The following is a 112,381-nucleotide window of genomic DNA, read 5'->3' on the forward strand; positions in this document are numbered from 1 at the left end:
GAAAATGCCGGCGATATGGGCGAGTTCATCGGCGGCTTCCTGCCCGATGACATTGCTGACAGCGCGTCGCGAGCGAGCTATTGGGAAGCCCTGTCACACGGGTTGGAAGAAGCCATCCCGCAAATGGTGGTGACCGTGCAGATCGCCATCTGGGGCACGTTCATCGCGGTGGTCTCGGCCATTCCATTCGGTCTGCTCAGTGCCCGCAATGTGGCGCCGGGCTGGGTTGTCCAGCCGGTCAGGCGGATGATGGATGTGTGCCGTTCGATCAACGAGCTGATCATTGCGCTGGTCTTCATCGCGGCCGTGGGCCTGGGGCCGCTGGCGGGTGTGATGGCCCTGGCCTTTCATACGACCGGGGTGCTCGCCAAACTCTTCTCCGAGGCGGTCGAGTCGATCGACCATGGCCCGGTCGAGGGTGTGCGGGCGACCGGCGCGCGACCGATCCATGAAGTGATCTGGGCGGTCATCCCGCAGGTCGCGCCGCTCTGGACCTCGTTCGGCCTTTACCGATTCGAATCGAATGCCCGCTCGGCGACCGTGCTCGGCCTGATCGGCGCGGGCGGAATCGGACAGATCCTGTTCGAAGCGGTCCGGGCCTTCGACTACCAGCGCACGGCAGCGATCGTCCTGGTCATCGTCATCGCGGTCAGCCTGATCGACATGATGTCGCAATTGCTGCGCAAGCGCCTGACCTGACGCAGCACGGATGATCGAAGAAAGCCCGGAGCGCTCGCGTTCCGGGCTTTTTTTGTGCCGGCGAAGAATTGCAACAAACGTGTCACGGGCTCGTTGTAAATCCGTCATCAAGTCGAAGTACGAGTTTTCGTGAAACACCGAAACCGTAGCAAAAGATTCATTCAACCGACGCCGCTTTGACACGTTTTGCCTTTGTCGCAGCTTCTCAGAGAGACGTCCCGACGTAATCAGGAATACCATCGTGACCCGATATCTTCTTGCAACCAGCGTCCTCGCTGCCAGCACTGCTCTTCTTGCCATGTCCCCGGTCTCCGCCCAGGACTCTGACGGCTGGGACTTCGACGGCGTGCCGTCCTGGTCCAATTCGGAGAGCGGCGACAGCTTCACCTTCCGCGGCCGTGTCTTCCTCGACTATGGCGATGTCGACTTCACCTCGAACGGCGCGCGCACCGGCTGGGCCGACAGCGAAATTCGCACGGCGCGCCTGGGCATCACCGGCAGTGTCCGTGGCGTCGACTATGTCGCCGAGTTTGACTGGATCAATGAAGCCATTGGTGCCAACGACGTCTATCTGACCTTCGACGCCGATCTTTTCGACGTGAAGGTCGGCCACATGAAGACGACCAATTCGCTCGAGGAGCAGACCTCCTCACGCTATATCACCTTCATGGAACGCGGTCTTGGCACCGACCTGTTCGGCCTGGATCGTCGCGTCGGTGTCACGCTGGCGCGTGGTGGCGACAATTATTCGCTCAGCGCCGGCGTCTATGCCGGTCGTCCGGGCGATTTGTCCCAGTCGCTGGAGCTTGATGACAGCTCTGCCATCTCGGCCCGTGCGACCCGGACCTTCGCCGTCAATGACGCGACCGTCCATCTCGGTGCCTCGGTCCGCCACATGGATTATGGCGATGCCGGCACCCGCATCCGTGTGCGTCCGCAAACCCACATCACAAGCCGGATCGTCACCGCCGATTTCCGCCCGGGCCGCCCGCTTGGTGAGGCCGACACGTCTTTCTTTTGGGGTCTTGAGTTTGCCGCCGTGAACGGCGCTTTCCATGTCGAAGCCGAGTGGATGAACCAGACCCTCGACGGTCCGGCCGGCGACCCTGATTTCAACGCGCAATATGTCAATTTCGGCTGGTTCCTGACCGGCGAGACGCGCAGCTATTCGGCCAGCTCCGGCAAGTTCGGTCGCACCCGACCGACCACGACCGTCTCCGAAGGCGGGTTCGGGGCCTGGGAAGTCGCGGTGCGCCTCGACCGGGCTGATCTGGACAGTGTCGCGGCCGGCGAGCTGACCAATCTCACCTTTGGCGTGAACTGGTATCTGGAAGACCATGTTCGTGTCATGGCCAATCTCGTTGAGGGTACGCTGTCCGTTCCCGGGGCTGCTGACACCGACGTGTCGGGCGCACAACTCCGACTGCAATGGGATTTCTGATCAAACGCGGGTCAGGCCTGATGGCGCCCGCATCGTTTAGTGGCAAGGAATTGAAGACATGAAACTCCACGCTCAACTCGCCGCCGCCCTCGCGGTTGTGGCTATCGCCGGAGGCGCCGAGGCGCAGCAGCGCGACCAGATCCGGATCGTCGGCTCCTCGACGGTCTTCCCGTTCTCGACGGCAGTTGCCGAAAGCTTCGGCGCCAAGACCAGCTTCTCGACCCCGGTGGTTGAGTCGACCGGTTCGGGTGGCGGGCTGCGCCTGTTCTGCTCCGGCGTCGGCACCGAGCATCCCGACATCGTCAATGCTTCGCGCCGCATGCGCGGTTCGGAATATGAGCGTTGCCAGGAAAACGGTGTGCGCGAGATCACCGAAGTCCGGATCGGTTTCGACGGGATCGTTCTGGGCGCTGCGGACCGCGGTGCCGCTGACATCGACATGACGCTCGATCAGGTCTGGCTCGCCCTGGCGGCTGAAGTCCCGGCTGATGACAGCTGCTCCAGCTTCATCCCCAACCCGAATGAGCGTTGGTCCGATATCGATCCGTCGCTGCCGCGTCAGCGGATCGAGGTTTTCGGCCCGCCGCCGACCTCCGGTACGCGCGACGCCTTTGTCGAGCTGGCCCTGCAGGACGGCGCCCGCCACATCGCCTGCATGGACGAGCTGCGTGACACTGATCGTGATCGCTTCGAGCAGATCGCCAGCCGTATCCGTGAGGATGGTGCCTGGATCGATGCCGGCGAGAACGACAATGCGATCGTCCAGACCCTGGTGAACACACCGACCGCCTTCGGTGTCTTCGGCTTCTCCTTCCTGGATCAGAACTCCGACCGCATCTCCGCCGTGAATATCGACGGTGTTGCTCCGGAATTCGAGAATATCGCCGATGGCAGCTACCCGGTTTCGCGCTCGCTCTTCTTCTATGTGAAGAATCAGCACGCAGCGATCATCCCGGGCCTGGTGGAATATATCGAAGAGTTCACCTCCGATGATGCCTGGGGCGAGTTCGGCTATCTCACCGACCGTGGCCTGATCCCGCTGCCGGATGCCGACCGCGATGCCATGCGTGAGGCCTCCGTCAACCTGTCCGCGATGACGCAGTCACCGGAATAAGGTCTGTCGGCTTTCAGACGCGACTGAATGCGGGGATGGCCATCAGGCCGTCCCCGCTTTTCTTTGCCTGTCTTTGCGTGCGGTGGAGCCGGCCGATCGACGCCTAGTAAAGCGTCTTGCGCTTGCGCAGGCGGCGCCAGAAGCGGCGGCGTTCCGGCTTGGGATGCGGTTTGAGATTTTCCACAAAATCGACGGCGCATTGATGCCAGGAATGCTTCTCGGCGTGGGCTCGCGGCGCGGCGCGATCAATCTCAAGGCAATCAAGGCAGGCCTGGCGAAGGTCGTCATTGATGAAGCCGCCGCCCGAGCCTGGAATGATGTCTTTCGGTCCGTGTGCGGGGAAGGCGGCAACCGGTGTGCCACAGCCCATGGCTTCCAGATTGACCAGGCCGAATGTGTCGGTCCAGCTGGGGAAGACGAAGACATCGGCGTCGGCGAACCAGCGCGCCAGTTCGTCACCGAATTTCGAGCCCGGGAAGACCGCGTCCGGATATTTTTCCTGCAATTCCGCCTTCTGGGGCCCGTCGCCGACGACGACCTTGGTGCCCGGCAGGTCGAGCTTGAGGAAGGTCTCGATATTCTTCTCGACCGCAATCCGTCCGACATTGACGAAAATGGGCCGCTCCAGCCCCGCATAAACGTCCTCGCCACCGACAAAGCGCTTGTTCGGGTTGAACATCTCGATATCGACGCCGCGCGCCCAGGCGGTGAGATTCTTGAATCCGCGCTCGGCGAGGTCATCGCGCATGGACGGGGTCGTCACCATCATCCGGCCCGAGGCATTGTGGAACCAGCGCATGAAGGCATAACCGGCCGCTGTCGGAATGAGCGGGATGCGGGCGTGGACATATTCAGGAAATTTCGTGTGGTAACTCGTCGTGAAGGGGAGTTTCCACTTCACGCAGATGCGCCGCGCTGCCATGCCCAGCGGGCCTTCCGTGGCGATGTGGATGGCTTCTGGTTCGAATTCCTTGAAACGGCGCGCGATATCGCCGCGGGCTCCGAGCGCCAGTTTGATTTCCGGATAGGTCGGCAGCGGGAAGGTCTTGTAGCCCAGTCCGGGATGGATGACCTCAACCTGATGCCCCATGGCGCGGCATTCCGCGACCGTGCGCGACAGGGTCCGCACGACACCATTGACCTGAGGCTCCCAGGCGTCGGTCACCAGCATGATGCGTTGCGGCCGCTCTTCGCCCTGATCGGCGTCGCTCTCGGGGGCTTCGGACGGAGTCTCGGTTGCGTCGGTCATGGCATCCTGTATCGGGTCGGGCGCACATGGCGCCGGCAGTGGAAGTCTCGGTCCTGCGCGTGTAGCCGAGCAGGCCCATAATGTCAGCCTCCAGCATACTGGCGATTGGCCCGGCTTGAAGCAGCAAAAGCGGTTGGCTCCGCTGGCGGCAAAAAAGCAGTGCCGCTCCGATGGGAGACTTGCGCGCCGGGACCCGGTTGCCGGGCAAGAAATTTGTGATCGGGGCGGGCTTGCATCGGCGCTTTTGCAATGATTGGGTCGAAGTCGAAGGGCGTTCCCTGTTTGGTCCAAGCAAGGGATGTGAACGCCAGCTCAAGACAACGGAAGACTTTGCTTGCGCGCACCAAAACACCCAGACATTGTCCGCGCTGTTCATTTGCCGAATAGGGAGTTTCTGCGATGAATGTCCAGGCCCGTGACATGATGCGATGGGATGATCTCGATTCGGCGAAGTTTGCCGATGAGACGGCTGCGGTCCGCGAGCTGGCGGGTGCGACCGGACTTGATGATGCGGCGCAGGCGCGTGTCCGCGAGGCGGCGATCGCGCTGGTGACAGCCGCTCGCGAGACCACCAAGGCGCGTGGGCTCATGGACAGTTTCCTGCAGGAATTCTCCCTCTCCAACCGTGAAGGCCTGGCGCTGATGTGTCTGGCCGAGGCGCTGCTGCGCGTCCCGGACGCCCAGACGGCCGACAAACTCATCGCGGAAAAGATTTCCGATGGCGCCTGGTCCGAGCATATGGGGCGCTCCGAGAGCTGGCTGGTCAATGCCTCGACGCTCGGTCTGATGCTGACCGGCAATATCATTGATGTGGAACCGGAGGCCCGCAAAAGCCCCGGCTCCTATCTGCGCAAGCTGACCCAGAAAATGGGCGAACCGGTGATCCGGGCTGCGGTCTTCCGCGCCATGGGGATCATGGGTGAGGAATTTGTTCTCGGCCGCACGATCAAGGAAGGCCTCAAGCGCGCGAAGAAGGGTGAGGGCGAGCTGTGCTCCTTCGACATGCTGGGTGAGGGGGCTCGCACGGCCAAGGACGCTGCGCGCTATCACAAGCGCTATCTCGAGGCGATCGACGCCGTCGGCAAGGCCCGCAAGGACGGCGCGGTCGAGCTCGTGCATGGCGTTTCGGCCAAGCTGTCAGCCCTGCACCCGAAATACCTCGCGGTGAAGGAAAAGCGGATCCTGGAAGAGCTCTACCCGCTGGTCCTCGAGCAGGCCAAGGCGGCCAAGGCTCACAATATCAGCTACTGCCTCGACGCCGAGGAATCCGACCGCCTGGTATTGTCGCTGAAAATCCTCGACAAGCTGGCGCGGGCACCGGAACTGGCGGGCTGGAACGGTCTGGGCCTCGCCGTGCAGGCCTATCAGAAGCGCGCCCGGCATGTCCTCGAGCGACTGGTCGAGCTGGGCCGGGCGACGGGTCGGCGTTTCATGGTCCGTCTGGTCAAAGGCGCCTATTGGGACAGCGAGATCAAATTCGCGCACCAGAATGGCTGGCCGGACTTCCCGGTCTGGACGACCAAGCCGGCCACCGACCTGAACTTCCTTGTTTGCGCGCGCACCATGCTGGGTGCGCCGGACGCCATTTACGGACAGTTCGCCACACATAATGCGCATTCGCTGGCAGCGGTTCGGGAGCTGGCCCGGCAGGCGGGCGTCGAGCGCTACGAATTCCAGCGGCTGCACGGCATGGGCGAAGCGCTCTATGCGGCCGATGCAGCGCTCAATCCGGACACGCCGGTCCGGGTCTATGCACCGGTCGGCAGCCATGAAGACCTGCTGCCCTATCTCGTGCGACGCCTTCTGGAGAACGGGGCCAATACATCATTCGTGCACTCCTTCCTCGATCCGGAGATCCCGGTGGAGCAGGTTGCCAGTGGCCCATTTGACGCGGCCGAGTCGATTGACCGTCACCCGAAGATCGCCCTGCCCAAAGACCTCTATGGCGACGAGCGTGACAATTCGGTCGGGCTGGACCTTGCCCAGGCTGCAGCCCGTGAACGCCTGGCGCGGTCCTTCGAGGCCTTCAATCGTGAAGACCAGCTCATGGCGACGCCGCTGATTGCCGGTCACGAAGTTGATGGCGCGGCCCACCAGGTGATGTCGCCGGTCGACATGTCGCGTCAGGTCGGTGCGGTGGTGGATGCTTCGGTTGATGATGTGAACACGTCCTTCGACAGCGCGGTTGCCGCCCAGCCGGGCTGGGATGCCCGCGGGGGAAAGGCTCGCGGTGCTGTCCTGCGCGCCATGGCAGACGCCATGGAAGCGGACATGGACCGCTTGCTGGCGATCATGGCAATCGAGGCCGGCAAGACCCTGGCCGACGGGATCGCGGAAGTGCGGGAAGCCGTCGATTTCTGTCGCTATTACGCCGCCCAGGCCGAGCGCGAGTTCGATGGCGCTGTGCGCCTGCCTGGCCCGGCGGGCGAGACCAATCATCTCGGCATGAAGGGGCGGGGCGTCTTCGTCACCATCAGCCCCTGGAATTTCCCGCTCGCCATCTTCGCGGGACAGGTTGCCGCCGCCCTGGCGGCCGGCAATACCGTCCTCGCGAAGCCGGCCGAACAGACGCCGTTGATCGCCTTTGAGGCGGTGAAGATGTTCCACAAGGCGGGTCTGCCGACGGATGTGCTTCATCTCCTGCCGGGGCGTGGCGAGATTGTCGGCGCGGCCCTGACCACGGATCCGCGGACCGCGGGCGTGGCTTTTACCGGCTCGACCGAAGTCGCCCGCCTGATCAACCGCTCGCTGGCGGCCCGCGAAACCGCGATCGCGCCGCTGATCGCAGAGACCGGCGGGCTCAACGGCATGTTCGTGGACACGACGGCACTCAAGGAACAGGTCATTGATGACGCCCTCCAGTCGGCCTTCGGGTCGGCCGGTCAGCGTTGTTCGGCCTTGCGGGTGATTTTCCTGCCGGAAGACACCGCGGACGAGATTATCGAGGGCCTGGCCGGTGGCATGGACGAGCTTCAGGTTGGCGATCCGTCCGATCCGGCGACCGATGTCGGACCGGTCATCGACAATGAGGCGCGCGAGATCCTGTTGCGCCATGTCGAGCGCATGGAAGCCGGCGCCCGGGTGATCAAGCAGATCGATGTCGGCGATAAATTCGACAGCGGTTTCTTTTTCGGACCCACGCTGGTGGAGCTGCCCTCGCTCGACCTGCTCGAGCGGGAAGTGTTCGGGCCGATTCTTCACGTTGTGCGTTACAAGCGGAAGGAATTGTCAGCGATTGCGTCCGAGCTCGCGGCCAAGGGATATGGTCTCACCCTGGGTGTTCATTCGCGGCTGTCATCTTTCCACAGGCAAATTCAGTCGCTGGTTCCGGCGGGCAATATCTACGTCAACCGGAACATGGTCGGGGCCGTTGTCGGGGTCCAGCCGTTTGGCGGGGAGGGCTTGTCTGGCACGGGTCCCAAGGCGGGCGGCCCGCACTATCTGCACCGCTTCGCCGGGGAGCGGACGGTGTCGGTCAATATCGCAGCCCAGGGCGGCGATCCGGAATTGTTGAACCTCGACTAGGCGCAGGGTTAACGGCTGTTAATCCTTGATTGACGCGGAGATGCGCCCCGTTAACGATGTGTGACGGGGTGCATTTCTTATTAGCGGTCTGTTAACCAAAAAATCCGCTCAAGGATCATTCTCCCCGTTGACCAGCGCCCCGGCTTTGATCCACTATATGTTGGGTCGGCTGGCGACAGCGACACACTATACAGAGTTTCAGAAGACCTTTTGGGTTTGTTCGGTGCGCCGCATTGGGGCTGGCGCAACAGGATATTTTTGCCTCGGGCTTGGGGAGTAGACCAACCATGACGCCATTGGATACAGCCGCGAACAAGACTTTGGAATCGGCCCGGCAAACGGTTTCGACGACCCGTCGCGGCAAACCCAAATCGGCCAAGGGCGATGCCACGCACCTGCGCGTGGTCGAGAGCGTCAAGATCGACCGGTCGCGCGATGCGCTGCTGACCGAGTTCGGCAAGAAGACGCTGGAAGATCGCTATCTCCTGCCGGGTGAAAGCTATCAGGACATGTTCGCCCGCGTGGCGACGGCCTATGCCGACAATACCGAGCACGCCCAGCGTCTTTATGATTACATCTCGCGCCTGTGGTTCATGCCGGCCACGCCGGTCCTGTCCAATGGTGGCGCGGATCGCGGCCTGCCGATTTCCTGCTTCCTGAATTCGGTCGGCGACAGCCTCGACGATATCGTCGGCACCTGGACCGAGAATGTCTGGCTCGCGTCCAATGGTGGCGGCATCGGCACTTATTGGGGCGATGTCCGTTCGATCGGTGAGAAAATCGGCGAGATCGGCCAGACCTCCGGCATCATTCCCTTCATCCGCGTGATGGACAGCCTGACCCTGGCGATCTCGCAAGGCTCGCTGCGCCGCGGATCGGCCGCCGTCTATCTGGACATCCACCATCCGGAAATCGAGGAGTTCCTCGAGATCCGCAAGCCGTCCGGCGACTTCAACCGCAAGTCCCTGAACCTGCACCACGGCCTCAACATCTCCGACGCCTTCATGGAAGCCGTCCGTGATGATGAAGAGTTCGAGCTGAAGTCCCCGAAATCCGGCGAAGTCGTGAAGACGGTCAATGCCCGCAAGCTGTGGCAGAAGATCATCGAGCTGCGCCTGCAGACCGGCGAGCCCTACATCATCTATTCCGACACCGTGAACCGCGCCCTGCCGGCCCACCAGCGCAAGCTGGGCCTGAAGGTCCGCCAGTCCAATCTGTGTGCCGAGATCATGCTGCCAACCGGGTTCGACCAGAACGGCCAGGAGCGCACCGCGGTCTGCTGCCTGTCTTCGCTCAATGCGGCGAAATACATGGAGTGGAAGGACAACCCCGATTTCATCGAGGACATCTACCGCTTCCTCGACAACGTGCTGCAGGATTTCATCGACCGCGCGCCGGCGGAGATGGACCGGGCCGTCTATTCGGCCATCCAGGAACGATCCGTCGGTCTTGGCCTGATGGGCATGCACACCTTGCTGCAGCAGATGAATGCGCCGTTCGAGAGCGCCATGGCCAAGTCGTGGAACCTCAAGCTGTTCAAGCACATCCGCACCGCTGCCGACGCTGCTTCGGTCAAGCTGGCCGAAGAGCGTGGCGCTTGCCCGGATGCGGAAGCCTCCGGCGTGAAGGCCCGTTTCTCGCACAAGCTGGCGATTGCCCCGACGGCGTCGATCTCGATCATCTGTGGCGGCGTGTCTGCCGGCATCGAGCCGATCCCGGCCAATGTCTACACTCACAAGACCCTGTCCGGTTCGACCACGGTCAAGAACCCGCAGCTGGAGGCCGTCCTGGAGGCCAAGGGCCTCAATACGCCGGCCATGTGGGCGTCAATCCTGGAGGCCGAAGGTTCGGTCCAGCATCTTGATTGCCTGGACGAGCACGAAAAGGCGACCTTCCGCACCGCCTTTGAGATCGACCAGCGCTGGGTGATCGAGCACGCGGCCGACCGCACGCCCTATGTGTGCCAGTCGCAGTCGCTCAACATCTTCCTGCCGGGCGATGTCGATAAGTGGGACCTGCACATGTTGCATTGGTCGGCCTGGGAGAAGGGCGTGAAATCGCTCTACTATTGCCGGTCCAAATCAATTCAGCGGGCGGCCTATGCCGGGTCCGAGAAAAAGTCGGACGTCGAGGCCTCGATGGCCGAGGCGGCGCCAACCGACTATGACGAATGTCTGGCCTGCCAGTAGGCGCCGACATCATACCGCCGGTCGCTTCGAGGGGGAGCAGCTGGCAGAAAAGGGGCGCGGCAAGGCGCCCCTTTTTGCATCGGCACGGAGGACAGACGGTGCCGCCGCGTCAGTCTGGACGATCCGCAGGAAGCGTTTCTTCCGGGCCTACGCCTTCCCGTTTTTCCAGCTCCTCACCATTGTGAACCAGCCGGGTCATCCAGGGCAGGGGATTGCGCAGGGCAAAATGGGCCATGCAGGCGCTCTCGGCCTCGGCCAGCAAACCCTGCACCACGGCCTGTGCCTCCGGGCTTTCGATCAGGACATGGCTCTCTATGCCTTCGCATTCACCCTGCGTCTGGTGACCAAGCTGGCGCATGGTCGAGAGATTGGTCTTGAACCGGATGCGCTGCTCGATCTTCATCGCGGTGACCTCGATCTTGCGGGCCGTCAGGATATCCGTGAGGTGGGTCAGCAGGCAGAATGCAATCCCGGCAGAGAAATAGGCCAGCGGCGGCGGGGCGGTGTCGTCACCGACCGGTGTCTGTTCGTCGCAATAGAGCCGGGCTGGACTAAAGCCGGGAATATTGACCTCGACCACGCCGCTCTTTTTCTGTCGCTCATGGGCTTCCGCGACGACATTGACCTCGAAATGGAGCGGGTCGGGCACCCGTGCCTTGCGGAAAGGGTTGGGCTGGAATTGTGTGATTTGCGGGCGGTCGACGCCCCGTTCTCCGACCTTGAATTCGGTTTGATCACGCATCGCGCGCTCCATCAGTTGCTCGCGAAGGAATTAGCATCTGCGGGGCGGTGAAAATCCCCGAAATCTCCATCTGGCTTGCGATATGTGGCGATATCCGCAACATATGTCGCTCGAAATGGAGGTTTCCGCCGTGACCCTTGATTCTGCCGATCGTCGAATCCTGTCCGTCCTGCAAAGAGAGGGGCGGATTCCAATGGTAGAGCTGGCGCGCCGGGTCAATCAGAGCGAGACCACCTGCCTGCGACGGGTGCGCAGTCTCGAGGAGGCCGGGATCATCGCCGGCTACCGCGCCGAGCTCGCCCGGCAGGCGACCGGATTTGCGGTGATGGCCTTCATCCAGGTCAGTCTCGACCAACGGGTCGAAGCCGTAAGCGACGTGTTCAAGACGGCGGTCCTGGAGGAGGATTGGGTGCTGGAATGCCACTCGGTCGCCGGCAGCTATGACCATTTGCTCAAAGTCGTCGCGCCGGACAATGAATCGCTGGCGCAATTCGTCCTGAAGCGTCTTGCGGTCTATGAGAGTGTCCGCGATTTCCGCACGGTTATCGTTCTCGATACGGTCAAGGAGGACCGGGTCTTGCCGGTCGGTCTGGACCCGGCCAGCGGCCGCCAGGGACGTGGCCCGGGGAAACGGCCGCAATTGTAGACCGGGCAGCCGGCTTGCGTGTGGTCGATCTGCGATTTCGCACCGCAGCACGCCTTTCGATGGACCCGGTCTGCGGGCGCCGTTAACCTTTTCGCTTCTGGGGTGAATCACCGTGCAAGGACCGCGTTGATTTGCTTTGTGTCGCGCAGGGGAGACGCGTGATGGCATTGGGACGCACATCAGAGGTCATGATCGCCGGGCTGATCGCGCTCGGCGGAATCTCATGGGTGCTGACTCAGCCGGGCGAGGCGTCATCAGGTTGGGCCTCCTCCTCGCAGATGATCCGGGAGCAGATGGTCACGGAAGGCGATGTGCGCCCCCTGTCGCCCGAAGCGGCCCGCGTCGCGCTGTCGGCGCTGGCGTTGAGCGATGACCCGTTCACCGGCAATCCGCTTGCCGGCCTGACGCCGACGGGCGGTAGTCGGATCGATCTCGGCGACGCCGGGGTGATCCAAGTCGCCTTGCTCGACGATGACCGTCCAGACGTGGCGCACCAGTTGTTTGCGGCCCGCGCCGATGGCTATTCTCCGGTCGTGCTCGATCGGGGCCCGCGTGAGACCACGATTGCCGTGGCTTATGAGCGCGCCTTTGAAACTGTCGGGGCCGGGCAGGAGCTCGATGTCAGTTTCACGCCGCGCGCCGCTGTCAGTGTCGGACCGGACGGCTCGGCCGCCGGTGCCGGTGCCGAGGTCCGGATCGGTCAGTATCTCAATAATCGACAGGCCGAGAGCCCGGCCTGGTATGTCTTCGCCGGGGCGGACCGCCGGACCCTTCTTTATGACCCCGGCTCCGGTGTCGACTTCCAGAACGCCATGTATCTGACCCAGCGCGAAGTGGTCGGGGATGCCCAGGCCGGCATTGCCATGCGCATGGGCGATGCGGATCTGTCACTGGCCTGGGTCCGCCGCGAATATCGCCATGTTGCGGGTGTCCGCACATTCGATGAGGCCGATGAATTCGGTGCCGTCACGGTGAATTGGCGCTGGTAGTCTTTGACCCGGCCTCCCGACCGGTCGGCATAGTCGCCCGCGACAGAAATCGTGATGTGGCCAAGTCTGCCCATTGCCTCGAGAATCGGGCAGTTTCCACAGTCCCGGTCAGCCAGGCCTGATCAAGCTGTAGACGTTTTGGAAACCACGAACACAATATGTTGTGTTTGCCGCATTGATTCGGGCGCGCGCCACATTGGCTGCGAGCGCCAAGCAGGAGTACTGAAACCATGACCATCGCCACCGAGAACCTGCCGGGCCTCCTGACCACCTCCCATTCCTACAAGCCGTTCCGCTATCCGTGGGCCTATGACTTCTGGAAGAAGCAGCAGCAGGTCCACTGGATGCCGGAAGAGGTGCCGCTGGGCGAGGACTGCAAGGATTGGGCGACCAAGCTCAATGATGGCGAGCGCAACCTGCTGACCCAGATTTTCCGTTTTTTCACCCAGTCCGATGTCGAGGTGAACGACAATTACATGGAGCGCTACAGCCGCGTCTTCCGCCCGACCGAGGTGAAGATGATGCTGGCCTCCTTCTCCAACATGGAGACCATCCATATTGCCGCCTACGCGCTCCTGCTGGAGACGATCGGCATGCCGGACAGCGAATTCTCGGCCTTCATGGAATACCAGGCCATGGCCGACAAGCATGACTACATGCAGCGTTTCGGCGTCGAGGACGAAGCCGACATCCTGCGCACCGTGGCGATGTTCGGGGCCTTCACCGAAGGCCTGCAGCTGTTTGCCTCCTTTGCGATGCTGATGAATTTCCCGCGCTTCAACAAGATGAAGGGCATGGGTCAGATCGTGACCTGGTCGATCCGCGATGAGAGCCTGCACTGTGAGGGCATGATCAAGCTCTTCCACGCCTTCGCCGAGGAGACCGGGGCCCTGACCCAGGAGGTCAAGGACGACATCACCGAGTGCTGCCGCACCGTGGTCGGCCTGGAAGACAAATTCATCGATCTGGCCTTTGAGGCCGGCGACGTCGAAGGCATGACGCCGGACGATATCAAGCGCTATATCCGCTACATCGCCGACTGGCGCCTCGGCCAGCTCGGCCTGCCCAAGATTTATGGCGTCAAGGAGCACCCGCTCCCCTGGCTCTCGGAAATCCTCAACGGTGTCGAGCACGCCAACTTCTTTGAAGCCCGCGCCACTGAATATTCCAAGGGCGCCACCAAGGGCGACTGGCACGGCGATGAAGGCGTGTGGGGCATGTTCGACAAGATGAAGACGGAGACGCTGGACGAGCCGGCGGAGTAGGGAGATCGGCGTTCCAATGGTTCGCGGTCCTCACCTTTGCGGCGATCGGGTGGCCGCTCATGATCGGCGGGGCGTTTTGGAACCAGGGCGGCGTTCACACCTCTGACGACGTCTTTTATCTGGGCTGGGCCATCGTCGTCGAAATAGCTGTGGTGATCGGCGCCCGTTTTGCGTGGCAGAAGCTGGAATAAATCCCGCGCGTCGCGCCTTTCCCCAAACCAATCCCCCCATCATTTTTCCCGGACGCGCATCAGCGCGATCCGGGACCAACGGGCGACTCATCGCTCGCCAGCCTGGCCTGTCGGTCCCGGCTCTGCGCCCCGCTTTTGCGGGGCTTCGGCCGGGAGAAATGTGTGTGGTGAAGAGGCGATGGGCGTGGCGTCCCGGCATGGGGTCATGGCCGGTATCCTCCCACACCAATCCCCCCCATCATTTTTCCCGGACGCGCGTCAGCGCGATCCGGGACCAGCTGGAGACTCATCGCTTGCCAGCCCGGTCCGTCGGTCCCGGCCCTGCGTCCCGCTTTCGCGGGCCTCCGGCCGGGAAAAATGGAGATCTGGTGCCTGGTTGATGAGTGCGTTGAGCAGCAAGGCCGGTGGCGGCGACCGTCCGGCGAGCGTCTCACGGGCCAGCCTCTCTCCGCCTCAGCCTGTCTCCTCCCTGTCCGAATTGTCATTTGAAATCCCGCCGTCGCCAGATTTATGTAGGTGCCTACGTAATTGGGAAATCACATGTCCGGTGACTTTGTTGACCAGCTCGGCTCGGCCGTTCTGCCGCACCATGTGCGGCGGCTCATGGATGCCCTGATCGTGGATGCGGACAGGGTGGCGGATCGTTTCGGTCTCACCATCCCGCACCGGTGTTGCTCCACCGTTCTTCTCCTCGACCAGGAGGGGCCGATCGGGGTGATGCGGGTGGCCGAGCAGCTCGGTCTGTCCCATCCCGTCATCATTGATTTTGCCCGAACCCTCAAACAGCTCGGCTTCCTGGAAGAGACCGTGTCGCCGCAAGATCGCCGTGTCCGTCAGCTCGCTCTCAACGCAGCCGGGCAGGATGAAGCCGACCGCGTGCGGCGCCTGCATGCGGAACTGGCGCGCCAGCATGATGCGCTTTGCGCGGAAGCCGGCATCGACCTTGTCGCCGCCAGCCGCACCCTGCAGGCCTCGCTGCGTCAAACCCCATTGCTCGACCGTGTCGAGCGCGCCGAAAAGGATATGCACCATGAAGTGGACTAGCTTGATCCCGACCGCCGCTGCCTGTCTCGCCCTGGTCGCGCCTGCCGTGCAGGCCGATGATGCGCCGGACTGGCAGACGGGTGTCCTCGCGGCTGCCGCCGACCTGCTGGAGCCGGGCTATATCTATGAAGATCGAGCGCACGAGCTGGCCGCCTTCCTGCGCGAAGACCCCGATCGCTATGCCCATATCGTTGACCCCGACACGTTTGCCCGAGCGGTCACGGCCGATTTCCACGCGATGGTCCAGGATGCCCATTTGCGCGTCTTCCATGATCCTGAGGTGGTGGTCGAAGCGACCCCCGAGACCCCTGACCGCCGTTCGGCCTGTGCGAGTGGCACGGTCGACCATGACATTCTCGCCGACAATGTTGGCTATATGCGGGTTCCCAGCTTCAGGGGTGATGAGAGCTATGTGGCGGGCGTTGACGCTGCCTTCGCGGCCCTCGCCGAAACCGACGCGCTTGTTCTCGACCTCCGCAATAATTGCGGCGGCGGGCCGCATATTGTCCGCCACATCTCGACCTATCTCTTCGCCGATCTCACCCATCTTGCCAGCACCGAGATGCGTGGCCACCCGGTCCGCGAGCGCTGGACCTATGATGATGTTCCTGGCGCGCGTTATCTTGATCGCCCGGTCCTGGTGCTCACCAATGGGCGGACTTTTTCGGCGGCCGAGAGCTTCACCTTCGGCCTCAAGGCCACGGGGCGCGTCCTCACCGTCGGTGAACGGACAGGCGGCGGCGGTCATTTTGGCGGAACCGAACGGTTATCCCCCGACTTCACGCTCTTCATTCCGGTCGGTCGAACATTTGACCCGCGTACCGGTGAAGGCTGGGAAGCCGAAGGTATCGAGCCGGATCTCCCGGCCGTCAGTGACAACGCGCTAGACGCGGCCCTCACCTGGCTCGCGGATCGCTGATTGGCCTGTTCGGGATGGGGCTCGGCCCGTCACGGGACCCCCGCCATCCGGGCGGTACGCCACTGGCGCGGGGTCTGGCCCGTCACGCTCTTGAAGGCGGTATAGAAGGTCGAGCGCGAATTGAAGCCGACTTCCAGCGCGATGGTCAGCACGGTGTTCTCGCCGGCGAGGATGTGGGGCAGAGATGCCTCGATCCGGCAGCGATTGACGTAATCGAAAAAGGTGGTGTCCAGCGTCTGGTTGAGGACTTGTGACACCAGATTGGCGGGTACCGCGACCGCCTTGGCCAGCTTCGGCAGGGACAGGTTGGCGTCGAGATGAAGCGCATCCTTGGCCATGACAGCCTCGATTCGTGCGGCGATGCGGGCGGCGTGTTCCGGGTCGAGGGCGGACTTGCGATACTTCGCCGGTTCATGGGTGTCTGCGTCTTCGCCGGCCGGGTCCGCCGACCTCGGGCCCGCCAGCGCCAGGCCCGGATATTGCGACAAGCCGCGGGCGGCGAGCATCGCCGTGAGTCCCATGATGACAAGGCTGCCGAAAACCGGTGGGATAGACAGGTCGGCGACCAGATTGTCCCAGACAAGGAGGGCCATGATGGCCAGCCAGACAATGATGACCGCCTGTATCATCACCCGTAGCCAGGCCAGCTCCCGGCGTTCGGTGTTGGAAAACCGGTCGTGCAGGGCGCGCCGGTAGGCCTGCAACCGGGTCAGGATGCGCCAGACATAAACCGCAGACACCACATTCCAGCCCAGTACCAGGACGAACACGCCAAGCACCGCCAACGCGGCGTGCAGACCATCCGGCAACTCGCCGGTTGCCAGGATTGTGGTGACGCTCTGCACCGGCAGTGTCCAGATCAGCACGGCGTTGGAAAACGCCAGCACCGGGCCTGCCAGATGCCAGGCCGACATTGACCGAGGCTCGCCTCCGTCCTGTCGTGTCAGAGCCCGGACATAACCCCAGAACAACGGCGGAAGTGCGTACAGACCGACCAGAATCAGGCCGGCCATCAGCGCCAGGCCCTCGGGCCGGATAGCGACGATCACCGGGCTGATGGCGAGGGTGGCCAGCGTGCCAAACAAGCCTGCCAACCAATTGCGCGGGACCTCACCGGACTGACCGGTCAGGACAATCATGACGCATAGAAGCGCCTGGCCGGCGGCGGCCGAAGCCAGAATGAGGGGTAGCAGGTCGGTGACGGCAGGTGCGTGCATGTTGGCGATCGATCTCTGCCTCGTGCTGCTTGTCCGGTGTCCGCGCCTGCAGGGATGGGCGCGAGAGATAACGCGCGTGGCCAGAATGCCACCATCGTTCTCTGACACAGCCAATATCGGGAATCCAGCATGCCATCCGAATTGCTCACACTGCTCCACATCCTGTCCGGCACGGCCTGTGTCGGCGCCGGTGGAGTCGCGTTCCTCGCGCCCAAGGGCAAGCCGCTGCATCGGGCCGCTGGCACGGTCTTCCTGGTCTCGATGCTGGCGACAGCACTCTCCGGCGCGGTGATCGGCATCCTGGAACCGGGCCGCTTGCTGATTACGGCCTTCGCCGGGCTGCTGGCTGCCTATCTGGTTCTGACCGGATGGCGTACGGCGCGATGGACGACCCTGCGACCCGGCGGCTTCGAGTGGGTCGCGCTGACCGCCATCCTCGCGGGCACGATTGGATTGTCGACCCTGGGCGCCCTGGCGCTGCAATCGGAGGCTGGCAGGTTTCTGGGCTTCGCCGCCGAGGACTATCTGATGCTGGCCGTGATGTCGGCCTTGGGTGCGGTCGCCGACCTGACGCTTCTGGCGCGCGGACTTGTGTCGCGGCCCCATCGCATCGCGCGGCACCTCTGGCGCATGGGGCTGGCCTACTTCATCGCGGTCGGGTCTTTCTTCACCGGGCCGGGCGCCCGGGTCTTTCCCGAGGCGTTGCGGGAGAGCGGACTGCTGTCCGCGCCTGAGGGGCTGACCGCCTTGCTGATCCTGGTGTTTCTTGTCCGGACCCTAGCCAAGCGGCCGCGCCGCCACCCGGGAGCGGCGTCATGAGCAGCGCCATCAGCGGTCTGCCGCTCGTCGGACAGCTCCATTTCCTCGTCGGCGTGATCTGTCTTCTTGCTGGCGCCACAGCCTTCATGGTCCGCAAGGGCCGCCAGCCCCATCGCCTGGCCGGGCGGGTCTTTGCCGTCTGCATGCTGCTGCTCTGTACCAGCGGCCTGTCTATGAGCCTGTCGCGCTCAATCCTGTTCACCGCCTTCCTCGCCCTGTTGGCCGGTCATGCCGTGACGACCGGCTGGATGGCCGCCGCCCGGATCACCGGCCGGGCCGAGCAGATGGCCGCCGGTCTGATCTCCCTGGTCGCCCTGGCAGCGCTCGGCTCCGGCCTTGTCGTCGCCAATCTGCCCACGGGCACATTGAACGACTTGCCGCCGGTGGCCTTTTACAGCCTTGGCGGCGTGGCGCTCTGGATTGCGGGCATCGACATCCTGGCGCTTCGGCGCGGGCCTGCGGATGACCGCCAACGGCTGACCCGGCATATCTGGCGTATGGGCTTTGCCCTCTTCATCGCCAGCTTCATCTTCTTCTTCGGCAATAACAACGTGCTACCGCCCGTCCTGCGCTCACCGATCGCGCTCCTCGCGCCGGTCCTGACGGTCATCGGCCTGACGCTGTATGCGAGTTTGAGGATGCGCTTTCGCCGCCGCCCCGCGTTTCCATCCAGGATGAAAACGCAGGGACGGGGTGAGAAGGCCGGTTAGATCACAGCCTCACCGGCGGGTTCGCGCATGTTGTAGCTCGACGCCATGACGCGGCCATAGGCGCCGCCATTGCCGATCAGGATGACATCGCCTTCCTGTGTTTCCGGCATCAGGCGTTGGGCCCCCAGACGGTCGGCGGTCTCGCAGATCGGGCCGACAATGTCGGCGACATAAGCGGGTGCGTCGTCGAGGCGGGTCAGATTGACGATCTCGTGGCGGGCGCCGTAGAGGGCCGGACGGATGAGCGAGTTCATGCCGGTATTGATGCCGACAAAACGCGCATCCGGCGTGTGTTTGAGCTGGGTCACGCGGGCCAGCAGCACGCCGGATTCGGCCGAGATATAGCGGCCCGGCTCGATCCAGAGCTGGTAATTCGGATGCGCCGTCTTGAGGTCGGTGAGGACCTGGTCGAGCGCATCCATGTCGATCCGGCGCACGCCGGAGGCTTCATCGACCGAGAGGCCGCCGCCCAGATCGAGAATTTCGACGTCCGGCATGTCGCGGGCTGTGTCCACCAGGAAGAGGCCAACCCGGCGCCAGTGATCGGGATCGGAAATGCCCGAGCCTGAGTGCACGTGCAGACCGTTGATGATGGCGCCAGCCCTGGCGGCCAGCGTCTTGGCTTCGGCCAGCTCGTCGGCATGCAGGCCGAATTTGGCTTCCGGCCCGGCGGTGCGGACATGCTTGTGATGGCCTTCCGGGCGCTGGGGATTGATCCGCAATGTGATCTTGCGGCCCTTGAAAATCTCCGGCCAGGCGCGCAGCGGGTGCAGGCCGTCCAGGGTGAGGTGGACGCCCATCTCCAGCGCTTCGGCATATTCCGCTCTTGGCGCGAAATTCGGGGTGAAGAGGATGCGGTCGACGGGCAGGTCGGGCACAGCCCTCAGGGCGGCCATGACCTCATTGATCGAGACGCATTCCACGCCCAGCCCGGCTTCGACCGCGGTGCGGATCATGTCGGGATGGCCATTGGCCTTCATCGCATACCAGCCGCGATCCAGCCCCTTGAGGCCGGCGACGGCGGAGGCGCGCGCCTTCACGGTCTCGAGATCATAGACATAGGTCGCGCCATCGACCGGGCAGAGATCGAGCAGTGCCTGGCGCTTGGCGCGCCACCAGGTGCCGGTGCCGGGCGGGGCGGTCTCGGTCAGATTCTCACCGATCTCGCGCCAGGACGGCCCGAAAGTCTTGTCCATCGGCCGCGGCTGGATGAGCTGGTCGTGCAGGCGACGGCAGAGCGGCTTGCCCTGGTCGCCATCGACGACAACGGTGAGGTTGAGATCGTTGGCGGCCTGCGAGACGAGGCGGACCGGATAATGGGCGAAGGCCTCCATGGCCGGCCCGAACTGGGCCAGGAGGGCGCGCACACCGCGTCCGACCAGGCTGACGGCCGCGCAATTCTCGATGATCTCCACGCGCGCAATCGCAGCGAGATCATCCTCCAGCGCGCCAAGCACATCCGGGGTCAGACCCGGATCATCATCCAGCGACACCGTGACCGAAGTCTCCGAGGTCGAGACCAGGTCGATCGACACGCCATGGCGGGAGAAGGGCTCGAACGCCTTGGCGAGGAAGCCCGAGGCGCGCCACATGCCGTCTGTCTCCAGCGTGATCAGGCGGACGCCCTGCTTCACGGAAACCGCCTTGAGACGCGGCGCGTCTTCCGACGGGGTTTCCGAGATCACCGTGCCGGACAGGTCCGGGCGGTGGGTGCACAGGACCTGCATTTCGATCCCGGCCTTGCGGACCGGCGAGATTGCACGCGGGTGCAACACGCCGGCGCCCATGGAGGCGAGCTCCTGGGCCTCGGCATAGGCGAGCGAGCGGATCTGGCGGGCCGCGCCGGTGAGGCGCGGATCGGCCGAGAAAAAGCCGGGGACATCGGTCCAGATTTCCAGACGCTCGGCGGCCAGCTTGGCCGCGAAGTAGCTGGCGGAGGTGTCAGATCCACCGCGACCGAGCAGGGCCGTGTCGCCATCCTCGCGCCGGGCGATGAAGCCCTGGGTGACAATGACCGGCGGCAGGTCGGCGCACAGGCGTTGCAGCGCGTCGTCCGCCTCGTGCTCGCAGTCCACAGCGAGATAGCCGCGCGCGCCGGAGGCGGGCAGGGCGGCGAGTTGGTCGCGGGCATCGAGCCAGATCGAGTCCAGTCCGCCATGGGCCAGCCAGGCCTGGCCGAGGCGGGTCGCCATCAGCTCGCCCTGGGCCATGATACGGGCCTTGAGGCGCGGACTGGCATCTCCGGTCAGCGCCAATCCGGCCCGCAGACGCGTCAGGGCCTCGAAATGGGGCGCCAGCAGGGCGTCGCCATTCACACCGAGCTCGGCGGCGAGTTCCAGGTGGCGCGTCTTGATCGCGGCCAGCTCGTCCTCGCCGGCGCCACTGACAGCCTTCTCGACCAGCGTGTCGAGCAGGTTGGAGATCGTGGCGATGGCGGAATGGACGACGAAGACGCGTTTGCCTTCCGCGCGCACGGCTTCAATCCGTTTGGAGATCACACGCCAATCAGCCAGCGATTTAACGCTGGTGCCGCCAAATTTCAGGACGACCCAATTTTGCGCATGTTCCATGTTGAATTCTCCGTTTCGCAGCCCTTGCAGGGCAACGCGCGTGCATATCCGCTCGCGCGCCGCTAGCCAACGCCTGAATACGATTGTCGTGCGGATTTGGCAGCCTGCATTTCCGGGAAGCGGCTTTGCCCTTTATCCGGGCGGGAAAATCGGGCATGAGAACGGCGATGAAAAAAGACTATAAGGTTGCAAGAACACCCGCTGAAGCGGTGGAGCAGCTCGAAGCGCTCTACCAATCGTCCGTTGAACGCCTCCAGACCGCGTTGAAATCCTTCCTTGATGGCGGACCGCCGCCATCCCATGACGACCGCCAGGCTGGGGCGTTTGTCTATCCCGAACTGCGTGTGACCTATGAGCCGGACGGCCCGCCGCCACCGGTCAGTCGTGCCTTCGGAAAATTCACCGATACCGGGCTTTATGCCTCGACCATCACCAAGCCGGCCCTTTTTGCCGATTATCTGATCGAGCAGCTGACCCTGCTGGCCGACCAGTATGAGATTACCATCGAGACCGGGCCGTCAGAGACGGAAATCCCGTTCTCCTATGTGCTCGACGGGGCGGACGATCTGGACATGGACGCGGCCTCGCCGGCCGAGCTGGTCCGTCATTTCCCCTATGCCGACCTGTCCAAGGTCAATGATGACCTGCCCAACGGCTTGAAAGTGATGCAGCAGGGCGCGGTGAAACCGCTCTCCCTGTTCGAGGCGCCGCGGGTCGATTATTCGCTGCAGCGGCTGCGCCACTACACCGGCACGCCCTATGAAGACACGCAGCAATTCATCCTTTTCACCAATTACCACCGCTATGTCGACGCCTTCACCGCCTGGGCCATCCGCCAGTTGAAGGAAGACAATCACTACGAGGCCTTCTCGGCCGCGGGCAATGTCCGCGTTGATGCCGATACGCCGAACGCCCATGCCGTGGTCGAGGGCGCGCCCTGGCGCCGCTTCCAGATGCCGGCCTATCATTTGATCGCCCCGGGCGGTCGCGGCATCACGCTGGTCAATATCGGTGTTGGCCCGTCGAACGCGAAGACGATCACCGACCATCTCGCTGTTTTGCGCCCGCAATGCTGGCTGATGATCGGCCATTGTGGTGGCCTGCGTCACTCGCAGCGCCTCGGCGATTATGTGCTGGCCCACGCCTATCTGCGCTATGATGCGGTGCTGGATGAGGACATGCCGGTGGAAGTCCCGATCCCGCCGATCGCGGAGATCCAGATCGCGCTGGAACAGGGCGTGGCCTCGGTCTCCGGCGATAGCGGCGAAACCCTGAAGTCACGCCTGCGCACCGGGACAGTCGCCACCTATGCCGACCGAAACTGGGAGCTGCGCTATGCGGCCCAGGCCAAGCGGATCAACCAGTCCCGCGCCATCGCCGTGGACATGGAATCGGCGACGATTGCCGCCAATGGCCTGCGTCTGCGGGTGCCCTACGGCACGCTGCTCTGCGTCTCGGACAAGCCGCTGCATGGCGAACTGAAACTGCCGGGTGCTGCCAACCTCTTCTACCAGCGCTCGGTCTCCGAACACCTTGCGGCCGGGATCGAGACAGTGGAAATCCTGAAGCGGGATGAGGGCGCAGCCCTGCATTCGCGCAAGCTGCGAAGCTTCGACGAGCCGCCATTCCGGTAGGGGGGGACGGGGTCGGGATCGCGCCCCACGGCGCCCACCGGCCCTTGAACCCCTTGAGCTCAAGACCCGGATACGGCCCGCTGGCTGACGAGCAATCCACGGACAAATCCGCGCCGGGCGAGGTCCCGTCAGGAAGGACGCCCGGTTTGGGTTGGCCCGACGCGCGCCTTGCCTGTCCTGTTGTTGTCCGCGCGCAAGTCTGGCTAGTGTGGGGCAAACAACCCGGGACCCGCTCATGTCGACGACCTCCACCCTGTCCCTGCCATCCTGGTTCGGCCGTGCCCTTGTCGAGGGCGTGTTGATCGTTTTTGCGGTGGTGCTCGGTTTCATTGCCAATGAATGGCGCGAAGATGTGGCCGACCGGCGTGCGGCCGATGCGGCGATGGTGCGGGTGGTCGCCGAGATCGAGACGAATATCGCCGCGCTCCAGAACGTGGTCGGCTATCACGAAGCTGTCGTCGAGCGGATCGGCGCGCGGCTGGCGGCGATCGAGGCCGGTGAGGCGCCGGCGGACGGGATTCTGTTCGACGCCGTGATTGCCGTGATGGATCGCGGCGTGAACGCGCCCGGCCTGTCCAGCTTTGCCTGGGAACACGCCCAGCAGCACGGTCGGCTCGATACCTTGCCCTATGAACGGGTCGCGGCCGTGGCCCGGGTCTATGAAATGCAGGGCAATGGCGTGAGTGCCACCTGGCGCCAGATTGTCGAGCTGCTCTTTGCGGGACCGGAAATCATGCGCGCGGAAGACCTGCGCCCCAGCCTGCGCTTCACCCAGATCGGCTTTGCCGAGCTGGCCTCGCAGGAACGGTTCCTGATCAGCCAGTATGAGCGCCTTCTGTTGGAAATGGGCGAGGGCGCGGACGAGACGCAAGAGTGATCCGTCGGTGACGTATTCAGCCGTGGACGGAAATTGTCGGGCTGCAGCCTTGCCGTCGGGCAGGTGATTGCGTACCTCCGATGCATGACTCGCATCACACCGCTCGAAGGCGTCCACAATTTCCGGCATTTCCACGGCTATGAAGGCCTTGACGGTGCGCGTGTGAAGGACGGGCTTTATCGCTCCGGACATTTCTCGCGTGCCAGCGAGATGGATTGGGATCATATCGGCGGGCTGGGCATCCAGGTCGTTGCCGATCTGCGCAAGCCGCGCGAGCGCTCCAATGAGCCCTCCAACTGGCCCGAGCCGATCGCCCCGCGCGTGCTGGCGTCGGACAAGGGCGATAGCGGCGAGCCGCCGCATCTGCGCTTTCTACGCCTGGGCGTGCATACGCCGGAGGGCGTGCATGACTACATGCTGTCCGCCTATCGCCGCATCCCGATGGAGAGCGGCAATCAGGATGTTTATCGCGACTCCTATCGCGCGCTGGCGACGGGCGATGCAGAGCGTGGTTTCCTGGTCCATTGCGCGGCCGGCAAGGACCGGACCGGGATTTTCTGCGCGCTCATTCTCGACGAGCTCGGTGTCGATCGCGACGAGGTGATTGCCGATTATGAGATGACCAATGAGGCGGTCGATTTCGACGCCATCATCCCGCGTATCCGCGAACGCATCCAGGCCGAGCATGGCCAGGCCATGGCACCGGAGATGATGCGTATCTTCCTGGGCGTTGACGGCGATTATCTGCGTCAGGCCTTCGAGACGATGGGCGGTGTGGATCATTATGTGCGCGAGCATCTCGGCATTACCGAGGATGAGCGGGCGGCCCTGCGGGCGCGCTGGCTGACCGGCTAGGCCTTTCGCCCCATGGCTGGACCGATCCATCAGCATCGCCTCCCATGGCAGAACCCGATTGATGTGTTCGCACCCTGGGCGCAATCGCCTCATGCCCTCCTCCTGCATGACGGTCGGCATGGTCGGTCGCGGATCTTTGTGGCGCCCGATGACATGGCGAGCGGTGCGGACCGGGACGCTTTCGATGCCTTTGCCGCGCGCGGCCGGCAGGATGGCGGACTCTGGGCCGGGCTGTTCGGCTATGATCTTGCTGCCGCCTTCGAGCGCCTGCCCCATCTCGATCCGCGCTGGCCGCCGCTCGCCGTGGCGCGTTATCCGGCCTGGATCGAGTTCGACCTTGAGGCCCGGCACGTCGAGATCAAGGGCGTTGAAAAGGACGCCGTCGCCGCCCTGCTCACCGCCGTCCGCCAGTCAGGCCCGGCGTCGGAAATGCCGAAGACGGATGGAGCGGCGAGCTGGCAGCCGCGCTGGTCGCGCGATCAGTATCTCGCCGCAGCCGGGCGCGCGCGCGACTATGTTCATGCCGGCGACGTGTTCCAGGTCAATCTCTCCCAGGCCTTCGACGTGACGCTGGACCCGGACGATCATCCCTATGCCGTCTTCCGGCGCCTGGCCGAGCAATCCCCGGCCCCGCATGCGGCCTATCTCTGCCTCGATCCCGATCACATCGTGATGACCAATTCGCCCGAACGCTTCCTCCGGGTTTCATCCGGTCATGTCGAGGCGCGGCCGATCAAGGGGACACGGCGGCGCTCTGCCGACCCTGTCGAGGACCAGCGCCTGTCCGCGGAATTGTCGGCAAGCGCCAAGGACCGGGCGGAAAACCTGATGATCGTCGATCTGATGCGCAATGACCTGTCCCGGGTTTGCGCGCCGGGCTCTGTATCGGTGCCTGTGCTGTGCGAGATCGAGTCCTATGCCAATGTCCATCATCTGGTTTCGGTGGTGGAGGGCGATCTGGCCGCGGGCTGTGACGTGTTTGATCTCCTGGCTGCGAGCTTCCCGCCCGGCTCCATCACCGGCGCGCCCAAGGTGCGGGCGATGGAAATTATCTCGGAACTCGAAGGCGAACCGCGCGGGGCCTATTGCGGCGCGCTGGGCTGGATTGACAGTGAGGGCGGCGATATGGACCTCAATGTGATGATCCGCACGGCCGCGCTGCGCCGTGACGCGGCGGGCTGGCGCGCCAGTTTGCGCTCCGGCGGCGGGATTGTCGCCGACAGCGAGCCGGTGTCGGAATATGAGGAAACACTGACCAAGGTCTCGGCCCTGCGCCGGGCTCTGGGAGCGGATGCGGAATGAGCGGAATTGCTTTCAAGGATGGCGACTGGATCGAGACAGCCCGCACCGGCTGGGGCCTCGAGGATCGCGGCGGCCTCCTGGGCGATGGCCTGTTCGAGACGCTGCATGTGATCAAGGGCAAGGCGGTCCGCTTTGACCGCCACATGGCGCGGCTGGCGCGCAGCGCGAGCGAGCTGGGACTGCCTGGTCCACGCGATGCCGACGGGATTGCCGCATTGATCGGCGAACTGGCCGCCCGCAATGCTCTGAAAGATGCCGTCGTCCGCCTGACCCTGACCGCAGGTGCCGGGCCGCGCGGGCTTGAACGACCGGAAGAACTGGTGCCGTCACTGACCCTGACCGCGGCGCCGCGCAAGGCCCCGCCGGCCAGTGTCGCGCTCTCCCTCAGCGAGATCCGCCGCTCACCGGCCAGCCTGACCGCACGCCACAAGACGCTGTCCTACATGGACAATGTCCAGGCCCGGCGGCAGGCACGCGGGCAGGGTGCCGACATGGCGCTCCTGACCGATACGCGCGGCAATCTGTCGGGCGGGGATTGTGCCAATCTGTTCTGGCTGACGGGCGGGGAGGTGTTCACGCCGGCCACGGCTTGCGGGGTGCTGGCCGGAACCGTGCGGGCGGAAATTCTCGATTCCATGCCGGTCGAGGCCGGGGCGTTTCCGGTCGACATGCTGGTGGGGGCGGATGCGGTCTTCGTGACCAATGCGGTCTTTGGCGCCGTGCCGGTCACCACGCTGGACGGGCGCCCTGTGGGGTCGGGCGAATTGCCGGCGAAGATCGCTGCGATCTTCGCCTGATCAGCCGCGCGAGACGACGATCGATCGGCGCGGGCGCAGATAGAAAATTTCGGAAATGTCGAACTGGCTGACGCCGAGTTCGCCGAACATGGTGTCGTACTGGTAGTCGACCTCGACCATGATGACCGAGCGATTGGGTTCCAGAACGCCGCCGGGGATGGAGATCGAGCTGCCTTCGGAATAGGGCGCCATGCCGGTGGCGTCCGACCACTGGACCTCCACCGAGCCATCGGAATCCATCATCACCGAGGTGATGCGGATCTCGAGCGGAGTCGGGTCGAAGGGGGCCACGATGACGGTGCCGGCATTGAGAATGTCGCCGATCTCGTCATCCGTGATCACATCGTCCTGCGCGACCAGATCGGCGAGGGCACTGGAGATGGAGGTGATCTTGCGGTCGATCGACAGCGCCAGGCTGATCTCGACCGATCCCAGATAAAGCAGGATCATGAAGGGCGCGATCAAGGCGAACTCCACCGCGGTGACACCACGATGATCACCGGCCAAGCGGCGCAGGGTGCGGGCGAGCGATTTAATCATCGAAGGGCTCGTTTCGGAACACGGTCGCCGCGGTGATCAGACGCTGATTATTTTCCATGTTTGACAGGGCGCCACCGAAATTCGGCGTCATCAGCGACCAGCGGTAGAAGACCCGCACCAGGACAATGTCGCCGGCATCGCCGGGATCCCAGCCGAAATCGCCGGTATTCAGCGAGCCATCGGCCGCGACCGGGCTCGACTGATCGACATTGTCGAAGTCTTCAAAGACTTGCACGTCGATCTCCAGATTGTCGCAATCGGCCACAACGGAGATGAGGTCGCAGACTTCCTGGCGGAAACCGGCTTGTGACATGCCGCCGGTCTGGGCTTCGCCGGTGCGTATCTTGCGGGCAGCTTCAAGCACGGCGTTCTCCAGCACCGTTCCGGTAAAGAAGACGGCCGCGATCTCGATCATCGCGAAGAGCAAGAAGAAAAACGGGGCCGCAATCATCGCGAACTCGACTGCCGTTGCGCCATCTTCGGCACGGCAAAAGCGGGCAATGCGCGTGGCTTGCCGCTTGTCTGTCGGTTCTTGAGACGCGCTGGTCATCGGTTTTGTCCTGAAATCCCGGTTTTATTGGGGGGCGTCGCCGGACATCGCCATGTCGGCCGTCGACAGACGGCTGCGTTGCTGATCGGACAGCGCTTCGGTGCGCTCCACATCACCGCCGACACGCGGGATCTCGTCGCAGACCGCACCGCAAGACAGGGTCGACTGGTTCGGGCCGCGGAAGAGGGCGACCTGCCCTGCGACCGGATTGGAGACAACGATGTCGCGCTCATAGATGATCCGGCCGACCCGATCGATGGCGATCACATTGGTGCGGCCCTGCAGGCGGCCCGTCACGACAAGCGTGCGGCCGTCATGAACAAGGGCGTCGGCGATCGCGGGATTGCCGACCACGATGGCCGAGGCCTCGGCGGGCAGGCGGATGACTTCAGCATGCTCCACCGGAACAGCAAGGTCGTGAGCGGCCGCAGGGGCGACGCAGACAATCGCCAGGGTGAAGGCGGTGGCAATCCGGTTGAACATTTTGGCGCTCCGTGACGCTTCAGGAAACTGGAGGCCATCCTCGCGCGCGCGTCTGAATCTTTTCTAAACGGGGCTGCATTTATTTGAATGCTTTGGTCGAGAGCGCCGTTATTCGAATGTTAACTATAGCGCACGTTCCGACAAATATATATTTTGGTAACCACGAATTTTTACTCCGCTGAAATCCTTCTCGTGTTTATTGGTCAGCGTTCAGGAGAGGTCGGGACGGATCGGCTCCTGATGGTTGGGTACCTACACGGGAGTAAACAAATGAAAATGATTTCTCGCTTCTTCAAAGACGAATCCGGCGCTACCGCGATTGAGTACGGCCTGATTGCCGCCCTCATCGCCGTTGTCATCATCGGTGCTGTTACGGCACTCGGTACGGGCGTCAGCGACAACTTCAACACGGTTGCCGGCGCGCTCTAAAGCGTCCGTCACACGTGACAGGTTCGGCGGGGCCGCTCCACTCGGAGCGGCCCCGTTTCGTTTTGCCAACCGCTCATTAAGTTTCGCCCGTCACCTTGCCGGTCAGGGAAAGACGGGGATGAGCGCGATGCTGTTGCAGATCACGATCTTGGTGCTGGCCGGGCTGATGCTTGCGGCCGCCTTTTTCGACGCCAGCAAATTCATCATTCCGAACTGGTTGGTCGGGCTTGTCATCCTGACCTTCCCGATCGCCGCGCTGGCGGCTGGTCTGGGCTGGTCCGAGGCCGGCAATCACCTGCTCGGCGGCCTGGTGGCGCTGGTTATCGGTTTCGCCCTGTTTGCGCCGGGCTGGATTGGTGGTGGCGATGCCAAATTGTTTGCGGCCGCGGCCCTGTGGTTCGGTTGGCCGGAAATCATCGCTTTTCTTATCCATACCGTGATGGCCGGGGGGGCACTCGTTCTTCTCCTTCTGGCCCTGCGCTGGCTGGCGCCGCGCATTCCCGCCCTGGCCGGCAAGCTCGAGGGTACGGCGCTGGCGGTCAAGGCTCCGGTCCCTTACGGAATCGCGATTGCGGCCGGGGTTTTCTGGAGCTTGCCCAAAACAGCTTTCTGGCAGGCTTTTTAGGCATATTTGAGCGGTGTTTTACGGGCCATGAGAAAAGGGCCTGTTAGGGAGCATTCTCCCGATAGCATTAACGCGACTTTGAGGAATTCAGCGTCTCCTAGCACATGTATTCGTGTGCCTGAGAGGTTCGAGACGCTCTATGAACGCCGTCCGCATCGCCATTCTTGCAGCCGCCGCCATCGCCGCGGTCGCGGTCGCCTTTTTCGTCCGCCAGGCCATGTCCAGCAACGAATCTCCGCAAGTCGTGCAGGTTGAGGAACGCCCCGCAGTCCGCATTCTTGCCGCCCGTCGCGACGTCGCCATCGGCGAACGAATCAGCGCGGCCGACTTCTACTGGCAAGCCTGGCCCGATGAGGCAGTCGCGCCAGGATATGTTGTGGAGAATCGTGGCCAGGGCATTGAGGATTTCGCAGGATCGGTGGTTCGGGCCCCGATCAGCCAGGGTGAGCCGATCACCGGCCGCCGTCTTGTCCAGCCTGGCGATGCCGGCTTCATGGCGGCGGTCCTGACACCGGGGATGCGCGCTGTTGCAGTGCCGATCTCGGCCGAGACCGGCGCCGGCGGCTTCATCCTGCCAAATGATCGTGTCGACGTGATTGTGTCTTTTGAGGAAGAGTCCGAAGGTCGCCGTGGCTCGAGCCGCTCCTTTGTGGCGCGCACCATTGTCGAGAACGCCCGCGTTCTGGCGATCGACCAATCCTTCGCCAGCGATGACGAAAACGAGGTCGCTGTTGGTGAGACCGCCACACTCGAGCTGACCCCGGACCAGGCGCGCGCCGTCTCGGTCGCTGTGGCCCGCGGCGAGATCGCCCTGGTTCTGCGCAGCCTGACCGACAATACCGGTGACCCGGTCCTGGTATCCGGCGGCGAGCTGCCGGAAGCCGCGACCCAGTCCTACGAGGAGCGTCGTTCAAGCTCCGTCACCCTGATCCGCTATGGCCGCTCCCAGCAAGTTGCGCTGGGTGGCGACGAATGAGGACCGAGATGATGATCCGCACCCTTCTCCTGCTGGCCAGCCTGGCCGTCAGCGCTCCGGCGGTCGCACAGCCTGCCGACACAGAGCGCGGCAATACCATGCAGGTCTATATCCGCGAACCGGGGAATGGTCCGGTCTCGGAACATCTTGATCTGCCCCTGTCCAAGGCTGCCGTAATCCATCTGCCGGTCGATGTTGCCGATGTTCTGGTGACGAATCCGGCGGTCGTCGAAGCCATCGTGCGCACGCCGCGCCGCGCCTACATCATGGGCATGGGTATCGGTCAGACGAATGCCTTCTTCTTTGATGCCAATGGACAATTGATCCTGGATCTCAATCTGCGCGTCGAGCGCGACCTGTCGCCGCTTCAGGAGTCGCTTGATCGCTTCCTGCCGGCCGCGCGGGTCGAGGTCGAGGCCATGAATGATCACATCGTGCTGTCGGGCCGGGCGCCCAGCGCGGCCGATGCCGATGCGGCGCTGCGTATCGCCCAGCGCTGGGTCGATGATCCGGCGCACATCCTGTCCATGATCACCGTGGAAGCCCGCGAACAGGTCATGCTGAAAGTTCGTATCGTGGAGATGCAGCGCACCATTGTGCGCCAGCTCGGCGTCAATCTGTCGACCGCCGGCAGCTCCGGCGAGTTCGGCTTCGACATTGCCACCTCTCCGGACTTCTCACGCGTCGGTCGCTTCCTGGGCGGCACCTCCGCTGCGATTGACTGGGTCAGCGGCAATGCGGGCGGCGTGGAAAGCGTCACCACCCTGCTGCAGGCGATGGAACGAGTCGGTCTGGTGCGAACCCTTGCCGAGCCGAATCTGACGGCGATCACGGGCGAAAGCGCGAACTTCCTGGCCGGTGGTGAATTCCCGGTTCCGGTCGGACGCGATCGCGACGGAAATATCATTATTGAATACAAGCCCTTCGGTGTCGGCTTGGGCTTTACGCCCGTGGTCCTGTCCGAAGGCCGCATCTCGCTGCGCATCTCGACGGAAGTGTCTGAACTGACGAGCCAGGGCTCGCTGACCTTCCAGTCCAACAATGTCACGGATGACGACGGAAATATCATCGGCACGGTGCCGGGCCTGACCATTCCGGCCCTGAATGTGAACCGCGCCGAGACCACTGTGGAACTGCCCTCGGGTGGCAGCCTCGTCCTGGCCGGTCTGATCCAGGAAGAGACGCGCCAGAATCTCGATGGTGTTCCCGGTGTCCAGAACTTGCCGGTGCTGGGATCGCTGTTCCGTTCGCGGGATTACGAAAACCAGGAAACCGAACTGGTCGTGTTGGTGACGCCTTACCTGGTGGATCCGACGAACCCGAACCAGATGCAGACGCCTGCGGACGGCTTCCGCAATGCCAGTGAGGCTTCGGCCCTGCTCTTCGGCCGCATCAATCGCGCCTACTCGGTCCCCGGATCGGATACGGGCGAGCGTGGCTGGAGCGGGCCGGTTGGCTTCCTGTTCGAGTAGTGGAGTTGGTGATGGTGGCCTACAAAAAGAATATCGGTGCCCTGATCGGTCTGGCGAGCCTCGTCTCGCTCGGAGCCTGCGCGACACAGACGCCGCCGGCGGGACTGAATGTACCGCAAGCCACGGCCGTCGCGGAAACCTACCGCGCCGAATTCGCCGTCGATGAACGTGATAATGGCCTGACCTGGGCCCAGCAAAGCGTGCTGGCCTCCGTCGCTGCGGAGTACAAGGCGCGCGGCCATGGTCCGCTGGTGATCAGCTATCCCCAGGGTGCCGCCAATGAAGACGCCGCAATCGGCGCCATCGCCGAGGCCCGGAGCTTTTTCTACGAGCAGGGCATTGACTGGCGCGTGATCACAGGCGGGGCTTATGACGCGCGTGGCCAGCGCCATGGCGAGCTGATTTTCTCCTTTACGCGATATGCCGCCCAGGCGCCGCGCGAATGCAATGGCAGCTGGGACAATATGGCGATGGAGTTCGACAATCAGCACCACAGCAATTTCGGCTGTGCGATGGCGGTGAACCTGGCTGCCATGGTCGCAGACCCGCGCGATCTCGTCGCGCCGCGCGACATGGAGCCGGGCGATACCGGCCGCCGCCAGACCGTGATCGACGGCTATCGGGCGGGCGAATCCACGGCCAGCGAGCGCAGTGATTACGAAAGCGGCGCGGTGTCACGCGTCGCCAGCGGCAACTAGGGAGGGCCAGTCATGACCGATGCCAATCGCGCAATGAAGCAAGACCCCTTCCTGGACGGTGATGATCCCTTTCTGGATGCAGCCGATGTTGAACGTCTTCTGCTCGGCGAAGCGACACGGGAAGAAATGAACCGCGCGCCGGCGCCGCAGGAAACGGCGGATGATCTCGGCGGTGATGACCCCTTCCTGTCCGAAACCGAGGTCGAGCCGGCAGCTGCTGCGCCAGCCCGGGCGCCGCAGGACCGCGTGATCGACCCGGTCTTCGAAGATGTCCAGGATGAAGTCGCCGCCATGTCGGTCGGCGAAACCCTCTATGGGGAAGTCGACAGTGACGTCCCGGACCAGCCGGTCCCGCGCATCTCGGTCGGTGCTTTCTGCGAGCGCCCGGAAACCGGTGCCCTGATCCATAATGCCGCCGGTGACCGCCGCCTTGCCAAGGCCCATGTGACGGTCGAGCTGGGTGGTCTGCCCGCCGCGATCGAGCGCTATCATGACGAGACGACGCCGAACCTGCTGATCATCGAGAGCGGCATGCGTGGTCGCGGCCTGTTCGACCAGCTCGAGGAGTTGGCCGGTGTCTGCGATCCGGAAACCAAGGTCATCATCGTTGGTGCCGCCAATGATATCAGCCTCTATCGTGAGCTGATGAAACGGGGTGTCAGCGAGTATCTGGTGCCGCCCATGACACCGATGCATGTCATCCGCACCATTTCCGAGCTCTTCCTCGACCCGGAACAGCCCTTCGCCGGCAAGTCGATTGCCTTCATCGGCGCCAAGGGTGGCGTCGGCTCTTCGACCATCGCGCACAATTGCACCTGGGCGATGACCGAGAGCATGCAGTCGGACGCTGTCCTGGTCGATCTGGACCTGTCATTCGGAACGGCCGGTCTCGACTTCAATCAGGACCCCGCCCAGACATTGGGCGACGCCCTGGCCGAGCCGGACCGGCTGGATGACGCGCTGCTGGATCGCCTCCTGGTGCGCTGTACCGATCGTCTGAGCCTGTTCTCTGCACCGGCCACGCTCGACAAGGAATGGGATTTCAACGCCCAGGACTATGAGACGGTGCTGGAGAAAGTCCGTCGACAGGCGCCTTATGTGGCCCTCGACCTGCCGCATATGTGGACGCCCTGGGTGAAGCAGACCCTGCTGGCCGCTGACCAGGTCGTGGTCACGGTCGCCCCGGATCTGGCGTCCCTGCGCAATGCCAAGAACTTGTTCGATCTCGTGGCGGGCGCCCGTCCCAATGACGAGCCGCCGCGCGTGGTCATCAATATGGCGGGCATGCCCAAGCGCCCGGAAATCCCGGTCAAGGATTTCGCCGAAGCGCTCGGGACGCCGCCGACCCTGGTCCTGCCTTTCGAACCACAATTATTCGGCAAGGCCGCCAATAACGGTCAGATGATCACCGAACTCGATCCCAAGTCGAAAGCGGCAGAGGGCTTCTCGCATCTCGCCAGCCTCGTCTCTGGCCGGACGCCGGTGGCGCCGCCCAAGCGTTCCTTCATCGCGAAACTTTTCGGAGGCTAGAGAGCCCATGTTCGGCAAGCGTGCCGGAGGCCCGACACCCACACCCGCACAGATGACGCCGCCGACGGTCGCGCCCATGGATGAGGCACGTCCGGAGCCGGCTGCGCGTCGTGAGGGTCAGGCCGCACCGGCGGCCAAGCCCGCCGCGGCGGCGCCCAAGCCGGTCGCAAAGCCGGCTCCTGGCGCTTATTCCGGCCCGAAAGCGGCCAAGCGGACAGCCCGCATTGCCGAAACCGGCGGGCGGTCCGAAGAATATTACGCCATCAAGACGACGATCTTCAACGCACTGATCGACACCATCGATCTGGGCCAGCTGGCCCGGCTGGACAATGAGACGGCGGCCGAAGAAATCCGCGATATCGTGACCGAGATCATCTCGATCAAGAACGTTGCCATGTCGATCGCCGAGCAGGAGCAATTGCTTCAGGATATCTGTAATGATGTCCTCGGCTTCGGTCCGCTCGAGCCGCTTCTGGCGCGCGATGACATCGCCGATATCATGGTCAATGGCGCCGACCGGGTCTTCATCGAAGTCAACGGCAAGGTCGAGGAAACGAATATCCGTTTCCGGGATAACGGCCAGCTGATGAATATCTGCCAGCGCATCGTCAGTCAGGTCGGCCGCCGCGTCGACGAGAGCTCGCCGATCTGTGACGCCCGCCTGATGGACGGTTCGCGTGTCAACGTGATTGCCCCGCCGCTGGCGCTGGACGGTCCGACGCTGACCATTCGTAAGTTCAAGAAGGACAAGCTGCAGATGCAGAATCTGGTGGAGTTCGGCTCCATCACGCCGGAAGGCGCCAAGGTTCTGTCCATCATTGGTGCATCGCGCTGTAACGTCCTGATTTCCGGGGGTACCGGTTCGGGCAAGACGACTCTGCTCAACTGCATGACTGGTTTCATCGAGGAGGACGAACGCGTCGTCACCTGCGAAGACGCCGCCGAGCTCCAGCTTCAGCAACCGCATGTTGTCCGCCTGGAGACCCGTCCGCCGAACCTGGAAGGTTCGGGGCAGGTGACCATGCGCGATCTGGTCAAGAACTGTCTGCGTATGCGCCCGGAGCGGATCATCGTGGGTGAGGTGCGTGGCCCGGAGGCGTTTGACCTCCTGCAGGCCATGAATACCGGTCACGATGGTTCAATGGGCACGCTGCATGCCAACTCGCCCCGTGAGGCGATGTCGCGGATCGAGTCGATGATCACGATGGGCGGCTATAACCTGCCCGCCAAGACGATCCGCGAGATGATTGTCGGTTCGATCGACGTCATTGTTCAGGCTGCCCGCCTGCGCGACGGGTCGCGGAAAATCACCCATATAACCGAAGTGGTCGGCATGGAGGGCGATGTCATCGTCACCCAGGACCTCTTCCTCTACGAGATCAAGGGCGAGGACGAGCACGGCGATATTGTCGGCCAGCACGCCTCGACCGGTATCGCCCGCCCGAAATTCTGGGATCGCGCCCGCTATTTCGGCCTGGAGCGCGAGCTCGCGAATGCGCTCGATGCATCGGAGGCCTGATTGCGATGAATGAGGACATGATTTTTGTGCTCGCTGCGGCGGCCGCCTTCATGGCGGTCGGCGGTGTCGGCTGGGTCGTTGCTGGCGCGGCGGGTGATGTGCAATCGAAAAAGCGGATGAACCGCGCAGTGCATGGAGGCCTGCAGCGCGGGCGACGCCAGACATCGGCACTCGACCAGGCTGCCCAGCGCAAGCGTCAGGTCCAGGAATCGCTCAAGGACCTGGAGCAGAGGCAGCGCGACCGGCGAAAGAAATCCCTGTCCATCAAGGCCCGCATCCAGCAGGCCGGCATGTCGTTCACGCCAGCCGTCTTCTGGATGATTTCTGCCGGTCTCGCTGTGGCCGGGCTGTTGATCGCCCTGATTACCGGTCAGAATCTGATCGTCACCGGGGGCATCACCGTCATCGCCGGCCTCGGCATGCCACGCTGGTGGCTGGGCCTGGCGCGTGGCCGTCGGCAGAAGAAATTCTCGGGCGAGTTTGCCAATGCGCTCGACGTCATCACGCGCGGTGTGAAGTCCGGCCTGCCGCTGAATGAGTGTCTCAAGATCCTCGCCAAGGAAAGCCCGGAGCCGGTGCGGACCGAATTCGAGAAACTGGTCGAGGGTATCGCTGTCGGTGTCTCCCTGCCGGACGGTCTCGACCGGATGTGCGAACGCATGCCGCTGCCCGAGCTCAACTTTTTCCGCACCGTGCTGATCATCCAGCAGAAGACCGGCGGTAATCTCGCCGAGACGCTGGGCAATCTGTCCATCGTGCTGCGCTCGCGCAAGATGATGCGCGAGAAGATCGGGGCGCTGTCCTCGGAAGCCAAGTCGTCGGCCGCGATTATCGGCTCGCTGCCGCCGGGCGTCCTCGGCATCGTCTATGCCACCACCCCCTCCTATATGGGCCAGATGTTCGTTCACCCGACCGGTCAGCTGATGCTGCTCGGCGGTGTGACCTGGATGTTCATCGGCATCATGGTCATGCGCGGCATGATCAACTTCAAGATCTGAGGCGGGCATGTTCGGAATCGGCTTCACAGAGATACGCGACTTCCTGACCGACCCGCAGAGCTTGATCGCCCTGGTGGCCGCGGTGCTGGTCTTTGCGACCATTGTCACCCTGTCGGCGCCGGCCCTGAGCACCGACAAGCTCGACAAGCGGATCAAGTCGGTCAACAACCGCCGCGAGGAGCTGCGCCGCAAGAGCCGCGAAGCGATGGAAGCCGAGGCCCGCGGGGGCAAGGGGTCGATCCGCGGCGCGGAGGCCAAGGGCCTGGTGCGCCAGGTCGTGGACGCGCTCAATCTGCAAAAAGCCTTCGAAGATCCGGCCCTGCAGGAAAAGCTGGCGCAGGCTGGCATGCGCGGCAGCCGTCCGGCCGTAACCTTCTATTTCTTCCGCCTGCTCTCACCCTTCATCCTGTTCGGGCTGGCGCTGGCCTATGTCTTCCTGATCAATGATTTCGGCCTGCCGCAAATCACGCGGATCTGCTTTTCATTCGGGCTGGGGCTACTGGGCTACTATGCGCCCAACCTCTATCTCTCCAATCTCGCCGCCAAGCGCCAGCAATCGATCATGGGCGCATTTCCCGACGCGCTCGACCTGCTGCTGATCTGTGTCGAGAGTGGCATGTCGATCGAGGCGGCCTTCCACAAGGTTTCCAGTGAAGTCGGGTCGCAATCGATCGAGCTCGCCGAGGAATTGTCTCTGACCACGGCTGAACTGTCCTATTTGCAGGATCGCCGGATGGCGTATGAGAATCTCGCCAAGCGCACCAATCACCCCGGGGTGAAGGCGGTCTGTACCTCTTTGATCCAGGCCGAGCGCTACGGGACGCCGCTGGGGCAGGCCCTGCGCGTCATGGCGAAGGAAAACCGGGACATGCGCCTGGCAGCCGCCGAGAAGAAGGCGGCCTCCCTGCCGGCCAAGCTGACCGTGCCGATGATCATCTTCTTCCTGCCGGTCTTGTTCGTGGTCATCCTCGGTCCGGCCATCATCCGCTTCAATAGCATGTGACGAATCCGTTCTGGCGCGCTACTTGAATAGCAACATGCATGTTGAACAGGTGGACACAGCCCATGTTTTCCGGGCGCAAGACAGCCGACCAGCTCCGTGACGAGATCCGCAATGCGGATGCCGCCGTGGGCGAAGCGATGAGCGCGCTCGCCATCGATGATGTCGCGGCTGCGCGTCAGGCGCTTTCGTCTGCACCGCGGACCCATTTCGTCGACATGGGCTGGAAGGTCGGACTTGCCGGCGCAATGATCGAGCTCAGGGCCGGCAAGATGAAGCCCGGCCTGCAGAAGCTGATCGCTGTCTGTTCGCGTCTCGATGACACCGACCTGTCCCGCGACGACAAGAATTATCTCCGCCTCTATGCCCTCTACCGGGGCAGTGAAGCGTCGAAGGATGGCCGCGCGCCGGTCGAGTTGCGTGAGCTGGTCGAGGATTTCCGCTTCGATCACACGCTGGTAACGCCGCTCTTGCGCAAGGACTTCCCGCTCAAGGCGCTTGATGAGGCCGAGCCGGCACCGCCGCCCCCGCCACCCCCACCGCCCGTGCCGAGTGATGCCGACTGAATATTTCTATTCCGCCGCGCTGCGCTTTCAGTATGGTTTCCCGAGGGGCGAGGCGACTTTGCGGTAGAATGGGATCACTCCATGAGAATCACGCGCGAATTCGCGCTCTATTGGGGCACGGTCCTGTTGTGCGGATATGGGGCGGTCACCTATGGCCGCTGGGGTCTGCTCGAACTGCTGGTCCGGACCGGTACCTGGCCGTCCGACTGGTTCGAATTTGATGCCTATGGCTATGTCGCCAGCATGTCGGTCTTGCAGGAAGTCGTCTTCGTGCTGGCCACGCTCTGCGCCCTGACGGCCTTCGCCTTGCTTCTGCTGCGCTCACGCTGGTCGGCGGCGATGTATGGCGCCTTCTTCCTCGCATCCATGGTCGACTGGCTGTTGCTTGTCGGCAATCCGTTCATCGGCATGGGGCTGAATGGCTATTTCGGGATCACGATCAATCTGATCGCCTTGTCGGCGGTCATCATGATCACCTCGATGGGCTTGCTGAAGGGGCGGGTGGCCCGGCGCTAGTTCTCGCGCACCGCGTCATAGCGGCGATTGGTGGTCAGCATGGCGCGGATATAGGCCATATTGGCCTCGGCCATTTGCGGTGACACGTCGACACGGGCCAGTTCCTCGGCTTCGGCAAAACGGCCCTGGAGGGCGATCACGAGCGCCAGATTCTGGCGCACCGTCGCGTCCGCTCCCGGGCGAACCATGGCCTCGCGCAGCATGCGCTCCGCCGTGTCGGCCTCGCCGGCAGTGACATAGGACATGGCCATATTCGACAGGATGGACGGTTCGCCAGGGGCGAGATTCAACGCGTCCCGGAAGGCATTGCGGGCGGCGTCGCTCTGCCCGGCCTGTTCCAGGGCAATGCCCAGCGCATTGTGGGTCTGCCAGCGACCGCCATCAATCTGGGCGGCCCGGCGCAGCGATTCGATTCCGGCCGCGCCGCGCCCACCGGCGGCGAGCGCACTGCCATGGGCCAGAAGGACATCGGCATTGTCAGGATAGAGCGCCAGCGTCTGGCGGGCGACTTCGCTTGCCCGCTGGTAATTGCCGAGCTGGCGGAGGGCGCGGGACAATTCCAGCGCGGCTTCCAGATCAGACGGATTGAGGTCATGGGCTTCGGCCCAGAAGGCGGCCTGGGTGAGCAGGTCCTGGCTGCGCACGGCCTGCCGTTCACTGGCCGAGGCCGGTACGATCGTGTTGGCGTTCATCGTGTCGATGACGGCCTGTTCCTGTTCGGTCGGTGCCGTCGTCGCACAGGCTGCCAGAAACAAGGCGCCAAGCGGGGCGAGAAGGACGTGTTTGCGCATGGTAAAAGCCGGACCACTGTTGAGCATGTCTTGAATCTGGGCTGCGCCGGTCAAGAATGGGTTAATCCATCCGACTGAACCGGACTTGCAAAAGGATATGTCATGACCGCCCTGATCGCCTCCGCCTCCAATGCCCGGATCCTGCGCCTTGTCGGCGAGGCTGATGCGGCCTCCGCGGTCGCGGCGCTGCCCGCGGATCAGCGTTCGCTGGCAGCCGGATTCAAGGGCAAGCCCGGCCAGATCGTGCTGTTGCCCGATGGCGGTGACGCCCAGGCGCTGTACGGGATCGGCAAGGGCGGTGATGCCTTCGTGCTGGGCGGTGCGGCGCTGACCCTGCCGCAGGGCGAGTGGCAGCTGGAAGGCCTGCCCGCCGATATCGACCCCACACTGGCGACCACGGCCTGGGCACTGGGCAGCTACAGTTTCACAACCTACAAGCCGGCCGCCCGCGAGCCGGCCCGACTGGTCGCGCCCGACGGGGCTGATCTCGACGAGGCGAAATCAATTGCCGCAGCGGTTCATCTGACCCGCGATCTCGTCAATACGCCAGCCGATCGCATGGGGCCGGACGGTCTGGAAGCGGCGTTCCGTGATCTCGCCGAGACGTTCGGAGCGACCGTGCGTGTGACCCGTGGCGATGACCTGCTCGTGCAGAATTATCCCATGATCCATGCGGTTGGCCGGGCTGCGGGCGAGGCGCCGCGCCTGCTCGAGCTGGAATGGGGTGATGCGCGCCATCCGCGTCTTGCCCTTGTCGGCAAGGGTGTGTGTTTCGACACGGGTGGTCTCGACCTGAAAGCGGCGCAATTCATGCGTCTGATGAAGAAGGATATGGGCGGCGCGGCCAACGCGATGGGCCTGGCCCGCATGGTGATGGCCGGCAATTTGCCAGTGCGTCTCCACCTGCTTGTGCCCGCTGTCGAGAATGCGGTCGGGGCCGGGGCTTTCCGTCCGGGTGACATCCTCGACAGCCGCAAGGGGCTCACAGTCGAGATCGACAATACCGATGCCGAGGGGCGTCTGGTTCTGGGTGACGCCCTGACCCGTGCGACCGAGGAGGAGGTCGATCTCCTGCTCGATTTTGCCACGCTGACCGGCGCAGCCCGCGTCGCGCTGGGACCGGAAGTGGCCCCTTTCTATACCGATGACGACGCGGTCGCCGAGAGCCTGTCCCGCAGTGCCGGCAAGGTAGCCGACCCGCTTTGGCGCATGCCGCTATGGGATGGCTATGAGGGCGAGATGGACGGTGAAATCTCCGATCTCGTGAACAGTGCGGCCACACCGATGGCCGGATCGATCACGGCTGCGCTCTTCCTGCGCCGTTTTGTCGGTGAGGCCAGCTGGGTGCATTTCGACATTTTCGCATGGAATCCGAAAGCGCGCCCGGGGCGTCCCAAGGGCGGTGACATGCATGCCGCCCGCGCCGTTTACCAAATGCTCAAGGAGCGATTCCAGAATACGGGCTGATCAAGCCGATCAGAGTGAGTCTTGGAGACCGGTATGCCGTCACAGGCGATGACATCGCTTGAGATGATGAGGCGCGTGTCAGCGGACGCGGTGCGAGGCGCCGCGGCCGATCTGACTGCGCGCCAGTTTGCGCTGCTTCTGGCCATTTTCATGAAGCCGGGTCCGCATGCCATTCGCGATCTTGCGCGCCAGCTCGACCTGCCCAAGCCGGCGGTCACTCGGGCGCTGGACGTGCTCGAACGCCAGGGTTTTGTCAGGCGCAAGCGGGACCGCGCCGACAAGCGTGATGTTTCGGTGCATCGCACTGTAAAGGGGGCGGTTTTCCTGTACGATTACGGCGAAGCCGTCGCTCACCGTGCCGAGGAAACGCGTACATGTCCCAGCTGGATCCCCGCCTCACAGCCGCCCGCCCAGACCTCGCATCGGCTGAACTGAGGGGCCAGGTCGAGGCGGAGCGCTTTGTCGAGCCGATCGATCACCAGGCGATCTGTGCCGCGGTGCCGATCCGCAAGGCTCCCAATCCGTCTGCCGCCATGGATGACCAATTGCTGGCCGGTGATGTCTTTGCCGTGCTCGAACAGCGAGAGGGCTGGGCCTGGGGGCAGTCGCGGGCTGATGGCTATGTCGGCTGGGTCGAAGCGGCCTGCCTGTCGCCGGATTTGCGCCCCATCGATCGCAAGATCACCGTCCTGCGCACCTATGCCTTCTCGGAACCCAGCATCAAGTCGGTACCCAGTCACCTGCTCAGCCTGAATGCCGGTTTCACGGCCGGGCGCCGCGAGGGGCGCTTTGTCGAGGCCGTCGGCCTGGGTTGGGTGATCGAGGCGCATGCGGCTCCGCTGGAGGCGATGGCCGGTGATTTCGTCGCCGTCGCCGAGGCCTTTCTCGGGGCGCCCTATCTGTGGGGTGGCAAGGAGAGTCTGGGGCTGGATTGCTCCGGCCTGGTCCAGATGTCGCTGCAGGCATCCGGTCAGGCGATTGCGCGTGACGCCGATCAGCAGGAGGCGGCGCTCAAGGCTGTCTGGCGTGATGTGACCGACGATCCGGAGCGCGCGCGCGGGGATATCGTCTTCTGGCCCGGCCATGTCGGGATCATGACTGACAGCGAGCATTTCCTGCACGCCAATGCCTCGACGATGGATGTGACGCTGGAACCTTTCGCCGAAGCCGAGGCGCGCATACGGGCGGCAGAGAATCCTGTTCGGGCCATCTATCGGCAACCCTGATCGGCACGCATGACACCCGCTGACAAGAAAAAGCCCCGGACGCTGTCCGGGGCTTGATCATGTCGTGATGGTGAAAGGGCTATTCGCCGCCTTCGGTTTCCTGCTGGGCTTGTTCAGCCATGTCGTCAGCGGCTTCGTCCATGCTGCCCATGGCGTCTTCCACGGCTTCGGCCGGGAGGTCGACCGGCAAGGGAGCCGGAAGCGGCATCGGATTGTCCGCCAAGGAGCGCATATAGGCGATCAGCTCGAGGCGGGTGTCGTCATTGCCGAGGCCGCGGTAGGACATCGCCGTGCCGGACGCATAGCTGGACGGGTTCTCGATGAAGGCGTCGAGCGCTTCATAGGTCCAGGCACCATCCAGGGATTGCAGCGCTGCGGAGTAGCTGAAGCCGTCACGCGAGGCGATGTCAGTTCCGACTACGCCCCAGAGGTTCGGACCCACGCCATTGGCGCCACCTTGATCAAAAGTGTGGCAAGCGGCGCAGCGACGGGCTGCGCGTTCACCGGCACCGATATCAGCGGCAGCCAGAACCAGACCGTAATCGGTCGGGCCTTCGACGATCACTTCGGTGGACGCACCGGCGCCGATCGCAGCCCAGTCAACCGGGTAAGCGGTATTCTCGGCCGTCAGCTCATGCGCAGCGTGCGAAGGCACCAGGAGATGCCCCAGTTCCATGATCGCCAGGACGGCCAATACTGTTGCCAGCACGACGCCGGCAACCTTGTTCCAGAAGAGTTCGCCCATGGACGCCCCCAAATTCAATCAGGTTGAAAATCGAACCGTGTTTGGCACGCACCGCGCCATCAGGCAACACCGCAACGCGCTCATATGCTGCGGTAACACGACGCACGGGCGAAACCCGGATGGTTTGGCGGTCTGCGATCCGCCGGCTAGATCGCCTCGTCGGCCCAGAGTTCGGCCAGCCGGCGGGCAATGGCGATAGAGGGTGGCATGGCCGCGTCGGGATGGCGCCCGGCCAGCATGTCGCGCACCTCGTCCCGACTGAACCAGCGTGCCTGTTCCAGCTCGTGCGGATCGATGGTGATCGTGGCATCCAGGATGGGCGCGACGAGGCCGATCATCAACGAGGAGGGGAAGGGCCAGGGTTGCCCCATCACATAGCGGATGCCGGCAATGTCGGCCTTGACGCCGGCTTCTTCCTCGAGTTCACGGGCGCAGGCTTCTTCCAGTGTCTCGGCCGGTTCCACAAAGCCGGCCAGGGCCGACCACATGCCTTCCGGCCAGGCTTCCTGGCGACCGAGCAGGCAGCGGTCTCCGTCCACGGCCAGCATGATCACGACCGGGTCGACGCGCGGATAGTGTTCGCTTTCGCAGCTGTCACAGACCCGGCGCGCACCGCCCGACTTTACACGGGTTGCTGCGCCGCAGGTCGCGCAAAAGCCATGGCGACCGTGCCAGGCGTGCAAGGCCTTGGCCTGGGCGTAGATCGCCGCCTCATCCTGGCTCAGGGCCATCGCGGCCTGGCGCGCGGGAAAAATCTCGGCATCCAGAGGCAATTGGTCGGCACTGACCAGGGTGACGGCGAAACAGGGACTGCCCTTGTAATGACCCAGGAAGAGCGCCGTGGACATGTCGGCCTGTGGCGCGATCTCGGTGCGGCGAAACCAGTATAGCGCCGTGCCCCCTTGCAGGGCCGGGTCACCGTCCAGCGTGACCAGCCACCAGCCCTCATCACCGTTCAGCAAATCCGACAGCACCGCCTCATCGCGTCTCAGCAAGTCTCCACGATCAAGCGGAGATCCGGCAAACACCAGCGGGTCACGGCCGGCGAGGATGGAACGATCATTCATGGGCAGTATCCGTGCGCGGTGTGGTCTGGGTGCAGGCATAGATACGTTTGACCAGGCCTTCAACATGGTCTGCGTCCAGGCAGGGTGACGTCCGTCACTTGCTTTTGAGAATGAGTCGCAATTATATGGGGGCAGGAGGTATCGATATGGCTTGTAATTTTCATGGCAATGCCCGCGACGCGGCCGCGGCACCCGAAGCGGCGGCCCACGCCCGGATCGCAGTCAGTGACTGGCTCGAAACCCAGGCCCGGGTGATCGGATACTGGCGCGATGTCCTGGTCGCGGCGGGCGGAAATCTGGCCCTGATCGAGGCCCTCGACGACCATGCCCGCTTCCTCGCCGAGGCTTCACATCGGGGTGAGGGCGAATTCCTGCAGACTCAATGACGCCACGCCTTGCACGCCAGCCTCAGGCACGCGATATAGGGGGCGGAAGATCGGCGGTGGACGAGCGCCTCGCCAACCCGGTCAGATCCGGAAGGAAGCAGCCGTAACGAGTTTTGCTCGGGTCGCTGTCCGGTCTTCCACTTTACTCCGCCCCGCAGGCTCCGGCGACGGACGGCGGCCCTGGAACACCCGACCCGATGAGCTGTCATGGATGATACGCCGCTCCCGACTGATGCCGACGGAGCGGGCGACGTCCTGATGCCCGGGCTCGATCTGCCCACGGACGGCCCGACACCGGGCTACCAGGTCCTGGCGCGCAAATACCGCCCGCACACCTTTGAAGACCTGATCGGCCAGGACGCCATGGTGCGGACCCTGACCAATGCCTTTGCCGCCGGCCGGATCGCACACGCCTACATGCTCACCGGCGTGCGCGGCGTCGGCAAGACCACCACCGCGCGGTTGATTGCCCGAGCACTGAACTTCCAGACCGACGCGATTGATGCGCCGTCGATGACGCTGGGCGAAACCGGCCGTCATTGTGATGCCATCGCCCGCTCCGCCCATGTCGATGTCATGGAGATGGATGCCGCGTCGCGGACCGGGGTCGGCGATATCCGCGAAATCCTGGAAGGCGTGCGCTATGCCCCCGTCTCGGCGCGCTACAAGGTCTATATCATCGATGAGGTCCACATGCTCTCGACCTCGGCCTTCAACGCCTTGTTGAAGACGCTCGAGGAACCGCCGGAGCATGCCAAATTCATCTTCGCGACGACGGAGATCCGAAAAGTCCCGGTGACGGTGCTGTCGCGTTGCCAGCGTTTTGACCTCAAGCGGATCGATCGCGACGTCCTGACCGACCATCTCGAGCGCATTTGCGGGCTCGAAAAAGCCTCGGTCGAGCGCGATGGCCTGTCCCTGATTGCCCGTGCCGCCGAGGGCTCGGTGCGGGATGCGCTCTCCCTGCTGGACCAGGCCATCGTCCAGGGCAGCGAGGCTGACGGACCGGTCAGCGCGCCGCAAATTCGCGACATGCTGGGCCTGGCTGACAGGGCCCGCGTGCTCGACCTGCTCGAACAGACCCTGACCGGCAAGACGGCTGATGCCCTCGCCGAGCTGGAATCCCTGCATGACGCCGGCGGCGACCCCGTCGTGATCACGCGTGACCTGCTGGACTATGTCCATGCCACAGCCCGGGTGAAGGCGGCCGGTCCCGGGGCTGATCTGGGCGAGGCTGCCGACACGGTGGCCCGGATTGTCGCCCTCGCCGAAAGCCTGTCCCTGGGTCAGCTGACCCGGATGTGGAAAATACTCCTGACCGGGCTCGATGATGTCCGCGCTGCGCCCGATGCTCTGGCGGCGGCCGAAATGACGGTTCTGCGCCTGGCTGCGGCCGCGGCATTGCCCCCGCCAGAGGATGCGGCCCGATTGCTCGCCGGCCTGCCGCGCGCATCCGGTGCGACGGAGGCGCCGGGAAAGCCTGAGCCGGCCGCCGCGCCGGCCGCGCCGCCGGCTGCCGAACCGGTTGCACACCATCGCGCCCTCAACGCGCCGGAAGCCGCCAGCTCTGTCGAGCAGGATGCGCCGGCCATTTCCGGTCCCCAGACCTGGGAAGCCCTCATGGCGATGTTGCGCGAGAAGCGCGATATTGCCCTGCAGTCGGACATGGAGCGCCATGTTCGCCCGGCCGCCTTCAAGCCCGGTTCATTCAGCTTTCAGCCCCTGGAGGACGCGCCGCGCGATCTCGCCCAGCGTCTGTCGCGGCGCCTTCTGGAATGGACCGGTGAACGCTGGATGATCCTGGCGGATGCGGGCCTGAAGGGCGGAGAGACCTGGCATGAGCGCAAGCAGCGGCTGAAAGCGGAACGCCTCGAGGCGGCGCGCCGTGACCCGGCCGTCACCGAAGCCCTGCGGCTCTTCCCCGGCGCCGAGATCGTCGCCGTGCGCGACCCGGAGCCGCGCGATGACACAGACAACACGGAAACAACGGAGAAACGCGCATGAAGGACCTGATGGGCCTGATGAAGCAGGCGCAGGCCATGCAGGAGAAGATGACCGAGGCCCAGGCCCGGCTCGACGAGACGCAGGTTGTCGGAGAGGCCGGCGCCGGTCTGGTCAAGGTCGTGCTGACCGCCAAGGGTGACATGATCTCGGTTGATCTCGACAAGAGCATCATGGATCCGGAAGAGCCAGAAATCCTCGAGGATCTGCTCAAGGCCGCCCATGCCGACGCCCGTCGCAAGGGCGAGGCCGCACAGCAGGAAGTCCTGAAGGATGCGGCCGGTGGCCTGCAATTGCCGCCCGGCATGCAGATGCCCTTCTAGCGCCCGGCCCGCTGATGAAATCCGCCTCCGCCGGCCCCGAAATCGAGAGACTGATCACCCTGCTGGCCAAGTTGCCGGGCCTTGGCCCGCGCTCGGCACGGCGGGCGGCCCTGCATCTGCTCGGCAAGAAAGACGCGTTGATGCGTCCACTGGCTGATGCGCTGGCCGATGCCGCGGACAAGATCCGCGCCTGCGCTGAGTGCGGCAATCTCGATGTGGCAGACCCGTGCACGGTCTGTGCCGCTCCCAACCGGCTCGAGAGCGCCATCTGTGTCGTCGAGACGGTGGGTGACCTCTGGGCGCTGGAACGGGCCGGCGCATTCAAGGGACGCTATCATGTCCTTGGCGGCGTGTTGTCGGCGCTGGATGGTGTGCGTCCGGAAGACCTCAATATCGCCAAGCTGGTCGAACGGGCGGCGCGCGAGGAGGTCAGCGAGATCGTCCTCGCCCTCAATGCCACGGTCGATGGCCAGACGACGGCGCATTATCTCGCCGACCGGATGGCGGATTGTTCTGTCTCCATCACCTCACTGGCGCGTGGCGTCCCGGTCGGCGGCGAGCTCGACTATCTTGATGACGGGACTCTGGCCGCCGCCTTTCGCAGCCGCTCAAGCGTCTGAATCCACAAACTATTGTCGATTTATCCTGTCCAAGGGACAAATTCGATCTACTCTCTTCCAGGCTTTCGGGGGAGAGGGGCGTGGAAACAGCACCGCATCATTCGAATTTTGACATGCCGCCGGACCGGGTGACACGTCGCGCCTTCATTCTGTTCTTCTGCGTCGGCCTGTTCATGGTCTCCCTGGTTCTCGCGGCCATCACGGCCGTCAAGATCCAGGCTTTCCATTTCGGACCGCTGACAGTGCTGGTACCGGCCGGGACCATCGCCTTCGGGCTGACCTACCTGGCAACGGATGTCATCTCGGAAGTCTGGGGACGTGGCTACGCGCTCTGCGTTGTCTTCTCGGGCCTGCTGATGCGCTTCCTGATTCTCATCCTGTTGCTCTATGCGATGCATGCCGAGGATGTGATCCCTTTCATCACGGTCGGCGGGAACTGGACAGAGACCCAACAGGCGGCCTTCGTCGAGGTCTTCTCGTCCGGCAATCGCACGAATTTTGCCGGCATGGTGGCCTTTGGCGTCAGCGCGCTGGCGGATGTCCTGATCTTCCATCATTTGCGTCAACGAGATGCCGGCAAGAACCGGCTTTGGCTGCGCAATAATATCTCGACCATGGTGTCGCAGACGGTCAACAGCGCCATCTTCATCTCGGTCGCCTTTGCCGGCGTCCAGACCTGGTCGGTAATTGGCAGCCTGATTCTCGGTCAGGTTATCGTGAAGCTGTCAGTGGCCGCCTTTGACACGCCGATCGTCTATCTTCTGCGCAATATCGCGGAAGGTCGGAAACTGACGGATCTTCGCGGCTAATCCGGACCGGGATTGGTCAGGGAATGACGGGCGTGAGGCGCAACAGGGCGCCATCGCGATCATCGGTCAGCAGGTAGAGATAGCCGTCTGCGCCGTTGGCCACATCCCGAATACGAGCGCCGAAATCTTCCAGCAGGCTTTCCGTCGCGATGATGCGGTCACCGTCGATTTCCAGTCGGACCAGGCGCCGGCTGACGAGGCCTCCGACGAAGGCGTCTCCCTGCCAGTTCTCGAAGGCGTCGCCGTCATAGAAGGCGAGGCCTGACGGGGCGATGGACGGGTCCCAATACCAGATCGGTTGTTCCAGACCCTCGCCATGGGTGGCGTCCGAGATCGGCGTGCCGTCATAATTCATGCCATAGGTGACCAGCGGCCAGCCATAATTGCGCCCGGGAGTGATCAGATTGATCTCGTCGCCGCCACGCGCGCCATGTTCGTGCGCCCAGACCGAACCGGTCTGCGGATTGAGGGCAATACCCTGGACATTGCGGTGACCATAGGAATGGATTTCCGGCAAGGCGCCGCTCAGAGACACGAAGGCATTGTCGAACGGTACGCTGCCATCATCATTGAGGCGAATGATCGTCCCGAGATGATTGCCGAGATTCTGGGCCTCCTGGCGGTAGAGCCCGCCTTCGCCGAGGGTCAGCATCAGGGTTCCGTCGGCCAGGAAGATGACGCGGCCGCCAAAATGCATGCCGCGATCCTTGTCGACATTCACGCGAAACAGGGTCTCCACCGCCTCGAGAGCGGTCGCATCGGCGTTCAGCCGACCGCGGGCGAGGGCCGTGTGATTGCGATCACTGCGTCCGGCGCTGTAGGCGAAATAAAGCAGCCGATTGGTCTCGAACTCCGGATGCACAGCAAGGCCAAGCAGACCGCCCTGACGATTGGCCAATATGTCCGGCAGGCCGGCGATCTCGGCTTCGCGCAGCGCGCCGTCCTCGATCAGGCGCAGCCGGCCGGGCCGTTCGGAGACCAGCATATTGCCGTCCGGCATGACGGCGATCGACCAGGGGTATTCCAGCCCGTCAGCGACCGTCACGACGGTGAAGTCGGCCTGCCGTGTCTCGAATATGGCGTTTTGTGCCTCACCCGACGCGGTCAGGGCAATCATGGCGGCCAACGCTGTGAAGACGCGCATCGTGTTACTCCCTCTCTGCATCGGGACGGAACACGAGATTAGCGCACTTGCGCGCCGACGGCAGGGGCGACGGCATCAAAACCTGCAAATTCAGGAAACGTCGTTAAAACGCGATGGATCCCGCGAAGCTCGCGAGGCGTGGGGCCAGCTGCGGCTGGAAGGCGCTGACCTGAGCCCAGCGTCGACGCAAGCGACCCGGCAATTCGCCGAGTTTCCCCGGGGCCCGTTCCGCCACCTGTTCGGTCATCTCCCAGGTCCGGATGCCCAGGGCCGCCAGGCCCGGCGCCAGAACGCGACCGGGCGCGAGCGACGCGGTGTCGTTGGCGTAGTATTTCTTGTAGTGATCGCCACCACTGCCCAGATCGATCCGGCGCAGGCCCCGTTCATGCGCCTGTTCCATCAGCCCGTGCAGCAAAAGCAGGCCCGGTGAATAGCGCGATAATTCCGGATCATAGGCCGGGAACCAGGAATGGTAGATGTCGGCGCCCACGAGACCGAACTCGACCGCGGCCAGCCGGTCACCGAACCAGAGCGCGGCGGTCAGGCCGGAAAATTCCTGCCCTTCACGGCGACGCAGGTCGCGCAGCACACGCTGGACCCAGTCAATCCCGAAGACGTTGAGCTTGCCGGTATCGCGATACTGGTTCTGCTTCCACTCGGCGAGCGCGTTGAAGGCGGTTCCGTCCGGATCACCGAGAGTGACACGCATCGGTCCGAAATCGCGCTCCGCGGCACGGGCCCGTCGGGCCGCTTTCTTGAAATGATCCTTGTGGAGCGCCTTGCGGTCCGCGAGGAAGGCCGCGCCGTCCGTGCCCAGATCAGCGATATGGCTGCAGGTAGTGGCCGCCGGTGACGGATCAGCGCTCTCTGTCGGCTGGTGCCAATTGTCGAAGACCAGAGCGGACCCGCCCGCAGCACGAACCAGCGCCTTGCGGGCAATGCGGCCAGGCTCGGCGGCAATCACGCCCTGATAATCGCTCATCGGTGCGCCGATCGGACGGACAATGCCGCCATGGGCGGTGTGATGCGGGAAGAATCCGATCGTTTCGCCATGCTCCTCGATCACGGCGACGCGCACATCGGGTCGGGTCCGGGCCACGGTTTCAGCGAATTCAAATCGGAAATAGGGGCTGATGAGCTTGCCATTCGGGCACGCCCAGCGATTCCATTGCACGATCTGCTTCGCGGAAATGTCCTCGATTGAAACGATTTGGATCTGCACGATGTCCCTCCCGACACGTTCCCTGCTTTCCAAGCAAGGTGCGGGCCGTTTTGGGGCCTGGCCCTTGATTGGGGTGACCGGTTTTGTCTGCGGCGCGTGACACACTGTCGGCGAAGGCGGTCTGCCAGCTGGCCGCTGCGACCCGACTCATCCAGAATGTCCTGCAATCAGGAAGGCGACAGACACCGTGACCCTCACCGATATCTCCCCGGAAACCTGGCTTGTTCTGGCCGGAATGGCCGTCCTCCTTGGCGTGATGCTCGTGGTCTGGCTGCGTCCGCGCGGCGCGGCGTCCGAAGCGGGCCCGGATCCGGAACTGGAACGGCTGCGCGCGGAGCGCGATGACTGGCGCACGCGTCAGGAAGAGGGCGCGGCGGCGCTGGCCTCGGCACGCGAAGCTTTGGCGCGCCTGGAAGGCGTGACCGCGGAGCGAGACGGTCTGCGCACCAAGCTGGAAACGGTGACCGAGGAGCGCAACAGCCTCAATGCCCGTCATGAATCCCTGAAGACCGAGCATGACGCCACCCAGCGCCATCACGGTGAGAAACTGGCTGAGCTCGAGAAGGCACGCGAGCGTCTCAGCGAGCAATTCAAGCTGACGGCGAATGACATACTCAAGGCGTCCGGGGCCGAATTGAACAAGCAGAGCACCGAGAACCTGCAGACCCTGCTCAAACCCCTGCGTGAGCAATTGTCGGAATTTCGCACCAAGGTCGAGACCGATGCCAAGGAGCGTCATGGCCATGCCGGCGAGATCAAGCAATTGATGGAAACCGTGCGCAAGGATGCGGCGCGGATGTCGGATGATGCGCAGAAGCTGGCCAACGCGCTGCGCTCCTCGTCCAAGGTCCAGGGCGATTGGGGCGAGATGGTTCTGGCGAGCATTCTTGAGCGCGCCGGCCTGCGCGAGAATGAGCACTATGTGACCCAGTCGACCGAGCGCAATGACGAGGGTGCGCTCCTGCGTCCTGACGTGATCGTTGAAATGCCGGGCAGCCATCGCCTCGTTATCGACTCCAAGGTCTCGCTCACCGCCTTCGAACGGTGCGTGAATGCCGAGGATGACGAGGCCCGCAATGCGGCTTTGAAACAGCACCTCGCCTCGGTGCGGGCGCATATCAAGGCGCTGGGCGAGAAGGATTATGCCAAGCTCTATGAGGGCGTGAATTTCACCCTCATGTTCATTCCGCTGGAGGGCGCGGCGTCGCTGGCCCTGCAGAATGATCCCGAATTGTCGAGCTATGCCTGGGATCGCAATGTCATGATCGCCACACCGACCACGCTGATGATGGCGATGCGGACGGTTGGCAATCTGTGGACGATCGACCGCCAGAATCGTCATGCCATCGACATCGCTGACCGTGCCGGAGCGCTTTATGACAAGTTCGAGGGTTTTGTCGGCGACCTGGAAACCGTCGGCAAGCGGATCGATGGCGCGAAGGATGCCTGGGCCGCGGCCAAGGGCAAGCTGGTCGAGGGACGTGGCAATCTCGTGCGCCAGACCGAAATGCTCAAATCGCTCGGCGCCAATGCCCGCAAATCCCTGCCGGCCGAGTATCTCGATGCGGCCGGCGCGGAAGAGGCAGAGACGGACGGGACGCCCAAGCCTGCTCTGACAGCTCCGGAAGCGGTCGATTCTTGATCCTTTAAGCGTGCACGACTATCTAGGGTTCATGGCTGTTCTTGAAATCCGCACCGTTCCCGATCCCGTCCTCAAAGAGGTGTCGCAACCTGTTGAGAAGGTTGATGATGATCTCCGTCAGCTGATGGATGACATGCTGCAGACCATGTATGCCGCAGACGGCATTGGCCTGGCCGCCATCCAGGTCGGCGTGCCCAAGCGTGTCATCGTGATGGATCTCGCCGGCCCCGACGAGGAGCCGCAACCGCGCTATTTCGTCAATCCGGTCCTCTCCGACCCGTCCGACTCGCTCAAGCCCTATGAAGAGGGCTGCCTGTCCGTGCCGACCGTGTTTGACGAGGTCGAGCGCCCGGACCGGATCCGCATCCAGTTTCTCGATTATGACGGGAATGAATGCGAGGAGATTGCCGAGGACATGTTCGCGGTTTGCATCCAGCACGAGATGGACCATCTCGAGGGCGTCTTGTTCATCGACTATCTCTCCCGCCTGAAGCGCCAGCGTGCGGTCCAGAAGGTGAAGAAGATCGAGAAGTCCAAGGACCGCGACGCGGCCTGACCCCGCCCTAGCCCCGCCCGTGAGGCTCCGCAAAATTGATCAACGGTCCGGCCGGCACGATCCTGGTCGGGTTGATGGTGCCGTGGCTGGCATAATAATGCTTCTGGGCATGCTCGAAATTGCACGTCTCAGCGATGCCGGGCAGCTGGTAGAGATCGCGCGTATAGGCCCACAGATTGGGGTAGTCGACGAGGCGCCGCAGATTGCATTTGAAGTGCCCGAAATAGACCAGGTCAAAGCGCAGCAGCGTCGGCAGGAGACGCCAGTCCGCCTCGGTCGGCGTGTTGCCGGTCAGATAACGGGTCTGGCCCAATAAATGTTCGAGATGGTCAAGCGTTTCGAAGAGCGGGAAAACCGCCTCTTCATAAGCCGCCTGGCTGGTCGCAAAGCCGGACCGGTAGACGCCATTATTGACCGTCTCGTAGATACGGTCATTGAGGGCATCAATGTCGGCCCGCTTGTCGTCCGGATAGTAATCGCCCGCTTTCGCGCCGACCGTGTCGAAGGCTGAATTGAACATGCGGATGATCTCGGCGCTTTCATTGGAGACGATGCGCCCGGTCTTCCTGTCCCACAGGACGGGGACGGTGACGCGGCCTGAGTAGTCCGGCTCGGCTGCCAGATAGACCTGATACATCAGGTCCTTGCCCTGCAGCTGATCGCCGACGATTCCGTCCTCATCGCGCGCGAAAGTCCAGCCCTGTTCGGCCATGTTCCAGTGCACGACCGAGACCGGGATCATTGCGTCCAGCCCTTTCAGGGCGCGGTAGATCAGCGTGCGGTGCGCCCAGGGGCAGGCATAGGAGACATAGAGGTGATAGCGGTCCGGCTCGGCCTTGAACCCCTCGCCGCCGGTCGGGCCGGCGGTTCCGTCCGGCGTCACCCAATTGCGCAACTGGGCTTCCGAGCGTTCGAAACGCCCGCCGGACGTGTCGGTGTCATACCAGGTGTCATGCCAATGGCCGTCGACGAGCAGACCCATGGTCTCTCCGATCAGATTGCTGTGGGGAAGGGTATGGCCCCGCCCGGCAGTCCCGCCGGGCAAGGTCGGGGGAGGGACGTCAGAATTTGCCGGCCTGGAAGTCACGCACCGCCTGGTGCAGCTCGGCCTCGGTATTCATGACGAAGGGGCCGTAGCGGGCGACGGGTTCATTGATCGGCTTGCCGGCCACAAGCAGGAGGCTGGCGCCTTCGGGCCCGGCCTTCAGCTCGATCCGGTCACCATCTTCCAGAACGCCGAGATCGGGATCATCAACACGGCCTTCGCCGGATGAGACGGAACCCTTGTAGACCGCGATGAAGGCGGTGTGATCGGGATCGATATCCTCTTCCAGCGTGGCGCCCGGTTCGAGCACGATGTCGATCAATGTGGGCTGGATGGCGACGGATTTCGCCGGACCGGTCACACCGGTCGAGCTCGATCCGGCGAGCACGCGGAGGCTCGCACCCGGCCGTGTCTCGACGGGCACCTCGCTCTTGTCGAACTCCTGATAGCCGGGGTCGGTCATCTTCAGGGCGCCCGGCAGATTGACCCAGAGCTGGAAACCCCAGAGACGACCATTGGCCTGTTCAGGGATTTCCGAGTGCACGATGCCGCGACCGGCTGTCATCCACTGGATACCGCCGCCTTCGATGACGCCGGCATGGCCCTTATTGTCGCCATGGCGCATCTTGCCTTCGAGCATGATGGTCACGGTCTCGAACCCGCGGTGCGGGTGGTTCGGAAAGCCGGCCATGTAATCGGCGCTGTCGTCCGAGCGGATCTGGTCCAGCATGAGGAAGGGGTCGAGCTCCATCAGGCCGCGATGCCCCAGCATGCGGGTGAGCTTGACGCCGGCCCCGTCCGAGGTCGGAAGGCCGCGCGAGACCTTGGTGATCCGGCGCGTCCTGGTGAGGGTATCGGTCGCGGTCATGAAGCTGCGTTCCTGTCCTGTGCCCGCTTGGGTGTTGTTTCACCTGACAATGTAGGGGTTTTCTCTGCGAGTGCCATGGAAACCGGCGAAAGAGATTGTTTCCATTGTGGAAGCGATCAGGCAGGCTGTCGGTAGTTTGAGGAGTGAATCATGCGCTTGGCTGTCCTGATATCCCTGCCACTGGCTCTCGCGGCCTGTTCGAATGAACGGCCGGTGGCCGAGGCGGATCTGTTTGACCAGCTCTCGGCCCTGTGCGGTCAGGCATTTGAAGGCCGGGTCGTCAGCGATGACCCCCGAGATGCCGATTGGGCATCACAGGTTTTGACCATGCATGTACGGGAATGCTCGGCGTCAGAAATTCGCATTCCCTTGCATGTTGGCGAGGACCGTTCTCGGACCTGGGTCATCACCCGCGAGGCGGCCGGCCTTCAGCTCAAACATGATCACCGCCATGAAGACGGGAGCGAAGATGTTCTGACCCAGTATGGCGGGATGACCATCACGGCGCCCACCGAGACGCGCGCCGAATTCCCGGCTGACCAGTTCTCCCGGATGCTGTTCGACCGCGAAGGTATAGCCGCGTCCATGGCGAATGTCTGGTCCATCACACTGGCCGAAACCCGCTTCACCTATGCGCTGGATCGCCCCGATCGTCATTTCGAGGCCGAGTTTGACCTGACCGCACCGGTTGATGCGCCGCCGCCGCCCTGGGGCGCGGAATAACCGCAAACCGTCTTGACGGCAGGGCCGTGTTCGCGCTCAAACCCGCGGCATGACCTTACGCCTTGCCTTCATGGGTACGCCGGATTTCGCGGCGCGCTCTCTCGCTGAAATCGCTGCCGCCGGCCATGAGGTCGCGCGGGTCTATACCCAGCCGCCGCGTCGCCGGGGGCGGGGGCAATCCGAGCAGAAGACGCCGGTTCACCAGCTCGCCGAAATACTGGGTATCCCGGTCTCGACGCCGGAGAGCTTTCGCGACCCCGCGGTGATCGAGGATTTCGCCAGCCTCGACCTCGATCTGGCCGCGGTTGTTGCCTACGGCCAGATCCTGCCGCAAGCGGCGCTTGATGCGCCGCGCCTGGGCTGTCTCAACCTGCACGCCTCCTTGCTGCCGCGCTGGCGCGGTGCCGCGCCGATCCAGCGTGCGATCATGGCGGGCGACACACTGACGGGTGTCCAACTGCAACAGATGGAAGCCGGTCTCGATACCGGTCCGATCCTGTTGTCGGAGACTGTTCGCATTGCCCCGACTGAAACCGCATCCAGCCTGCACGACAAGCTCCGCGATGCCGGCGCGTTGATGTGGCCGCGCGCCCTGTCGGCGCTTGAACGCGGATCGCTGGAAGCCGTGCCGCAATCCGACGAGGGGGCGACCTACGCGAAGAAGATATCCGCGAGCGAGGCCCGCATCGACTGGGCCCGCGCGGCCGGTGACCTGTCTGCCCATATTCGCGGCCTTTCGCCCTATCCCGGCGCCTGGTTCGAACTGCCGACCGAAAAGGGTCCGGTCCGGACCAAGGTATTGATGGCCGAGGCGGTCGACGGCGCGGGTGCGCCCGGGACGGTTCTTGAGGGCTTGACGGTGGCCTGCGGCGAAGGCGCCCTGTCGCTCACCCGCTTGCAGCGCGAAGGCAAGGGCGCGATGGATGCGGCGACCTTCCTCAATGGCAATCAGATTCCGGCCGGGATGGTACTGGGCTGATGCCGCGCTACAAGATCACCATCGAGTATGACGGCCGCCCATTCTCGGGCTGGCAGCGTCAGGACAATGCGCCCTCCGTCCAGGAAAGCCTCGAGCGAGCGGCAGCCAAGCTGGATGGGGCGCCGGTCCTCGTCTATGGCGCCGGTCGCACCGATAGTGGCGTGCATGCACTGGCCCAGGTGGCGCATCTCGACCTCACCAAGGAGCTGACCGCGGACAAGGTGCGTGACGCCATCAATTATCACCTCAAGCCGGAGCCGGTCGCGGTGACCGAGGCTGAGCCGGCAGGTGACGACTTCCATGCCCGCTTCTCGGCCACCCAGCGGCATTATCTCTATCGCATGATCGATCGCCGGGCGCCGCTGACGCTGGATCGGGGGCAGGTCTGGCGGGTGACGCGAAAGCTTGATGCCGAGGCCATGCACCATGCCGCCCAAGCGCTGGTCGGGTCGCATGATTTCACGACTTTCCGCGATGCCCATTGCCAGGCCGAGAGCCCGGTAAAGACGCTCGATGCGATCTCGGTCTCGCGTTATGGCGAAGAGGTGCAGCTGACCTGTTCGGCGCGCTCTTTCCTGCACCGCCAGGTCCGCTCCATGGTTGGCTCCCTGGTCGAGGTCGGGGTCGGAAAATGGTCCGCCCGGGATTTCAAGGATGCGCTCGACGCGGCGGATCGCAGCCGCTGCGGCCCGGTCGCCCCGGCCGATGGCCTCTATCTGACCGCGGTCGATTACCCCGCCTAGGCGGGGCCTAGTTTGCGGCGAATGTCTGGCTGATCGCGACAAGAACGATATTGGACACCAGCAGCGGCACGGCTGCGGTGAAGGCCGCCGTGATGGTTGGCAGGCCCAGTGTCACATAGGCAATGCGCCAATGAACGAGGATGCGCAGATAGCCATAGAGGTAGAAGAGGAAGTCGCGGAGCTCGGCATTGATGACGCCGATCACCTGCAAGGACAGGATGCCGGCGATCACGCCATAGAGCCAGATGACACCCCAATTGTGCACCACGACCCAGGGGAGGAAGCGATGTTGCGCCCCGACAATCATCACTGCGAGCGCGGCTGCGATGGGGAAGCTGACCCAGGTCGCGAGGACGACCGAGAACTGGATAAAGGCATCGATCCGCACGCCGAGAAATTCGCGTTCAAGATAGATCAGGACCACCAGCGGCAGCGCCAGGAGGAGGCCGCCGAAAGAGCGCCAGAACCCGGTCAGCGAGACATCGAAACAGGCCTCGCCACCCGGGCGGAAGGTCAGGAGACGCAAGGCCCCCTGCATGCCGAGCCAGCCTTCTGCGATCAGCCTGATCATGCGGGTGGACTCCGGAAATAACCATCAAGGATGCGGGTATAGATCCGCGTCAGTGTCTCGATATCGCTGATCGCCACGCGCTCATCAACCTGGTGCATTGTCGCGCCGACCAGACCGAATTCGGCAACCGGGGCGTAGAGCTGGATAAAGCGGGCATCACTGGTGCCACCGCCTGTGGTCAGGGCCGGGCGGCGTCCGGTCTCGGCTTCCACACCGTCCTGGAGCAGGGTCGTGAAAGGTCCGGCCGGGGTCAGGAAAGCTTCCCCGGTGACATGAATGTCGGCATCGATATGCCCATCGAAATTGAAGTCGACGAGATTGGCTTCCTCGCGGATCCACTCGCTCAGCGCATCGCCGGTATGGGCGATATTGAAGCGGATATTGAAACGTGCCGTAGCGCTGGCGGGAATGACATTGGTGGTCGGATTGCCGACATCCACCGAGGTCACTTCCAGATTGGAGGGCTGAAAGGGCGAGACGCCGTCATCCAGCTTGCGCGCCAACAAGCGACCGAGCAGGTCGAGCAGGGGCGGGATCGGGTTTTCCGCGCGCTCGGGATAGGCGACATGACCCTGTCGACCGGTGACGGTCAGCGTGCAATTGAGCGAGCCGCGCCGGCCGGACTTGATCGTATCGCCCAGCGCGTTCGGATTGGTCGGCTCGCCGACGAGGCAATGATCGAATGTCTCACCCTCGTCCGCGAGCGCCTTGAGGACGGCCTTGGTACCATGGATGGCCGGGCCTTCCTCATCCCCGGTGATCAGGAAGGCGATTGAACCGTCGGGCTCGCCCGCTGTGTCCAGATAGCGGCGGACCGAGGCGACCATGGCGGCGATCGCGCCCTTCATGTCAGCGGCGCCGCGTCCCCACAGAAATCCGTCCTCGGCCGCTTCGGCGCCGAAGGGTGGTTTCTGCCAGTCATCTTCCGCGCCCGGCGGAACCACATCGGTATGGCCGGCAAACAGGAAGCAGGGCGACGCGGTGCCGCGCCGGGCATAGAGATTGTCGACCTCGCCGAACGGGTAGCGCCGGCAGGCAAAGCCCAGCTGTTCCAGCGCTGCCTCCAGCACGCCCAGCGCCCCGGCATCGGCCGGGGTGATGGACGGGCGCCGGATCAGGGCCTGGGCCAATGGCAGCGGGTTGGCGAGATCGTCAGTCGTGCTCATAGGGCAAACATAGCCAGTTCGCGCCTCCAAGCCAGATCAAGGACGCAGCGATTTTTCCATGGCGAAACGTTTGAACGCGACACCGCGGATCGAGACTTCTTCCGGTTCGGTGACCGCATAGCCCATGGCCGCGAAGGCGGGCTGCGCCATCAGGCTGGCGTGGACGTGCAGGCGTGTCTGCCCGGTCCGGCGCGCTTCCTGCTCGATGGCATCATGCAGGGCCCGGAACACGCCCTTGCCCTGCCAGTCGGGCCGGATATAGGCGAAATCGACATAGTCGGGCGCCTCGAGCGTCATGAAACCGACAAGCGTGCCAGCCTGCTCGGCGATGATGACCGTCTGGCCGGCCAGGCGCGTGTCCCAGTCGGGGCCCTTGCGGGGTTCCGGCACCCAGGCAGCCTGCTGTTCGGCCGTGTAGCGGCTCGGCCCGTTGCGGACCGCGTCATGCATCACTTCGCCCAGACCAGGATTGTCCGCGGCCTCGCCGCGACGGATCCGGATAGGTGTGTCCATGCTGATACCGGGCAGGTCTAGTGCGAGCGACCGTGGGTCTCGCGATAACGCTCCATCGAGACCGAGATCTTGAAGGTCTCGCGATATTTCGGGGAGCCGACCGGACGTGGGGGCTTCTGCGAGGTCAGCGCCAGGATGCGCTCCAGCGTGTCGTGCGCGGCACCGGACTGGCCCGCCCCGATATAGGCATGCAGCTCCACCAGCGCATCGGACAGCGGGTCGCCGCCGCGGACGATGAAATAGGGCTCGTCCGAGCCCATGCGGTGCAGGATGTCGAATTCGGACGGATTGTCAGCCGAGCCATATGGTGCGGCCGGGTCCTTGGCGGCCGGCTTGTCCTTGGTCATGTCGTCGCTCATGGCGCGCCCCTTGATTGATGTTTGGGCCATGTGACCAGATTCGAGGGCAAAGCGGTAGCGGCGGATCAGCGCAGCGTTGCTGTCGGCGCGATGGCGGTCCGGCGCGGCGCGCGCTAGACAGGGGGAATGTCATCCATCGCCCCCAAGAAAATCGCCATAATCGGTGCCGGCCCGTCCGGGCTGATCGCGGCCGAGCATCTCGCCACGATTGGCCATGCGGTCGACGTCTTCGAACGCATGCCGACACCGGGGCGAAAATTCCTGATGGCGGGGCGGGGCGGGCTCAACCTGACCCATTCCGAACCGCTGCCCGGTTTTCTGGGCCGCTATCGCGAGGCGGGCGACTGGCTGGGCCCCGTGATCGTGCAGCATGATCCCGCGGCATTGCGGTCCTGGGCCGACAATCTTGGCCAGGCGACTTTCATCGGCTCCTCGGGGCGGGTCTTCCCGGAAGCGATGAAGGCCTCGCCCCTGCTTCGTGCCTGGCGGGCCCGGTTGGAGGACTTGGACGTCGCCTTGCATCTTCGCCATGACTGGACCGGCTGGAATGAGGCCGGCGCGCTGACATTCGGCACACCTGCCGGACCCAGGAATGTCACGGCGGATGCCACGCTGTTCGCACTTGGCGGGGCCAGCTGGCCACGTCTCGGCTCGGATGGCGGCTGGGCTGACCGCCTGGCTGAAAAAGGGGTGGAGACAGTGCCTTTCTCCGCCTCGAATTGCGGCGTGGAAATGGCCTGGAGCCCGATCACACAGGACCGCTTTGCCGGCGCTCCACTCAAGTCAATTGTCGTGAGCCTGGGTGAGGAGCGTGTCGCCGGCGAGGCGATGATTGCGCGTTACGGCCTGGAAGGCGGGGCTGTCTATGCCTTGTCGGGCCCCATCCGTGAACAATTGGCGGCCGGCGAGGCCGTGACGCTGTCGCTCGACCTCAAACCCCAACGCGATCAGGCCGATCTGGCGCAATGGCTGGGGCGTGCCCGCAAGGGGCAATCCCTGACCAATACGCTTCGAAAGGCGGGCCTGACACCGCAAGCCGTTTCAGTCCTGCGTGATGCGGTTCCCGATTTGCCTCGCGATCCGGACGCCCTTGCCGCACGGATCAAGGCGGTGCCATTGGCGGTGACCGGCCAACGCGGGCTGGACCGTGCAATCTCGTCAGCCGGCGGTATTGCCCGCACGGCGCTGGACGACCGCTTCATGCTGAAGGCGCTGCCTGGCGCGTTCGCCGCCGGCGAGATGCTCGACTGGGATGCGCCGACCGGCGGCTATCTGCTGCAGGCGAGCTTCGCGACGGGTCTTGCCGCTGCCCGCGGCATCGAAGCCTGGCTGGCAGACGACTAGCGCAGCAGATCGTTGATGGCGGTCTTGGAGCGTGTCTGAGCATCGACGCGCTTGACGATGACCGCACAGGCCAGCGACGGCCCGCCCTTGGGATCGGGCAGGGTGCCGGGCACCACGACCGCATAAGAGGGAATCTCGCCGCGCGTGATTTCACCGGTTGAGCGATCGACAATCTTTGTTGACTGGCCGAGGAAGACGCCCATCGAGATCACCGCGCCCTGGCGCACGATCACGCCTTCGGCAACCTCCGAGCGGGCACCGATGAAGACATCATCCTCGATGATGACCGGGCCGGCCTGGAGGGGTTCCAGGACACCGCCGATACCGACGCCGCCCGAGATATGCACATTCTTGCCGATCTGGGCGCAGGAGCCGACCGTCGACCAGGTGTCGACCATCGTGCCCTCATCGACATAGGCGCCGAGATTGACATAGCTGGGCATCAGAACAGCGCCCGGCGCGATGAAGGAGCCGCGGCGCACGGCGCAGGGCGGCACCGCGCGGAAGCCGGCGGCCTTGAACTCGGCCTCGCCCCAACCTTCGAATTTGGACGAGACCTTGTCCCACCATTGTGAGCCGGCCACGCCGCCATCGACCAGACCCATCGGATTGAGTCGGAAGCCCAGTAGCACGGCCTTTTTCAGCCATTGATGCACGACCCAGTCGCCATTGCCCTCACGCGAGGCAACACGCGCCTGACCGCTATCAAGCAGATTGATGGCGGTCTCGACGGCTTCGCGGACGTCGCCGGTCGTGTCGGCAGAGATGCCGTCGCGATGATCCCAGGCAGTCTCGATCGTGGTGATGAGGGCGGTGTCGGTCATGTGTCATCGTCCGGTGTTGCGGTGGTGCGGATGGAACCGAGGAAGGTCGGCAGGCAGTCCACGGCGTGGTGGACATGATCAGGATGTTCGTCGGGCGCGGCGCTTTCCTCGTCGCGCGGGCCATGTTTGGCGCGGACCAGGACAGTTGTGAACCCCATGGCGTGGGCGGTTTTCAGATTGCGCACGCTGTCCTCGAAGAAGATCGATTCCGGAACGGGCAGGTCGAACTTGCGGACGAAGCTGTCAAAACCGGCCTGGTGCGGCTTGGGCTGAAAGCCCGAGGCCTCGACGTCGAAAATATCGTCGAAGAGATGGGTCAGGCCCATATGACCGAGAATATTCTCGGCATGACCGAGCGAGCCATTGGTATAGACGAGGCGCTTGCCGGGCAGGGCTTCGATACGGGCTGCCAGCTCGGGGTGGGGTGTGATCACGGTCGGATCGACATCGTGCACGAAATCGAGGAATTCACGCATGTCGACGGCATGATTGGCCATCAGCCCGTTGAGGGTGGTGCCATAGTCGCGCCAATAGGCTTTCTGCACCAGGCGGGCTTCGTCTTCGGGAAGCGAGAGCAGTCGCGCGACATATTGTGTCATGCGCCGATCGACCTGCGCCATGATCGGTGCGTCCGACGGGTAAAGCGTATTGTCGAGGTCGAAGACCCAATGGTTGATATGTCTCAGATCGGCCATGTCATGGCCTCCGGAATTCACTCTCGTCCAGCGTAACCCGGACACCGCCATCGGCAGGTTCCGGGATGCGGTGGAAATCGGCGGGCGCATAACCGCGTTCGGCGCAATCCGTGCGGCCTTCGGCGACAAAACGGGCCGGGGCCACGCAAAAGGTTTCACCCCCGCCGACAAGGCCGCGCCGACCGGCGGTATTGATCCGCTCGGCAAAATAGAAAGTGTTCGCCGTTTCCAGTCGCGCGGCGAGGACGCGGGCGCATTCATTGGCATGGATGCGCCACCAGCCGCGCGATTGCCAGATTTCACCGACCTGGTGTCCGATCGCCACAGCGATGTCGCCGTCGGCAGTATTGCAGACCGTCATGCCGCTGGCCGCGTTGCGCTCCAGGGCCCGTGCTTCCAGGGCGTCGATCAAGGCGCCATCGCCAGGCGTACCGCTAATCCCGGCATCGCTGAGGAAACTGGCGACCGCGCGCCGTGTGGAGCGTCCATCAAGTCCGTCGACCCCGTTGATCGGATAGCCGGCCGATTGCAGCAGGCGCTGGATCCCGGCGACATTGGCCCGGCTCCCGAAACTGTCGGGTTCCACAAAAACCGTGCGCTCGCGGTCGTCTCCTTCGCGGATGAAGAAGTCGCGTGAGGCCATGCCCAGCGAAGCGCAGCGCGTGTTGGCGACAACTTCGAAATCCGCCTCGTCAACGCAGAGCGGGACCGTGCCGCGCCATTCGCGCACGCCGCCGAGATAGGCGATGGAGGATTTGGCATAGAAGAAGATCGGCTGGTCACCGTCGAGATCGACATCGCCGGCGACGGTCGCGCAATCCCCGGGGCGAAGCCGGGTCCAGCCTTCGATGGCAACGCCTCCCTCGACCGGCCAGGCCGTGGCAGCTTCGACAATATAGCTGGTCTCATTGCACAACTCGGCCGCATCGGCCCGGCCGCTCATCGTGGTCAGAAGAAGGGGCAGGGCCAGAAGGGTCGTGATCAGAAAGCGCAACATGCGTCTTTCATCCCATGTCGGGCAGCAGGGCGACAATCTCCGCCCGCAGCTGGTCAACGCCATCCTGCTTGGCTGACGAGGTCGCGATCACGCGCGGGAAGGCTGCCGGGCGCTTGGCGATCTTCTCGCCGGTCTCGGCGATCAGGCGGGTGACGGCCGGCGGTTTGATCTTGTCGGTCTTGGTCAGCACGACCTGATAGCTCACCGCCGCCTCGTCGAAGACGTCCATGATTTTCAGATCGACCTCCTTGAGGCCGTGACGGCTGTCGATCAGCAGATAGACTCGCTTGAGATTGACCCTGCCGCGCAGGAAGGCCTTGGTCAGGCGGGTCCATTTCTCGACCACCGGCTTGGGCGCCTTGGCATAGCCATAGCCGGGCAGGTCGACGATGCGCAGGTCAGTGTCATCGACCTCGAAGAAATTGAGCTCACGCGTGCGTCCGGGCTCGCCGGAGGCGCGGGCCAGGCCCTTCTGACCGGTCAGGGCATTGATCAGCGAGGATTTGCCGACATTCGAGCGCCCGGCGAAAGCGACTTCGATCCGGTCCGGATCGGGCAGGTGATCCAGCGCGACCGCACCCATCAGGAAGGTGCAGGGTCGTGCGAAGAAACGCCGCCCGAGGCCGATATCCAGTTCGTCGCGAGCGTCGGTCAGGACTCGCCTCCTCCGCCGCGCTTCAACAGGCGGGCGACCAGCTTGTCGACCTGGGTCTCGTTCCCGTGGCGCCGCATGATGATGTATTGCTGCAGCACGGACAGGAAATTGTTCCAGGCCCAGTAGATCACCAGGCCGGCCGCGAACGGGGCCAGGATGAAGGTGAAGACGATCGGCAGGAAGGCAAAAATGCGGGCCTGCATCGGGTCCGGCGGCGGCGGGTTGAGCGCCTGCTGCGCGGCCATGGTCAGGCCCATGATGATCGGCCAGGCGCCGATGCCGAGGACGCCGCCGATCAGCCAGATACCCGTCGGATCATAAGGGATGAGACCGAAGAGATTCCAGATATTCGTCGGGTCGGCGGCCGAGAGGTCGCGAATCCAGCCGAAGAAGGGCGCGTGACGCATTTCGATGGCGTTGAACAGCGTCTGGTAGAGCGCGAAGAAGATCGGGATCTGCGGCAGGATGGGCAGGCAACCGGCGAGCGGATTGATCTTCTCGGTCTTGTAGAGCTCCATCAGCGCTTGCTGCTGTTTTTGCTGATCGGCCGCATAGCGCTCCTTGAGCGCCGCCATTTTCGGCTGCACGGCCTTCATCTTCGCCATCGAGGCATAGGCGCGATTGGCCAGCGGGAACATGACGATCTTGACCATCAGCGTCAGCGCAAGAATGGCGAGGCCGAACTGGCCGAGTGCGCCTTCCAGCATGGTCAGCAACCAGACGAAGGGGCGGGTCAGGAACCACAGCCAGCCCCAGTTGATGGCCATGTCGAAACGCTCGATGCCAACTTCGTTCTGGACCTGCTCGAGGACGTCCAATTCCTTGGCGCCGGCGAAGATATGCGTGGTCGAGGTCAGGGTTTCACCGGTTGGCACCGCGATCGCCTGCTCGACATAGCTGGCCTCGAAGGCGTCCTGCTCGCCGCGCTCGATCGTGCGGAAGCGGGCGGTGAAGGGGCGGTCCTGGTCCGGAACAGCGGCGGCCATCCAGTAGCGCTGCGTGATGCTGACCCAGCCGCCGGTGCCGCTTTCCTCAATCTGTTCGCCGTCTTCCAGCTTGCCGAAACTGCGGCGTATCATTGCGCCTTCGATAACGGCGAGGGCGCCCTCGAAGATGGCCATATTGCGGGTTTCATCTTCCGGGCGGCCTTCATGGCGGACGAGGCCATAGCGGGAGAGTTCGACTTCTTCGCCGGAATTGTTGGTGACCGTATCGCTGAGCGTGAAAAGGTAGTCTTCGTCCACCGAGATGACGCGCTCGAAGGCGAGGCCCGACGGGCTGTCATAGGTCAGGGTGACCGGCGTTTCCGGAGTCAGGGTCGAGCCCGAGGCCAAGGTCCATTCGGTCGAACCGCCCGGGAGATCGGTAAAGCCCGGCGTACCCGAGACCCAGCCATCGCGGGCGTAGAAGACATGATCGCCGCCGATCGGGTTCAGAAGGGCGACCGGGGTGTCGTCGTCAATCGTCTCGCTGTGGCGACGCAGGCGGATATCGTCGAGGCGGGCGCCGGTGAGCGAGAGCGATCCGAGCACGGCCGGGGCGTCGATGGTGATGCGTTCATTGCCGGTCAGGGCAGTTTCGCGATCAACCGTGGTCACGGCCGCCGCCTCCAGCGCGGAGGCGGGCAGATCGGGATCGACCAGCTCGCCGCCGGCCGCTTCCAGGGCCGCTTCGCGCTCGACGCGTCGCTCCTCCTCGGCCGGGCCCATCACGAACATCTGGTATCCGGTCAGGATCACCAGGATCAGGCCCAGTGCGATAAACAGGTTGCGTTGATCTTCGCCCATGAAAACTCAGGCCTCTTGCGCTTTGTGTTCGCGATCGCCCTGCGGCTGACCCTTGGTCAGATCCTTCAGGGCGCTTTCGACTTCCCCCATCAAGCGCGACCAGTCCCGGGAGGGCGTGCTCGCGCGTGCGATGAATACATAGTCAATGCCGGGCTGTCCGTGGAGGGGGAGTAGCAGCCGGGCAATCTCCCGTAACCGGCGCTTGGCCCGGTTGCGGATGACGGCACCGCCGATCTTGCGGGTCGCGGTGAAGCCGGCCCCGATTTCGTGCGGCCCGACATGCAAAGAGCCGCCTCGCGAGCGGGCCTGAATGACCACGCCCGATCGGACGGCTTTTTTGCCTTTTGCGGCGTGCAAAAACTGGCGCCGCGTTTTCAGCCGTTTAACGGCAGGAAGCGGCGCTGACATCGTCCTTAGGCGGACAGACGCTTGCGGCCCTTGGCCCGGCGGCGAGCCAGGATTAGACGGCCGGATTTCGTCGCCATGCGGGCACGAAAGCCGTGGCGGCGCTTGCGGACGATCTTTGACGGCTGAAAAGTACGTTTCACGGTCGCGCTCCATCGGCGTTCAATTCGAGAGCGGCGGCAATTACGCCCTTGCAGCGGCGGCGTCAAGGCTTCATGCCCCTCACTGAGCAGGAGAATGACATGGGAAACGCCGCAGACCAACCGCCGCAAATGCCGCCCGGGCCGCGCTCCACGGGCCTGCGCTGGCTGCGCCGCCTCGTTCTGATCGCGCTGCTGCTTGTTATTGCGGGACTTTTACTGACGGGTACGAGCCCGCTCGACCTGCTGGCCTGGCTGCGTGAAAGCCGGGGTCTGACCCGGGACGTGATTCAGGACCATTTCGCCCTCGCTGTGATCTTGTGCGCGCTTGGCTATGTCCTGCTGGCGAGTCTCGCGCTTCCCGGTGCCCTCTGGCTGACCATTGCGGCCGGATTCGTGCTCGGTCAGGTCTGGGCCATTCCGGTGTCCTTGCTCGGGCTCACACTGGGCGCGATCAATACGGCTTTGCTCGTACGCTTCCTTGCCGGTGATGCGCGGCGAACCCGATTGCACGAACGCTATCGGCGCCTTGCGGCCGGGTTCGAGCGGGACCAGTTGACCTATATGATCCTGTTGCGGCTGCTGCCCCTGCCGTATTTCGGAGTCAATTTGGCTGCCGGGCTGTCGCGGGTCTCGCTCGGCGCGATGGCGCTCGGGACGCTGATCGGGTCCCTGCCGTCGATTATCCTCTATGCAGGCTTCGGCGCCGGGCTCGGCTCGCTGAGCGAAATGGAGGCCCTGCCAGGGCCGGAAGCCCTCCTGCAGCCGCAGGTTCTCTTGCCGCTGCTCATGATCATCCCGCTGGCCCTCGCGCCACTGTTCTGGCGTCGCTGGCAAAGGCGGCGAAAGGCACGCGCCTTGCCGGGCAAATCGCACTAGGCTATCGGCGTTGAACAATGCCCACTGATCTCCCGCCCTCCAGCGAGCCCGCTCGCCCGTCCGAAACGCCGGCCCCCGGCGTGTTCGACAATCTGCGGGCCCAGCTTCTCATGGTCACGCTGGGGCTGGTTACGGCGGGCCTGGTCCTCGTCTATTTCCCGGCGGCCGCGAGTTTCCGACTGCAATGGATGACGGATCGTGCCGAGGCTGCCCACCTGGCCGCACTGGCGGCCGATGTAGCGCCGGGCGGGGCTCTGGGTGAGGAAGAGGTCCGTGCGCTCCTGATGGGCGCTGACGCGGTCGCCGTGGCGCGTGTGCGCGATGGCATGAATGAGCTTGTCCTCTATTCCGGACCGATCGGCGAAGGGCTGGTCGAAAGCGATCTGCGCAAGGCCAGCTGGTGGACCCATATCCGCGATACGGTCGAGACCCTGACCGCGGATGATGACCGGCTGCTGCGCATCAGGGCTCAACCGGTGGGAGCCCCGGACGAGCTGATCGATGTCATTGTGCGCGAAGGTCCGCTCCATACCGCCTTGCGCGATTTCTCCCGACGCCTCCTGATCTATGCCAGCCTCGCCGCCTTCATTGTCGGGGCGGTCCTGTATTGCGCACTCTTTTTCCTCTTTGTGCGACCGATGCGCCGGCTGGCCGGGGCAATGACCCATTTCCGCGAAGACCCGGCAGATCCGGGGCGGATGATCCGCCCGGGTGATGGCCGCAATGAAATCGGCCAGGCCGAGCACGAGCTCGCCCGCATGCAGGCCGATGTGCGTCAGGCCCTGCATCAGCGCGAGCGGCTCGCAGCGCTGGGCGGCGCCGTCGCCAAGATCAATCATGATCTGCGCAATGTCCTGGCCAGCGCCCAACTGGTCTCGGACCGGCTGGCCATGGATACGGATGACCGGGTGCGTGGCATGGGCGAGCGCCTGGTGCGCTCGGTCGACCGCGGGGTTCGCCTCTGCGAAGCGACGCTGGAATTCGGCCGCGCCGAGGAAAGCGCGCCTGTGCGTCAGCCGATTCCGGCGCGGGCCCTGCTGGAGGAGGTCGCGGGCGATGCCATCCTGGCAGAGGGCGATGTGGACTGGGTCAATGATGTCGGTGAGGAGATTGTGCTCGATGCCGACCCGGATCAGGCGCACCGGCTTTTCCTCAATCTCTGCCGCAATGCGATCCAGGCCATGCAGGCCGGGTCCGAGCCCCGGCGCCTGACCGCACGCGCGGTACCCGTGCCGCCGATTGATCCGTCGACAAGTGCCGGTGAAATCCGGATCGAGATCTCCGATACCGGTCCCGGCGTGCCGCCCAAGGCCCGTGAACGCCTGTTCCAGCCGTTTGGCGGCTCAACCCGTCGCGGTGGAAGCGGGCTGGGATTGTCGATTGCCCGTGAGCTCGCCCGCGCCCATGGCGGCGATGTCAAACTGGTCGCGACCGGCGAGGATGGCACGATCTTTGGCGTCAGCCTGCCGTCCGCACCCGCGCACTCCCATCAAGGTTGACGGGCCTGCCCCTCTCGGCGCGGATCGGCGCCGCCAATCAGCGTCCCGTCTTCCAGTCGCCGCACGATGTGCAAGCCGGAATTCTCACCGCGATTGGCGTCGAGGGTGAAGCCAAGACCGTCCAGTCCGGCCAGGATGTCCGGATCCATCCCGTCTTCGACACGGATGACATCGCCACGCGCGACGACATTGGGCAGCTCGATCGCCGCCTGCGGTGTCAGTCCCCAGTCGAGCATGCCGACCAGTGTCTTGGCGGTATAGGCAATGATCGAGGAGCCGCCGGGCGATCCGGTCGCCAGTACGAACTCGCCGTCCTGGTCGAAGACAATGGTCGGCGACATGGACGAGCGCGGTCGCTTGCCGCCCTCCGGTGCGTTCGGCACCGGCGCCCCATTGGCGTCTGTCGGTGTACGCGAGAAATCGGTCAGCTGGTTGTTGAGGAAGAAGCCTCCCGCCATGCGATGGCTGCCGAACACGCTTTCCACCGTTGTCGTCATGGAGACCACATCGCCATCCCTGTCGACGATCACGAAATGGCTGGTACCCGGTGAGTCGGGCGTGGCGTCGGCGCCCGGCGCGGTGACGCCGTCCGGGATGCCCGGCGTCGATCGTGGCAGGGCGGTTGTGCGCTGGATGCCAAGAGACCGCTCGGCGATGTAGTCGGCGTCGAGCAGGCCGGCGACCGGTACGGCCACGAAATCTGCATCGGCGACATAGGCATCGCGGTCCGCATAGGCGAGGCGGCTGGCCTCGATGAAGCGGCGCCAACCCTCGACCGTTTCCGGTCCGGTGGCGGACAGGTCATAAGGCTCGAGCAGGCCAAGAATCTCGTTGACGGTCACGCCGCCGGAGGCTGGCGGGGGCGCGCCACAGACCGTCCATTCACGATAATTCCGGCAAAGCGCATCACGGCGTACGGCCTGATAGGCGGCCAGATCGGTCAGGGTCAGTCCGCCGGGGCGCGGTTCGTCCTGAACCGCCTCAATGATCGCGGCAGCCAGGGGGCCTTCATAAAGGGCGCGCCAGTCGGCGGCGAGGGCGCGCGTCGTCTCCGCATAGGCCGGGTTCTGCAGCAGATGACCGGCCGGATGCGGTGTGCCGTCATCGGTGAAGAAATAGTCGCGGGAGGCCGGCCATTCATCCAGCGGGCCGCGCGGTGCCATGCCGGCGATAAAGCGCGCGAGGCGCGGCGAAATCTCGAATCCGGTCTCGGCCAGGCCGGTTGCGGCATCAAAACCGTCCGCCCAGTCCAGCGCGCCATGATCCTCGTGCGCCATGGCCAGCATGGCGATGGCGCCGGGCACGCCGATGGAATGACCGGAAAAGACGGAGTCGCCAAAACCCAGCGCCTGGCCATTCTCGTCGAGGAAGAGGTCCGGTCCCGCGCTAGCCGGTGCCGTTTCGCGGCCGTCATAGACGGTGAGGTCCCCGGACTGGGCGTCGTAATAGAGCAGGAACGCGCCGCCACCGAGGCCCGAGCTTTGCGGCTCGACCAGGCCAAGCACGCTTTGCACGGCAATGGCCGCATCGATCGCATCACCACCGGCGCGCAAGGCGTCCAGCCCGGCTTCTACGGCATGTGGATTGGCGGCAGCGACCATCGCCGGGCCCGTCTCGATCGCAATGTCCGTCCCGGCTTCAGCATTGGCCGCGGGCTCGTCATCGCTGGAACAACTGGCAAGAAAAAGCCCACCTGCAAGTGCGGTGGTGGCGAACAGGAAACGCAGCATCTAACTTGCCCCTCAACAATGTCCGGTCAGACTGGACCGACAACTCACAGATAAGAGGCCTGACATGTCAATGCCAGCACCGCGAAACAGCCTGACCGATATTGCCGGTCTGCGTGTCGGCCAGGTCCATGATGCGGGGGTGAAGACAGGCGTAACGGTCATCCTGCCGGATCAGCGGGCCGTCTGTGCGGTGGATGTGCGCGGAGGCGGTCCGGGCACGCGGGAGACGGATGCGCTGGCCTCACACACCCTGGTCGATGCGGTTGACGCCATCGTCCTGTCCGGCGGCTCCTCCTACGGGCTGGCGGCTGCGGACGGCGTTGCTTCGGCGCTTGGCGCGCGTGGTGACGGTTTTGCCCTTTTCGACATGCCCGGTGTTCCCAAATCGCCAGTCGTGCCGTCGGCCATCCTCTATGATCTTGCCAATGGCGGCGACAAGTCCTGGGGCGAAGAGCCGCCCTATCGCGCGCTCGGCAAGGCGGCGTTGAAGGCTGTGAGCGAAACCGTCGAGCTGGGTGCCGTCGGTGCCGGTCATGGCGCTCGTGCCGGTCTGCATGCAGGCGGGACGGGGACCGCCAGTCTCGCGCTGGCCGGCGAGGGCGGGCGCGTTGCAGCGCTGGTCTGCGTCAACAGTTTCGGGTCGGTCACCCTGCCGGGGGCAGACGATGTCTATTGGGCCTGGCCGCACGAGATTGACGGGGAATTCGGCGGTAACCGTCCGCCGGCCGACTGGCGCGCCGACCCGGAAGACTGGGGCGCGGCCAAGATGCAGCCGGGCCCGCGCGAAAACACAACCCTTGCCGTCGTCGCAACCGATGTCGCCCTCACCCCGGCCCAGGCCCAGCGTCTCGCCATCATGGCCCAGGACGGCCTGTCTCGCGCCATCCGCCCGGTTCATACGCCCTTTGACGGTGATGTCGTCTTTGCCCTTTCGACCGCCGCCCGTCCGCTCGGCGAGGGCGGCGAAGCCCATCTCGCGCGGCTCGGATCCGCCGCGGCCGATTGCCTCGCCCGCGCTGTCGCTCGGGCTGTGCATGCCGCGCGTCCGGAAGCGGGTTGAGCCGCGCTGTACAAGCCGGTGCAATTGCCGCAATCGGGGACTTGCCATCCCCCAAAGCCGGGGCTAGGTTCCGCGCCTCTTCGGGGCTGAGACCTCGAAGCCATACGGCCTGCACCGGTAGCTCAGTTGGATAGAGCACTAGACTACGAATCTGGGGGTCGGGGGTTCGAATCCTCCCCGGTGCGCCATTCTCTCTCACGAAAATCCGCTAGCAATAACAATCGCTTCCGCGACCGGTCTGCGTTTGTTCCGCCATGATTTCGGCCGAAATCGTCGTTTCGGCGTAAGTGGCTGTAATGGTTGGGCTTGGTCGAAGTTGGCGGGGATTGGCGGGGTCTGCTGAGGGGGAAATGAGGGGGCTAGATGAGCGGAGTGTTCCGCTATTGTTTCGCGCTCAACGCAAAAGGCCCGCCGATCCGGCGGGCCTTTTTCTTGTTGGCGTGCGGTCTAGTCGAAGAGAGCGGCGGCCCTGGCTGCTTGTTCCAGGTCCTGATCGGTGGACGGCCAAAGGTGCCCATAGAGGTCCATGGTCATCTGAAGGCTTTCGTGTCCCATCATCTCCTGGATCCACTTCGGCTTTGCCCCGGTCTCGATGTGAGCTGAGGCGAAGACGTGGCGGAGTGTGTGCGGGGAGAACTCGGGTTCCCACACCTTCTCGCGTTCGATGAGATCTCGGCCGCCTTTGCGCCGGCGCTTCTGCCGGATCCGGTGAGTGGCGAGGCTCGCGTCTCTCAGTGTCAAGCACCACACCCGATAGAGGCGCTCATACGTCCATAGGCCGCCGGTCTCACTGGGGAAGATGAAGCCGTCGTCGGTGTGCGGTCGAGCGACCATCCAGGCTCGCAGTGCCGAGACTGCCTGGGGCGGCAGAGGCACGGTCCGGAATCCGGCGTCCGTCTTGGGCTTTTCGAAAATGTTGTTCTTCCGGTCCGCCGATCGCCGGACGATGACGCGCGGCCGCTTGTCGAGAATAAGGCTGTCTTCCATCAGTGCGCGCAACTCGCCGGAGCGGAGGCCAGCGTGTGCAATGATGCGGACCATCGCGTGCCGGCGCCCGCGGTCTTGTTCGGCCGCCTCGGCCGCGGCGGCGAACAGTTCTCGGATGTCGGCCTTCGGCGGGATGCTTGCCGGGTCGGCCTTGCGTTTTGTGTTCTTCCCCTTCAGGCGAACCATGGCGGCCGCGGCCGCATGAGAATCGGGGATCACACGCTTCTCGACAGCGTGCTCCCAGGTCAGCCGAATTGTGACCAAGACGGCGCGTGCTGTGTGCCGGCTGACGCCTCGGCGCATCAGCTCTTTGAGATGATCTTTGATGTCGGCCGTGCCGGTCTCTGCGATCAGCCGGCCGGCGAACTCATGGGGGGCGATGTGATTTCGAACGTGGGCGTCCTTCTCGCGCAGCGTGCAAGGCTTGCGCAGCCCCTCCTTCACGAGGCCATCGTACTCCCGAAGCATGTCCTCCGCGGCATCGAGCACTGTGGTCTGGCGATCGCCCTGACCGTCCATTCCTAGCTCGACCTTCGCCTTGTACATCTCGGCGGCGGCCTTGGTCTGGAATGTCTTTTCCGCTTGATGTTTCTGCCCTGGCCGGCGCCAACGTACGGTCCAGGAGAAGCGTGCCCGCCCGTTCCGTGGCTGTAAGGAGTTTCGTTCAAGACTCGCCATAACTGGACCCTACACGATCACCCGCAAAATAAAACGGGACGCGCGGACTTGGGCAGGTAGAGCGGGTGCCCGGGGTGTCCGGTTGAGGTCGTTGATAGAGCAAAGACCTGCCGGCGAGATCGTCGGAGAATCCGGAGAACCTGGACGTCGCGGCCGGCGCCTTGAGTTGCGGATCCCCATGCGACGATCACCTTCCCCGACTTGCGCGCCTCGGCCTCGATGTGGCGATCATTATCCGGGCCGACCGGGTCGTCTGCCAGGCCGAGGTCGCGTGGGTCGGTCGCGCGCCAGGCGAAAAGATTGACGACGCGCAGGCCTCCGTATCCCAAGTGCGCAGAGAAACCCATGCACCGGCGGATCGTCGGATCGTCGTCGCTGGCATCGGCCGTCGATGGATTGAGCATGACCCAAAGGAGGCTGGGTTGGTCCGGATTCCAGACACGCCAAAGGACGTAACGATAGCGCTCGTCGCCCGATAGCGTGGCGCCGGCGCCGGCGCCGAAGAGGTCAGGGATCGCCAATATCAGCAACCCCCGCATGGGTCTGCTTCGATGCTTCGCTTCAGCCGCTCTGCGTATCCAGCGCAGGCCTTTACCGGCTTGCCGTCTTCGTCCAGTTCCTCGTGGCAGTAGAACGTTTCGCCGCCGAGATCCGAACAGTGGTCGGCATCCAACGTCGTGATCTCTGACTGGTTTGCAAGTGTTCCAGTTCGAAAGGCGCATCCGTCACATCGGGCGGGTGACGAGCAGTCGTTGGACAGGGTCAATCCGCGGAGGGCGCCGCGAAGTGTGGGGAGGTTGATCTGATCGGCGCGGTGCGGGTGTGTGTGCATCTCAGTGATGCGGATCATCTCGATGGCCTCGCGGTTGTTCTCAACGACCGATTGAGCCACGAGGGTGAACTGGATGAGGGCGTCGAGTCCGGCCTCGGCCGAACCAAGTGCTCGGGTAAGATAGCCCGCTCGCTCGGCGCTCGGCAGGCTCAGCATGGTATCGAGCGCCGCAACCTCCTCGGCCGAGAGTTCGTATGGGTCGCTGCCAGACCGGATGGGCCTCGATGTCATGCCGGCGTCTCCTGGCAGTGGCTGCAGAGATCCGGCTCTATCCACCAGCACGCGCCGTGCTCCTCGTCCCAACAGGCATCCATTTCCCAGCAGCCACACGCTCGGCAGGTCCGGACGCCGGTCGGCCGGTTGAGGCTCATGATGGAGCGGAAGTCGTCGTGCATGACCATGTTCCAGATGGCTTTCGCCTCTCGCATGTCGATCGTTGTGTCGTTCACTTGCGCTGTCCTTTCGTGCCTGGCTGTACGGGCGCGTGCTGGTCGGTGGCGAAGTAGCCTTTGAGTTCGTCCAGGAAGGCGCCGACGCCGAGCCCGGGTACGTTCCGGATCGGGCAGAGGGGGACCTTGCGCAAGGCGCGGACCTGGTCTGCCGTGAGGCTTCGCCACAGGGCGATTTGCTTCACGTTGAGCCAGGGGTCCGGCGTTACGCCGGCCGGCAGCGCGGCTTCGTCCGTGGTCTTGGGCTGGGTCATCGCGTTCATCGAGATGGGCTCCTGCAGGAAGTCCCGGCCGCGCCCGATGGGAGGGGGTACGGGGCGCGGCCGGGAGATGCAGTCGTCAAGGCGGGGTTTAGCCTGAGAGCTATGTAGCCGCCCGGACGACTGGGTCAGGCCGCTATCGCCGGCGCCGGGGAGAAGGCGGCGGCGAGCTGCGCGCTGACGTTTCGGGAAACGGAACTCTCCGGCGCGAAGGCCAGCTCGGGCGGGAGCCAGCCGTGATCGCGATCGGGGTGCTTGAGGATGAAGTCGATCGACGGCGCGCTCTTGGCGGGCATGTTGTCGGCATCGTCACCGATGCCGCAGGCGCGCGCGATCGCTCGCCGCTGATGGATCGTGAAGGGTTTGAGGTACGCCTCGTCCATCTCGAACGCCGGCAACACCTGGTGCCGTCCATCCATCAGATCGACGAGCTGCTGGGTGAAGTCATTGCACCCGCCTGTCGCGTGGTAGCCCGGCCAGATCGCGCACTGTGCAGCGACAGCAGCCGTGAAAATCTCGGCGAGCTGGGCCGGCTTCAGGTCCATCAGCGTCATCAGCGCGATCACAGGGTTGCGGACCAGGACGGCGTTGTCCTTCACACCGAAGGCCTCATGCGCTTCCAGCGCGCCGATCCGTTCTGCCAAGGTGGCGCCACTCGGGATCTTGCTGTCATCGCCCCAGCTCTGGCGCGTGTGGATCCAGGAGAACGGCGCGTCGCCGGAGGTCTGCAGGTCGCGCGGCAGGAAGGCGATGATCATGATCGCTTGGGAGAAGGTCGCCGGCGCCGCCGCGATCGCCGTCCGCAGACGCGCAGTGTTTAGGGTGCAGGCCTGCAGCCAGTGACGCTTACCGAAGGGCTGCGCGACTGGCTCCTCATCGCCCGACTTGGCAGTCTTCTTCGGCTTGTTGGCGGCGGCGAAGGCGCGCTCGCGATCTTGGCGTTTGATCGCCTGCTCTTCGCGGAGGCGGTTGCGGTTGTCGAGGTAGAGGAACACACCGACCTTGTCTTGTGGGTCGTCGTCTTCGGCGCTCGGATACTCGTAACTGTAGCGCTGCTCTTGCTTGATCCAAGCCACGCCGTCGCGCTTCAGTTCTTTGACCCGTCGGCGGAGCGCCTTCATCTGCAGGCTCGTCACCTTGCCAGCGTCGAGCATGATTGCTTCGCCGGTCTCGGCGTCTTCCATCGTCGGGCCGTCATACTCCGCCACGTCGAAGGCGGCTTCCGACGCCGGCATGCCGCCGGAACGCAGCATCCGCAGGACGCCGTCACCTGTACCCCATCCGCTGTAGCCATTCTCCATCGCTTCAAGCGAGGACGATTGCAGCTCGGCAGGCGCGGTCACGATCGCGCGGGCCTGGGCCAGATTGATCCGGCCAGCAAGGAACGCGACGCTCACATCGGGCGCTAGGTCCTTCCCGAGCCGCGCGCGCAGCTCGACCCAGCGAACTGTCTTGCCCATGGCGGAGGCGGCCTCCTGGGCGGCGATGCCGGCAGCGCGTCGGACTTCCGGCGCGAATGTGTCCGGGTGCTTTTCGGCCGCGTCCGGATCATCGGGGAAAGTCTCGGCCAGGATCTCTTTCACGCGCAGCTCTCGGAACGCGGCGATGCCTTGGGCTTCCTCCATCGGGTGCGGATCAACACGGTCGGTGTTCTCCGCCAGGGCGATGAGGAGGAGTTCCTGGTCAGAAAGCTGGCGGACCTGGACGGGCACGGCGTAATCGCTGGTCGCCTGCCCGGCCTCGACAAGTAGGCCGATCGCGCGATAGCGGCGCTCGCCGGCGGCGATCTCATACTTACCATCCTCGGTCGGGTGCGGACGTACGACGAGGTTCTGGAGAACGCCCTTCTCATGGATCCCGTTGGCGAGTTCCTGCAGGGCTTCGGGATCGAAGTGCTTGCGTGGATTGAAGGGTGAGGTCTTGATCGTCGACCAGGGAACGGTCGGTGTTCCCTCGCCGATCGTCCCGCCCGTCCAAACAGTGGCCAGGGCGCGCGCCATCTCGCTAACTGAGAGTGGCTCGATCGTCATCAACCCAGCCTCGGCCAGCTGTTTGATTGCGCGGCGGGTGTTGGATGGGTCCATCTCCAGCGCCTTCGCGATGTCGGCATAGCCGGGCTTGTCGCGCCCTGCGTCGACCTGATCGGCCAGGGCTTGGATGAGTGCGGGATCCGCGATCTTGAAATGAGCAGTCATTGGCCGGCCTCCTGGACGCAGTTGCCATGGGTGTCGATGGGCACGAGGTCGGACAGTCGCTTGAACGACGTCGTGCCTTCGAACGGGTGGGTGTCGAAATGAACGGCCGCTAGGCCAAGGGTGGGGATGGTGTGCGTGATCACACCTTCGGCTTCGCGCCGATCCATCAGCACGGCGACGCGCTGACCTTTGACCAGCAGCGGATCGTTCCGGCGCCGGTAGTCATTGAGGTAAACAATCGTTGCGGTCATTGCGTGCTCCGGGTCAGGCGAACGAACGGCGTTCGCTGAGTGATCCGGACGGTAAGCGTAAAAAATTACGGACGCAAGCGGAAACCGTAAAAAATTACGCGGTCAAGCTGTGATGACCTAAGTGCAATAAAGTTATGCCCTTCGTGGCGGCGTGCTTTTAGCGACACACAACCGAGAGGCAGCGGTGGATGGAAAGAACGCTTGGGACGGGGAGTGCGCGGGATCCGGACGTGAGCGTGAGTAGGACGTGAAGATCGGTAATCGACTGGATCCGCCCGGCGTAAGCGCCGCCTTCCTTCATCCGGACCAGAAAGAGATCTTGAGGAAGCTCGCGCCAGTCCGACTTCGGCACGTCTCCTCGATCGCAGATCCAACACGTGGCCATCCCGAGCAGCGCCGCTCGATCATCGAGCAGTGCAATCAGGTAGGACAGGTCTTCATGGAAGTGCTTTACGATCTCCGCGACATTCGGGCTGTCGCTTACCACGCTATCAAAACTCATATACTCACGATGCTTCTCACTGGTAGTGCCTCCCCGTAGATGCAAACCATGGTTATATCGGGGCAATTATCAACAAGCCGATCGCCAATATTCGAACGCTATTCGCCTCGCGAGGGATGATCGCGGCCGAGGTTCGCGAATTACGTGACCCGCGAGTTGATCAGATCGAGTAGCGAAGGCACGCCTTCGAGGAAGTGCTCGATCAGAATCGAATAGGTTTTGCCTGTCGCCTCTGCGGTTGTTGCCAGCCCATCCAGGGACTTGGTTACGAGGCCTTTGGCGATCAAGCGCTGCACCCTCCAGGACATCGTCGCCGGCGGAATGCGCGTCGCACGGGATAGTGATTGCGCGTTCGGCCCGCCGGATCTGCTGGGGTCCAGGCGGAAGCTCTCGATCTCCAGAACGATCAGCCGATCGATGGGGTCGAGGCCGGTGCGGCGTTCGGCCGCAAGCGACATATTGAAGAAGAATAGAGCGATACCGAGTTTGAGATCTCGATCGATGATTAGACCATCGATGGTTGGCGCGGCCTCATTTCGCGGTGGCGGGCGCGGGCCTGGCGCCGCGATGATGCTGCGGATCAGGGCAACGTGCGGCTGGATCGCTGCCCGGACGCTGCCGGCGATGCTGGCATAGATCTGATTGATCGTTCCTGGAATCAGAATGACCAGCCGGCGGCCGTCCCGTTCCAGGAAGCCGTCAGCGATGAGTCTGTGGACGCGGCGATGGATCGTGGAGGTGGACCGATCGAGCGCTGCGGCGATCACTCGGATGCTCGGCGAGGTCTCGCCCGTCAGGTCGGCGACTTCGATCGCCGTAACGATGAGCCGGTCGAGTGGGTCTAGTGCTGTTGCTTCAGAGATCGACGCCGTGATCCGCCAGTACATCTGGATGACCTGCCAGCGGATCGCTGGGTCGATTGAAATTGCGGCGCCGGGGATGACCAATGACTTGAGCCTCGCATCGTGGCTGCGAAACTAAGCAAATAATTGGGCGAGGAGTCCGGACGTCCCGCTAATAAAAAAATTCTGAAAGGGGCTTTATAATTGCGCCTTTACCAGCGGGCAACGTAGACGTGCCGCGCGCTATCGCGACTAGATCTTCACTGTTCCAGGATTGGCGATCGCGACGAATGGATAGGCGACTGCCAGTTCGACATCCTCAATCAGCGGTGCGCCGTCGAAGCTCTCTAAGTTGAAGCGCCCTGGCTTGTAGCCTCGCTGGACCCGCCGAAAGTGGTGCTCTCCCTCGCGGGTCTCGACGGCGCAGCCCTGGCCGATGATATCTGCGTGGTCCGCTTCGGACTGTGCGACGCAAAAGACGATCCAGCGATCCGGGATGACTGCCGACATGGCGAACCCGCGCAACTCGTAGGCGATGTATTGGTCGTGGTCTGCCAGGCCGGGCGGAATGGTGACCTCGTAGAGACCCTGCCCTTCGATCGTCTCGATCTTGCCGGCCGCGGTCAGGAGGCCGCGGACCCAGACCCGCTTTCGGGCATTGGTGCTTGTATCTTCGTACAGCTCGTCGAGGCTCTTGTTGACCACGTGGGCAAGTCGTCGGGCTGTGTCCTCCCTGAGCGATGAGGTGCGGCCGGCCAGGTAGGCCCGTAGCGTGCCTTCGCTAATACCAGCAAGCTTCGACCAGCTGCTCACAGTCATCTCCGCAGATTGCATCGCCCGCTTTACGGCGGCGCGCTTGCGGAGGACTTCAGAGTCCTTCGGTTTGTTTGGCTCAGCGCTCATGATTGCGGCCTAGCATGCCACAATCCACACGACATCCGGAAAATTTTACGCGAACTACCTTGACGAGATCGTAAAATAATACGATCCATCGAGGCATGACCCAGACTCAATCGCCTCTCCAGACCGCGATCGCGGATGTCCTGAAGCCCCTCCAGAAGGATGAGCGGTCGCGCGCCGCGATTGGTCGTGAACTCGGTTTGTCCGAAGCCACGGTACGGAAGATGTCGGACACCAGCTGGTGTCCGTTGACGATCCGAAACCTGCTGGCGATCGAACGTGCCTATCAGCCCGGCGAGCAGATCCCAATCGCTGAGGCTGCTGAATGAGTGGCGGGCCGTCATCGCCGTGTCTCCCGAAACTGACCGCGGGAGGCGACGGTCCGCTGCTCGACTTCATTCCGAGCAAATGCCTGCAAGCGCTTGTCTCGCCCCGAATCCGGTTTGAGGCCGGCTTCGGCGCTGACCTGCCGAACGGCCGAGAGTGTCAATCTCTTTTCCATGGTGACGACTATAGCCCAGCGAACGCCGTTCGTTGGTTGGAAACGTCGCGCCCATTCCAAACATGCGGAGTTGTCCAATGAGTGGTGTAGCGCGGCCGCCGGCCCATCGTGTCCATCCCGGGAGCGCATACGCGCTCATCAAGACCGCAAGCCACGACCTCCTGGAGGCGACGGGGAGCGCTGAGGCGGCGGCGCGAGGAACGCGCGGCTCCGGTGAGACGCTGCGCAAGGCCGCCCACCATGAGCACGACAGCTTTCTCGCCGCCGACCAGATCGCGGACATCGAGAAGCGCACCGGTCGGCCCTTAGTCACCGCGGCTCTGGCCGAGGTGAATGGATATCTGCTGATCCCTACGCCGGCGTCGTTGGAAGGCGCGGGCGTGGAGCACCGGTCGATGAAGGAGTGCTCCGAAGCGGTGGCTTCGATCGCGGAGGCTCTGGCGAATGGCGGCCTGATCAACCGTGATGAAACGCCGAAGGTTCGGCGCGAGGTCCGCGAAGCCATCCTGGCTCTGTTCACTTTGGATCAGCAGCTGGAGGACACCTATCCCGACGTGCGTCCCGCTCGGGCGAGAGGGGCATAGCGATGCGGCGGATCACGCGCTTCCAACCCTTCGGGCTCAACATGCCGCGCAGCGGATGGTTCTGTTTCGGGGCCTGCTGCCTCGTCCTCGCTTATCAGCTCGCTCAATGGGTGGCCGGATGAACCGGCCGGCGTTCTTCGAGGTGCTGTGGGACGAGCACGCCTTCGTGGTGGAGGCGCGCTTCAACGTCGATGGGCGGGTTGAAGCCCTGGGTGAATTGAGGTGCCTAGGTCACCGCAAGGAAGGCTTCCCCGCTGCCGCGCAGGCGATGGCGTACGCGGTCCAGCAGATCGACCAGTTCCTGATCGCCGGCTTCCACTCACCCAACCCACCGATCGCCGCCTTGGAGGATCTCAAGAAGATCTTCTCGGGCGTTCGCCTCAACCCAACAGGCGAGCTTGTTCGTGTCCTGGCGACCGCCGAAGCGGACGCGGTCAAGCGCGCGGATCAATTCACCTCCAGCCTGGGAGAGACCCGTGACCCGAGACCTTAGGGGCTATGCCCGCAAGCGTGCTGAGGGGCGCGTACCGCTCCGGTTTTCCAAGCTCTACCAGGATTGGTTCGCCGCCGTGATGGACGGAAAGACGGCCGAGGCGGCACGTCTTTCGAAGTTGCATTTGGAACGGTTCGCCGGCGGCAAGCCAGGCCGGATCGCTACCCGTCGGCACGGCGGCAAGTCGCGTCATCCCAGCAGCAAGAGGAGGCAGTCATGAAGACTCAAGCAGCGCAGGCCTGCGAAGATCGTCGAGAGCCGGATGATCCCTTCAACGATCAATGCCCGGTGGATGATGTGTCGCGGAAGTATCACTCCTGCCTCCAGCGAGAGATGGCGCTTCTTCGAAGCGTCAATCTGCTTCGGTGCGAGCAGTGGCACCCAGGCGGCGTCGACGATTGGTCGGTCTCTGAGTGGGCGGTCGCGATGCTTGGCGAGCTTGGCGAGTTGGAAGAGGCTGCTGCAGCTTGCTATCCAACCGCTGCGGCCGCGGACCTGGAGGCCTTGGGGGCCGAGCTTGCCGACGTATTGATCTATCTGGATTTGCTCGCGGCGCGTCTGAGGTTGCCGCCGCTGGGAGGCGCCGAGGGGCTCTCAGGCTCGTTGATCAATATGGAAAAGTTCATGTGCCAGCGGATGCTCGGCGCAGGGCTGAGGTTGGGCGACACGATCAAGAAGCTCAATCGCGACAGGGATGGAATCGGGGGCAATGTCGCGACCGCATGTTCCCTCCAAGGTAAGGTCTCAAAAGAGATCACGTTCCTAGCTGACTCCCTCCTAACGTTCGGACGCCAATTCGACCTCGATCTCTGGGAAGTTGTCGTCGCGAAGTTCAACGAGGTCTCGCGCCGCAATGATCTTGACGTGTTCATTCGACCCAACGGTGGGTGGGTGCGCACATGAAAGCGCTGTCGATCAAGCAGCCCTGGGCATGGGCCATCCTTCACGCCGGTAAGGACATCGAGAACCGATCCTGGTCGACGAGCCATCGTGGATTGATCGCGGTCCACGCCGGCTTGGAGATCGACAAGGTCGCGCTCCACGCGTTCCGGGAGGCCGGCTATCCCATACCGGATGAGCTGCCGACTGGCTGCTTCCTGGGTACGGTCCGGATCGTTGACGTCGTGGGTCAGTCCGCCAGCGAGTGGTTCCAGGGTCCGCTCGGCTTTGTGCTCAGGGATCCTGTGCCGTTCGACAAGCCGATCGCCGGGCGCGGCCGGCTCAGCCTGTTCACACCATCTCCGCAGGAAATCTTGAAGATCCAGATCGGCGCAAATTGGGCGGCGTTCGAGATGGCCGAACCAGAAAGGGCGCGGCCATGAGTAGCGGATCGACGACTGACACCAGTCATCCGCACCGGTACCCGGTCCACGAGGATCCGGAGAAGGGGCAAGTCTTCGGTGGTGTCTGCAACCGGACCGCCTGCACAACGCAAGGCGCGACCTGGTTCAACATCGAGACGCGGGGCTTGTACTGCAAGCGGGATGCGCTGGGCATAAACGAGGTCCCTCTGGACGCAGGGCCGCTGTGCATTGAGGTCCAGGAAAAGCCCACGATTGGGGAAATGGATCGTCTCCACAGCGAGTTGTACTCGCCGCGCGGAGGGGCTCGGCCATGACGCAAAAGGTCACGCCCGAGATGATCGAGCGGATCGCCGACATGCGAGAGCGCGGTCGAAGTTACGCGGTGATTGGTCGGATGCTCGGCGTGTCGGCCGGTGCGGTGTCCTGGCATTGCACGAGGCTGGCGATCGATCCGCCTAAGCCGGCGAGGTGCGCGGCTGCCGTCCTAACCCCGTCGCAGGTTAGTCGCTCAGGGCACATCGTGCGCCGGTTTACGGTGGCGGAAGATAGGACGCTTCTGGCGATGAGGAAGCGCGGTTCGCGCATATGCGACATCGCTCGTGCGTTGGGTCGGGGCGGAAACTCGATCACCGGTCGGCTCAACACCCTAGCGCGACGTGACGCGCGGCAGGAGGGTGCTGATGCCTAGCCCGCGCCGCATTCGTCTCCGTCGCACCAAGGGTTTCAGGAAGCCGCCGGCGGCGATCACCGTCACGCGGGCCACCAGGTGGGGGAATCCGTACCTGGTGGCCGAGTGGGGCCGCCACAAGGCGGTCGCTCTCTTTCGGGAGGCCTTCATCGAGCGCGGTGAAATCGTCGGCCCGAAGGGGCTAGTGACCGTCGAGGAGATCCGAGCCCAGCTGAAGGGCAAGGATTTGTGCTGCTACTGCAACGAGGCTGATCCCTGTCACGCAGAGGTTCTCCTATGGGTCGCGAACTCAACCGGATCCTTGAAGCCCAAGCGACACGTCACTGGCGGACTGGGCATAGGGGAGAAGCCGTCGATGGTCGGCGCGATCGCTGATCAGCGCGAGGCGGGTCGGATGCCTGGACGTGGCGAGTTCGATTTCATCCTTGATGAGGGGGTGACGTCGTGAATGCGATTGAACTGGCCCACATGGTCATGGTCGCCGCCCGACATACCCGGTGCGATCTGACGGACGAGAAGCGAACCCAGGCGGATCTAGCGGAGGCCTTCGCGCAAAGCCTGGACGTGCCGGTGGAGCGCGAATACCGCCTGAGCGCCAGCGATATTCCGGACTTCCTGGTGGATGGCCAATTGGTGGTCGAGGTGAAGCTCAAGGCAGCTCGCCCGATCGCGATCCACAAACAGCTGAGCCGCTACGCCGCGCACGACCAGGTTCAAGGCGTAGTCCTCCTGGCGAACCGGGCGATGGCCTTGCCGCCCGACATTCGCGGCAAGCCGGCGTTCGTCCAGTCGCTCGGGGAGGCCTGGCTATGACCTACGGTACGCTGGCCAAAACCGATCGTGGCTGGCGCCTATCCGAGGCGCCTCCACATGTCGCGATCCGTCTCAAACACATTTTCCCGCGCCTGGAGAAGGCCTCACGCGGGCCGTTCCATTTTCCGGCCGATGACCGGACCGCGGCTGATCTCGACTGGTTCCGCGATCGGTACCCGGTCAGCATCAGCCCGGCCGACAACCGCGCTCTCATCGATGGCCGGTTGTCGCATGAGGAGACGTTGGCGGGCACCGAGAAGATCTTCTCCAAGACGTTCAAGCCGCCGAGTTATGTCGGCCTGCAGGACGGAGAAGAGGTTCGACCTTATCAGGCGCAAGCCGTCGAGCTTTTGCGCCGGTCCGGCGGGATCCTGCTGGCTGATGATGTTGGTCTGGGCAAGACCTATACGACCTGCGCGGCGCTCCTGGTGCCCGGCATGTTGCCCGGTGTCGTCGTCTGCCAGCCGCACCTTCAGAGGCAGTGGGTTCGTGTCATCGAGCGCTTCACGTCGCTGACAGCCCATGCCGTGAAGAAGACGACACCGTACGACTTGCCGGACGCCGATGTCCTGGTCTTCCGCTACACCCAGCTGGCCGGTTGGGTCGACACATTCGACGATCTCGCGCCGGGGCTGGTGGCCTTCGACGAGATCCAGGAGCTGCGGCGCGGCACGCAGGCCGAGAAGGGCAAGGCGGCCCTGGAGCTGGTCCGGTCCGCAACCTACCGGCTCGGGCTGTCGGCGACGCCGATCTACAACTACGGCCGGGAGATCTACACGATCTTCCAGTACCTCAACCCGGAAGTGCTGGGCGACGAGTTCGACTTCGTCCGCGAGTGGTGCAGTGGCTACGGCAATGTGATCAGCGACCCGCTCGCGCTAGGGGCGTTCCTGCGTGACAGCCATGTTTATCTGCGGCGGATCAAGTCCGATGTCGGTCAGCAGTTGCCGAAGGTCAGTAAGATTGTCGACCGTGTCGATTATGACGCTGCCGCCGTCCGCTCGATCGACGAGCTTGCACGCCAGCTGGCCATCAAGGCGACGACCGGGCAGTTCACCCAGCGCGGCCAGGCGGCGCGCGAGCTGGACATCCTGGTCCGCCAACAGACCGGCATTGCGAAGGCCGCCGCGGTCGCGGATGTGCTCCGGATCCTCGTCGAGGGCGGCGAGCCGGTGCTGGTCGCCGGCTGGCACCGGGACGTATACGACATATGGGCGAAGCGCCTGTCGGACCTGAAGCCCGCCTACTACACCGGCACCGAGAGCGCGGCCGGTAAGGACCGGGAGGTCCGGCGCTTCATCAACGGCGAAACGGATCTGATGTTCATGTCGTTGCGCTCAGGTGCCGGCCTGGACGGGATCCAGGCACGCTGTTCCACCGTCGTCTTCGGAGAATTGGACTGGTCGCCTGGCGTCCATGCTCAAGTGATCGGCCGGCTTGATCGCGAGGGTCAGACGCAGCCCGTTACCGCTCTCTTCCTCGTCACGGATGATGGCTCGGATCCGCCTATGATGGAGATGCTGGGGCTGAAGGCGTCCCAGGCCGCCCAGATCGTCGACCAGGGTGTTGGGCCACAGGCCGCGGTGACGGACAGGTCACGCCTCAAGATGCTGGTTGAGCGCTACCTCCAGAAGGGAGGGCGCGGGTCATGAAGCATCGTGTGACCGCAGAGCGCGTGCCCAATCACGCCGACGTTGCCCAGCCGGGCCAGTTCCAGTTCCTCACGGTGTGCGGAACGCCGACCATGAAGATCAGCGCGGTCGCGGCGATGGAGGTTGGTTGCCCGCGGTGCGGCAAGGCGCATGAGCTGCCCAGGGTGTCGACGACGCCGACCGATCGGCGGCCGTCCTATCTGTGGGACGGCATGGTCGAGGTTCCGACCCTCAGCATGGCCATCGCGATCCCGCCGCATAGCGGGTGTCCAGGGTGGCACGGATGGCTTCGGCGGGGCGAGTTCCAGAACGTGGTAGGGTGCTGATGGACTGGCTCTTCGACCCTCTTCCGCGTTGGCGCTATCGCTGCATCGTTGTTGATCCGCCCTGGCATTTCGAGACGCAGACCAATGCTGGCGCGGCTCGGTCGCCACAAGCGCACTACCAGACGATGACGGCCGAGGAGATCATCCGGTTGCCGATCGGTGAGCTGGCCGCTGAGGATTGTCTCCTGGCGCTGTGGGCGACGTCTCCGCACTTGCCGATCGCCATGCGCGCCATCCAGGCTTGGGGCTTCAACTACGCGGCCATCGTGCCTTGGATCAAGACCAGCCGAAGCGGCGCGCCGCGACAGGGGATGGGCTACGTCGTGCGAGGTGTCGCGGAGCCGATCCTATTGGCCACTCGCGGCTCGCTGTCTCGGATCCTCGCGAAGCCGCTCCTGGGCGTCGTCATGGCAGATGCGCCGACGATGGATCCAGACGACCGTCATGCCGGCGAGGCGCGGGTGCGCACGCCAGCCGTAATCGCGCAACGCCGCGAGCATTCAAGGAAACCGGACTGCTTCTACCCCTGGCTGGCGGACGCCACGGCCGGACCTCGCGCGGACATCTTCGCGCGGGCGCCGCTCGATGGCTGGGACCACTGGGGGAACGAGGCAGAGAAGTTCGAACCGAGGGGAGGTGAGTAGATTTGTCACGTTTAGCAGTAATTCCAGCCGGGGCGCTCGATGACTACGCCGAAAAGCGAATGACCGCGACTGATCTTCGGGTGTTGTTGGCGCTCGGTACGTGCACCAACAAGCATGGCTGGTCACGCGACACCAAGCAGCAGCGCTTCGCTGATCGAGCCCAGCTGACCCGAGAGACCGTCAACCGGTGTCTGAAGAACCTCGAAGAGCTTGGTTGGGTGCAGGTCTATGTCAGCTCAGACAAGGGCAAGCGGATGCAAGGCTTCCTCTCCTATCGGGTGGTCCTGGACCCGCCGTACGGCCCTGACGGCGAGCGAGAACCATCGCCAACGTTTAAACGCAGGGGCGCGGTCGAGCCTGACCGGGGCAAGGATGAGGACGAGCCTGAAAGCGAGCCGTGCTCGGCGGCTGAGAACGACGAGGAACTGGACTCGATCGAGGGGGGGTGTGAGCCGCCGATCACAGGGGGGGGTGTGAGCGACGGATCACAGGGGGGGTGTGATGACTCCGATCACAGGGGGTGTGACGACTCCGATCACAGCAGAGTCGATTCTTCTATCGATAGGAGTTCTATGACCACTGATGCGCGGGCAGCCGCGCGAGGACAACGTCTCCATTCGATCTGGTTCGATCCCGACATCGAGCTGGCCACGGCGCTGCAGGAGGATGCTGCACAGCGGTCCGTTCGTGAGGAGCTGGAAAGCCTCCTCGCTCGGGCTGAGGATCCAGACCCAAGCCGAACCGCTCATGCGATCCTGGAAGGGGTCGATGTGCGTGCCTACTCGGAGCGGAGGATGGTGCGTTGGGCGATGGTCACTGCCACGCCGGCGGACCGAAGTGCCCTCCGCGAACGCCTGCGAGGGCTCGGCGGGCACCTGACAGAGCAGCCGTCCGGCCGGCGCCTACAGATCATCCCGGAGTCGAAATGGGCACGTCTGACCGACGAGGCGACCGTCGAGTTCGGCTTCCCGGAGGGGCAAGCTGGTTTGCTGTTCGATCAAGCACTCGAGTGCGGCCGAACGAAGGAGGATCTGGCGCCCTGCATTGATGGCTTCGAGGTCGTCGAGGATCCAGAGTTCAAGTTCGCTGTGCGGTCGTCGAACATGTCCTGCAAGGAGGTTGGCTTCGTCTTCATCGGCGCGATCAAGGCGCTGGGCTGGAACCCGAACATCAAGCCCGTGAAGCCGGCCCGCTCGCTCCGGACTGTCGCCGCATGACCGAGCCAAGCGAACTCCCCGACGTCCTGGACGCCTTCTACCGCGAGCGGCTGGCCGAGGCGCATCGTGCAAAGGACGCGCTCAAGCGACGACTGCGGCCGCTGAAGCGCAACATCACCCGGCTCGATAGGCGGTGCGAAGAACGCCAGGCGTTGATCACCGAGTTGAAAGATAGCGGTGATGACGAGGCGCTGGCCCGGGCTCAGCAGGGATATCGGCGGGCCGAGAAGTCGAGAGATGAGGCGGTGCGGCAGAGCTGGTCTCTACAGGACACCCTCTTCAAGCTGGACGGCTTTGTCGAACGGATCCAGTCGCTGCGCGCTGGTCATGATGCAGAGATGGTCCAGGGCGTCGCCGAGTGTGAGGCGATCATCCTGCGTGAAGAGCGCCAGCGCCAGCAGAAGGAAGGCCTGTCGTCGGTGGATTGCGATCAGCAGTGCCCGGATCCGCTCCAGCTCGCTCGGCGTGGTGTGGATAAGATCCTGTCGTCAGGCGCCGTGCGTCTCGGTCCTGAGATGCCTGATGCGGTGGTTCGCATGGTGCGGGCAGAGTTGATCGGTGAGGCCGAGGCGCGAGCCCTGGCCCGGTGGCGCGACGACCTGGCCTTCGGATCCGGGCGTGGGAGGTTGGTGCAGTCTTGGGACGTGCCGGTCGATGGTGGTGGTGCCGGCGCGGGCAATGTCGCGGTCTCACGGATTGAAGCGTTGGAGCGCTATCGGTTGGCGGCAGCAACTCTGCAGCCAGCTCAGCAGCAGGTCTTGGCCGCGGTCCTGTTCGAGGGAATCGCACTGACCGACGCGCCGGGCTTGGTGCGCAAATACCGAGACAAGAGCCAACGAACGGCCGCCGCCGGTGCACTGATTATCGGTGCAGCACAAGCACTTCGGACCTTTTACGACGCTATCGGCTCGGGAGGCGCTTGACGCGTGCACCGGTGCACAAGTAGGAATCAGTTCATCGGGAGTGATTCCGTGTTGAGGCCGGCCGGGGCAACCGGGTCGGCCTTTCTCATGGCCGCAGCCGGACCAGATCGACGCTATATCAGGCGATCCGACCGACGGACCTGGAGAGAGCGGCGCCACCATGCGGGACCGTGCGGGTCCTTCCTGGAGTTAAACGTATACGGCCCACGCGAAGTCGCGGGGTTTTTCTAGTTGCTCGTGTGCGCAAAAGGTACACAGAAGCAGCACACGTGCACGAATTGCACGAGTACCGGAGGACGATGGACCAAGAGCCCGCCGCGATCGACGATCTGATGAGCATCAGCGAGATCGCGAAAAAACTGGCCGAGGATAATGACCCGGTCGAGCGCTCCACCCTGTCCCGGTACATCAAGAAACACGACCTGGTTCACAGCCGCCGCGGCAAGGTGGCGCTGTGCTCCTACGGCCGAGTGAAGGCGCATCGGTCCGGAAACCCGAACCAAGCGATCATGTCCGGATCCGCACCCGCGCCGGCCGCGGCGAACGATCAACAGCCGGAGCTTCCGGAGCCTGCCCAGGATGTCGCGGAGGCTGAAGCGCCGGCGGCCGATCGGTCCAAGGTCGAATCCTTCGAAGCCCATGCGCGCATCAAACAGATCAAGGCGACCCGCGAGGAAGCGGACCTGCTGAAGGAACTCGGCCGATTGGTCGAGCGCGCCCAGGTCGAGGGCGGCCTGGCCGCTGCAGCCGCCGAGATGAAGCGCTACGGCAAGGGCGCTGCGAAGGAACACTCCGATCGGTTGCTCACCGAACTCCACCTGCCGGCCGACAAGGCACCGGAAATGCGCCGAGGCATGCGGCGGTTGCTGGATGATGTGTTCCGTCGGTTCGCATCTGAGATGGGCCGGGCCGCGACACGGATCGGTGACGATGAGGACGCCGAAGCCACCGAGCGTCTTGAACGCATCATCGCTTTCGCTGAAAGCGAGCTTGCTCCGTTGCCCGACGTGTTGAGCCACCACTAGGCCGGATGATGGACAATCCTCTCGACACGCTCGCACACGGTGCCGCGATCGTCTTCGGCGCGTTGTCGATCGCCATGGAGCCGTCCGAGGCAATGTCAGCCGCCGACTGGGCGGAGAAGTATCGCTACCTCGGTGCGGAGTCCGGGTCGAAGCACGTCGGCAAATGGGAAAACAGCCGGACGCCATACCTGGTCGAGATCATGGATGTGTGCGGCGTCGACCATCCAGCGCAGCGCGTCTCGATCCGCGGCGGTGCTCAGACCGCGAAGTCCGAGGGCGTGGCGAACGCCATCTATCACTGCATTTCGACCGAGCCGCGGCCGATCCTCGTTCTGCTTCCCTCGCAGGACGAGTTCCAGAAATGGAACAAGGTCAAGTTCCAGACGTCAGTGGACGCGACGCCGGAGCTTCAGAAACACGTCAAGGCGGCTCGGTCGAAAAGTGAAGACAGCTCGACCACGGCGTTCAAGCGGCTGGAGGGTGACGGGTTCATCCAGCTCGGCACGGCTTCGTCGTCGAAGTGTCTCCAGGGTTTGCCGGTCGGCTATCTCCTCATGGAGGAGGTCACCGAGTATGACGACGATGTGGGCGGCCGCGGTGATCCCGTTGAACAAGCCAGAGCCCGCATGGACGGCTGGGGTGATGACGGTAAGGAGATCTCGGTCTCGACACCCGGCGTCAAGGGCAATTGCCGGATCACCCAGATGGTGGAGGAAGGCGACTATCGCCAGCTCTACGTCCCGTGCCCGCACGAGGAGTGCGGCGACTATCATCGGTTCGAGTTCGAGCGGATGTCAGAGCATGAGGGCCGGCCGGTCTTCTCCTGTCCTGGTTGCGGCGGCATCATCGAAGAGCATCACAAGGGGGGGATGGTCGACAAGTCGGTCTGGATCCCAACCTTCAGATCGCCTCATCCGGAGTTCCCAGACGATCCGGAGCAAGAGAATCCGGAAAACCCTCGGCCGCCAGAAGTAATCGCGTCCGCGGATCTCCTTCGCTGGGTCTCCGCCGATACCCATCTTCGGCTCACCGGTCTTCCGGGCGGCCGGGCGACCGATGGTCGGGATCCATCCTTCTCGTTCTGGCAAGCCTATTCCAAGCTCGGATCATGGTCCCGGATCTGGAAGCGATGGCTCGCGGCTCAAGGGATCCCGAAGAAGCTCCGGTCGTTCTACCAGCAGACCCTCGGCCTGCCCTATGAGGAAAAGGGCGACGCGCCGGATGAGGAAGCGCTCAGAGATGCCTGGCAAGTGGCGAAGTTGCCGCGCGGGATCGTTCCGAACTGGGCGTGCATCCTGGTCGGTTTCATGGACGTCCAGGCCGATCGTCTGGAGTGGGCGGCTTACGCGTTCGGTCCGAACCCGAACTTCACGCCGGGCGCCCGTGCTCGCTGTATCGACCATGGGATTATCCCAGGTGATACGCAGGATCGTGGCGTCTGGGCCGAGGCGGCCAAGATCGTCCAGAAGAAGTTCCCTGGCGAGCGCTCGGTCGACTTGGGCTTCGACAGGTTTGGTGTCGATAGCGGCTATCGGTCATCTCATGCCTATCTCTTTGCGGCCGGCTTCCCGAACGTGATGGCGACCAAGGGCGTCGCCGACCCGCTCGCTCCGGAGTTGGGAACGCCGACCAAGCAGACGGCGAAGGATGCGGCCGGCCAGGTGTTGGCACGCACGCTGATGTATCCGATGGGCCAATATGGCCTGAAGAAACGGGTCTATTTCGGTCTGAAGATGGGCATGGAAGAGCGAGCGGAGTGCACTCAGTACCCTGGCTCTTTGGAATTCCACGAGGGCTGCGACCTCGGCTTCTTCAAGCAGATCACGGCGGAACATCTCAACGTCCAGAAGACGTTCAAGAACGAGCCCGTTTGGGACAAGCAGAAGCACCAGGCCAACGAACAGCTCGATCTTGCTGTTGGGTCGTTGGCGATGGCGTGGAATTTCGGGATCGATCGCATGTCGGAGATCGAATGGCGCGAGCTATTCGCCGCGCGTACCCGCAATCCGGACGAGGACATCCTCCTGCCCATGGAGGCGATCTGGTCTTCGCCCAATCCGTCCGCCCAAGAACTCGCCGTGGTCTCTGAAGAGCAGCCCGAGTTCGAGGCGAACCCACTGCCCAACAGTGACGCGAACAACTGGCTGGCCGCCCTGGCCCGAGCCAATGCGCCAACGAGGAGCGACGATGACCATTGATGAGAAGATCGAGGAAGCCGAACAGGCACTCCATCGGATCGAGCTTGAAGGCGCGGCGATTGAGATCTCCACAGAACAGGGGACGACCAAGTTCACCCGCGTCAACAAGAACGAGCTGTCAGGCTACATCAGCCGCCTCAAGGCACGACGTGATGGCCGCCCGGAACGTGGCGCGATCACGTTCACTTATTGCTAGCGAACGGCGTTCGTTGAGATGAACAAGCCCCTTGTCAGCCCCGATGGTCGAGAGATCTCGGCGGCAGAGATCATGTCCGTCCGATTGGCCGCACTCGCGAGCCAGCACGCGACGGCTTCCGATAGCGCCTACTCCGCAGCCTCACGGCAACGCCAGGAAATGCGCGGGTGGAACCCGATTGCTGTGTCCGCGGATGGCGCGATGGCGTACGAGCGCGACGCGATCGATGGTCGCAATCAGGACCTCATTCGGAATGAGCCGGCGGCCGAGGCCTCAGTCCAGAAGCGAGTGGATCTCGTCATTGGTGCCGGCCTTCGCATCGTGCCGAAGGTGAACGCCGATGCGCTTGGCCTGAGCCGCGAAGAAGCCCGTTCGGTGAACCGCGCATTGCGTGGCTATTTCAATGCCTGGGCTGATGATCCGCGGCGACTGTGCGATGCCCGGCGACGGTTGTCGCTGAGCGGACTGTTTCGGCTCCTGGAGCGAGAGTGGTCTTCCGGTGGTGAGTGCGCGGCTGTCCTGAAGCGTCGGCCGGCTCGCCGCGATCTCATGGTTCGCACGGCCATCCAGATCATCGATCCGATCCGGATCAGTAACCCGAACGAGGAGCCCGATACGCGTAAGCGACGTGCCGGGATCGAGTTCGACGACTGGGACGCGCCGATCGCCTACAACATCCGCCAAGGCGATCCTCTGGATCCTTGGGCCGATGGAACGGCGTACGACTGGAAGCGCGTGCCTCGCGAGACGGCCCGCGGTAAGCCTCTGGTCCTTCATGCCTTCGAACCAAAGCGCGCAGAACAGTCGCGCGGGATCCCAGACTTTGCGCCGATCATGAAGGCGATGAAGCAGCTCGGCCGGCTCGATGATGCCGAGCTTGCCAACAAAGTGCTCAACGCGACGTTTGGTGCGTTCGTGGAGAGCAACTTCGACCCGCTCGCGGTGGCCGAAGCGCTTGGTGGGCTAGGGACAAAGAGCCCGGCGAGCGCCTGGCAAACCCAGCGCGCCAACCACTACGGCACAGCGCCGGTAATGCTCGGGGATACCCGGGCGGCGGTGCTGATGCCCGGCGACAGTGTGAAGCTCAATACAGAGGCACGGGAGACAGCCGACTTCGCGCAGTTCCGTGCGGCCTTCCTTCAGTTGATGGCGTCAACGCTGGGCATTTCATACGAGCAATTGTCGATGGATTGGTCGAACACCAACTACTCATCCGCTCGCGCCGCGTTGAACGAGGTCTGGCGGTGGGTAACGTCCCGCCGGCGCATGTTCGCCGAACAGGTAGTGTCGCCCATCTATCACCACGCGTTGGCTGACATCTTCGATGCAGACGTCCTGGACCTGCCGGCCTCGGCGCCGATGTTCCACGAGTGTCTGGGCGGTTGGCTTCGGTTCATCGTGATCGGTCCGGCCCGCGGCTATGTGGATCCCGAGAAAGAGATCAAGGCGCAGTTGCTCGCCCGAAGTGGCGGCCTTCGCACCTTGGAGAACATCGCCGCGGAAAGCGGTGAGGAATGGGAAGACCTCCTCGACCAGCTCGATGAGGAAAACGAGCGGCTCGGTCCGCTGGGTCTCGGCGTTACGCCGGTCGATCCAGGCGCGATCGCGAGTGCCCCTGCCGCGTAGACGGAGACAGACATGACAGACTTTGCACACCTCGGGGAGATCCTCTCCGGGCCGGCGTTCCTGTGTCCGGCCGAAGCAGGCGTTTCGCTAACCGCCCTGTCGCGGGCGCTTGAAAGCGATCGTGGCGAATCCTGGCTCCGGGAGTTTGGGGCCGCTCGGATGAGTCTGCCGAGCACGCTCGAAGCCACTGAGCACACGAAGGCCGGATATACGATCGTCGATCGCGTCGGCGTCATTCCGGTGAGCGGGATGCTCTTCACCTACGGCTATCGGTCGTCCTGGGATGGTCGGATCTGGAGTTGGGGTTACGACATCATCCAGGAGGCTGCGATCGCCGCGCAGGCTGACGAGCGCGTGGACGCGATCGTGATCATCTACGACACGCCAGGCGGCGTCGTGGACGGTTGTCGGGAATGCGCTGACGCACTGCTTGAGATGTCGGGGCGCAATGACGGCAAGCCGATGATCTCCTTTACGCAGACCCGAGCCACATCGGCCGGCTACTTTCTCGCTTGCGCATCGGATGAGGTTATCGCCGGTCCGCTGGCAAAGGTCGGATCCCTGGGCGCCGTCTTCGTGCACTCGGAAGAGGCCGGTCTCCTTCGCAAGGCTGGGGTCACTGTCACCGGAATCGAGTCCGGCAAGCACAAGACCGCCGGCGCGTATTTCAAGAAACTCGACGCGGATGCCCGTGCGCGGATCCAGGCCTACATCGATGACAGCGCGTCGGCGCTCTTCGAGTTCGTGGCCGCCGCGCGTGGTCAGGACGAGGGTCAGTACCGCAGCCAGGAGGCCGATGTCTTCTGGGGCGAGCATGCCGTTGAGCAAGGCCTCGTCGACGAGATCGGGACAATCCAGGACGCGCTCGCGCGTGCGACAGAACTTGGGAACGGGGGCGGTCAGGCCGCAGCAGCCCCGACGGCGGAGGCTAACTCCGACGTGAAGGCGACGAGCCACGCTGCGGCCGCATCGAAGAAGGAGACAGCAACCATGGGCAAAAAGCTCAAAGCAGCGCTGCTGGGCATCCTGGGCGACAAAGCGGCTACCGCCTCCGCCGAGGATACGATTGAGAAGATCCGTAATCTTCTCAATGAGGACGACGATGCTGAAGCCAATTCCGAAGAGGATGAGGCTGAGGCGAACGACGACGATGAAGCTGAGGCCAACTCGGAAGAGGATGAGGCTGAAGCCAACGACGACGAAGACGAGGCCGAGGCCTCGGCCAACGGCGACTCCGCCCAGGCGGCGGATCCGCAAACTCTGCTCGGCCGGAAGTCGGCCAAGCGAAACATGCCTCATGCTGTCGAATTGGCGTTTACGCCCGGGATGACAACCGCTCGGTTCGACAGGCTGATGAAGTCGGCTGCCCAAAGTGGCGGTAACGGCGAGGACGCGGCTCAGGCCGCGGCCAATGACGTCCAGGCGAGTTCGGGCTCGTCCGGCGATGCCACTGAGGCGGATGCCCTGGCAGCCCAGATCCTCCGGGATGCGGGCATGGAACCGCCGAAGAAGGGTAGCTAGCGCCGCCCGAACCCGCTCACGCTTCACAGAGGAGTACCCCAATGAAGCCTTCTGCAACGGCGGAAACGCCGCTGGACCTCAACGACATCCTCGTGTCGACCGAAGGTCAATTCACCGCGACCGTGACGATTGAGAACGGTCAAAACCTGAGCGCCGGTGCGGTCCTCGGGGAAATCACGGGCAGCGATTGGACGCTGTCCGCAACTGGTGCCGGAGACGGCTCTGAAGTCGCATCCGCGGTTCTTGCCGAGGATTGCGACGCTAGCGGCGGCGCCAAGTCGGCGATCGTCTACTTCGCGGGACGGTTCAATGCGAACCGCCTCACGTTCGGAACCGGCCACACAGCCGACTCCCTTCGCCAGGACTTCGCTCAGCGCGGTCTGTTCCTTTACGACGCGGTGCCGGCCTAGCCCTAGCCCCGCAAGATCCAGGAGATATGTGAGATGGATCTCTATAGCACCACCGTGCTGGCAGGCGTTTCGCGTGGCCTTCGCCGCCCGAACAACTTCCTGCTGTCGCTGTTCTTCCAGCAGCTCATCCAGTCGCCCACTGAGGACATCAAGTGGGACATCGAGGAAGATGACCTGCGTCCTGCCCCGTTCTGCAGCCCTGTCGTTGAAGGCAAGGTTGTTGAAGAGCGCGGCTACCAAACCAAGACCTTCACGCCTGCCTATGTGAAGGACAAGCGTCGCCTGGCTCCGGCCGCGGCGCTGAAGCGCCAGATCGGCGAGCAGATCGGCGGCGACGACAACCAGTCGCCGGAAGCTCGCAACCGTCGCCGCATCGCTGAAACGATGCAGAAACAGGTTCAAGGCCTCAACATCCGCTTCGAGCTGATGGCCTCGGACGTGTTGCAGGACGGCAAGCTCCTGGTCGATGGTGAAGGCTTCGATGCGATCGAAGTCGACTTTGGCCGCGACGCCGGCAACACCGTCGTCCTGACCGGTGCTGACCGGTGGGGTCAAACGGACATCGATCCGATGGATGATCTGGAAGAGTGGTCGGACACTGTCCTGGCCAACTCCGGCGTCCAGGTGACCGACATCGTGTTCGGTAAGGACGCTTGGAAACAGTTCCGGAAGTCGCCTCAGTTCAAAGAACTGGTGAACATGGACAACCGCGGCACGGCATCGCATGCCGAGCTGACGGCCTTCGCCGCTGAAGGTGCGGTCCTGAAGGGTGTTCTCGGTTCGAACGAGGTGCGCCTCTGGGTCTACGTCCAGAAGTACCGCGGCACCGATGGTCAGCTTCACGATGTGATGCCGGCCGATGGCGTGTTCATGGGCTCCAATTCTCCGGAAGCCCAGGGCATCCGTTACTTCGGCGCTATCCTCGACGAGGAAGCGGGTCTCCAGGCCATGGAGTACTTCACGAAGTCGCGTCTCATCTTCGATCCGTCGGGTCGCGAGATGCTGACGCAGTCCGCGCCGCTTATCGGTACACCGCGGGCCAACGCGTTCCTCGCGGCGACGGTCCTCTAGGACTGACGTCAAAACTCACTGAGACACGAAGGCCGCCTCCGGGCGGCTTTCGTGTTTCTGATCTCAGGAAGACAGTTATGTCGAATGCTAAGACAAAGACCTACACCGTCGCCATGGGGCGCATGCGCCAGGGCGGGGAGTACAAAGAAGTCGGCGAAGAAATCAAACTCGATGCCGATGAAGGCGATCGCCTGGTGAAGCGCGGTTTCCTGACGGCGCCGGGTGCTGGTGCCCGCAAGGTCCAGAAGTCCGCGACGCCGGAGGAAAACCACAACGACGCACCGAAGACTGCGGCGCCGGCTGACGGCCGCGACCAGGTCATCGAGTTCGAAGGTGGTCAAACGACGGTCGGTAAAGTTCTGGCGCGAGCGTACTACAGCGTCGCCAACCGGAAGGTCGCTGGGTGGAACGAGCTTTCAGATGAAGAGCGCCAGGCCGCCATGGGTGCTGCGCTCAAGGCGATCCAGAGCGAGACGGCTCAGCCGTAACGCGGGAGGGGAAGAGCACCGATGGTCACTGACTACGAGGAACGTCTCCACAACACGCTCTTTGAGCGTGGCCTCGGTGCTCGTGCCGCCCTCTATGCGGAGCCAGGCGAGGATCTAGATGTCGCCGGCGTTGCCTGTCGGGTTCTGATCTCGTCACGTGATGACGTAATCGGCGGCGAAAGCGTGCTGTCGGCGCCGATGAAGACCAGGGTCACCATCATCGAGGTCCGGGTTCGAGAGCTGATCAAGCTGGGTGTGACCGCGGTCGAACCTGGTGGCCGGTTTCGGATCACGACACCGGACGATGAGCTGACCGGTATCGAGTTTGAGGTGCAGGAGGAGCCCTTGTTGGAAGGTGCCTCCCGCCGGATCGTGACCTGCAAGGTCGTCAAGAGTGAGTAGGACCGACCTCCGGATGGCTTTGGAGGGCGACCTCCAAGCTTATGAAGATCGGCTCGGCGTGGCGGTTCGCCGGGGCGCCCGCCGTGGCATCGAGAGCGCCGGCGAGTGGGGCTATCGCAAGATGCGCCGGCACACTCAGAGCAAGCTCGGCGATGCCGGTCGTGGCTGGGCATACACGCTCTACCCGCGTGAGCGCGGTTCTCTGGCATCAGACCCAGCCGTCGTCATCCACGCGACGAAGTGGGGGGAGAAGGTTCTCTCAACGCATGCGCGGGGCGAGACGATCCGTGTTCGAAATGCCCTGTTCATGTGGATCCCAATCCCGGGATCGCCGGCCGACAGACGCGCGCCGACAGGCGGCCATAGCCTCGTGAAGTCAGTCATCAGCAAGGTCGGATTCGAGAACATCGACTTCATCCCAGCAACTGCGCACCGGCCGATCATCGCCGTCGCCAGAGAGGCCGGGATCACGCGAACCGGCCGGCTCGGAAAGCGCAAGCATCAGACCAAATCCGGCGCCTTTCGCCAGGGCACGGCCGACGTTCCGCTCTTCTTCCTTGTCCCTCAGGTCTCGCTCGATCGAGCGATCGACGTGGCGGGTCAGTTCAAGCAGATCGAGGGCCAGTTCTTCGGCATCGTCGCCGGCGAGCTAACGCGGGAGTTAGGTGAATGACAAAGGTCGAAGCCGCCTATCAGGCTCTCATGGCACGCTTGACGACGGCGGCCGAGGACAGCGCCAACCCTCTTCCTGAGCCGAAGCGGAACGAACCGTTGGTCAACGCCTTCACCTCGTTTGAAGGTGGCGGCAATCAGGTCGATGGCGGAGTGTTTCTCAATGTCTTCGACCAGGATGGCGACCCGCTGGGCATCGAGTCCGGGGCCAGCGATGAAGACGAACATGCCGATCACGAGTTCTATCAGAACGCCCAGATCGAGTGGATCGTCGAGCACAACAAGAACGACGAGCGCGAGGCGCTCTTCGACGCGGGAATGGAAGCAATCGCTGCAGCACTGCAGGCGGATCGCTTCCTGGGTGGCGCGGTTGACGATCTGGAAATCCAGATGCCGCGTCGCGCTAACCTGGCGCTCTCCGGGGCGCCGAAGATCAAGGCTGTGATCATCCCATTGCGGATGCTCCTCACGGCCAAATCCTACATCGGCTGACGGAGCACATCATGACAGACGAAAACCAGACGGCCGGATCCGCTCCGGTCGATGACACCACTGTGACCGAAGATACCGGCTCCGGCCGGGAGGACGTGGTGGTCTTGAAGGACGGGGTGAAGGCCAAGGGCCGGCCCGTACGGCCGGGGCGCATTGCAAGCCTCACGGCCACCCAGGCCAAAAAGGCCATCGCAGCGGGCCAGGCTCGCCCTGTGACCGACGACGACCGCGGCATCGCCGGGCGTTGATCTGACACCTACTCCATCATCGGAAGGACATCTCAATGGCTACACCGCCTCGCAAAAGCGCTGCCCGCTGCTTCGCCAAGCCGCAGGCTGATTTTGATACCGAAGCCTCTGGCAACTATCAGGAGCTGAGCTTCACGGGCGAATCCATCAGCCGCTCGAAATCGGGCCAACAACCGGATCCGGAAATGGGTGGCGATCGCCACAACGACCGGGATCCGGGTGATCCGACGCCGGGTCTGATCTCTGTCAGTGGTGGCATCAATTGGAACCTCGACTTCAACCAGGCGCTCTGGTGGCTCTACTTCACCCTGGGCGCACCACAGACAACGGACGAAGGCGGCGGCAATTTCACCCACGTGTTCGAGTCTGGCGCTGACGCGCTGTCGTTCTTCTCCTGGGATCAGATGATCCGGTCTGACAAGTACAAGTTCGGCCTCTCAATGGCGGTCAACGAGCTGGTCTTCGGGACGGAAAAGAGCGACGGGTATCGCGGCATGTCGGTGAACGTCATCGGCCGGAACCGGCTCTATCGTGGTGCGTCCTCGTCGGGCGCAGCGATTGCGTTACCGCCGCGCGCCAAATGCCCAGCATCGATCGGCGTCGCCAAGATCAACGATGTCATCGCCGGCGAGCATGTCGGCGGGCAGCACACGTTCTCGAATGGCCTGGCGTCTCGCATGAACAGCGATGACAGCGATACGATCGGACGGTTGGATCCGGGCGATGTGGGCTTTCGAGGCAACCCGAAGTTCCGGCTTCAAAAGGGTGTTGGCGCCGACGCTGTCTTCGACTTGCTTCAGGACGACGAGTCCACGTTCAAGTATGAAGTCGAGTACCGGAAGTCGGCTACGCAACTGCTCACCCTGACCCTGCCACGCGCGTACGGATCTGAGCCCAACATCACAGCAGACACCGGCGGTGATAATGGCGTCTACGAGTTCGACACCAACATCACGGGTGCTCGGACGGATGGTGGCACGCCTGAGCCGATGCTCACCGTTACGCTGAAGAACCAGCTTGATATCACGGCGGTGACGGGCTGATGGGGCGTCGCCGAATTGGTGTCCAGCGAGGTCCTACCCGGATCTCGCTGGACGAACTCATCTGGGTGGAAACTCGCCAGCTACATCAGCATCACAAAGATGCGGCAGAGCGGCGGGCCAAGCGGGCAGCACGGGAAATCGCCAATGCGGGCGAGGCTCTCTCGGACTACGGCCTGGAAGATTGTGCGCCTGGCGAACTGTTCGACCAGGAAGACCTCAACGTCATGGCCGGCACCGGCCTGCTCCTCTACGCGGTGGAGCTGGGGTTCATGTCGATCGTCACGTGGGGCGGCTTTGACTTACCGGACGGCCAGCCGGCGGAAGAGGTGCAGCCGACCCGTCGGGCAATTGCCCAGCTCTTCATGATCAATGTGAAGGCCGGTCAGGACGTCACCTATTCAGAGGTCTTCCTTGCCAAGGCACTGACCCGCGAAGCGGGCGTGGCCGAAGAGGGAAACGCCTCCGCCGTCGAGCCAAGTGGCAATGGGGCTCCGACGGCTTCTGCGGACGTTGCCACGACCGAGGAGAGCCCTGCGCCGAAGGGCTCCCCATCCGAGGAACCGCCGAGTCCGGGAAAGCCCGACTCTGCCCTCTGATCGTCCACGAACCGCTCTCGATCGAGGGTGACGCGGCCTGGGCGGCCGCATCCGATTCCGGTGTTTGGCTTCGCTCGGGCATGGGCGGTGTCGTCACCGGACTGAACATCGTTGAAGCGCTTTCCCGTATCGACGCGGATCCAGATCTCGATCTGAACCGCGTCCGTTTCTGCCTGCGGCAGATCGAGACTGGCCGGCTGATGGCCATCGGTGAGAGCAAGCCTGAAGAGACCGATGAGCACGCGTGATCAAGACATGCGCCTGCGACTGCAGGTGCTCAACAAGAAGGACGTGCTGGAAGCGCTTCGCGGGATGGGCCGCGAGGGTAAGGCTGCGGCGTCCAAAATCGAGCGGGCCGGCAAGAAGGCCGGTCGCGGTCTCAAGTTCGTTGACGCTGCTGCGAAGGAAACGTCGCGGGAGCTTCAGTCAATGGGCGGCCGTGCCGGCATTGCGGGTCGAGCGCTCCAGTCGCTTGGCCCGGCCGGCATCGCCGCCGCTGCCGGCGTCGCTGCTATTGCGGCCGCTCTGGCGGCAGGCATGCGCATCGCCCGCGAGGCGACGCGAGTCTTCGATGAGATGGCCAAGGCCGCTCGCGATCTCGGGCTCAGCACCGATGCGTTCCAGGCTCTGCGGACCCTGGCGATCGAAGAAACCGTTCCCCTTGAAAAGCTCAATACCGCCATGGTCGCGTTCGCGCGCAATTCCTCTCGGGCCGCAACGGGTCGGGGTGAGATGGCGGAGATCCTGAGGCAGTCTCATCCTGATCTCCTGCGTGAGATTGCCACGATTGAGACCATGGAGGGCAAGCTCGATCGATACATCCGAGCGCTTCAGGAGGCGCAGACCCAGCAGGAGCGCAACATCCTCGCCACAGCCGCTTTCGGCGAGAGTGGCCTCCAGGTCGCGCGGATGCTGGCTGAGCAGGAATCCGGGCTTCAAGGCATCATCGACACCGCGCGCGAGATGGGCGCGGTGGTGGACGAGCACATCCTCGCCCGAGCTGAGGAGATGGAGACCGAGCTATCGGTCGCGTCTCACATCATTGATGTCAATCTCAAGCAGGCCTTTATCGGTCTGGCGCCCGTCATCGTTGGTGTGACGAACTCATTGCGGGACTTCTCGCTCGGCTTGTCTGAGGTGCTCGACCGGACCCGCGAACTTGAAGACCGCGCAACGCGAAGCCTTGGTGTGCAGTTGCGCCGAACGGAGCAAGAGATCTTCGATGAAGTCGAGCGCCGAAACCGGCGGCTTGAGCAGGTCCGCGGAGATTGGGAGACGTTCTACGGTGAGTTCTCCGTCGATCGCGAAGCGGGCCACTTCCTCCGCGAGGGTGCTGACCGCTTCGACAGTCGGTTGCAGCTGATCGACAATCGGATCAACCACCTGGTCGCACGCTCTGAGCGTCTGCGGACCGAGCTGAGTGGCCGCAACGACGACACGCCGGCGGGTGATGACGGTGATACCGGCAATCTCCGCGAGACACTGGAGCTGCAGGCCTATGTCGCCGAAGCCAGGGCGCGCAGTCGGACGCGTGCAGAGGAGCTGGCTGACGCGCTCGATCGGTTGCGGCGGGCGAGAGAGGCTGGCGTCATCGCGTCCGATGAGGAATTGGCGCGACTGGAAGCCTCAGAGCGGGCTCGTCTGGCCGACAACGAGTCTGTCCGTCGTCGTGCTCAACTGGAGCGCCAGGCTGCAGAGACGCGCGCGCAGCTGGGTGATTTCACAGCCCTTCTCACTCTGAAGGAACATCAGCTAAACCAGCTGGTGCAGGCTGGCGTCCTGACCGATCAGCAGCGCACCCAGTCGCTCGAAAACTATCGGGCTTCCCTGGAGGCCTCGACCGAGGCCGCCCGCCGGGCCGCGGCGGTGACGGAGCAATCGCTGACGCCGCTTGAGCGCTATGAGCGGCAACTCGAACAGCTCAACGACCTTCTGGAACAGAACGCAATATCCGAGCGCGTTCACGCCCGCGCTGTGGCTGCGGCCCGCGAGGTGTACGAGGCCAATGATCCCGTCCTTCAGACGGCGGCTCGGGTCCGCGAAGAGCTGGCCACGGTGGCGGAGCGCTTCGCAGAAGAACAGGAACGGGTCAACGCTGCGGTCGCGGCTGGCGAGATCTCCTTCGAGCAGGCCGATGAATACTTGCGGCGTTATCGCGAGATGCTCGAACGCTCGGCCGAGGGCGTCGAGGGGCTGCGGTTTGAGAACGAGCTACTGGAGCAGGTGCTCCGGAAGCAGGTCTCGACATGGGATGACCTCGGCGAGGTCGCCCTGGCTGTTCTGCGCGAGATCATCATCGAGCAGATCCGCGCTGCGGATGCGTCCCAGGGATGGGGCAGCTACCTCGCTCAAATCGCCCAGGGCATCGCTGGTTCGTTCGGTTTCGGCAGCAGCTCCAGCACGACTACGACGTCGTCCAGCGGTGTTTCCATTCCCACCTTTCACCGCGCTGGTCCGGTCAACAACGCGACGGTAGCGGCTAACGCGGTCGTCAAGCGCCGATTGGCCTCTGACGAACATCTGGCGGTGATGCGCACAAACGAGCGTGTCTGGACCGCGCAGGACAACTCGACAGTCATGCGCATGCTGGACAGCGCTTTGAACCGCCCCGTCGAGATTGTGCCTGTGGGCGGGGCCGCAGGCGATGAAATGACAATCCGGCTCGTCGACGAGCGGGGGCGGCAAGTTCGCTCCAGCGAACGCCGTTCGTCGGACGGAAAGCGCGAGATCTCGGCGTTTCTGCGCCAGGAGACGAAGCAGTCGGTCGCCGACGGCTCGCTCGATCATGTGCTCAACCAGCGCTTTGGCTTATCACCTAGCGCCAACGGACGGTGACCATGCCTACCTGGCCTCAAGACCTCAGCAAGAAAACCCTTCGCGACGATCACGCGATCGACGGCACGGACAATGTCATCCGATCGACGGTGGATCGCGGACCGGCGAAGCAACGGCCGCGCTACACCAACCCGGACCGCGGTGGCGTGGTCACCTTCCGGTGGACCCGTGCGGAATACAAAGACGAGTTCTTGCCCTGGTTCGAGGGAGATCTGGCGTTCGGCTCGTTGAGCTTCGACGGCTGGGTGGAACCTCTCACCGGCGCGGCCGTAACCGCCCGTTTCGTGGGCGGTCAGCCCTACCAGCCCCGCCCCGCTGAGGGTGGGCTCATCGATGTCACTATCGCGATCGAGATCTTGCCATGACGACAGTTCACTTCCTGGAGCAATCGCTCGCTGCCGAGACCGCCGAAGTCTATCTGGCACTTCTCAGTATCGATCACCCGGATCTGGCTGCGCTGGCGCTTCAGTATCCCAGTATCACTGCGCCGCTGCGCCTCGTCTCGAACAAGACCGATATCGTCTCCCGAGGCGACACCTACAGAGCTTGGGGGTTCGGCCTGGTCGAGCCAGACGAGGGCGACGATGCTCGCGGCGCCGTCTCGATCGTCGTCGACAATGTCGACAAAGCGATTATCGCCGTCCTGCGCTCGATCGAAACGCCGGCGATCGTCACTGTCGAAGTCGTGCTGGCGTCCAATCCGGACGTCGTCGAGCGGTCCTATCCGGACTTTGAGCTGGTGTCCGCCGCCGGCGACGAGCTGGAGATCTCAGCGACACTCGCGGTGCGTGACGACGACAACGAGCCCGCGATCGCTTGGCGATACACGCCGGCATTCGCGCCGGCCCTGCACACCTAGACATGAGTTTTCCATGCGTGCCGCCACGTGGATGGCATGTGCCCTATCTCGGGATCCCGTTTCGGTATCGCGGCCGAAACCCGGCGTCCGGTTGGGATTGTTGGGGGCTCAATCACTGGTGCCTGGCTAATCACTTCGGTGTCGAGGTCGACAGCCACGCTCATTCGTATTCCGCCGATCTGGCGAACCTGAGCCGGCGAGAGCGGTTCCGGATCCAGGAAGGCTTGATCAATCACCACCGCGAAGGGTGGCGCGAGGCAGATCCTTGCCTGGGCGCCTCCCTTCTTTTCCGTATTGATGACCGCCCGGTTCATGTCGGTCTCTATCTCGGCAATGGAAACTTCCTGCACACGCTCCGATCAACCGGAACCGTGGTGGAATCTCTGTCGGATGAGACGGGCTGGAACGGCCGCTTGGAGGGCTACTTTGTCCCCGCTTGATGGATCTCCGTCCCCATATGATCGACCGACCCTGAAGTCGCTGCCGCAGGTTATTGAGCCAGATAGTCGGCTGCCTGGCGAAGGTGAGCGATCTGTGGTCTTGGCCGCCCGACCGTTCGCAGATCGCGCCGCCCGGGCGATCGCGGTTCCTGATACCTGGACCGTCGCGGAAATCGTTGAGCATGGGATCCCGGATCCTGTCCTTCGCAGCTACGTCGTCGTCGAGTTGAACGGTCGGGAGGTCGACCGTGCGACCTGGGCCGATGTCGGGCCTCGCGATGGTGATCTGATCAATGTCTTCGTGCGGCCCTGTGGCGATGACGGCGAAAAGTTCCTGCGCACCTTGCTCCAGGTCGCTGTGATCGCCGTCGCGACTTGGGTCGGTGGTGGCGCCGGCGGTGCGATCGCTTCCAGTTTCTGGGCCGCCGCGGCCGCCTCGACGATCATGGTCGTGGGAAATCTTCTCATCAACGCACTCATCCCGCCGCCGACGCCAAGCGTCCGACAGCAAGATCGGCCGGGCACGACCTACACGATCGATGGCGGTCGCAACGCGGTTCGACGGAGTGAGGCGGTGCTTCTCCCGATGGGTGAACACCGGATCAGCCCAGACGTCATGGGTGAGCCCGTCCAGGAGATTGTCGGCGACGATATGTACTGGCGGATCCTCTACAGCTTGGGTCCGGTTGGCATCGAGTTCGACGATATCAAGATTGGTGAGACACCGATCGGCAATTACGACGGCGTCGAGATCGAGCTTCGCCTCGAAGAGGGTGCGCCCGATCACACCCTCTACGCCAATGATCCGCATACCGAGCAGGTCGGCGCTCTCCTATCGAACGCCGGCGGTTGGGTAAGTCGCACGACTGAGCCTGGCACGACGGAGGTGACCTGCATCCTGGGCTTCCGCCAGGGGCTCGGAAAGGTGAACGACGATGGCTCGTTCGGCAGTCAAACTGTCAGCGTGGAGATGCGGTATCGGCCGGTCGGCGAGGTCGCTTGGCAAACCGCGCGGCCAGATGCGCCGGGCGCCAACGCGGCAACCGCCAATTTGGGCACCACGCGCTCAGACTATTTCGTCGCTTTTCCTGACATCAATCAGTTCATCAACGAGGTCGCCAACGCCGGTGCGCCGAGTGGTTCGGTCAACTTCGCGGGGTCCGAGCCGGGCAAGCCCGTGCGTCGAACGATGCGGTGTGCTGTGCCTGAAGGTCAGTATGAAGTCGAGGTGCGGCGGATCACGACCGATACGTCGGATAATCAGATCCGTGACGAAGTGCACTTCGAAGCATTGCGCTCGACAGCGCCGACGGATCCGGTGCCAGAGAAACGTCTGGCGACCATGGCGTTGCGGATCAAGGCGACGGACCAGCTCAATGGCATCGTCGACCAGGTAAATGGTGTCGCGCGTCGTTGTCCGCCCAGTCTGTCGACCGCGATCGCCAACGATCCGGACGCGGATCTTAGCCTGGTAACCGCCGCGGATTGGACGACCGAACGCGTGTCCAGCAACAACGCCGACCTCGCGCTCTACCTCTATCGCGGTCCACACGCGTCCAATCCGCGCTCCGATGATCAGATCGACTGGCCGGCTTGGGCGGCGTTCTGGAAGTGGTGTGACGAAAACAGCTTCAAGTTCGATTACGTCTTCGCGTCCGATATCACTCGTGCTGAGGCGGCGCGGATGATCTGTGCTGCCGCGCGGGCGCGGCCGATAAAGATCGGCGACAAGCTCTCGGTCGTCATCGATGGGCCGAGAGCTGATGGTCCTCGTCAGCTCTTCACGGCCCGGACGGTTCGCAACTTCAAGATCACAAAGACCTTCCCGTCCGAGATCCATGCGCTCCGCGTTCCGTTCGTCAACAAGGACAACGGGTGGTCACAAGACGAGATGATCGTCTACGCGGACGGTTATGATCTGCTGGGTGAAGCCAATGGCGGGCCGGCCGGCACGGTCGAGGCAACTGCGATCGAAGAGCTTCAGCTTCCTGGGATAACGGATCCGGAGCAGATCTGGCGCGCAGCTCGCTTCTGGATGTACACGGCCAAGCTCCAGACCGAACGATACACGTTCGAGAACGACATCGAGTCCATAGCCTCCCGGGCGGGTCACTACGCTCTCGCCGAGCATCCGGTGATGTTGGTCGGGTTGGGCTCCGCGCGCGTCAAAAGCGTGACGTTAGACGGTAGCGGTGACGTCGAATCCCTGGTGCTCGATGCAGACTTCACAATGGAGGCGGGTAAATCGTACGGCATCCGCTGGCGCGATGTTGTGGACGAAGGTGGTGTGGCTCGTGTGACGGTGCCTGATGGCGTCGATGTTGTAACCGAGGTCGGCACGACGAGTGTCCTGAGCTTGGTTGCTCCTGCGGATCCGGGCGATGTGCCAGGCGCCGGCGACGTCGTCGCGTTTGGTGAGGTGGGCTTGGAGACAGTTCCAATCCTCATCAAGAACATCAATCGCGCGCTCGACTTCAATGCGTCGATCGAGGCTGTCGCCTACGCTCCGACGCGGTTCACGGCCGAGCTGGGCGCCGTGCCGGCACACTCGCCGGTCATCACCTATCCGAGATATGCGCGGCCGGCGGCGCCTGTTCATACCGGCTCGAACGTGGACGAGGACGGGATCTATATCCGCTTCGACTTTGCCGAGGGTGTTGAGCCTGAGATTGATCGGTTTGAGGTGTCTTGGCGCCAGTCTCCTGAAGCCAGCGAGGCGAAGGCGTTCTCAGCTTTGCCGCCGATCTCGGCCGAGGGGCGCGTCCTGGTGGCGCCGGCCGGTGTGCCTGGCCGGGAATATGATTTCCAAATCGTCGCCGTTGGCACGGATCGTCAGCGCTCGGATCCCCTTCTGGTCTTGAACGTTGCGTCATTCACAGATGTTCCGGTGCCCACCGGCTGTACTGTGACGCCAATGACCGAGACCGGTGCGGCTGGTGAGAAAATTCCGGGTGCGCTGTTCGTCTGTGATGCAGCAACCGATCCCCGCATTGAAGGCATCCTGGTTGAGCGGAAGCCGAAGGATGCCCAGGCCAGCGAATGGCGTTCGTCGGGGGTGATCCTGCCCGCCACCAACCCGGCCCAATTCCTTGCTCAACCTCCTGGCGGCGACTTCGACTACGGCTTCACTGCCGTAACCCGGCGCGGCGCGCGATCGGCTCCGCGGGTAGAGGTGCCGGCCGTCACGATTCCAGGCGAGCTGGTCGCAACAGACGCAACCGCGCTCGCCGGCCAGCCTGCCCAGACTGTGATCGACGACATAGCGGGCCTGGTAACGACGTATGGCAGCACGGCGTCAGCGGCGGCGAGCGCGGTCGCTGCAGAGGCGGCCAAGACGGCGGCCGAAGCGGCGCGCGATACCTCGCAGACCTACCGCGATGCGGCGCAAGCCGCCCAGGGATTGGCGGAGACCGCCCAGGCCGACGCAGAAACCGCGAAGGACGTGGCTGAGGCCGCCGCGACGAACTCCGCCAACTCGGCCACCGCGGCGTCGCAATCGGAGGTCGCCGCCGCTGCGAGCGAGCTGATCGTCTCTGACCTTGTTCGAGATCTTCTCCCGGCAACGATGGACGGAGAAGGCGACCACTGGACCTCCTCGCTCGGTGGCTCGCCGGATAACGCCACCGGCTGGACGAGTTTCGCTGATCACACCTCGCTCGGCCGCGCGGCTGTCCTGGGTCCGCAGAACCATGCGATCGGCACGCGCGGAATGGTTCGCGTTGCGCCTGGTCGAATCTGGGAAGCGATCGCTCGCTTCGAGATCGTCGACGATGGCGCGACGGACGAGCTGAAATACAAGATGGGCGTCTACTCCTTCGAGGACGACCAGTCGACGGTGCTCGATTCCAACCATCAGGAAGGCACCAAGACCACCTCCGCGACCGGCGTCATCGAGCATTCTATCTTGATCGGTGCCAGCGACGTGACGCTCTCAGTCGATCTGACGCTGGACGTCGCCGCGGTCTGGTTCCGGCCTCACTTGCGAGTGAACCCGACCTCGACGCCTCAATCGGACGCGACGGTCCAGTTGGTTGAGCTGCACCTTCGGGATGTGACCGAACTGGTCGAGGCTGCCGATCACGCCTCCGCGGCCGCTACGTCGGCATCAAGCGCGACCGCGGCGTCTGGCGCGGCCTCGACATCGGCTTCGGCCTCCAGCGCGGCCCAGGTCGCAGCTGAGGCCGCTCGGGATGCCGCTCAAGGCTCGGAGACTGCTGCTGCCAACTCGGCCACCGCTTCTTCGGGCAGCGCCTCGACAGCGGCCGGCCATGCAACGGATGCCGGCAACTCGGCCGCCGCGGCCGCGACGTCAGAGCAAAACGCTCAGTCGCATTTCAACGGGGCTGTCATTGCCTCGTCCGGTGTGATCAACGCGTCGTTCGAGGACGGCCAGGACGGCTCAACAGATGTGCCGGCCGGCTGGATGTTCGAGGGGCTCATCGGAAGCCAGGCCGGTAAAGTTCAATACTATGATGATGACGTCGAGCCGGGCTCCGGGTCCATCCTCAGCTATGGTCGCCATACGACGGATGCCGGCTGCTGGCAGCTCGGCAAGCGCTTCAGCGCGGCCGCCGGCGACACCCTGACTGCGAGCGTTTGGGTTCACGGCGTCACCAGCGTCAATGATTGGCCGGGATCTCGCAATCCCGTCAACGAGACGTTCATGGCGGAGGATGATGCGCAGCTCCTCTTCCGCAGCTTCGACGGCGCCGGAAATCTGATCGAAGAAGTGCACACCGACACGGCTGCTCAGATCTTCATCGACGCGGGCAATACGAGCGGGACACCGGGCGATCACGACCTTGTGGCGAGCTATGTCCTGCCAGCCGAAACCGCCGAGGTTGAGGTCTGGATCCGCGCGCTTGACGGCGACGGTGAGCTGCAGTCCTACAATTTCGTGACCGGCAATGCCGCGATCAAGTTCGACAATTTCGAGATCTCGTCGACCGGGCAGCTGTCGGATATCACCGGCGCCACCGCAAGCGCGCTCGAGGCCGCTCGAGCATCAACCATCAACGCATCCGCGGCCGCCTCGTCAGCGACGGCCTCCGGCAACTCCGCCACGGCAGCGCAAACCGCCCAGGTCGCGGCCGAGAGCGCTCGCGATTCCGCGCTCGGTGCCGAGACCAATGCATCAGATTCGGCGACCGCGGCTGCCGGCAGCGCGTCGGCCGCCGCGACGAGCGCCACCGACGCCGGTAATTCCGCGACCGCCGCCCAAACCGCGCAGACCGCGGCCGAGAGCGCCAGGACGGGCGCTGAGGGCGCGGAGGCGTCCGCGGCTTCCCATGCGTCGGCCGCCGCTGGATCGGCCTCCACGGCCGCCACAAGCGCGACAGACGCCGAGACTGCCGCCACCGCGGCGGAAGCGAGCCAGGTCGCCGCCGATGTGCAGCGTGTCCAAGTGCGCCGTGATCTGATGTCGATGGGCGCGATGTCGCCGGTCGTCGTGACGAAGGATCAGAGTCACGACATCACGGCTTTCGAGCCGAACACACAGCTCTTCAAGAACGGCGTCTTGGTCACGACCCTGGCGAACGCCTACGACACGCACACGCTCTTCGCGGCGGATGTCGACGTCGGCGATGTACTGGAGGCCGACAAGCCGTTCGTCGTCAAACCGCTCAATCTCGGCGCGACCGGCGTCCCTGTCGTCGCAGCGGGCACGGAGTTCGTCACCTACACGAACAGAAACTATCCGGCCGCGTTCGTGTTCTTCGCTCCCCATGTCGACGCCCGAGTCGCCGTCGCGATGGACACGGACGACTTCACCTCGCCGCTCTACACCGTCGATGTTCCAGCCGGCCAGGCTGTCACCCTCAGCCATGACGAAGATCCATCGGTCTCTCGGGTCTGGCGTTTCAAGGCGACCGGGCCGGTTTGTGTTGCGCTCCATTCGGCCAGCAACAACGACAATCATGTCGTCTGGCCAGCAGCCCGTCAGATTGTGTGGGGTCGCGGCGCTCTCAATCCGCATGCCTTTAAGATTGCCGGCACCATTACGCACCACGACGCGATCACGGGCGGGACGTACGCCTCGGAGGTTACGGCGGAGGGTGTCGGGCTGTTCGCTCGCGACACCGGTGACGGCGACGGGTCGGAGGATGATACTTCCATGCCGGTTGAAGCGCTCGGTGACACCTACCTGCTCAATCATGACCTGGAAGGTTTCCGGGTCGTGATGATCGAGGAGGACACCAAGATCGAGATCCGCAACGCGGCCGGCACAATCAAGCAGACGATTACCGCTGCAGCGGGTGCCGCCTTCACCAGCCCGGACGAACAGGACTTCGGCGCCGAGTCCGGCGAGCCTGGCACCGGATTGCAGTGGTCGGACGGCCCCTTCCTCTTCACGGGATCTCGGCCGTTCCTTTTGCGGACGAATGACGACGACGGACACGAGTACAACGCGATCGGCTACCGGTCCGACCTGCGTCAATCTTTCTCGCCGGCCCAGGTGTTGGCGGCCGGCTATCACGCCGCGTCTTCCGCTAGCTCTGCCGCGACCGCCTCTGGCCACGCCACCGACGCCTCCAGCTCGGCCGCCGCCGCGTCGTCGAGTGCCCTAGCTGCAAGCGCATCGGAGGGCGCCGCCGACACCTCAGCGACCGATGCATCGACCAGCGCTACGGCCGCCAATACCTCGGCGTCAAATGCTCAGGCGAGCGCTGATGCAGCGTCTACTTCGGCCGCCGCAGCCAATGCGTCCGAGTTGGCGGCCGACGCGAGCCATGATGGGGCGCGTGCCGACATCTACGCCGGCATCGTTCCTGAAGGCTTTAGTGATCTTGCGCGCTGGCGCACCTCAGCGGGCGGAGATCCCGCGAGCCTGGGGGTCGCGACTGGTCTGGTTGTAGCGGTGCCCAATATTGGTGACGTCTGGCAGCGGGACTTCGCCGCCGGCGTCTCCGGCAATTGGTATCCGAAAACCGTGCATCCTTGGAATGAGGGCCAGGAGATCGAGTTCACGGTTATGGTCCAGCTCGTGTCCGGCGGCAGCGCCGCCCGCCCGATCACCTTTTACATCCAGGGTCTCGATGAGAATTACAATAGCGTCTTCTCGGCCGCGGCGACGCAAGTTACGTCCGATCTGAAGACGTCAGACGGTTGGCAGACCTTCACCGCCGTCCTCACGATCCCGCCGACCACGAACGGTGCAGTGCAATGGCGCCCGCGCCTACACACTTCGAATGCGAACGGAACCGGTTCGGCAACGTTTGAGCTGGCGCGGTTCTTCTGGGAAGACGTCACATCGCGCAATGCCGCCGCCAGCTCCGCCGCAGCGTCTCTTACGAGCGAGCAGGCAGCCGGCACGCATGCCACCGCTGCCGGTTCGTCCGCTTCGGCATCTGAGGTGTCGCGCATTGCCGCCGAGGCTGCACGAGACGACGCGTCGATGACGGCGACCTTGCTCTTCCCCAACTCGTTTGAGGAAGGCGGGCTCTTCTGGCGCGCCGGCGGCTCTGGCAAGCCGGATATCAACGACCCGTTTACGAACTACACCTACGGCAATGACGATCCGGATTTCGGCAACTACGCC

At 63.8% G+C, this 112,381-nt stretch carries 114 protein-coding genes, 1 tRNA gene and 1 other RNA gene (2 of these 116 cut by a window edge); 80 read left to right on the top strand and 36 right to left on the bottom strand.

Going from position 1 to position 112,381, the window contains the following annotated elements:
* The 3 genes from phnE to JXQ94_RS11830 all read left to right on the top strand — a co-directional run.
* Positions 1–699, top strand: the end of a protein-coding gene (phnE, locus tag JXQ94_RS11820; RefSeq protein WP_421924000.1) for a phosphonate ABC transporter, permease protein PhnE. It extends 1,341 nt beyond the left edge of the window; the window shows 699 of its 2,040 coding nt (coding positions 1,342–2,040); its start codon lies off the left edge, out of view; its stop codon occupies positions 697–699.
* A gap of 241 nt (positions 700–940) precedes the next feature.
* Positions 941–2,140: an OprO/OprP family phosphate-selective porin gene (locus JXQ94_RS11825; protein WP_421924001.1), complete on the top strand. Its 1,200-nt coding sequence runs from the start codon at positions 941–943 to the stop codon at positions 2,138–2,140.
* 58 nt (positions 2,141–2,198) lie between these two features.
* On the top strand, positions 2,199–3,254 hold the full coding sequence (locus tag JXQ94_RS11830; RefSeq protein ID WP_421924002.1) for a substrate-binding domain-containing protein: 1,056 nt from the start codon (positions 2,199–2,201) through the stop codon (positions 3,252–3,254).
* Between the two features lie 103 nt (positions 3,255–3,357).
* Here the strand turns inward: JXQ94_RS11830 and JXQ94_RS11835 are convergent, their stop codons facing one another.
* A complete protein-coding gene (locus tag JXQ94_RS11835; RefSeq protein WP_421924120.1) occupies positions 3,358–4,425 on the bottom strand; it encodes a glycosyltransferase family 4 protein in 1,068 nt (355 codons plus the stop codon).
* 477 nt (positions 4,426–4,902) lie between these two features.
* Here JXQ94_RS11835 and putA point away from each other — a divergent pair, with 477 nt between their 5' ends.
* Positions 4,903–8,028: a bifunctional proline dehydrogenase/L-glutamate gamma-semialdehyde dehydrogenase PutA gene (putA, locus tag JXQ94_RS11840; protein ID WP_421924003.1), complete on the top strand. Its 3,126-nt coding sequence runs from the start codon at positions 4,903–4,905 to the stop codon at positions 8,026–8,028.
* A 287-nt stretch (positions 8,029–8,315) separates the two neighbouring features.
* Positions 8,316–10,217: a ribonucleoside-diphosphate reductase subunit alpha gene (locus tag JXQ94_RS11845; RefSeq protein ID WP_421924004.1), complete on the top strand. Its 1,902-nt coding sequence runs from the start codon at positions 8,316–8,318 to the stop codon at positions 10,215–10,217.
* Between the two features lie 109 nt (positions 10,218–10,326).
* Here the strand turns inward: JXQ94_RS11845 and JXQ94_RS11850 are convergent, their stop codons facing one another.
* Positions 10,327–10,959 (bottom strand): OsmC-related (seleno)protein, encoded by a 633-nt coding sequence (locus tag JXQ94_RS11850; protein WP_421924005.1) that lies wholly within the window; start codon positions 10,957–10,959, stop codon positions 10,327–10,329.
* 103 nt (positions 10,960–11,062) lie between these two features.
* Between JXQ94_RS11850 and JXQ94_RS11855 the strand changes: the two genes are divergently transcribed.
* The 6 genes from JXQ94_RS11855 to JXQ94_RS11880 all read left to right on the top strand — a co-directional run bounded on the left by JXQ94_RS11855 (position 11,063) and on the right by JXQ94_RS11880 (position 16,013).
* Positions 11,063–11,605, top strand: coding sequence for an Lrp/AsnC family transcriptional regulator (locus JXQ94_RS11855; protein WP_421924006.1), 543 nt, complete (start codon positions 11,063–11,065; stop codon positions 11,603–11,605).
* 161 nt (positions 11,606–11,766) lie between these two features.
* The gene (locus JXQ94_RS11860; protein ID WP_421924007.1) at positions 11,767–12,594 is read left to right on the top strand and encodes a lipid A-modifier LpxR family protein; all 828 of its coding nucleotides are present in this window, start codon (positions 11,767–11,769) and stop codon (positions 12,592–12,594) included.
* A gap of 230 nt (positions 12,595–12,824) precedes the next feature.
* Positions 12,825–13,859, top strand: a complete 1,035-nt coding sequence (locus JXQ94_RS11865; protein WP_421924008.1) for a ribonucleotide-diphosphate reductase subunit beta — start codon at positions 12,825–12,827, stop codon at positions 13,857–13,859.
* A gap of 59 nt (positions 13,860–13,918) precedes the next feature.
* Positions 13,919–14,050 carry a hypothetical protein gene (locus JXQ94_RS11870; protein ID WP_421924009.1) on the top strand — a complete coding sequence of 44 codons (132 nt, stop codon included), beginning with the start codon at positions 13,919–13,921 and terminating at the stop codon, positions 14,048–14,050.
* A 540-nt stretch (positions 14,051–14,590) separates the two neighbouring features.
* On the top strand, positions 14,591–15,094 hold the full coding sequence (locus JXQ94_RS11875; protein ID WP_421924010.1) for a MarR family winged helix-turn-helix transcriptional regulator: 504 nt from the start codon (positions 14,591–14,593) through the stop codon (positions 15,092–15,094).
* On the top strand, positions 15,081–16,013 hold the full coding sequence (locus JXQ94_RS11880; RefSeq protein ID WP_421924011.1) for a S41 family peptidase: 933 nt from the start codon (positions 15,081–15,083) through the stop codon (positions 16,011–16,013). The genes JXQ94_RS11875 and JXQ94_RS11880 overlap by 14 nt, the downstream gene beginning before the upstream one ends.
* 29 nt (positions 16,014–16,042) lie before the next feature.
* Here JXQ94_RS11880 and JXQ94_RS11885 read toward each other — a convergent pair whose 3' ends face one another.
* Positions 16,043–17,230 carry a helix-turn-helix domain-containing protein gene (locus JXQ94_RS11885; protein WP_421924012.1) on the bottom strand — a complete coding sequence of 396 codons (1,188 nt, stop codon included), beginning with the start codon at positions 17,228–17,230 and terminating at the stop codon, positions 16,043–16,045.
* Positions 17,231–17,359: 129 nt separating this feature from the next.
* Between JXQ94_RS11885 and JXQ94_RS11890 the strand changes: the two genes are divergently transcribed.
* Together JXQ94_RS11890 and JXQ94_RS11895 are read left to right on the top strand one after the other, a co-directional pair.
* Entirely contained in the window at positions 17,360–18,049 is a 690-nt protein-coding gene (locus JXQ94_RS11890) for a hypothetical protein (protein WP_421924013.1), read from the top strand.
* Positions 18,046–18,759 (top strand): hypothetical protein, encoded by a 714-nt coding sequence (locus JXQ94_RS11895; RefSeq protein WP_421924014.1) that lies wholly within the window; start codon positions 18,046–18,048, stop codon positions 18,757–18,759. The genes JXQ94_RS11890 and JXQ94_RS11895 overlap by 4 nt, the downstream gene beginning before the upstream one ends.
* Here JXQ94_RS11895 and JXQ94_RS11900 read toward each other — a convergent pair.
* The gene (locus JXQ94_RS11900; protein ID WP_421924015.1) at positions 18,756–21,329 is read right to left on the bottom strand and encodes a bifunctional aspartate kinase/diaminopimelate decarboxylase; all 2,574 of its coding nucleotides are present in this window, start codon (positions 21,327–21,329) and stop codon (positions 18,756–18,758) included. The genes JXQ94_RS11895 and JXQ94_RS11900 overlap by 4 nt on opposite strands.
* 167 nt (positions 21,330–21,496) lie before the next feature.
* Between JXQ94_RS11900 and JXQ94_RS11905 the strand changes: the two genes are divergently transcribed.
* From JXQ94_RS11905 to JXQ94_RS11925, 5 genes are all read left to right on the top strand, one after another.
* Positions 21,497–22,963, top strand: a complete 1,467-nt coding sequence (locus JXQ94_RS11905; protein ID WP_421924016.1) for an AMP nucleosidase — start codon at positions 21,497–21,499, stop codon at positions 22,961–22,963.
* A gap of 235 nt (positions 22,964–23,198) precedes the next feature.
* On the top strand, positions 23,199–23,840 hold the full coding sequence (locus tag JXQ94_RS11910; RefSeq protein WP_421924017.1) for a hypothetical protein: 642 nt from the start codon (positions 23,199–23,201) through the stop codon (positions 23,838–23,840).
* Positions 23,841–23,924: 84 nt separating this feature from the next.
* Complete coding sequence (locus tag JXQ94_RS11915; protein ID WP_421924018.1) at positions 23,925–24,695, top strand: tyrosine-protein phosphatase; 771 nt, start codon at positions 23,925–23,927, stop codon at positions 24,693–24,695.
* A 12-nt stretch (positions 24,696–24,707) separates the two neighbouring features.
* On the top strand, positions 24,708–25,997 hold the full coding sequence (gene pabB, locus JXQ94_RS11920; protein ID WP_421924019.1) for an aminodeoxychorismate synthase component I: 1,290 nt from the start codon (positions 24,708–24,710) through the stop codon (positions 25,995–25,997).
* The gene (locus JXQ94_RS11925; RefSeq protein ID WP_421924020.1) at positions 25,994–26,794 is read left to right on the top strand and encodes an aminotransferase class IV; all 801 of its coding nucleotides are present in this window, start codon (positions 25,994–25,996) and stop codon (positions 26,792–26,794) included. Before pabB ends, JXQ94_RS11925 begins: the two co-directional genes overlap by 4 nt.
* Here the strand turns inward: JXQ94_RS11925 and JXQ94_RS11930 are convergent, their stop codons facing one another.
* From JXQ94_RS11930 to JXQ94_RS11940, 3 genes are read right to left on the bottom strand one after another with little or no spacing between them, the layout of a single operon-like run.
* Positions 26,795–27,334 (bottom strand): TadE/TadG family type IV pilus assembly protein, encoded by a 540-nt coding sequence (locus JXQ94_RS11930; protein ID WP_421924021.1) that lies wholly within the window; start codon positions 27,332–27,334, stop codon positions 26,795–26,797. It abuts the gene before it with no gap.
* Positions 27,327–27,884 carry a TadE/TadG family type IV pilus assembly protein gene (locus JXQ94_RS11935; protein ID WP_421924022.1) on the bottom strand — a complete coding sequence of 186 codons (558 nt, stop codon included), beginning with the start codon at positions 27,882–27,884 and terminating at the stop codon, positions 27,327–27,329. Before JXQ94_RS11935 ends, JXQ94_RS11930 begins: the two co-directional genes overlap by 8 nt.
* Positions 27,885–27,908: 24 nt before the next feature.
* Positions 27,909–28,367 carry a pilus assembly protein N-terminal domain-containing protein gene (locus tag JXQ94_RS11940; protein WP_421924023.1) on the bottom strand — a complete coding sequence of 153 codons (459 nt, stop codon included), beginning with the start codon at positions 28,365–28,367 and terminating at the stop codon, positions 27,909–27,911.
* Between the two features lie 270 nt (positions 28,368–28,637).
* On the opposite strand from JXQ94_RS11940, the gene JXQ94_RS11945 reads away from it, so the two are divergent.
* The 11 genes from JXQ94_RS11945 to JXQ94_RS11995 all read left to right on the top strand — a co-directional run bounded on the left by JXQ94_RS11945 (position 28,638) and on the right by JXQ94_RS11995 (position 38,696).
* On the top strand, positions 28,638–28,796 hold the full coding sequence (locus tag JXQ94_RS11945) for a Flp family type IVb pilin (RefSeq protein ID WP_011642356.1): 159 nt from the start codon (positions 28,638–28,640) through the stop codon (positions 28,794–28,796).
* Between the two features lie 118 nt (positions 28,797–28,914).
* Positions 28,915–29,421, top strand: coding sequence for an A24 family peptidase (locus JXQ94_RS11950; RefSeq protein WP_421924024.1), 507 nt, complete (start codon positions 28,915–28,917; stop codon positions 29,419–29,421).
* Between the two features lie 139 nt (positions 29,422–29,560).
* Positions 29,561–30,397: a Flp pilus assembly protein CpaB gene (gene cpaB / locus JXQ94_RS11955; RefSeq protein WP_421924025.1), complete on the top strand. Its 837-nt coding sequence runs from the start codon at positions 29,561–29,563 to the stop codon at positions 30,395–30,397.
* 8 nt (positions 30,398–30,405) lie between these two features.
* Positions 30,406–31,869: a type II and III secretion system protein family protein gene (locus tag JXQ94_RS11960; RefSeq protein ID WP_421924026.1), complete on the top strand. Its 1,464-nt coding sequence runs from the start codon at positions 30,406–30,408 to the stop codon at positions 31,867–31,869.
* Positions 31,870–31,880: 11 nt separating this feature from the next.
* Positions 31,881–32,567 carry a CpaD family pilus assembly protein gene (locus JXQ94_RS11965; protein ID WP_421924027.1) on the top strand — a complete coding sequence of 229 codons (687 nt, stop codon included), beginning with the start codon at positions 31,881–31,883 and terminating at the stop codon, positions 32,565–32,567.
* A 12-nt stretch (positions 32,568–32,579) separates the two neighbouring features.
* Positions 32,580–34,097, top strand: a complete 1,518-nt coding sequence (locus tag JXQ94_RS11970) for an AAA family ATPase (protein WP_421924028.1) — start codon at positions 32,580–32,582, stop codon at positions 34,095–34,097.
* Positions 34,098–34,104: 7 nt separating this feature from the next.
* A complete protein-coding gene (locus JXQ94_RS11975) occupies positions 34,105–35,616 on the top strand; it encodes a CpaF family protein (protein ID WP_421924029.1) in 1,512 nt (503 codons plus the stop codon).
* Between the two features lie 17 nt (positions 35,617–35,633).
* Positions 35,634–36,614, top strand: coding sequence for a type II secretion system F family protein (locus JXQ94_RS11980; protein WP_421924030.1), 981 nt, complete (start codon positions 35,634–35,636; stop codon positions 36,612–36,614).
* A gap of 7 nt (positions 36,615–36,621) precedes the next feature.
* The gene (locus JXQ94_RS11985; RefSeq protein WP_421924031.1) at positions 36,622–37,617 is read left to right on the top strand and encodes a type II secretion system F family protein; all 996 of its coding nucleotides are present in this window, start codon (positions 36,622–36,624) and stop codon (positions 37,615–37,617) included.
* Between the two features lie 62 nt (positions 37,618–37,679).
* Entirely contained in the window at positions 37,680–38,180 is a 501-nt protein-coding gene (locus tag JXQ94_RS11990) for a hypothetical protein (protein WP_421924032.1), read from the top strand.
* 81 nt (positions 38,181–38,261) lie between these two features.
* The gene (locus JXQ94_RS11995; protein ID WP_421924033.1) at positions 38,262–38,696 is read left to right on the top strand and encodes a hypothetical protein; all 435 of its coding nucleotides are present in this window, start codon (positions 38,262–38,264) and stop codon (positions 38,694–38,696) included.
* Here JXQ94_RS11995 and JXQ94_RS12000 read toward each other — a convergent pair.
* Positions 38,693–39,487 (bottom strand): tetratricopeptide repeat protein, encoded by a 795-nt coding sequence (locus JXQ94_RS12000; RefSeq protein ID WP_421924034.1) that lies wholly within the window; start codon positions 39,485–39,487, stop codon positions 38,693–38,695. The two genes, JXQ94_RS11995 and JXQ94_RS12000, sit on opposite strands and share 4 nt — an antisense overlap.
* 102 nt (positions 39,488–39,589) lie before the next feature.
* Here JXQ94_RS12000 and JXQ94_RS12005 point away from each other — a divergent pair, with 102 nt between their 5' ends.
* From JXQ94_RS12005 to JXQ94_RS12015, 3 genes are all read left to right on the top strand, one after another.
* A complete protein-coding gene (locus tag JXQ94_RS12005) occupies positions 39,590–40,954 on the top strand; it encodes a leucyl aminopeptidase family protein (protein ID WP_421924035.1) in 1,365 nt (454 codons plus the stop codon).
* 66 nt (positions 40,955–41,020) lie between these two features.
* On the top strand, positions 41,021–41,389 hold the full coding sequence (locus tag JXQ94_RS12010) for a MarR family transcriptional regulator (RefSeq protein ID WP_421924121.1): 369 nt from the start codon (positions 41,021–41,023) through the stop codon (positions 41,387–41,389).
* Complete coding sequence (locus JXQ94_RS12015; protein ID WP_421924036.1) at positions 41,329–42,180, top strand: C40 family peptidase; 852 nt, start codon at positions 41,329–41,331, stop codon at positions 42,178–42,180. The genes JXQ94_RS12010 and JXQ94_RS12015 overlap by 61 nt, the downstream gene beginning before the upstream one ends.
* 79 nt (positions 42,181–42,259) lie before the next feature.
* Here the strand turns inward: JXQ94_RS12015 and JXQ94_RS12020 are convergent, their stop codons facing one another.
* Together JXQ94_RS12020 and nudC are read right to left on the bottom strand one after the other, a co-directional pair.
* Positions 42,260–42,925, bottom strand: coding sequence for a c-type cytochrome (locus tag JXQ94_RS12020; protein ID WP_421924037.1), 666 nt, complete (start codon positions 42,923–42,925; stop codon positions 42,260–42,262).
* A gap of 146 nt (positions 42,926–43,071) precedes the next feature.
* Positions 43,072–43,992, bottom strand: coding sequence for an NAD(+) diphosphatase (gene nudC, locus JXQ94_RS12025; protein ID WP_421924038.1), 921 nt, complete (start codon positions 43,990–43,992; stop codon positions 43,072–43,074).
* A 146-nt stretch (positions 43,993–44,138) separates the two neighbouring features.
* Here nudC and JXQ94_RS12030 point away from each other — a divergent pair, with 146 nt between their 5' ends.
* The 6 genes from JXQ94_RS12030 (at position 44,139) to JXQ94_RS12055 (ending at position 48,131) form a co-directional block, all read left to right on the top strand.
* Positions 44,139–44,378, top strand: coding sequence for a hypothetical protein (locus JXQ94_RS12030; protein ID WP_421924039.1), 240 nt, complete (start codon positions 44,139–44,141; stop codon positions 44,376–44,378).
* A 44-nt stretch (positions 44,379–44,422) separates the two neighbouring features.
* An RNA gene (gene ffs, locus JXQ94_RS12035) (signal recognition particle sRNA small type) lies at positions 44,423–44,520 on the top strand.
* A gap of 65 nt (positions 44,521–44,585) precedes the next feature.
* Positions 44,586–46,382: a DNA polymerase III subunit gamma/tau gene (locus JXQ94_RS12040; RefSeq protein ID WP_421924040.1), complete on the top strand. Its 1,797-nt coding sequence runs from the start codon at positions 44,586–44,588 to the stop codon at positions 46,380–46,382.
* Complete coding sequence (locus tag JXQ94_RS12045) at positions 46,379–46,702, top strand: YbaB/EbfC family nucleoid-associated protein (protein WP_295695257.1); 324 nt, start codon at positions 46,379–46,381, stop codon at positions 46,700–46,702. Before JXQ94_RS12040 ends, JXQ94_RS12045 begins: the two co-directional genes overlap by 4 nt.
* 14 nt (positions 46,703–46,716) lie before the next feature.
* Positions 46,717–47,322, top strand: coding sequence for a recombination mediator RecR (recR, locus tag JXQ94_RS12050; RefSeq protein WP_421924041.1), 606 nt, complete (start codon positions 46,717–46,719; stop codon positions 47,320–47,322).
* Positions 47,323–47,402: 80 nt separating this feature from the next.
* Positions 47,403–48,131 carry a queuosine precursor transporter gene (locus tag JXQ94_RS12055; protein WP_421924042.1) on the top strand — a complete coding sequence of 243 codons (729 nt, stop codon included), beginning with the start codon at positions 47,403–47,405 and terminating at the stop codon, positions 48,129–48,131.
* Between the two features lie 16 nt (positions 48,132–48,147).
* Here the strand turns inward: JXQ94_RS12055 and JXQ94_RS12060 are convergent, their stop codons facing one another.
* Complete coding sequence (locus tag JXQ94_RS12060) at positions 48,148–49,275, bottom strand: PQQ-dependent sugar dehydrogenase (RefSeq protein ID WP_421924043.1); 1,128 nt, start codon at positions 49,273–49,275, stop codon at positions 48,148–48,150.
* A gap of 103 nt (positions 49,276–49,378) precedes the next feature.
* Positions 49,379–50,497, bottom strand: coding sequence for a GNAT family N-acetyltransferase (locus JXQ94_RS12065; RefSeq protein WP_421924044.1), 1,119 nt, complete (start codon positions 50,495–50,497; stop codon positions 49,379–49,381).
* A 187-nt stretch (positions 50,498–50,684) separates the two neighbouring features.
* On the opposite strand from JXQ94_RS12065, the gene rmuC reads away from it, so the two are divergent.
* Positions 50,685–52,139: a DNA recombination protein RmuC gene (gene rmuC / locus JXQ94_RS12070; RefSeq protein WP_421924045.1), complete on the top strand. Its 1,455-nt coding sequence runs from the start codon at positions 50,685–50,687 to the stop codon at positions 52,137–52,139.
* 31 nt (positions 52,140–52,170) lie between these two features.
* Positions 52,171–52,695 (top strand): peptide deformylase, encoded by a 525-nt coding sequence (def, locus tag JXQ94_RS12075; protein ID WP_295695269.1) that lies wholly within the window; start codon positions 52,171–52,173, stop codon positions 52,693–52,695.
* A gap of 7 nt (positions 52,696–52,702) precedes the next feature.
* On the opposite strand, the gene JXQ94_RS12080 is transcribed toward def, so the two are convergent.
* Positions 52,703–53,677 carry a glutathione S-transferase family protein gene (locus JXQ94_RS12080; RefSeq protein WP_421924046.1) on the bottom strand — a complete coding sequence of 325 codons (975 nt, stop codon included), beginning with the start codon at positions 53,675–53,677 and terminating at the stop codon, positions 52,703–52,705.
* Positions 53,678–53,756: 79 nt separating this feature from the next.
* Entirely contained in the window at positions 53,757–54,608 is an 852-nt protein-coding gene (locus tag JXQ94_RS12085; protein ID WP_421924047.1) for a pirin family protein, read from the bottom strand.
* Between the two features lie 150 nt (positions 54,609–54,758).
* On the opposite strand from JXQ94_RS12085, the gene JXQ94_RS12090 reads away from it, so the two are divergent.
* From JXQ94_RS12090 to truA, 3 genes are read left to right on the top strand one after another with little or no spacing between them, the layout of a single operon-like run.
* Positions 54,759–55,331, top strand: a complete 573-nt coding sequence (locus JXQ94_RS12090; protein WP_421924048.1) for a hypothetical protein — start codon at positions 54,759–54,761, stop codon at positions 55,329–55,331.
* A gap of 49 nt (positions 55,332–55,380) precedes the next feature.
* Positions 55,381–56,310 carry a methionyl-tRNA formyltransferase gene (fmt, locus tag JXQ94_RS12095; RefSeq protein WP_421924049.1) on the top strand — a complete coding sequence of 310 codons (930 nt, stop codon included), beginning with the start codon at positions 55,381–55,383 and terminating at the stop codon, positions 56,308–56,310.
* Positions 56,310–57,053 carry a tRNA pseudouridine(38-40) synthase TruA gene (gene truA / locus JXQ94_RS12100; protein ID WP_421924050.1) on the top strand — a complete coding sequence of 248 codons (744 nt, stop codon included), beginning with the start codon at positions 56,310–56,312 and terminating at the stop codon, positions 57,051–57,053. Before fmt ends, truA begins: the two co-directional genes overlap by 1 nt.
* Positions 57,054–57,060: 7 nt before the next feature.
* On the opposite strand, the gene JXQ94_RS12105 is transcribed toward truA, so the two are convergent.
* The 4 genes from JXQ94_RS12105 to JXQ94_RS12120 are packed head-to-tail and all read right to left on the bottom strand — an operon-like array spanning position 57,061 to position 59,692.
* The gene (locus JXQ94_RS12105; RefSeq protein WP_421924051.1) at positions 57,061–57,624 is read right to left on the bottom strand and encodes a hypothetical protein; all 564 of its coding nucleotides are present in this window, start codon (positions 57,622–57,624) and stop codon (positions 57,061–57,063) included.
* Positions 57,621–58,790 (bottom strand): succinyl-diaminopimelate desuccinylase, encoded by a 1,170-nt coding sequence (gene dapE / locus JXQ94_RS12110; RefSeq protein WP_421924052.1) that lies wholly within the window; start codon positions 58,788–58,790, stop codon positions 57,621–57,623. The genes JXQ94_RS12105 and dapE overlap by 4 nt, the downstream gene beginning before the upstream one ends.
* A 36-nt stretch (positions 58,791–58,826) precedes the next feature.
* Positions 58,827–59,303: a GNAT family N-acetyltransferase gene (locus JXQ94_RS12115; protein ID WP_421924053.1), complete on the bottom strand. Its 477-nt coding sequence runs from the start codon at positions 59,301–59,303 to the stop codon at positions 58,827–58,829.
* 17 nt (positions 59,304–59,320) lie between these two features.
* Positions 59,321–59,692: an aspartate decarboxylase gene (locus JXQ94_RS12120; RefSeq protein WP_421924054.1), complete on the bottom strand. Its 372-nt coding sequence runs from the start codon at positions 59,690–59,692 to the stop codon at positions 59,321–59,323.
* A 96-nt stretch (positions 59,693–59,788) separates the two neighbouring features.
* Here JXQ94_RS12120 and JXQ94_RS12125 point away from each other — a divergent pair, with 96 nt between their 5' ends.
* Entirely contained in the window at positions 59,789–61,006 is a 1,218-nt protein-coding gene (locus tag JXQ94_RS12125; RefSeq protein ID WP_421924055.1) for a TIGR03862 family flavoprotein, read from the top strand.
* On the opposite strand, the gene dapD is transcribed toward JXQ94_RS12125, so the two are convergent.
* The 7 genes from dapD to rpmH form a co-directional block, all read right to left on the bottom strand.
* Positions 61,003–61,830 carry a 2,3,4,5-tetrahydropyridine-2,6-dicarboxylate N-succinyltransferase gene (gene dapD / locus JXQ94_RS12130; protein WP_421924056.1) on the bottom strand — a complete coding sequence of 276 codons (828 nt, stop codon included), beginning with the start codon at positions 61,828–61,830 and terminating at the stop codon, positions 61,003–61,005. The two genes, JXQ94_RS12125 and dapD, sit on opposite strands and share 4 nt — an antisense overlap.
* Positions 61,827–62,525, bottom strand: a complete 699-nt coding sequence (locus tag JXQ94_RS12135) for a pyrimidine 5'-nucleotidase (RefSeq protein ID WP_421924058.1) — start codon at positions 62,523–62,525, stop codon at positions 61,827–61,829. The genes dapD and JXQ94_RS12135 overlap by 4 nt, the downstream gene beginning before the upstream one ends.
* Position 62,526: 1 nt before the next feature.
* Positions 62,527–63,522: a DUF1036 domain-containing protein gene (locus tag JXQ94_RS12140; protein WP_421924059.1), complete on the bottom strand. Its 996-nt coding sequence runs from the start codon at positions 63,520–63,522 to the stop codon at positions 62,527–62,529.
* Between the two features lie 7 nt (positions 63,523–63,529).
* Positions 63,530–64,105: a ribosome biogenesis GTP-binding protein YihA/YsxC gene (gene yihA, locus JXQ94_RS12145; RefSeq protein ID WP_421924060.1), complete on the bottom strand. Its 576-nt coding sequence runs from the start codon at positions 64,103–64,105 to the stop codon at positions 63,530–63,532.
* 68 nt (positions 64,106–64,173) lie between these two features.
* Entirely contained in the window at positions 64,174–65,964 is a 1,791-nt protein-coding gene (gene yidC / locus JXQ94_RS12150) for a membrane protein insertase YidC (RefSeq protein WP_421924061.1), read from the bottom strand.
* A gap of 6 nt (positions 65,965–65,970) precedes the next feature.
* On the bottom strand, positions 65,971–66,372 hold the full coding sequence (locus tag JXQ94_RS12155) for a ribonuclease P protein component (protein ID WP_295694434.1): 402 nt from the start codon (positions 66,370–66,372) through the stop codon (positions 65,971–65,973).
* A 5-nt stretch (positions 66,373–66,377) separates the two neighbouring features.
* Positions 66,378–66,512 (bottom strand): 50S ribosomal protein L34, encoded by a 135-nt coding sequence (rpmH, locus tag JXQ94_RS12160; RefSeq protein WP_295694437.1) that lies wholly within the window; start codon positions 66,510–66,512, stop codon positions 66,378–66,380.
* A 99-nt stretch (positions 66,513–66,611) separates the two neighbouring features.
* Here rpmH and JXQ94_RS12165 point away from each other — a divergent pair, with 99 nt between their 5' ends.
* Together JXQ94_RS12165 and JXQ94_RS12170 are read left to right on the top strand one after the other, a co-directional pair.
* Entirely contained in the window at positions 66,612–67,388 is a 777-nt protein-coding gene (locus tag JXQ94_RS12165) for a TVP38/TMEM64 family protein (protein WP_421924062.1), read from the top strand.
* A gap of 17 nt (positions 67,389–67,405) precedes the next feature.
* Entirely contained in the window at positions 67,406–68,887 is a 1,482-nt protein-coding gene (locus JXQ94_RS12170; RefSeq protein WP_421924063.1) for a sensor histidine kinase, read from the top strand.
* Here the strand turns inward: JXQ94_RS12170 and JXQ94_RS12175 are convergent.
* Positions 68,878–70,617, bottom strand: coding sequence for a gamma-glutamyltransferase family protein (locus tag JXQ94_RS12175; protein WP_421924064.1), 1,740 nt, complete (start codon positions 70,615–70,617; stop codon positions 68,878–68,880). The two genes, JXQ94_RS12170 and JXQ94_RS12175, sit on opposite strands and share 10 nt — an antisense overlap.
* Positions 70,618–70,681: 64 nt before the next feature.
* Between JXQ94_RS12175 and JXQ94_RS12180 the strand changes: the two genes are divergently transcribed.
* A complete protein-coding gene (locus tag JXQ94_RS12180) occupies positions 70,682–71,677 on the top strand; it encodes a P1 family peptidase (protein ID WP_421924065.1) in 996 nt (331 codons plus the stop codon).
* A gap of 111 nt (positions 71,678–71,788) precedes the next feature.
* Positions 71,789–71,865: transfer RNA gene (locus JXQ94_RS12185), tRNA-Arg, on the top strand.
* Positions 71,866–72,124: 259 nt separating this feature from the next.
* Here the strand turns inward: JXQ94_RS12185 and JXQ94_RS12190 are convergent.
* The 10 genes from JXQ94_RS12190 to JXQ94_RS12235 all read right to left on the bottom strand — a co-directional run bounded on the left by JXQ94_RS12190 (position 72,125) and on the right by JXQ94_RS12235 (position 79,576).
* Entirely contained in the window at positions 72,125–73,342 is a 1,218-nt protein-coding gene (locus tag JXQ94_RS12190; RefSeq protein ID WP_421924066.1) for a tyrosine-type recombinase/integrase, read from the bottom strand.
* Between the two features lie 17 nt (positions 73,343–73,359).
* Entirely contained in the window at positions 73,360–73,872 is a 513-nt protein-coding gene (locus JXQ94_RS12195; RefSeq protein WP_421924067.1) for a DUF1643 domain-containing protein, read from the bottom strand.
* Complete coding sequence (locus JXQ94_RS12200) at positions 73,866–74,405, bottom strand: hypothetical protein (protein ID WP_421924068.1); 540 nt, start codon at positions 74,403–74,405, stop codon at positions 73,866–73,868. Before JXQ94_RS12200 ends, JXQ94_RS12195 begins: the two co-directional genes overlap by 7 nt.
* On the bottom strand, positions 74,402–74,623 hold the full coding sequence (locus JXQ94_RS12205) for a hypothetical protein (protein ID WP_421924069.1): 222 nt from the start codon (positions 74,621–74,623) through the stop codon (positions 74,402–74,404). Before JXQ94_RS12205 ends, JXQ94_RS12200 begins: the two co-directional genes overlap by 4 nt.
* Positions 74,620–74,886: a hypothetical protein gene (locus tag JXQ94_RS12210; protein WP_421924070.1), complete on the bottom strand. Its 267-nt coding sequence runs from the start codon at positions 74,884–74,886 to the stop codon at positions 74,620–74,622. Before JXQ94_RS12210 ends, JXQ94_RS12205 begins: the two co-directional genes overlap by 4 nt.
* Before the next feature lie 125 nt (positions 74,887–75,011).
* Positions 75,012–77,078: a ParB/RepB/Spo0J family partition protein gene (locus JXQ94_RS12215; protein WP_421924071.1), complete on the bottom strand. Its 2,067-nt coding sequence runs from the start codon at positions 77,076–77,078 to the stop codon at positions 75,012–75,014.
* Positions 77,075–77,329 carry a hypothetical protein gene (locus JXQ94_RS12220; protein WP_421924072.1) on the bottom strand — a complete coding sequence of 85 codons (255 nt, stop codon included), beginning with the start codon at positions 77,327–77,329 and terminating at the stop codon, positions 77,075–77,077. Before JXQ94_RS12220 ends, JXQ94_RS12215 begins: the two co-directional genes overlap by 4 nt.
* 157 nt (positions 77,330–77,486) lie before the next feature.
* Positions 77,487–77,831 (bottom strand): hypothetical protein, encoded by a 345-nt coding sequence (locus JXQ94_RS12225; RefSeq protein WP_421924073.1) that lies wholly within the window; start codon positions 77,829–77,831, stop codon positions 77,487–77,489.
* Positions 77,832–77,971: 140 nt separating this feature from the next.
* Positions 77,972–78,778, bottom strand: coding sequence for a helix-turn-helix domain-containing protein (locus JXQ94_RS12230; RefSeq protein WP_421924074.1), 807 nt, complete (start codon positions 78,776–78,778; stop codon positions 77,972–77,974).
* 147 nt (positions 78,779–78,925) lie between these two features.
* A complete protein-coding gene (locus tag JXQ94_RS12235; RefSeq protein WP_421924075.1) occupies positions 78,926–79,576 on the bottom strand; it encodes an XRE family transcriptional regulator in 651 nt (216 codons plus the stop codon).
* 95 nt (positions 79,577–79,671) lie between these two features.
* Here JXQ94_RS12235 and JXQ94_RS12240 point away from each other — a divergent pair, with 95 nt between their 5' ends.
* The 32 genes from JXQ94_RS12240 to gpJ all read left to right on the top strand — a co-directional run.
* Entirely contained in the window at positions 79,672–79,902 is a 231-nt protein-coding gene (locus tag JXQ94_RS12240; RefSeq protein ID WP_421924076.1) for a hypothetical protein, read from the top strand.
* A 250-nt stretch (positions 79,903–80,152) separates the two neighbouring features.
* Positions 80,153–80,659 (top strand): phage regulatory CII family protein, encoded by a 507-nt coding sequence (locus JXQ94_RS12245; protein ID WP_421924077.1) that lies wholly within the window; start codon positions 80,153–80,155, stop codon positions 80,657–80,659.
* Between the two features lie 106 nt (positions 80,660–80,765).
* Positions 80,766–81,152 carry a hypothetical protein gene (locus JXQ94_RS12250; RefSeq protein ID WP_421924078.1) on the top strand — a complete coding sequence of 129 codons (387 nt, stop codon included), beginning with the start codon at positions 80,766–80,768 and terminating at the stop codon, positions 81,150–81,152.
* A gap of 216 nt (positions 81,153–81,368) precedes the next feature.
* Positions 81,369–82,055 carry a hypothetical protein gene (locus tag JXQ94_RS12255; protein WP_421924079.1) on the top strand — a complete coding sequence of 229 codons (687 nt, stop codon included), beginning with the start codon at positions 81,369–81,371 and terminating at the stop codon, positions 82,053–82,055.
* The gene (locus JXQ94_RS12260; RefSeq protein WP_421924080.1) at positions 82,052–82,474 is read left to right on the top strand and encodes an ASCH domain-containing protein; all 423 of its coding nucleotides are present in this window, start codon (positions 82,052–82,054) and stop codon (positions 82,472–82,474) included. The genes JXQ94_RS12255 and JXQ94_RS12260 overlap by 4 nt, the downstream gene beginning before the upstream one ends.
* A gap of 662 nt (positions 82,475–83,136) precedes the next feature.
* On the top strand, positions 83,137–83,592 hold the full coding sequence (locus JXQ94_RS12265) for a DUF4326 domain-containing protein (RefSeq protein WP_421924081.1): 456 nt from the start codon (positions 83,137–83,139) through the stop codon (positions 83,590–83,592).
* Positions 83,589–83,957, top strand: a complete 369-nt coding sequence (locus JXQ94_RS12270; protein ID WP_421924082.1) for a hypothetical protein — start codon at positions 83,589–83,591, stop codon at positions 83,955–83,957. The genes JXQ94_RS12265 and JXQ94_RS12270 overlap by 4 nt, the downstream gene beginning before the upstream one ends.
* A complete protein-coding gene (locus JXQ94_RS12275) occupies positions 83,954–85,609 on the top strand; it encodes a DEAD/DEAH box helicase (protein WP_421924083.1) in 1,656 nt (551 codons plus the stop codon). The genes JXQ94_RS12270 and JXQ94_RS12275 overlap by 4 nt, the downstream gene beginning before the upstream one ends.
* Complete coding sequence (locus JXQ94_RS12280; protein WP_421924084.1) at positions 85,606–85,935, top strand: hypothetical protein; 330 nt, start codon at positions 85,606–85,608, stop codon at positions 85,933–85,935. The genes JXQ94_RS12275 and JXQ94_RS12280 overlap by 4 nt, the downstream gene beginning before the upstream one ends.
* Positions 85,935–86,579: an MT-A70 family methyltransferase gene (locus JXQ94_RS12285; RefSeq protein WP_421924085.1), complete on the top strand. Its 645-nt coding sequence runs from the start codon at positions 85,935–85,937 to the stop codon at positions 86,577–86,579. Before JXQ94_RS12280 ends, JXQ94_RS12285 begins: the two co-directional genes overlap by 1 nt.
* 59 nt (positions 86,580–86,638) lie before the next feature.
* Positions 86,639–87,796 carry a hypothetical protein gene (locus JXQ94_RS12290; protein ID WP_421924086.1) on the top strand — a complete coding sequence of 386 codons (1,158 nt, stop codon included), beginning with the start codon at positions 86,639–86,641 and terminating at the stop codon, positions 87,794–87,796.
* Positions 87,793–88,719, top strand: coding sequence for a hypothetical protein (locus JXQ94_RS12295; protein WP_421924087.1), 927 nt, complete (start codon positions 87,793–87,795; stop codon positions 88,717–88,719). Before JXQ94_RS12290 ends, JXQ94_RS12295 begins: the two co-directional genes overlap by 4 nt.
* A 299-nt stretch (positions 88,720–89,018) precedes the next feature.
* Complete coding sequence (locus JXQ94_RS12300) at positions 89,019–89,744, top strand: hypothetical protein (protein ID WP_421924088.1); 726 nt, start codon at positions 89,019–89,021, stop codon at positions 89,742–89,744.
* A gap of 5 nt (positions 89,745–89,749) precedes the next feature.
* A complete protein-coding gene (locus JXQ94_RS12305) occupies positions 89,750–91,942 on the top strand; it encodes a terminase gpA endonuclease subunit (protein ID WP_421924089.1) in 2,193 nt (730 codons plus the stop codon).
* Positions 91,932–92,138, top strand: a complete 207-nt coding sequence (locus JXQ94_RS12310) for a hypothetical protein (RefSeq protein WP_421924090.1) — start codon at positions 91,932–91,934, stop codon at positions 92,136–92,138. The genes JXQ94_RS12305 and JXQ94_RS12310 overlap by 11 nt, the downstream gene beginning before the upstream one ends.
* A 159-nt stretch (positions 92,139–92,297) precedes the next feature.
* Positions 92,298–93,764: a phage portal protein gene (locus JXQ94_RS12315; RefSeq protein WP_421924122.1), complete on the top strand. Its 1,467-nt coding sequence runs from the start codon at positions 92,298–92,300 to the stop codon at positions 93,762–93,764.
* A gap of 12 nt (positions 93,765–93,776) precedes the next feature.
* Positions 93,777–95,285: a S49 family peptidase gene (locus JXQ94_RS12320; RefSeq protein WP_421924091.1), complete on the top strand. Its 1,509-nt coding sequence runs from the start codon at positions 93,777–93,779 to the stop codon at positions 95,283–95,285.
* Between the two features lie 41 nt (positions 95,286–95,326).
* On the top strand, positions 95,327–95,695 hold the full coding sequence (locus JXQ94_RS12325; protein WP_421924092.1) for a head decoration protein: 369 nt from the start codon (positions 95,327–95,329) through the stop codon (positions 95,693–95,695).
* 33 nt (positions 95,696–95,728) lie between these two features.
* Positions 95,729–96,766, top strand: a complete 1,038-nt coding sequence (locus JXQ94_RS12330; RefSeq protein ID WP_421924093.1) for a major capsid protein — start codon at positions 95,729–95,731, stop codon at positions 96,764–96,766.
* A gap of 77 nt (positions 96,767–96,843) precedes the next feature.
* Positions 96,844–97,254, top strand: a complete 411-nt coding sequence (locus JXQ94_RS12335; RefSeq protein WP_421924094.1) for a hypothetical protein — start codon at positions 96,844–96,846, stop codon at positions 97,252–97,254.
* 21 nt (positions 97,255–97,275) lie between these two features.
* A complete protein-coding gene (locus tag JXQ94_RS12340) occupies positions 97,276–97,656 on the top strand; it encodes a hypothetical protein (RefSeq protein WP_421924095.1) in 381 nt (126 codons plus the stop codon).
* A 13-nt stretch (positions 97,657–97,669) separates the two neighbouring features.
* Entirely contained in the window at positions 97,670–98,329 is a 660-nt protein-coding gene (locus JXQ94_RS12345; protein ID WP_421924096.1) for a DUF6441 family protein, read from the top strand.
* Entirely contained in the window at positions 98,326–98,820 is a 495-nt protein-coding gene (locus JXQ94_RS12350) for a hypothetical protein (RefSeq protein ID WP_421924097.1), read from the top strand. Before JXQ94_RS12345 ends, JXQ94_RS12350 begins: the two co-directional genes overlap by 4 nt.
* 11 nt (positions 98,821–98,831) lie before the next feature.
* Positions 98,832–99,068, top strand: a complete 237-nt coding sequence (locus JXQ94_RS12355; RefSeq protein ID WP_421924098.1) for a hypothetical protein — start codon at positions 98,832–98,834, stop codon at positions 99,066–99,068.
* 35 nt (positions 99,069–99,103) lie between these two features.
* On the top strand, positions 99,104–100,111 hold the full coding sequence (locus JXQ94_RS12360) for a phage tail tube protein (protein WP_421924099.1): 1,008 nt from the start codon (positions 99,104–99,106) through the stop codon (positions 100,109–100,111).
* Complete coding sequence (locus tag JXQ94_RS12365) at positions 100,111–100,707, top strand: hypothetical protein (RefSeq protein ID WP_421924100.1); 597 nt, start codon at positions 100,111–100,113, stop codon at positions 100,705–100,707. Before JXQ94_RS12360 ends, JXQ94_RS12365 begins: the two co-directional genes overlap by 1 nt.
* Positions 100,708–100,787: 80 nt before the next feature.
* On the top strand, positions 100,788–100,955 hold the full coding sequence (locus JXQ94_RS12370; protein ID WP_421924101.1) for a hypothetical protein: 168 nt from the start codon (positions 100,788–100,790) through the stop codon (positions 100,953–100,955).
* Positions 100,942–103,542 (top strand): hypothetical protein, encoded by a 2,601-nt coding sequence (locus tag JXQ94_RS12375; RefSeq protein WP_421924102.1) that lies wholly within the window; start codon positions 100,942–100,944, stop codon positions 103,540–103,542. Before JXQ94_RS12370 ends, JXQ94_RS12375 begins: the two co-directional genes overlap by 14 nt.
* A gap of 2 nt (positions 103,543–103,544) precedes the next feature.
* Positions 103,545–103,907 carry a hypothetical protein gene (locus JXQ94_RS12380; protein WP_421924103.1) on the top strand — a complete coding sequence of 121 codons (363 nt, stop codon included), beginning with the start codon at positions 103,545–103,547 and terminating at the stop codon, positions 103,905–103,907.
* Positions 103,904–104,401: a DUF1833 family protein gene (locus JXQ94_RS12385; RefSeq protein WP_421924104.1), complete on the top strand. Its 498-nt coding sequence runs from the start codon at positions 103,904–103,906 to the stop codon at positions 104,399–104,401. The genes JXQ94_RS12380 and JXQ94_RS12385 overlap by 4 nt, the downstream gene beginning before the upstream one ends.
* A 2-nt stretch (positions 104,402–104,403) precedes the next feature.
* Complete coding sequence (locus JXQ94_RS12390) at positions 104,404–104,841, top strand: NlpC/P60 family protein (protein WP_421924105.1); 438 nt, start codon at positions 104,404–104,406, stop codon at positions 104,839–104,841.
* Positions 104,842–104,941: 100 nt separating this feature from the next.
* On the top strand, positions 104,942–112,381 hold the 5' portion of the coding sequence (gpJ, locus tag JXQ94_RS12395) for a TipJ family phage tail tip protein (protein WP_421924106.1). It continues 2,193 nt past the right edge of the window; only the first 7,440 of its 9,633 coding nucleotides appear in the window; its start codon is at positions 104,942–104,944; its stop codon lies off the right edge, out of view.

The organism is Maricaulis maris (assembly GCF_049116555.1).
In the GTDB taxonomy this organism is placed as follows: Bacteria; Pseudomonadota; Alphaproteobacteria; order Caulobacterales; family Maricaulaceae; genus Maricaulis; species Maricaulis maris_C.

Coding starts and splice junctions, on each gene's coding strand:
- JXQ94_RS11830 (WP_421924002.1), top strand. CDS start 2,199: ATGAAACTCCACGCTCAACTCGCCGCCGCCCTCGCGGTTGTGGCTATC.
- JXQ94_RS11835 (WP_421924120.1), bottom strand. CDS start 4,425: ATGCTGGTGACCGACGCCTGGGAGCCTCAGGTCAATGGTGTCGTGCGG.
- putA (WP_421924003.1), top strand. CDS start 4,903: ATGAATGTCCAGGCCCGTGACATGATGCGATGGGATGATCTCGATTCG.
- JXQ94_RS11845 (WP_421924004.1), top strand. CDS start 8,316: ATGACGCCATTGGATACAGCCGCGAACAAGACTTTGGAATCGGCCCGG.
- JXQ94_RS11850 (WP_421924005.1), bottom strand. CDS start 10,959: ATGCGTGATCAAACCGAATTCAAGGTCGGAGAACGGGGCGTCGACCGC.
- JXQ94_RS11855 (WP_421924006.1), top strand. CDS start 11,063: ATGTCGCTCGAAATGGAGGTTTCCGCCGTGACCCTTGATTCTGCCGAT.
- JXQ94_RS11860 (WP_421924007.1), top strand. CDS start 11,767: ATGGCATTGGGACGCACATCAGAGGTCATGATCGCCGGGCTGATCGCG.
- JXQ94_RS11865 (WP_421924008.1), top strand. CDS start 12,825: ATGACCATCGCCACCGAGAACCTGCCGGGCCTCCTGACCACCTCCCAT.
- JXQ94_RS11870 (WP_421924009.1), top strand. CDS start 13,919: ATGATCGGCGGGGCGTTTTGGAACCAGGGCGGCGTTCACACCTCTGAC.
- JXQ94_RS11875 (WP_421924010.1), top strand. CDS start 14,591: ATGTCCGGTGACTTTGTTGACCAGCTCGGCTCGGCCGTTCTGCCGCAC.
- JXQ94_RS11880 (WP_421924011.1), top strand. CDS start 15,081: ATGAAGTGGACTAGCTTGATCCCGACCGCCGCTGCCTGTCTCGCCCTG.
- JXQ94_RS11885 (WP_421924012.1), bottom strand. CDS start 17,230: ATGCACGCACCTGCCGTCACCGACCTGCTACCCCTCATTCTGGCTTCG.
- JXQ94_RS11890 (WP_421924013.1), top strand. CDS start 17,360: ATGCCATCCGAATTGCTCACACTGCTCCACATCCTGTCCGGCACGGCC.
- JXQ94_RS11895 (WP_421924014.1), top strand. CDS start 18,046: ATGAGCAGCGCCATCAGCGGTCTGCCGCTCGTCGGACAGCTCCATTTC.
- JXQ94_RS11900 (WP_421924015.1), bottom strand. CDS start 21,329: ATGGAACATGCGCAAAATTGGGTCGTCCTGAAATTTGGCGGCACCAGC.
- JXQ94_RS11905 (WP_421924016.1), top strand. CDS start 21,497: ATGAAAAAAGACTATAAGGTTGCAAGAACACCCGCTGAAGCGGTGGAG.
- JXQ94_RS11910 (WP_421924017.1), top strand. CDS start 23,199: ATGTCGACGACCTCCACCCTGTCCCTGCCATCCTGGTTCGGCCGTGCC.
- JXQ94_RS11915 (WP_421924018.1), top strand. CDS start 23,925: ATGACTCGCATCACACCGCTCGAAGGCGTCCACAATTTCCGGCATTTC.
- pabB (WP_421924019.1), top strand. CDS start 24,708: ATGGCTGGACCGATCCATCAGCATCGCCTCCCATGGCAGAACCCGATT.
- JXQ94_RS11925 (WP_421924020.1), top strand. CDS start 25,994: ATGAGCGGAATTGCTTTCAAGGATGGCGACTGGATCGAGACAGCCCGC.
- JXQ94_RS11930 (WP_421924021.1), bottom strand. CDS start 27,334: ATGATTAAATCGCTCGCCCGCACCCTGCGCCGCTTGGCCGGTGATCAT.
- JXQ94_RS11935 (WP_421924022.1), bottom strand. CDS start 27,884: ATGACCAGCGCGTCTCAAGAACCGACAGACAAGCGGCAAGCCACGCGC.
- JXQ94_RS11940 (WP_421924023.1), bottom strand. CDS start 28,367: ATGTTCAACCGGATTGCCACCGCCTTCACCCTGGCGATTGTCTGCGTC.
- JXQ94_RS11945 (WP_011642356.1), top strand. CDS start 28,638: ATGAAAATGATTTCTCGCTTCTTCAAAGACGAATCCGGCGCTACCGCG.
- JXQ94_RS11950 (WP_421924024.1), top strand. CDS start 28,915: ATGAGCGCGATGCTGTTGCAGATCACGATCTTGGTGCTGGCCGGGCTG.
- cpaB (WP_421924025.1), top strand. CDS start 29,561: ATGAACGCCGTCCGCATCGCCATTCTTGCAGCCGCCGCCATCGCCGCG.
- JXQ94_RS11960 (WP_421924026.1), top strand. CDS start 30,406: ATGATGATCCGCACCCTTCTCCTGCTGGCCAGCCTGGCCGTCAGCGCT.
- JXQ94_RS11965 (WP_421924027.1), top strand. CDS start 31,881: ATGGTGGCCTACAAAAAGAATATCGGTGCCCTGATCGGTCTGGCGAGC.
- JXQ94_RS11970 (WP_421924028.1), top strand. CDS start 32,580: ATGACCGATGCCAATCGCGCAATGAAGCAAGACCCCTTCCTGGACGGT.
- JXQ94_RS11975 (WP_421924029.1), top strand. CDS start 34,105: ATGTTCGGCAAGCGTGCCGGAGGCCCGACACCCACACCCGCACAGATG.
- JXQ94_RS11980 (WP_421924030.1), top strand. CDS start 35,634: ATGATTTTTGTGCTCGCTGCGGCGGCCGCCTTCATGGCGGTCGGCGGT.
- JXQ94_RS11985 (WP_421924031.1), top strand. CDS start 36,622: ATGTTCGGAATCGGCTTCACAGAGATACGCGACTTCCTGACCGACCCG.
- JXQ94_RS11990 (WP_421924032.1), top strand. CDS start 37,680: ATGTTTTCCGGGCGCAAGACAGCCGACCAGCTCCGTGACGAGATCCGC.
- JXQ94_RS11995 (WP_421924033.1), top strand. CDS start 38,262: ATGAGAATCACGCGCGAATTCGCGCTCTATTGGGGCACGGTCCTGTTG.
- JXQ94_RS12000 (WP_421924034.1), bottom strand. CDS start 39,487: ATGCGCAAACACGTCCTTCTCGCCCCGCTTGGCGCCTTGTTTCTGGCA.
- JXQ94_RS12005 (WP_421924035.1), top strand. CDS start 39,590: ATGACCGCCCTGATCGCCTCCGCCTCCAATGCCCGGATCCTGCGCCTT.
- JXQ94_RS12010 (WP_421924121.1), top strand. CDS start 41,021: ATGAGGCGCGTGTCAGCGGACGCGGTGCGAGGCGCCGCGGCCGATCTG.
- JXQ94_RS12015 (WP_421924036.1), top strand. CDS start 41,329: ATGTCCCAGCTGGATCCCCGCCTCACAGCCGCCCGCCCAGACCTCGCA.
- JXQ94_RS12020 (WP_421924037.1), bottom strand. CDS start 42,925: ATGGGCGAACTCTTCTGGAACAAGGTTGCCGGCGTCGTGCTGGCAACA.
- nudC (WP_421924038.1), bottom strand. CDS start 43,992: ATGAATGATCGTTCCATCCTCGCCGGCCGTGACCCGCTGGTGTTTGCC.
- JXQ94_RS12030 (WP_421924039.1), top strand. CDS start 44,139: ATGGCTTGTAATTTTCATGGCAATGCCCGCGACGCGGCCGCGGCACCC.
- JXQ94_RS12040 (WP_421924040.1), top strand. CDS start 44,586: ATGGATGATACGCCGCTCCCGACTGATGCCGACGGAGCGGGCGACGTC.
- JXQ94_RS12045 (WP_295695257.1), top strand. CDS start 46,379: ATGAAGGACCTGATGGGCCTGATGAAGCAGGCGCAGGCCATGCAGGAG.
- recR (WP_421924041.1), top strand. CDS start 46,717: ATGAAATCCGCCTCCGCCGGCCCCGAAATCGAGAGACTGATCACCCTG.
- JXQ94_RS12060 (WP_421924043.1), bottom strand. CDS start 49,275: ATGCGCGTCTTCACAGCGTTGGCCGCCATGATTGCCCTGACCGCGTCG.
- def (WP_295695269.1), top strand. CDS start 52,171: ATGGCTGTTCTTGAAATCCGCACCGTTCCCGATCCCGTCCTCAAAGAG.
- JXQ94_RS12080 (WP_421924046.1), bottom strand. CDS start 53,677: ATGGGTCTGCTCGTCGACGGCCATTGGCATGACACCTGGTATGACACC.
- JXQ94_RS12085 (WP_421924047.1), bottom strand. CDS start 54,608: ATGACCGCGACCGATACCCTCACCAGGACGCGCCGGATCACCAAGGTC.
- JXQ94_RS12090 (WP_421924048.1), top strand. CDS start 54,759: ATGCGCTTGGCTGTCCTGATATCCCTGCCACTGGCTCTCGCGGCCTGT.
- fmt (WP_421924049.1), top strand. CDS start 55,381: ATGACCTTACGCCTTGCCTTCATGGGTACGCCGGATTTCGCGGCGCGC.
- truA (WP_421924050.1), top strand. CDS start 56,310: ATGCCGCGCTACAAGATCACCATCGAGTATGACGGCCGCCCATTCTCG.
- JXQ94_RS12105 (WP_421924051.1), bottom strand. CDS start 57,624: ATGATCAGGCTGATCGCAGAAGGCTGGCTCGGCATGCAGGGGGCCTTG.
- dapE (WP_421924052.1), bottom strand. CDS start 58,790: ATGAGCACGACTGACGATCTCGCCAACCCGCTGCCATTGGCCCAGGCC.
- JXQ94_RS12115 (WP_421924053.1), bottom strand. CDS start 59,303: ATGGACACACCTATCCGGATCCGTCGCGGCGAGGCCGCGGACAATCCT.
- JXQ94_RS12120 (WP_421924054.1), bottom strand. CDS start 59,692: ATGGCCCAAACATCAATCAAGGGGCGCGCCATGAGCGACGACATGACC.
- JXQ94_RS12125 (WP_421924055.1), top strand. CDS start 59,789: ATGTCATCCATCGCCCCCAAGAAAATCGCCATAATCGGTGCCGGCCCG.
- dapD (WP_421924056.1), bottom strand. CDS start 61,830: ATGACCGACACCGCCCTCATCACCACGATCGAGACTGCCTGGGATCAT.
- JXQ94_RS12135 (WP_421924058.1), bottom strand. CDS start 62,525: ATGGCCGATCTGAGACATATCAACCATTGGGTCTTCGACCTCGACAAT.
- JXQ94_RS12140 (WP_421924059.1), bottom strand. CDS start 63,522: ATGTTGCGCTTTCTGATCACGACCCTTCTGGCCCTGCCCCTTCTTCTG.
- yihA (WP_421924060.1), bottom strand. CDS start 64,105: ATGGGTGCGGTCGCGCTGGATCACCTGCCCGATCCGGACCGGATCGAA.
- yidC (WP_421924061.1), bottom strand. CDS start 65,964: ATGGGCGAAGATCAACGCAACCTGTTTATCGCACTGGGCCTGATCCTG.
- JXQ94_RS12155 (WP_295694434.1), bottom strand. CDS start 66,372: ATGTCAGCGCCGCTTCCTGCCGTTAAACGGCTGAAAACGCGGCGCCAG.
- JXQ94_RS12165 (WP_421924062.1), top strand. CDS start 66,612: ATGGGAAACGCCGCAGACCAACCGCCGCAAATGCCGCCCGGGCCGCGC.
- JXQ94_RS12170 (WP_421924063.1), top strand. CDS start 67,406: ATGCCCACTGATCTCCCGCCCTCCAGCGAGCCCGCTCGCCCGTCCGAA.
- JXQ94_RS12175 (WP_421924064.1), bottom strand. CDS start 70,617: ATGCTGCGTTTCCTGTTCGCCACCACCGCACTTGCAGGTGGGCTTTTT.
- JXQ94_RS12180 (WP_421924065.1), top strand. CDS start 70,682: ATGTCAATGCCAGCACCGCGAAACAGCCTGACCGATATTGCCGGTCTG.
- JXQ94_RS12190 (WP_421924066.1), bottom strand. CDS start 73,342: ATGGCGAGTCTTGAACGAAACTCCTTACAGCCACGGAACGGGCGGGCA.
- JXQ94_RS12200 (WP_421924068.1), bottom strand. CDS start 74,405: ATGACATCGAGGCCCATCCGGTCTGGCAGCGACCCATACGAACTCTCG.
- JXQ94_RS12210 (WP_421924070.1), bottom strand. CDS start 74,886: ATGAACGCGATGACCCAGCCCAAGACCACGGACGAAGCCGCGCTGCCG.
- JXQ94_RS12215 (WP_421924071.1), bottom strand. CDS start 77,078: ATGACTGCTCATTTCAAGATCGCGGATCCCGCACTCATCCAAGCCCTG.
- JXQ94_RS12220 (WP_421924072.1), bottom strand. CDS start 77,329: ATGACCGCAACGATTGTTTACCTCAATGACTACCGGCGCCGGAACGAT.
- JXQ94_RS12225 (WP_421924073.1), bottom strand. CDS start 77,831: ATGAGTTTTGATAGCGTGGTAAGCGACAGCCCGAATGTCGCGGAGATC.
- JXQ94_RS12235 (WP_421924075.1), bottom strand. CDS start 79,576: ATGAGCGCTGAGCCAAACAAACCGAAGGACTCTGAAGTCCTCCGCAAG.
- JXQ94_RS12240 (WP_421924076.1), top strand. CDS start 79,672: ATGACCCAGACTCAATCGCCTCTCCAGACCGCGATCGCGGATGTCCTG.
- JXQ94_RS12245 (WP_421924077.1), top strand. CDS start 80,153: ATGAGTGGTGTAGCGCGGCCGCCGGCCCATCGTGTCCATCCCGGGAGC.
- JXQ94_RS12250 (WP_421924078.1), top strand. CDS start 80,766: ATGGGTGGCCGGATGAACCGGCCGGCGTTCTTCGAGGTGCTGTGGGAC.
- JXQ94_RS12255 (WP_421924079.1), top strand. CDS start 81,369: ATGAAGACTCAAGCAGCGCAGGCCTGCGAAGATCGTCGAGAGCCGGAT.
- JXQ94_RS12260 (WP_421924080.1), top strand. CDS start 82,052: ATGAAAGCGCTGTCGATCAAGCAGCCCTGGGCATGGGCCATCCTTCAC.
- JXQ94_RS12265 (WP_421924081.1), top strand. CDS start 83,137: ATGCCTAGCCCGCGCCGCATTCGTCTCCGTCGCACCAAGGGTTTCAGG.
- JXQ94_RS12275 (WP_421924083.1), top strand. CDS start 83,954: ATGACCTACGGTACGCTGGCCAAAACCGATCGTGGCTGGCGCCTATCC.
- JXQ94_RS12280 (WP_421924084.1), top strand. CDS start 85,606: ATGAAGCATCGTGTGACCGCAGAGCGCGTGCCCAATCACGCCGACGTT.
- JXQ94_RS12285 (WP_421924085.1), top strand. CDS start 85,935: ATGGACTGGCTCTTCGACCCTCTTCCGCGTTGGCGCTATCGCTGCATC.
- JXQ94_RS12290 (WP_421924086.1), top strand. CDS start 86,639: ATGACCGCGACTGATCTTCGGGTGTTGTTGGCGCTCGGTACGTGCACC.
- JXQ94_RS12295 (WP_421924087.1), top strand. CDS start 87,793: ATGACCGAGCCAAGCGAACTCCCCGACGTCCTGGACGCCTTCTACCGC.
- JXQ94_RS12300 (WP_421924088.1), top strand. CDS start 89,019: ATGGACCAAGAGCCCGCCGCGATCGACGATCTGATGAGCATCAGCGAG.
- JXQ94_RS12305 (WP_421924089.1), top strand. CDS start 89,750: ATGATGGACAATCCTCTCGACACGCTCGCACACGGTGCCGCGATCGTC.
- JXQ94_RS12310 (WP_421924090.1), top strand. CDS start 91,932: ATGACCATTGATGAGAAGATCGAGGAAGCCGAACAGGCACTCCATCGG.
- JXQ94_RS12315 (WP_421924122.1), top strand. CDS start 92,298: ATGCGCGGGTGGAACCCGATTGCTGTGTCCGCGGATGGCGCGATGGCG.
- JXQ94_RS12320 (WP_421924091.1), top strand. CDS start 93,777: ATGACAGACTTTGCACACCTCGGGGAGATCCTCTCCGGGCCGGCGTTC.
- JXQ94_RS12325 (WP_421924092.1), top strand. CDS start 95,327: ATGAAGCCTTCTGCAACGGCGGAAACGCCGCTGGACCTCAACGACATC.
- JXQ94_RS12330 (WP_421924093.1), top strand. CDS start 95,729: ATGGATCTCTATAGCACCACCGTGCTGGCAGGCGTTTCGCGTGGCCTT.
- JXQ94_RS12335 (WP_421924094.1), top strand. CDS start 96,844: ATGTCGAATGCTAAGACAAAGACCTACACCGTCGCCATGGGGCGCATG.
- JXQ94_RS12340 (WP_421924095.1), top strand. CDS start 97,276: ATGGTCACTGACTACGAGGAACGTCTCCACAACACGCTCTTTGAGCGT.
- JXQ94_RS12345 (WP_421924096.1), top strand. CDS start 97,670: ATGGCTTTGGAGGGCGACCTCCAAGCTTATGAAGATCGGCTCGGCGTG.
- JXQ94_RS12350 (WP_421924097.1), top strand. CDS start 98,326: ATGACAAAGGTCGAAGCCGCCTATCAGGCTCTCATGGCACGCTTGACG.
- JXQ94_RS12355 (WP_421924098.1), top strand. CDS start 98,832: ATGACAGACGAAAACCAGACGGCCGGATCCGCTCCGGTCGATGACACC.
- JXQ94_RS12360 (WP_421924099.1), top strand. CDS start 99,104: ATGGCTACACCGCCTCGCAAAAGCGCTGCCCGCTGCTTCGCCAAGCCG.
- JXQ94_RS12365 (WP_421924100.1), top strand. CDS start 100,111: ATGGGGCGTCGCCGAATTGGTGTCCAGCGAGGTCCTACCCGGATCTCG.
- JXQ94_RS12370 (WP_421924101.1), top strand. CDS start 100,788: ATGGGCGGTGTCGTCACCGGACTGAACATCGTTGAAGCGCTTTCCCGT.
- JXQ94_RS12375 (WP_421924102.1), top strand. CDS start 100,942: ATGAGCACGCGTGATCAAGACATGCGCCTGCGACTGCAGGTGCTCAAC.
- JXQ94_RS12380 (WP_421924103.1), top strand. CDS start 103,545: ATGCCTACCTGGCCTCAAGACCTCAGCAAGAAAACCCTTCGCGACGAT.
- JXQ94_RS12385 (WP_421924104.1), top strand. CDS start 103,904: ATGACGACAGTTCACTTCCTGGAGCAATCGCTCGCTGCCGAGACCGCC.
- JXQ94_RS12390 (WP_421924105.1), top strand. CDS start 104,404: ATGAGTTTTCCATGCGTGCCGCCACGTGGATGGCATGTGCCCTATCTC.